The 115343-nt window shown below is 48.3% G+C and carries 111 protein-coding genes and 1 riboswitch (2 of these 112 only partly in view); of the genes, 29 read left to right on the forward strand and 82 right to left on the reverse strand.

Annotated elements, in window-relative coordinates; translation table 11 throughout:
* Positions 1-351 carry the 3' end of an MFS transporter gene (locus AC506A_RS06330; RefSeq protein ID WP_495460122.1) on the forward strand. Its footprint begins 1059 nt before the window's first position, so the window shows 351 of its 1410 coding nt (coding positions 1060-1410); its start codon lies beyond the left edge, outside the window; it ends in the stop codon at positions 349-351.
* Positions 352-475: 124 nt separating this feature from the next.
* Here the strand turns inward: AC506A_RS06330 and AC506A_RS06335 are convergent, their stop codons facing one another.
* The 4 genes from AC506A_RS06335 to AC506A_RS06350 all read right to left on the reverse strand — a co-directional run bounded on the left by AC506A_RS06335 (position 476) and on the right by AC506A_RS06350 (position 6642).
* Positions 476-1249 carry an SDR family NAD(P)-dependent oxidoreductase gene (locus tag AC506A_RS06335; RefSeq protein WP_495460123.1) on the reverse strand — a complete coding sequence of 258 codons (774 nt, stop codon included), beginning with the start codon at positions 1247-1249 and terminating at the stop codon, positions 476-478.
* A gap of 10 nt (positions 1250-1259) precedes the next feature.
* Complete coding sequence (locus AC506A_RS06340; RefSeq protein ID WP_495460124.1) at positions 1260-3254, reverse strand: YjhG/YagF family D-xylonate dehydratase; 1995 nt, start codon at positions 3252-3254, stop codon at positions 1260-1262.
* A 24-nt stretch (positions 3255-3278) separates the two neighbouring features.
* Positions 3279-4061 carry an SDR family NAD(P)-dependent oxidoreductase gene (locus AC506A_RS06345; protein ID WP_495460125.1) on the reverse strand — a complete coding sequence of 261 codons (783 nt, stop codon included), beginning with the start codon at positions 4059-4061 and terminating at the stop codon, positions 3279-3281.
* 331 nt (positions 4062-4392) lie between these two features.
* Positions 4393-6642, reverse strand: coding sequence for an FAD-dependent oxidoreductase (locus tag AC506A_RS06350; protein ID WP_495460126.1), 2250 nt, complete (start codon positions 6640-6642; stop codon positions 4393-4395).
* 134 nt (positions 6643-6776) lie between these two features.
* Here AC506A_RS06350 and AC506A_RS06355 point away from each other — a divergent pair, with 134 nt between their 5' ends.
* Entirely contained in the window at positions 6777-7574 is a 798-nt protein-coding gene (locus tag AC506A_RS06355; protein WP_495460127.1) for a helix-turn-helix domain-containing protein, read from the forward strand.
* 112 nt (positions 7575-7686) lie between these two features.
* On the opposite strand, the gene AC506A_RS06360 is transcribed toward AC506A_RS06355, so the two are convergent.
* From AC506A_RS06360 to AC506A_RS06380, 5 genes are all read right to left on the reverse strand, one after another.
* The gene (locus AC506A_RS06360; RefSeq protein WP_495460128.1) at positions 7687-8553 is read right to left on the reverse strand and encodes a pentapeptide repeat-containing protein; all 867 of its coding nucleotides are present in this window, start codon (positions 8551-8553) and stop codon (positions 7687-7689) included.
* Positions 8554-8851: 298 nt separating this feature from the next.
* Positions 8852-9340, reverse strand: a complete 489-nt coding sequence (locus AC506A_RS06365) for a DUF6376 family protein (protein ID WP_495460129.1) — start codon at positions 9338-9340, stop codon at positions 8852-8854.
* 151 nt (positions 9341-9491) lie between these two features.
* Entirely contained in the window at positions 9492-9902 is a 411-nt protein-coding gene (locus AC506A_RS06370) for a VOC family protein (RefSeq protein WP_495460979.1), read from the reverse strand.
* Positions 9903-10285: 383 nt separating this feature from the next.
* Positions 10286-11278, reverse strand: coding sequence for a phosphotransferase (locus AC506A_RS06375; protein WP_495460130.1), 993 nt, complete (start codon positions 11276-11278; stop codon positions 10286-10288).
* A 125-nt stretch (positions 11279-11403) separates the two neighbouring features.
* Positions 11404-11892, reverse strand: coding sequence for an NUDIX hydrolase (locus tag AC506A_RS06380; RefSeq protein ID WP_495460131.1), 489 nt, complete (start codon positions 11890-11892; stop codon positions 11404-11406).
* Positions 11893-12066: 174 nt separating this feature from the next.
* Here AC506A_RS06380 and AC506A_RS06385 point away from each other — a divergent pair, with 174 nt between their 5' ends.
* Positions 12067-13929 (forward strand): beta-ketoacyl-ACP synthase III, encoded by a 1863-nt coding sequence (locus AC506A_RS06385; RefSeq protein ID WP_495460132.1) that lies wholly within the window; start codon positions 12067-12069, stop codon positions 13927-13929.
* The gene (locus tag AC506A_RS06390; protein ID WP_495460133.1) at positions 13926-14801 is read left to right on the forward strand and encodes a DUF6999 family protein; all 876 of its coding nucleotides are present in this window, start codon (positions 13926-13928) and stop codon (positions 14799-14801) included. The genes AC506A_RS06385 and AC506A_RS06390 overlap by 4 nt, the downstream gene beginning before the upstream one ends.
* Before the next feature lie 25 nt (positions 14802-14826).
* On the opposite strand, the gene AC506A_RS06395 is transcribed toward AC506A_RS06390, so the two are convergent.
* Together AC506A_RS06395 and AC506A_RS06400 are read right to left on the reverse strand one after the other, a co-directional pair.
* Positions 14827-15813: an N-acetylglucosamine kinase gene (locus AC506A_RS06395; RefSeq protein WP_495460134.1), complete on the reverse strand. Its 987-nt coding sequence runs from the start codon at positions 15811-15813 to the stop codon at positions 14827-14829.
* Positions 15814-15873: 60 nt separating this feature from the next.
* Positions 15874-16749 (reverse strand): LysR family transcriptional regulator, encoded by an 876-nt coding sequence (locus AC506A_RS06400; protein WP_495460135.1) that lies wholly within the window; start codon positions 16747-16749, stop codon positions 15874-15876.
* A 251-nt stretch (positions 16750-17000) separates the two neighbouring features.
* On the opposite strand from AC506A_RS06400, the gene AC506A_RS06405 reads away from it, so the two are divergent.
* Both AC506A_RS06405 and AC506A_RS06410 read left to right on the forward strand, forming a co-directional pair.
* A complete protein-coding gene (locus tag AC506A_RS06405; protein WP_495460136.1) occupies positions 17001-17792 on the forward strand; it encodes an SDR family oxidoreductase in 792 nt (263 codons plus the stop codon).
* Between the two features lie 38 nt (positions 17793-17830).
* Positions 17831-18172, forward strand: a complete 342-nt coding sequence (locus tag AC506A_RS06410; protein WP_495460137.1) for a nuclear transport factor 2 family protein — start codon at positions 17831-17833, stop codon at positions 18170-18172.
* 183 nt (positions 18173-18355) lie between these two features.
* On the opposite strand, the gene AC506A_RS06415 is transcribed toward AC506A_RS06410, so the two are convergent.
* The 4 genes from AC506A_RS06415 to AC506A_RS06430 all read right to left on the reverse strand — a co-directional run bounded on the left by AC506A_RS06415 (position 18356) and on the right by AC506A_RS06430 (position 21681).
* Positions 18356-18805: a hypothetical protein gene (locus AC506A_RS06415; protein ID WP_495460138.1), complete on the reverse strand. Its 450-nt coding sequence runs from the start codon at positions 18803-18805 to the stop codon at positions 18356-18358.
* Between the two features lie 211 nt (positions 18806-19016).
* Complete coding sequence (locus tag AC506A_RS06420) at positions 19017-19421, reverse strand: (R)-mandelonitrile lyase (RefSeq protein WP_495460139.1); 405 nt, start codon at positions 19419-19421, stop codon at positions 19017-19019.
* A gap of 43 nt (positions 19422-19464) precedes the next feature.
* Complete coding sequence (locus AC506A_RS06425; RefSeq protein WP_495460140.1) at positions 19465-20661, reverse strand: sugar efflux transporter; 1197 nt, start codon at positions 20659-20661, stop codon at positions 19465-19467.
* Between the two features lie 123 nt (positions 20662-20784).
* Entirely contained in the window at positions 20785-21681 is an 897-nt protein-coding gene (locus AC506A_RS06430; RefSeq protein WP_495460141.1) for an AraC family transcriptional regulator, read from the reverse strand.
* A gap of 171 nt (positions 21682-21852) precedes the next feature.
* Between AC506A_RS06430 and AC506A_RS06435 the strand changes: the two genes are divergently transcribed.
* The gene (locus AC506A_RS06435) at positions 21853-22704 is read left to right on the forward strand and encodes an aldo/keto reductase (protein WP_495460142.1); all 852 of its coding nucleotides are present in this window, start codon (positions 21853-21855) and stop codon (positions 22702-22704) included.
* A gap of 61 nt (positions 22705-22765) precedes the next feature.
* On the opposite strand, the gene ppsA is transcribed toward AC506A_RS06435, so the two are convergent.
* The gene (gene ppsA / locus AC506A_RS06440; RefSeq protein ID WP_495460143.1) at positions 22766-25363 is read right to left on the reverse strand and encodes a phosphoenolpyruvate synthase; all 2598 of its coding nucleotides are present in this window, start codon (positions 25361-25363) and stop codon (positions 22766-22768) included.
* Positions 25364-25639: 276 nt separating this feature from the next.
* Here ppsA and AC506A_RS06445 point away from each other — a divergent pair, with 276 nt between their 5' ends.
* Positions 25640-26707 carry a lactonase family protein gene (locus tag AC506A_RS06445; protein WP_495460144.1) on the forward strand — a complete coding sequence of 356 codons (1068 nt, stop codon included), beginning with the start codon at positions 25640-25642 and terminating at the stop codon, positions 26705-26707.
* A 73-nt stretch (positions 26708-26780) separates the two neighbouring features.
* Here the strand turns inward: AC506A_RS06445 and AC506A_RS06450 are convergent, their stop codons facing one another.
* The 27 genes from AC506A_RS06450 to AC506A_RS06580 all read right to left on the reverse strand — a co-directional run bounded on the left by AC506A_RS06450 (position 26781) and on the right by AC506A_RS06580 (position 49901).
* The gene (locus AC506A_RS06450) at positions 26781-26963 is read right to left on the reverse strand and encodes a hypothetical protein (RefSeq protein ID WP_495460145.1); all 183 of its coding nucleotides are present in this window, start codon (positions 26961-26963) and stop codon (positions 26781-26783) included.
* Between the two features lie 84 nt (positions 26964-27047).
* On the reverse strand, positions 27048-27710 hold the full coding sequence (gene rpiA / locus AC506A_RS06455; protein WP_495460146.1) for a ribose-5-phosphate isomerase RpiA: 663 nt from the start codon (positions 27708-27710) through the stop codon (positions 27048-27050).
* 51 nt (positions 27711-27761) lie between these two features.
* Positions 27762-28097 (reverse strand): thioredoxin family protein, encoded by a 336-nt coding sequence (locus AC506A_RS06460; RefSeq protein ID WP_495460147.1) that lies wholly within the window; start codon positions 28095-28097, stop codon positions 27762-27764.
* Positions 28098-28183: 86 nt separating this feature from the next.
* A complete protein-coding gene (locus AC506A_RS06465; RefSeq protein WP_495460148.1) occupies positions 28184-28612 on the reverse strand; it encodes an organic hydroperoxide resistance protein in 429 nt (142 codons plus the stop codon).
* 148 nt (positions 28613-28760) lie between these two features.
* The gene (locus AC506A_RS06470) at positions 28761-29351 is read right to left on the reverse strand and encodes a TetR/AcrR family transcriptional regulator (protein WP_495460149.1); all 591 of its coding nucleotides are present in this window, start codon (positions 29349-29351) and stop codon (positions 28761-28763) included.
* 142 nt (positions 29352-29493) lie between these two features.
* Complete coding sequence (locus tag AC506A_RS06475; RefSeq protein WP_495460150.1) at positions 29494-30567, reverse strand: polysaccharide pyruvyl transferase family protein; 1074 nt, start codon at positions 30565-30567, stop codon at positions 29494-29496.
* A gap of 23 nt (positions 30568-30590) precedes the next feature.
* A complete protein-coding gene (locus tag AC506A_RS06480) occupies positions 30591-31724 on the reverse strand; it encodes a glycosyltransferase (protein ID WP_495460151.1) in 1134 nt (377 codons plus the stop codon).
* Positions 31714-32442, reverse strand: coding sequence for a glycosyltransferase family 2 protein (locus AC506A_RS06485; protein WP_495460152.1), 729 nt, complete (start codon positions 32440-32442; stop codon positions 31714-31716). Before AC506A_RS06485 ends, AC506A_RS06480 begins: the two co-directional genes overlap by 11 nt.
* 30 nt (positions 32443-32472) lie before the next feature.
* On the reverse strand, positions 32473-32667 hold the full coding sequence (locus AC506A_RS06490; RefSeq protein ID WP_495460153.1) for a hypothetical protein: 195 nt from the start codon (positions 32665-32667) through the stop codon (positions 32473-32475).
* 5 nt (positions 32668-32672) lie between these two features.
* Positions 32673-33062: a hypothetical protein gene (locus tag AC506A_RS06495; protein WP_495460154.1), complete on the reverse strand. Its 390-nt coding sequence runs from the start codon at positions 33060-33062 to the stop codon at positions 32673-32675.
* A gap of 222 nt (positions 33063-33284) precedes the next feature.
* On the reverse strand, positions 33285-33968 hold the full coding sequence (locus AC506A_RS06500) for a DUF7002 family protein (RefSeq protein WP_495460155.1): 684 nt from the start codon (positions 33966-33968) through the stop codon (positions 33285-33287).
* A 12-nt stretch (positions 33969-33980) separates the two neighbouring features.
* Positions 33981-34880, reverse strand: coding sequence for a hypothetical protein (locus tag AC506A_RS06505; protein ID WP_495460156.1), 900 nt, complete (start codon positions 34878-34880; stop codon positions 33981-33983).
* 20 nt (positions 34881-34900) lie between these two features.
* Positions 34901-35107, reverse strand: a complete 207-nt coding sequence (locus tag AC506A_RS06510) for a hypothetical protein (RefSeq protein ID WP_495460157.1) — start codon at positions 35105-35107, stop codon at positions 34901-34903.
* Between the two features lie 25 nt (positions 35108-35132).
* A complete protein-coding gene (locus tag AC506A_RS06515) occupies positions 35133-36119 on the reverse strand; it encodes an SLAC1 anion channel family protein (protein ID WP_495460158.1) in 987 nt (328 codons plus the stop codon).
* Positions 36120-36232: 113 nt separating this feature from the next.
* The gene (locus AC506A_RS06520) at positions 36233-37159 is read right to left on the reverse strand and encodes a LysR family transcriptional regulator (RefSeq protein WP_495460159.1); all 927 of its coding nucleotides are present in this window, start codon (positions 37157-37159) and stop codon (positions 36233-36235) included.
* Positions 37160-37381: 222 nt separating this feature from the next.
* Complete coding sequence (locus tag AC506A_RS06525) at positions 37382-38194, reverse strand: class I SAM-dependent methyltransferase (protein WP_495460160.1); 813 nt, start codon at positions 38192-38194, stop codon at positions 37382-37384.
* A gap of 23 nt (positions 38195-38217) precedes the next feature.
* On the reverse strand, positions 38218-39156 hold the full coding sequence (locus tag AC506A_RS06530) for a copper amine oxidase N-terminal domain-containing protein (RefSeq protein WP_495460161.1): 939 nt from the start codon (positions 39154-39156) through the stop codon (positions 38218-38220).
* A 142-nt stretch (positions 39157-39298) separates the two neighbouring features.
* Positions 39299-40249 carry a VanW family protein gene (locus tag AC506A_RS06535; protein WP_495460162.1) on the reverse strand — a complete coding sequence of 317 codons (951 nt, stop codon included), beginning with the start codon at positions 40247-40249 and terminating at the stop codon, positions 39299-39301.
* The gene (locus AC506A_RS06540) at positions 40246-41361 is read right to left on the reverse strand and encodes a hypothetical protein (protein WP_495460163.1); all 1116 of its coding nucleotides are present in this window, start codon (positions 41359-41361) and stop codon (positions 40246-40248) included. The genes AC506A_RS06535 and AC506A_RS06540 overlap by 4 nt, the downstream gene beginning before the upstream one ends.
* 73 nt (positions 41362-41434) lie before the next feature.
* Positions 41435-41926 (reverse strand): DMT family transporter, encoded by a 492-nt coding sequence (locus AC506A_RS06545; RefSeq protein ID WP_495460164.1) that lies wholly within the window; start codon positions 41924-41926, stop codon positions 41435-41437.
* 2 nt (positions 41927-41928) lie between these two features.
* Entirely contained in the window at positions 41929-42627 is a 699-nt protein-coding gene (locus tag AC506A_RS06550; protein WP_495460165.1) for a Crp/Fnr family transcriptional regulator, read from the reverse strand.
* A 35-nt stretch (positions 42628-42662) separates the two neighbouring features.
* Positions 42663-43088 carry a DMT family transporter gene (locus AC506A_RS06555; protein ID WP_495460166.1) on the reverse strand — a complete coding sequence of 142 codons (426 nt, stop codon included), beginning with the start codon at positions 43086-43088 and terminating at the stop codon, positions 42663-42665.
* Positions 43089-43502: 414 nt separating this feature from the next.
* The gene (locus tag AC506A_RS06560; protein WP_495460167.1) at positions 43503-44054 is read right to left on the reverse strand and encodes a dihydrofolate reductase family protein; all 552 of its coding nucleotides are present in this window, start codon (positions 44052-44054) and stop codon (positions 43503-43505) included.
* Positions 44055-44068: 14 nt separating this feature from the next.
* On the reverse strand, positions 44069-45229 hold the full coding sequence (locus AC506A_RS06565; RefSeq protein ID WP_495460168.1) for an enolase C-terminal domain-like protein: 1161 nt from the start codon (positions 45227-45229) through the stop codon (positions 44069-44071).
* A gap of 643 nt (positions 45230-45872) precedes the next feature.
* Positions 45873-47069 (reverse strand): ZIP family metal transporter, encoded by a 1197-nt coding sequence (locus AC506A_RS06570; RefSeq protein ID WP_495460169.1) that lies wholly within the window; start codon positions 47067-47069, stop codon positions 45873-45875.
* Positions 47070-47084: 15 nt separating this feature from the next.
* Positions 47085-48131 carry a multicopper oxidase domain-containing protein gene (locus tag AC506A_RS06575; RefSeq protein ID WP_495460170.1) on the reverse strand — a complete coding sequence of 349 codons (1047 nt, stop codon included), beginning with the start codon at positions 48129-48131 and terminating at the stop codon, positions 47085-47087.
* Between the two features lie 225 nt (positions 48132-48356).
* A complete protein-coding gene (locus AC506A_RS06580; protein WP_495460171.1) occupies positions 48357-49901 on the reverse strand; it encodes a DUF4153 domain-containing protein in 1545 nt (514 codons plus the stop codon).
* Between the two features lie 138 nt (positions 49902-50039).
* Here AC506A_RS06580 and AC506A_RS06585 point away from each other — a divergent pair, with 138 nt between their 5' ends.
* Positions 50040-51872 carry an ABC transporter substrate-binding protein gene (locus AC506A_RS06585; RefSeq protein ID WP_495460172.1) on the forward strand — a complete coding sequence of 611 codons (1833 nt, stop codon included), beginning with the start codon at positions 50040-50042 and terminating at the stop codon, positions 51870-51872.
* Positions 51873-51963: 91 nt separating this feature from the next.
* On the opposite strand, the gene AC506A_RS06590 is transcribed toward AC506A_RS06585, so the two are convergent.
* The 5 genes from AC506A_RS06590 to AC506A_RS06610 all read right to left on the reverse strand — a co-directional run bounded on the left by AC506A_RS06590 (position 51964) and on the right by AC506A_RS06610 (position 58698).
* Positions 51964-53520, reverse strand: coding sequence for an ABC-F family ATP-binding cassette domain-containing protein (locus AC506A_RS06590; protein ID WP_495460173.1), 1557 nt, complete (start codon positions 53518-53520; stop codon positions 51964-51966).
* Positions 53521-53661: 141 nt separating this feature from the next.
* Entirely contained in the window at positions 53662-54786 is a 1125-nt protein-coding gene (locus AC506A_RS06595; protein ID WP_495460980.1) for a Ger(x)C family spore germination protein, read from the reverse strand.
* Entirely contained in the window at positions 54783-55886 is a 1104-nt protein-coding gene (locus AC506A_RS06600; protein ID WP_495460174.1) for a GerAB/ArcD/ProY family transporter, read from the reverse strand. Before AC506A_RS06600 ends, AC506A_RS06595 begins: the two co-directional genes overlap by 4 nt.
* Positions 55887-55891: 5 nt before the next feature.
* Positions 55892-57406, reverse strand: coding sequence for a spore germination protein (locus tag AC506A_RS06605; RefSeq protein ID WP_495460175.1), 1515 nt, complete (start codon positions 57404-57406; stop codon positions 55892-55894).
* A gap of 203 nt (positions 57407-57609) precedes the next feature.
* A complete protein-coding gene (locus AC506A_RS06610) occupies positions 57610-58698 on the reverse strand; it encodes a threonine aldolase family protein (protein WP_495460176.1) in 1089 nt (362 codons plus the stop codon).
* A 179-nt stretch (positions 58699-58877) separates the two neighbouring features.
* On the opposite strand from AC506A_RS06610, the gene AC506A_RS06615 reads away from it, so the two are divergent.
* The 4 genes from AC506A_RS06615 to AC506A_RS06630 all read left to right on the forward strand — a co-directional run bounded on the left by AC506A_RS06615 (position 58878) and on the right by AC506A_RS06630 (position 61716).
* Positions 58878-59165, forward strand: a complete 288-nt coding sequence (locus AC506A_RS06615) for a hypothetical protein (protein ID WP_090975602.1) — start codon at positions 58878-58880, stop codon at positions 59163-59165.
* Between the two features lie 146 nt (positions 59166-59311).
* Positions 59312-59926 carry a thymidine kinase gene (locus AC506A_RS06620; RefSeq protein WP_495460177.1) on the forward strand — a complete coding sequence of 205 codons (615 nt, stop codon included), beginning with the start codon at positions 59312-59314 and terminating at the stop codon, positions 59924-59926.
* A gap of 119 nt (positions 59927-60045) precedes the next feature.
* The gene (locus AC506A_RS06625; protein WP_495460178.1) at positions 60046-61509 is read left to right on the forward strand and encodes an MDR family MFS transporter; all 1464 of its coding nucleotides are present in this window, start codon (positions 60046-60048) and stop codon (positions 61507-61509) included.
* A gap of 84 nt (positions 61510-61593) precedes the next feature.
* The gene (locus AC506A_RS06630; protein WP_495460179.1) at positions 61594-61716 is read left to right on the forward strand and encodes a hypothetical protein; all 123 of its coding nucleotides are present in this window, start codon (positions 61594-61596) and stop codon (positions 61714-61716) included.
* Between the two features lie 73 nt (positions 61717-61789).
* Here the strand turns inward: AC506A_RS06630 and pyrH are convergent, their stop codons facing one another.
* Positions 61790-62527 (reverse strand): UMP kinase, encoded by a 738-nt coding sequence (gene pyrH / locus AC506A_RS06635; protein ID WP_495460180.1) that lies wholly within the window; start codon positions 62525-62527, stop codon positions 61790-61792.
* A gap of 365 nt (positions 62528-62892) precedes the next feature.
* Here pyrH and AC506A_RS06640 point away from each other — a divergent pair, with 365 nt between their 5' ends.
* The 5 genes from AC506A_RS06640 to AC506A_RS06660 are packed head-to-tail and all read left to right on the forward strand — an operon-like array spanning position 62893 to position 66438.
* Positions 62893-63918, forward strand: a complete 1026-nt coding sequence (locus AC506A_RS06640) for a potassium channel family protein (protein WP_495460181.1) — start codon at positions 62893-62895, stop codon at positions 63916-63918.
* Positions 63918-64394 carry a hypothetical protein gene (locus tag AC506A_RS06645; RefSeq protein ID WP_495460182.1) on the forward strand — a complete coding sequence of 159 codons (477 nt, stop codon included), beginning with the start codon at positions 63918-63920 and terminating at the stop codon, positions 64392-64394. Before AC506A_RS06640 ends, AC506A_RS06645 begins: the two co-directional genes overlap by 1 nt.
* Complete coding sequence (locus tag AC506A_RS06650; RefSeq protein WP_495460183.1) at positions 64395-64697, forward strand: hypothetical protein; 303 nt, start codon at positions 64395-64397, stop codon at positions 64695-64697.
* A gap of 3 nt (positions 64698-64700) precedes the next feature.
* Positions 64701-66041, forward strand: a complete 1341-nt coding sequence (locus AC506A_RS06655) for a glutathionylspermidine synthase family protein (RefSeq protein WP_495460184.1) — start codon at positions 64701-64703, stop codon at positions 66039-66041.
* Entirely contained in the window at positions 66034-66438 is a 405-nt protein-coding gene (locus tag AC506A_RS06660) for a DUF350 domain-containing protein (RefSeq protein WP_091216989.1), read from the forward strand. The genes AC506A_RS06655 and AC506A_RS06660 overlap by 8 nt, the downstream gene beginning before the upstream one ends.
* Before the next feature lie 59 nt (positions 66439-66497).
* On the opposite strand, the gene AC506A_RS06665 is transcribed toward AC506A_RS06660, so the two are convergent.
* A complete protein-coding gene (locus AC506A_RS06665; RefSeq protein ID WP_495460185.1) occupies positions 66498-67193 on the reverse strand; it encodes an N-acetylmuramoyl-L-alanine amidase family protein in 696 nt (231 codons plus the stop codon).
* Between the two features lie 200 nt (positions 67194-67393).
* Between AC506A_RS06665 and AC506A_RS06670 the strand changes: the two genes are divergently transcribed.
* Positions 67394-67582, forward strand: coding sequence for a hypothetical protein (locus AC506A_RS06670; protein WP_494817459.1), 189 nt, complete (start codon positions 67394-67396; stop codon positions 67580-67582).
* An 88-nt stretch (positions 67583-67670) separates the two neighbouring features.
* Here the strand turns inward: AC506A_RS06670 and AC506A_RS06675 are convergent, their stop codons facing one another.
* The 5 genes from AC506A_RS06675 to AC506A_RS06695 all read right to left on the reverse strand — a co-directional run bounded on the left by AC506A_RS06675 (position 67671) and on the right by AC506A_RS06695 (position 72577).
* The gene (locus AC506A_RS06675) at positions 67671-68624 is read right to left on the reverse strand and encodes an EamA family transporter (protein ID WP_495460186.1); all 954 of its coding nucleotides are present in this window, start codon (positions 68622-68624) and stop codon (positions 67671-67673) included.
* An 80-nt stretch (positions 68625-68704) separates the two neighbouring features.
* A riboswitch (purine riboswitch) is annotated at positions 68705-68806 on the reverse strand.
* Between the two features lie 85 nt (positions 68807-68891).
* Positions 68892-69989, reverse strand: a complete 1098-nt coding sequence (locus AC506A_RS06680; RefSeq protein ID WP_495460187.1) for an SH3 domain-containing protein — start codon at positions 69987-69989, stop codon at positions 68892-68894.
* Positions 69990-70179: 190 nt separating this feature from the next.
* Entirely contained in the window at positions 70180-70581 is a 402-nt protein-coding gene (locus tag AC506A_RS06685; RefSeq protein WP_495460188.1) for a DUF2203 domain-containing protein, read from the reverse strand.
* A gap of 133 nt (positions 70582-70714) precedes the next feature.
* Positions 70715-71584, reverse strand: a complete 870-nt coding sequence (locus AC506A_RS06690) for a sugar phosphate isomerase/epimerase family protein (RefSeq protein WP_495460189.1) — start codon at positions 71582-71584, stop codon at positions 70715-70717.
* Positions 71585-72577, reverse strand: coding sequence for a Gfo/Idh/MocA family protein (locus tag AC506A_RS06695; RefSeq protein ID WP_495460190.1), 993 nt, complete (start codon positions 72575-72577; stop codon positions 71585-71587).
* A 201-nt stretch (positions 72578-72778) separates the two neighbouring features.
* On the opposite strand from AC506A_RS06695, the gene AC506A_RS06700 reads away from it, so the two are divergent.
* The 6 genes from AC506A_RS06700 (at position 72779) to AC506A_RS06725 (ending at position 83890) form a co-directional block, all read left to right on the forward strand.
* Complete coding sequence (locus AC506A_RS06700) at positions 72779-73333, forward strand: superoxide dismutase family protein (RefSeq protein ID WP_495460191.1); 555 nt, start codon at positions 72779-72781, stop codon at positions 73331-73333.
* Positions 73334-73466: 133 nt separating this feature from the next.
* On the forward strand, positions 73467-73925 hold the full coding sequence (locus AC506A_RS06705) for a cupin domain-containing protein (protein WP_495460192.1): 459 nt from the start codon (positions 73467-73469) through the stop codon (positions 73923-73925).
* Positions 73926-74164: 239 nt separating this feature from the next.
* Complete coding sequence (locus AC506A_RS06710; RefSeq protein WP_495460193.1) at positions 74165-74665, forward strand: C40 family peptidase; 501 nt, start codon at positions 74165-74167, stop codon at positions 74663-74665.
* 132 nt (positions 74666-74797) lie between these two features.
* A complete protein-coding gene (locus AC506A_RS06715; protein ID WP_495460194.1) occupies positions 74798-75430 on the forward strand; it encodes a methyltransferase domain-containing protein in 633 nt (210 codons plus the stop codon).
* 157 nt (positions 75431-75587) lie between these two features.
* Complete coding sequence (locus AC506A_RS06720; RefSeq protein ID WP_495460195.1) at positions 75588-82223, forward strand: DUF7507 domain-containing protein; 6636 nt, start codon at positions 75588-75590, stop codon at positions 82221-82223.
* Positions 82220-83890 carry a hypothetical protein gene (locus tag AC506A_RS06725; RefSeq protein ID WP_495460196.1) on the forward strand — a complete coding sequence of 557 codons (1671 nt, stop codon included), beginning with the start codon at positions 82220-82222 and terminating at the stop codon, positions 83888-83890. The genes AC506A_RS06720 and AC506A_RS06725 overlap by 4 nt, the downstream gene beginning before the upstream one ends.
* An 83-nt stretch (positions 83891-83973) precedes the next feature.
* On the opposite strand, the gene AC506A_RS06730 is transcribed toward AC506A_RS06725, so the two are convergent.
* Both AC506A_RS06730 and AC506A_RS06735 read right to left on the reverse strand, forming a co-directional pair.
* A complete protein-coding gene (locus tag AC506A_RS06730) occupies positions 83974-84927 on the reverse strand; it encodes a TIGR03943 family putative permease subunit (RefSeq protein ID WP_495460197.1) in 954 nt (317 codons plus the stop codon).
* Positions 84924-85838 (reverse strand): permease, encoded by a 915-nt coding sequence (locus AC506A_RS06735; RefSeq protein WP_495460198.1) that lies wholly within the window; start codon positions 85836-85838, stop codon positions 84924-84926. Before AC506A_RS06735 ends, AC506A_RS06730 begins: the two co-directional genes overlap by 4 nt.
* A gap of 175 nt (positions 85839-86013) precedes the next feature.
* Between AC506A_RS06735 and AC506A_RS06740 the strand changes: the two genes are divergently transcribed.
* The gene (locus AC506A_RS06740; RefSeq protein WP_495460199.1) at positions 86014-86823 is read left to right on the forward strand and encodes a 3'-5' exonuclease; all 810 of its coding nucleotides are present in this window, start codon (positions 86014-86016) and stop codon (positions 86821-86823) included.
* 70 nt (positions 86824-86893) lie between these two features.
* On the opposite strand, the gene AC506A_RS06745 is transcribed toward AC506A_RS06740, so the two are convergent.
* The 15 genes from AC506A_RS06745 to AC506A_RS06815 form a co-directional block, all read right to left on the reverse strand.
* Positions 86894-87334, reverse strand: coding sequence for a GNAT family N-acetyltransferase (locus AC506A_RS06745; protein ID WP_495460981.1), 441 nt, complete (start codon positions 87332-87334; stop codon positions 86894-86896).
* A gap of 49 nt (positions 87335-87383) precedes the next feature.
* Complete coding sequence (locus tag AC506A_RS06750; protein WP_475779953.1) at positions 87384-88103, reverse strand: alpha/beta hydrolase family protein; 720 nt, start codon at positions 88101-88103, stop codon at positions 87384-87386.
* 232 nt (positions 88104-88335) lie between these two features.
* The gene (gene abc-f / locus AC506A_RS06755; protein WP_495460200.1) at positions 88336-90102 is read right to left on the reverse strand and encodes a ribosomal protection-like ABC-F family protein; all 1767 of its coding nucleotides are present in this window, start codon (positions 90100-90102) and stop codon (positions 88336-88338) included.
* Between the two features lie 367 nt (positions 90103-90469).
* Positions 90470-90904: a hypothetical protein gene (locus tag AC506A_RS06760; RefSeq protein WP_495460201.1), complete on the reverse strand. Its 435-nt coding sequence runs from the start codon at positions 90902-90904 to the stop codon at positions 90470-90472.
* A 138-nt stretch (positions 90905-91042) separates the two neighbouring features.
* On the reverse strand, positions 91043-91324 hold the full coding sequence (locus tag AC506A_RS06765) for a YqkE family protein (protein WP_495460202.1): 282 nt from the start codon (positions 91322-91324) through the stop codon (positions 91043-91045).
* 74 nt (positions 91325-91398) lie between these two features.
* Positions 91399-92409 (reverse strand): HoxN/HupN/NixA family nickel/cobalt transporter, encoded by a 1011-nt coding sequence (locus AC506A_RS06770; protein WP_495460203.1) that lies wholly within the window; start codon positions 92407-92409, stop codon positions 91399-91401.
* Positions 92410-92567: 158 nt separating this feature from the next.
* Positions 92568-93983, reverse strand: coding sequence for a sulfatase family protein (locus AC506A_RS06775; protein WP_495460204.1), 1416 nt, complete (start codon positions 93981-93983; stop codon positions 92568-92570).
* Positions 93984-94006: 23 nt separating this feature from the next.
* Positions 94007-94888, reverse strand: coding sequence for an AraC family transcriptional regulator (locus AC506A_RS06780; RefSeq protein WP_495460205.1), 882 nt, complete (start codon positions 94886-94888; stop codon positions 94007-94009).
* A gap of 44 nt (positions 94889-94932) precedes the next feature.
* On the reverse strand, positions 94933-96360 hold the full coding sequence (locus tag AC506A_RS06785; protein ID WP_495460206.1) for a sulfatase family protein: 1428 nt from the start codon (positions 96358-96360) through the stop codon (positions 94933-94935).
* Complete coding sequence (cysC, locus tag AC506A_RS06790; protein ID WP_495460207.1) at positions 96357-96923, reverse strand: adenylyl-sulfate kinase; 567 nt, start codon at positions 96921-96923, stop codon at positions 96357-96359. The genes AC506A_RS06785 and cysC overlap by 4 nt, the downstream gene beginning before the upstream one ends.
* 32 nt (positions 96924-96955) lie before the next feature.
* Positions 96956-97954 carry a Gfo/Idh/MocA family protein gene (locus tag AC506A_RS06795; protein ID WP_495460208.1) on the reverse strand — a complete coding sequence of 333 codons (999 nt, stop codon included), beginning with the start codon at positions 97952-97954 and terminating at the stop codon, positions 96956-96958.
* The gene (locus AC506A_RS06800; protein ID WP_495460209.1) at positions 97947-99380 is read right to left on the reverse strand and encodes a sulfatase family protein; all 1434 of its coding nucleotides are present in this window, start codon (positions 99378-99380) and stop codon (positions 97947-97949) included. The genes AC506A_RS06795 and AC506A_RS06800 overlap by 8 nt, the downstream gene beginning before the upstream one ends.
* Before the next feature lie 61 nt (positions 99381-99441).
* The gene (locus tag AC506A_RS06805) at positions 99442-100245 is read right to left on the reverse strand and encodes a sugar phosphate isomerase/epimerase family protein (RefSeq protein WP_495460210.1); all 804 of its coding nucleotides are present in this window, start codon (positions 100243-100245) and stop codon (positions 99442-99444) included.
* A 38-nt stretch (positions 100246-100283) separates the two neighbouring features.
* Positions 100284-101390 (reverse strand): Gfo/Idh/MocA family protein, encoded by a 1107-nt coding sequence (locus tag AC506A_RS06810; protein WP_495460211.1) that lies wholly within the window; start codon positions 101388-101390, stop codon positions 100284-100286.
* 40 nt (positions 101391-101430) lie between these two features.
* Positions 101431-102489 (reverse strand): Gfo/Idh/MocA family protein, encoded by a 1059-nt coding sequence (locus AC506A_RS06815; RefSeq protein ID WP_495460212.1) that lies wholly within the window; start codon positions 102487-102489, stop codon positions 101431-101433.
* A gap of 83 nt (positions 102490-102572) precedes the next feature.
* Between AC506A_RS06815 and AC506A_RS06820 the strand changes: the two genes are divergently transcribed.
* Positions 102573-102767, forward strand: a complete 195-nt coding sequence (locus tag AC506A_RS06820) for a hypothetical protein (protein ID WP_495460213.1) — start codon at positions 102573-102575, stop codon at positions 102765-102767.
* On the forward strand, positions 102754-102900 hold the full coding sequence (locus tag AC506A_RS06825) for a hypothetical protein (RefSeq protein ID WP_495460214.1): 147 nt from the start codon (positions 102754-102756) through the stop codon (positions 102898-102900). Before AC506A_RS06820 ends, AC506A_RS06825 begins: the two co-directional genes overlap by 14 nt.
* A 94-nt stretch (positions 102901-102994) precedes the next feature.
* Here the strand turns inward: AC506A_RS06825 and AC506A_RS06830 are convergent, their stop codons facing one another.
* From AC506A_RS06830 to AC506A_RS06860, 7 genes are all read right to left on the reverse strand, one after another.
* Positions 102995-103936, reverse strand: a complete 942-nt coding sequence (locus AC506A_RS06830; protein WP_495460215.1) for an ROK family protein — start codon at positions 103934-103936, stop codon at positions 102995-102997.
* Positions 103937-103946: 10 nt separating this feature from the next.
* Positions 103947-104900, reverse strand: a complete 954-nt coding sequence (locus AC506A_RS06835; protein ID WP_495460216.1) for a DUF4434 domain-containing protein — start codon at positions 104898-104900, stop codon at positions 103947-103949.
* A gap of 52 nt (positions 104901-104952) precedes the next feature.
* On the reverse strand, positions 104953-105795 hold the full coding sequence (locus tag AC506A_RS06840) for a carbohydrate ABC transporter permease (RefSeq protein WP_495460217.1): 843 nt from the start codon (positions 105793-105795) through the stop codon (positions 104953-104955).
* 2 nt (positions 105796-105797) lie between these two features.
* The gene (locus AC506A_RS06845; protein WP_495460218.1) at positions 105798-106697 is read right to left on the reverse strand and encodes a carbohydrate ABC transporter permease; all 900 of its coding nucleotides are present in this window, start codon (positions 106695-106697) and stop codon (positions 105798-105800) included.
* Between the two features lie 84 nt (positions 106698-106781).
* A complete protein-coding gene (locus AC506A_RS06850; protein ID WP_495460219.1) occupies positions 106782-108170 on the reverse strand; it encodes an ABC transporter substrate-binding protein in 1389 nt (462 codons plus the stop codon).
* A 151-nt stretch (positions 108171-108321) separates the two neighbouring features.
* Positions 108322-109191, reverse strand: a complete 870-nt coding sequence (locus AC506A_RS06855; protein WP_495460220.1) for a MurR/RpiR family transcriptional regulator — start codon at positions 109189-109191, stop codon at positions 108322-108324.
* Positions 109192-109282: 91 nt separating this feature from the next.
* Positions 109283-109978, reverse strand: a complete 696-nt coding sequence (locus tag AC506A_RS06860) for an N-acetylmannosamine-6-phosphate 2-epimerase (RefSeq protein ID WP_495460982.1) — start codon at positions 109976-109978, stop codon at positions 109283-109285.
* Between the two features lie 298 nt (positions 109979-110276).
* On the opposite strand from AC506A_RS06860, the gene AC506A_RS06865 reads away from it, so the two are divergent.
* Entirely contained in the window at positions 110277-112490 is a 2214-nt protein-coding gene (locus AC506A_RS06865) for a DUF4434 domain-containing protein (RefSeq protein WP_495460221.1), read from the forward strand.
* Between the two features lie 775 nt (positions 112491-113265).
* Here AC506A_RS06865 and AC506A_RS06870 read toward each other — a convergent pair.
* The 3 genes from AC506A_RS06870 to AC506A_RS06880 form a co-directional block, all read right to left on the reverse strand.
* Positions 113266-113610, reverse strand: coding sequence for a hypothetical protein (locus tag AC506A_RS06870; RefSeq protein ID WP_495460222.1), 345 nt, complete (start codon positions 113608-113610; stop codon positions 113266-113268).
* Between the two features lie 248 nt (positions 113611-113858).
* Positions 113859-115265, reverse strand: coding sequence for an NAD-dependent malic enzyme (locus tag AC506A_RS06875; RefSeq protein ID WP_495460223.1), 1407 nt, complete (start codon positions 115263-115265; stop codon positions 113859-113861).
* Position 115266: 1 nt separating this feature from the next.
* On the reverse strand, positions 115267-115343 hold the end of the coding sequence (locus AC506A_RS06880) for a Glu/Leu/Phe/Val family dehydrogenase (RefSeq protein WP_495460224.1). 1177 nt of this gene lie beyond the right edge of the window; the window shows 77 of its 1254 coding nt (coding positions 1178-1254); its start codon lies beyond the right edge, outside the window; it ends in the stop codon at positions 115267-115269.

The raw sequence follows: 115343 nt of genomic DNA on the forward strand, positions 1-115343 counted from the left end.
CCGGACATGTTCATTCTCTTGGCAATTATGGGCATTGGTGCAGGAATGGCATTCCAGCCGCTTACCGCAATCGGCCTCACAGGTGTGGAGCCTAAGAATAGCGGTGCCGCTTCAGGACTAATAAATATCGCACATCAAAGTGGAGCTTCATTAGGTTTGGCTATTCTCATCACTGTATTTAATGGATCCAGCCACACCGATCAACCTTCGCATCTGCAATATTCACATGCCATATCGGATTCGATTATGGGATCAGTCGTTTTCCTAATTGTTGCTCTTGCTGTAACGCTTCTCAGCATTATTCCGATACGACAAGTTAGTCGAAAAACTTTACAGGCGAGTAATAAATGATTATTCCTCCGGCAATTAGAAGAAAAGGCAAATAATTCGTTTTTTTTCTATTGCGCTAAACGCAAAAAAAGCTCGAGACACATTAGTCACGAGCTTTTTTCTATAATAAGAGGTTTTCAAATGTCTAGATACCCAATCCTCCAGCGATGGAGAGCTCCGTTCCCGTTACCTGATTGGATTCGTCAGACAGCAGGTAGACGACCCCATACGCCATATCCTCCGTAGTCTGCATGCGCCCGCTCGGAATGCGGGTTGCAGCCCATTCATGCAGTTGATCCACGGGGATTCCCATTTTCCCATGCAGCTCTACCTCCCCTTCGGACGCCACCCAGCCAACGGTCACCCAGTTCGAACGGATGCCTTCCTTTGCATAGTTAACCCCGATATGACGGTTAAGCGTCAGCAATGCACCTTTCGAACATGAATACGCCGCAAGATCCTTGGAGCCTTTATGACCGTTTGTAGAACCGATTTGAACGATTGAGCCTCCACCTGTCTTCAGCATTGCCAGTATGGCATATTTCGAACAAAAGAATGCTCCTTTTATATTGACATCGAAGATGGAATCGAACAGTTCCTCCGTCGTATCCAGCATCGTACCTCGTGGAAAGATGCCCGCATTATTCACAAGACCGTCGATTCGTCCAAAATGCGTTACTGACTCCTCGATCAATTCACGGCAAGCCGCTTCGCTGCCGATATCCTTCTGAATGAACAACGCTTCCGATCCAATGTTTTCTGTAATCTGCGAGACCAAATGGTTTCCGTCCTGCTCGTTCCTTCCGCTGACTATCACTTTCGCGCCTTCGGCCGCACACATCAAGGCGATGCCTTTACCGATTCCTTTTGTCCCGCCGGTTACTACGATCACTTTGCCATCCAGACGATTTTTATGCATGGTAAATCAATCAACCTCCCATCCCCTGCTTGGATCTTGCCAACGCTGTCATACCCGCTTGCAGCGTTTCGACGATTCGATCGACATCGTAAATGCTGCCCCTCCACGTGCCTCCGCTTGCTGCCTGAAGTGCAGCCCACAGCCTAGTGTCGTCCGGCAGTTCCGGATCGGCGGCAAGGTTCTGGTGCAATGGTCGAGCAGCAAGTATAGCTGCGCCGGTCTCCGGGCTGAAGCGTTCTTCGCCTTGACCGACAAAATGAATGCTTCCTTCCAGCCTATTGCGATCAATGCAGACATCAATCCAATCGCCGTTCTGTAATTTACCGATTGGACCGCCGGCCAGTGCCTCCGGACCGATATGACCGATGCAGGCTCCGGTCGACACGCCAGAGAAGCGGGCATCCGTGAGCAGCGTCACATGCTTTCCGAATGGGAGATACTTTAAAGCGGAGGTCAATTGGTAGGTCTCCTCCATCCCCGTTCCTGAAGGACCTCTGCCGATCAACACTAAAATATCGCCTGCCTGTATATGGCCAAGCTTAATTGCTTTAACCGCTTCTTTCTCGGACGTAAACACCTTAGCCTGCCCAATATGGCGGTAGACGCCGTCTTCGCCGACAACGTCGGGATCGATTGCTGTGGATTTGATGACGGATCCTTCCGGGCAGAGATTGCCAATTGGAAAAGTTACCGTGGATGTCAACCCTCTGGCGGATGCTCGTTCCGGGTTCATAATGACCTGATCCGGATCAATGCCATCGATATCTTGCAACCGTTTACGAATTTCATGGCGCCGCTCGGAATCCTCCCACCAATCCAATTGATCAGCAAGAGACTCACCCGCAACGGTCTTTACCTTTAGATTGAGCAGGCCGAGTTTACGAAGATGAAGCATGACCTCCGGTACGCCGCCTGCCATAAACACGCGGATTGTAGGGTGATATTCCGGTCCGTTCGGCAGCACGCTGACAAGCCTCGGAACCGCCTTATTCACACGAGTCCAATCCGCTACTCCTGGGATGCGGCATGATGCCGCGTAAGCAATAGCGGGGATATGGAGCAGCAAATTCGTGGAGCCGCCAAATGCGGCATGAACTGTCATTGCATTCTCAATGGCCGCATCGGTTAAAATATCCCGCATGGTCATTCCGCCCGCATGCATCCATTGAACCGCCCTCGCCGATTGACTGGCAATGTCGCGCCAGATCGGCTGGCCGGAAGGAGCGAGCGCCGAATGCGGCAGCGACATCCCAAGCGCCTCGGCGACAACTTGAGCGGATGCGGCGGTGCCAAGAAACTGGCAGCCGCCTCCTGCTGTGGCGCACACTCGACAGCCCAAATCGGCAGCTTCGTCCAACGTGATTTGACCATTCGCGAAACGCGCACCTATGGTCTGGATCTTGGCCGCGTCTTCACCGACAGTCGGAGGCAGCGTAACGCCTCCTGGCACAATGATCGCGGGAAGATCGTGCATCGCCGCGAGGGCGATCATCATGGCGGGAAGTCCTTTGTCACAGGTGCCCACTCCAATGATGCCGCTCCTTGTCGGAAGAGAACGGATCAAGCGCCGGTACACGATCGCCGCATCGTTGCGGTAGGGCAGCGAGTCGAACATCCCGGTCGTCCCTTGTGAACGACCGTCGCAGGGATCACTGACAAAGGCTGCAAACGGCACTCCGCCAAGTGCGGTCACTTCAAGTGCCGCCTCCTTTACGAGAAGACCTACTTCCCAATGGCCGGTATGGTAGCCAAGTGCGATCGGAGTTCCGTCTTCGCCGCGGACACCGCCCTGCGTACTGAGAATAAGAATTTGCTTGCCGAGAAGCCGATCCGGCTTCCAGCCCATGCCGACATTTTGGCTCATGCCGAATAAATCCCCGCTTGGGAGATTCATCAGCATATCGGAGGTCAGCGGCAGCTTGCCCTCCGGACCAGCTGCGTGGGTGAAAATGTCATAATGGCTCGGCTCCTCCGGCCCCATGATGAAACGTATGGCTTCGGTCATCGTTCTACCTCACCCTCAGGTTCGTTATTTCCAGCATACAATCGTTTCGCCGGATAAGGCGTCCGAAGCGGAGCCGCACAGGAACAGTACGATGCTTGACATTTCTTCAGGTTGTGCGATGCGCTGCAGACGGGACCGCCCTTCTTCGCTTTGCACAGACCGCGTTGCAAGAAATCTGCCGGTATAGGTCGGAGCAGGTGATATGCAGTTTACATTCACATCATACGGACGCAGCTGTTCTGCAAGACTTCTCGTATACGAAGATATGCCCGACTTGGCCGCTGCATAGATGATCCCCGTTGTCACCGGCACATGCCCCGCAATCGAGCCAACATTCACGATCTTGCCGACTCTCCTCTCCCTCATATATGATCCCGCAAATTTGCAGGCATACATAGTGGACAGTAGATTCCGTTCGACAACCGAACGAATATCGTCGATGGAAATATCAAGAGCATCATTCGGCTCCGGGCGAGGCGTGTTGAATCCGATATCTCCCCCCGCGTTATTTACGAGAATATCCAATGAGCCCAGCTCGGTGATCGCGCCTTTGATTAGCCTCTCTACTTGAGCCGGATCGGCCAAATCAGCTGTCATAAAAGCCGATTTTACGCCAAGCAGTTTGATTTCTTCGGTAACCGAATGGCCCGAAGCCGCTTCGTTGAATTCAGCTGCCGAGCTATCTCGAATGTCATGAATGATGACGTTGGCGCCGGCGCGAGCTAGGTCCAAGGCGTATTGCTTGCCAAGTCCCCTGCTGGAACCCGTAACTAACGCATTTTTACCTTGCAATCCAGTCGTATTCAAAAACATCCCCCCTGTTTCTTGCGTTCACGCCGGCGTTTTTGATCAGAATATCAGGATGCCGAACGTCTCGATTATACGGTCATGTCCAATATTCCACTTCACACATGAAATGTCTGTCGAAATTGCTCAGCCGCCATTAAATATTTGAGCGTAAAATCTGAACGCTGTTTAACCGCAAAAATATATGCCGGTAAACGCCTCCGGTTCATTGAGCAGCCCGTCACAGGCTTCTTGGGAACCCATTCATGTAAATTATGCCTCTCCCTTATGCCTAACAAAAAGATGGTTTGCACAAAAGCTGCATAACCATCTTTTTTTTCGTGCCTATAAACTATTCGTACACCCTGACTTCGATAATTTCGGCGCGCAGGCTGCCGTTCGTCGAGTAAGCCATGATTCGGAGCTTGTCAGTAGTTATCGGTGTATCCAGCGTATGGATGCGCTTTCGTTTATGATTGTTTTGCCCTTCCGCTACAGCAGTCCAATCGCCGTTCACGAATACCTCGACGGCATAATTTTGAATCAGTTCCGGCATGATTGCAAACGGCGTGCGATGGTGGTGAAGGTTGATTAAGTCCTCATTAACGTCGTCATTGAACGTAATGTGGACAGACCGAACATTCACCTGCATGGCCCAGTTGAGCTCCAACCACTCAGACGAGTCTTCTCTCATGGCGACGGATGACCATAGATGAGGGCCAGCAAACGGACGGGCAAAGCCATCGACGGCTCTCACCGGGGAGAACGCATTTGTCTGTGAAAGCAGACGGAAACAAAGTGGCCTGCGAACAAACGACCGCATGCTCCATTGGACGACCGGCTGCGACGATTGATGGTCTTCGAGGTCTGCGGACACGATCGGAGCCGGTCCTTTGACAAATGTAAGGACACCCGTTTGCAGCTGATCGGACAAGTGTATGGATAGTTGCTCTCTGGCTTTAATAATGAGGAAGGCGTTTTCCGGGGCAGCTGGTTTCCAGTGCAAATCCAGCTTTACCCATTGTCTGTCGCCTTTCCCGACTTGTACCGATGAAGTCGACTGTAGCGTATGCGGGACATAATTCTCTCCACGGCCCGTATTCCACAGCTCAACTTCGAGTATCGCTGCTTCTGCAGCATCCACCAACAACTCGATGCCGTCAATGTCAGGGTCCGCCGGCAGCAGTAAGCCGACATCGGACTTAAGGGGATAAGCCTCTACCGGCGACTCCACCGCAAGTCGCGTCAAAGTGCTGGACGCCTTAACACTCGCCTGAAGTGCAAGATCGGCCGGATCCTCGTTACGCAAACCGATGATCGAGGCATCCTGCCTCAGCATCGTTTGCTGCAGTTCGCGCAAATGGCCGTTATGCAGCTCGCGTGGCGTAATACCCTTCTCTACGCATAAAGCAGCCCCGGTGCCAGCGGCCTCCCCGATGACCGCGCAAGTGGCCATCACCCGTGTCGTACCGAACGCGACATGCGAAGCGCTTATATCACGGCCGGCCATGAGTAAATTGTTCACGTTCACGGAATAAAGCGAGCGAAACGGAATATGATAGACGCCGTCCATATGAAGGTGCTTGGACCCGCTTTCTGCCGAGTACATCCCTTGCGGCGGATGAAGATCGATAGACCATCCTCCGAACGCGATGCGGTCTTCGAACTCGCGCTGCGCCACGATGTCGTTCTGATTGAGCACATAATCGCCGATGAACCGGCGGTACTCCCTTTTCCCAGGCATTGAGCCAACCCATTCCAGTGTCATATTATCGGCGTCGAACTTGCCCGAGTTCTTAATATAGTCCCAAATGCCATAGATAGCGGCCCACAGCTCATCGCGTATCCGTTCGTTATCGTGAACGGTATCAAATTCACCGCCCCATTCTATCCACCAATAGGCACAGCCATTATCACCGCTGCGGATGACGCGCTTCATCGGAATCGTCGTTTGCGTGATGTCTTTGGCAAATGAAGGCGGTATGTATTGCACAGGATGGCCCGCATCCTTCGTATAGAACAGAAGCGTGCTGCCGAGCGTAATATCGTCTGCTGCCGCAGGCGCCCAATCCTCGTTGTATTCGTCCTTCGACTCGCGACCGACCCTATGCTTGGCACCTGCAAGAAATCCAACCAGTCCGTCGCCCGAACAATCGAGAAACACGGCGCTTTCATAACGGATCTTCCTTTCCGATCCCATCATCCAGCCCGTAACCGAACGAATCGTCCGATTATCCACATCGCCGATTGCCTCCACTTCATGTACATCCGTATTGAGGAATAAGCGGATATTCGGCTCCGCTCGCACCATCTCCATGACGACCAAATCCCAAAAGTATGGGTTTCCATCCACATTGCGGAACTGGTTCTCAATGAACATTTCGCCCATAATGCCGGTTTCCCTTGCATAGCGGTGTGTTCCGTGTGCTGTAGCGCCACAAACCCATACCCTTACCTCGCTGCTGGAATTTCCGCCGAGCACGGGCCGGTTTTGAACCAGCGAAACTGTTCTGCCCAGCCTGGACGCGGCGATTGCCGCACAAACCCCTGCTAGCCCGCCGCCGATAACCGTTATCTCCGTCGACACAACCTCATGCCTCATAGCCCATACACTCCTTCGAATGATATGAATATCTATGATTTCATCTTATAAGATCCTCTTTTTAAATAACATGCATTGTATTACGATGGGAGATATACTTTATTTCATGAGGTTCAACTGAGGTGGGATCGCGGATGAAGTCCGATTATTATGCACGTTTGGTTTCTCACGTTTATTGGGAGCGCAAAGAACGATTTGCCCTCGATCGTGATATCTATCCTTACTGGACGATGTTCGCCGCACAAGACGGCAGATTCATCTATTCCATAAGTGGTCATGATGGGGAAGCAGGCTTTGGTGACTTGGTGGTTTGTCCGCCGAATACATGGTTTCATCGACGAACGGTCAGTCCGCTTAGCTTCCACTTTCTCCATTTCAATTGGGAGACGGAAGCTGAAATAGAGATGGAATCCGAGGTGGATTTTCGGTTAATGGGGAAAATAAGCGTTGCAGATGAAGAACGAATGTCTTCTGATTTTCGTTACTTGGTACAACTAGCTCCTGAGCGGGACCACATCGCGCTGGCGAATAAGCAGCATTTATTAAACGACCTGTTGCGGTTGGTGACATTGGAGCGGGGATATGATAAGAATCCAGTCCAAGCCGACATACCTGTGGAGCTGCAGCAGGCGCATCAATTCATGACGGCCCATGCCTACGCGCCTCTGAATATGCGGAACTTGGCGCATTCGCTGAAGCTGACACCGGTTCAGTTGACCCGTCGGTTTCGCGGTGCTTATGGCGTTACGCCATCCGAATTTGTTACGGAGCTTCGACTCTCTCGGGCATGTCGGCTGCTTGAGGAAACTGAATTCAGCATCGACAAAATCGCCTCCCGATGCGGTTACGAGAACGGGTTTTATTTAAGTCGCGTTTTTCGGCAAAAGCGCGGCATGACCCCTTCCTTTTACCGAAAAACGCATCGGGTGTAGGACTGGTACCTATAGACTTGTTTGAAGCTTAACACTACATTCTGACGTTGTCGTAGTGACGTAGTCCATATCATTCACAGAGCCATGTTGGAAAAGCCATTTCACAACCTCCTTATCGAACTATAACTTTAGACAAATCCGCCCCCATGCCTTTGAGCGCAGCATAGGTCAGCTTATCCATGATTGCATTGTCAAAGCAGATGGTTTTGATGGAACGGTAATACTTATTGGTCAAGGAAAAATACGCCTCAAAAGAAACATTCTTGAGTGTAGCACCTCTAAACGAAACATTGTTTAAGGCCGACTTATCAAACTTAACGCCGATAAAGGTTTGCCCGTCAAGACGCAGCCCACTCAGGTCGGAATATTTGAAGTCCACGCCGTCAAAGATACAGCCTTCAAAAATTGTTTTTCTAAGGTCGAGCTTGGTTAGCGTGACATCGGTCAGTTTAACGCCTGTGAATGTTGCTCCTTCCAGCCCCGAAGTGCTGAAGTTAGTGCGTACAAGAATCGATTCATTGAAGCTCGCATTCGACATGTCCAGAGAAGTAAAGTTACAGTCGCTGAGGTTTGCGCCATCAAAATTGGCTTGACGTAGATCGCTGCTCGCAAACGTGCTGCCGGTCAAATCTGCTTTCGAGAAGTCGGATCCTTTAACAGCACTGCCTTTAAACTGTCCTTGATGGGCCCTAACGCCTGCAAAATCGCTTTCAGCCAGATTGCTTGCGCTAAAGTTCGTTACCACCTTACGTTCCAGCGAGCGGGAGAGGTTAGCAACCTCAAGTACCGTTTGCTCGATATCGCCAATGCTATCAATGGTCATCTTGAATGCTGTTTCATCGTCCTTTCCCTCTTGAATGAGCTCACGATACCGTTCCTGCAGATCGGAGTGAAGATCCATCTTCAATTCCTCGACGCTCTTTACCCCATCGTATGATGCGAAAACGCCATTCAGATAGTTAGTCAAATTCTTATTCATAACATCCACTCTCCTTATAATAAGTTTTCAAGAGCGCGTTTTGCGTACTCCCAGTTGTTTTTGTTTCGTGTGTAAACCTCTTTACCCTTTTCGCTATCACTCATATGATCATCCCGTAGTTGTATAATACGACAAAGTACTATGACTGTCAAGGTACTATTTCGAATTAATTACCTTGCCTATTCATGGCGCTATTTGTTCACAAAAAAAGCCGCGATATCCGCGACCCTTATTGAATATATGTTCCTGTCGTCCGATTTAGCTGTCGGACTATTGCGGCTCCGTTTCACGGAGGAACTTATTGTAACAGCTTTAAGTATTTTTCAGCTTCCTTAAACTCAGGTGAGTCTTTCATTTCTTCATATAATGCTTGGAATTCTTCCGGGTTAAATGTGCCGTTATCGATCTGCTTAATGTACTCATCGATCTTCGCGTTGGCTTCATCAGAATGCGCTGCGAGTTGTTCATGAATTTTCTTCAACTTCGCCGGCGGCTCTGTTTCAGTAAGTTTCTTCAATTCTTGTTTTACAGTGACTAGTTCTTGTTTAATTTCTTTTTCCGCTGACTTCTCATTTGTGACTGCGGAATCTGTTCCATTCTTCTGATCTTCCTTTGCTTTCTGAATCAGTGCCGGCATCTTCTTATTCACGCTGCTTACAGTCGCTGCGGTTTCTTTGGTTTGTTGGGCGAATTGAACCGTTCCTATTATGGTGTCTTTGAAATATAAGAATGTTCCGCCCAATACAACTACAAGAACACCTAATACAATTAGTAATTTTCGAAACATTCTTCTTACCTCCAAGGTTGTTCGTCGTATAGTTAGACGCAATGGACAACGGATTTGTTGCGTTCAACTAGCCACCATATAAAAAGACCATCCCGTAGTGGATGGCCTTCTCCTAGCATATCATTCGGTTTAATCTTGCTCAAAATCTTCTCTATTCGCGACAAATCATCAATTTGTTTCCATCCGGATCCTTCACGACGAACCAATGATCGTGTTCAATTTCTGTTACGAGTTCCGCACCGATCTTCTTCATATAATCGAACGAACTTTGTAGATTTTCTGTCATAAGCATATAGGCAGGCGTTTCGATTGACGGAGCTCCCCCTGGTTGGTCACCGCCCCACTTTGGCATTGTATCTAGTATAATTCCGGTTCCTTCCATTGGTAAAGTGCATAAGTGGCCATTCATAATGTTGCAATCCTCTTCATTCAGCCCTAAAACCCTACAATACCAGCTGCGTGACTTCTCAATATCCCTAACGGGAACGAAAATGCTTCCGACTTTGTTTTTAATCGGACTAGCCTGCATATTGCTTTCTTTAGCATATTGTTGTTCGTTCATCATCCTACCTCCATAAATCATTTTTAGTGTGTTCGGAATCACTACCGGTCTGTAACCGTCCGGCAAATTGTTGCGTGCAGGTACTTCTCTCATGTGAACAAACCTCCTGCTTCAGATTTCGCAAGGTAAAGGCTCCTTTCCTCTAACACGGATTACAATTTGCTGCTGGATTTATCATAGCAAATAGTTCCGTAGAAGGAGTCTCTTTTCTTATCAATAACCGGAAAAACTTGCCGTTATTTGTTCGCACTTTAAACAACAAGACCGCCTTAACCTACCTGCTTGTACAGGTGATTGGCGATCTTTTTATAGTGGTTTCTCAGCAGGCTGACGGCCACTTCGCGGCATGCAAGATGAGGAGCGCGAGTTGAAATTTTTCTATGTTAATGCTGTGATATGAGGTCTACATTCCTGAAATAATTCATCTTACTATCAATAAATCCATTATCAAAGTCAGCTTTTCCTATAAGTTCTGATTCACTAAAACATAGTCCAAAGAGCCAAAGTTGTCTAAGTGCGACGAATATAGGGACAACTTTAACATCATTCTCACTGAAATATCTTACGTCCCTGTATCCTTTTAGAAACGCTTCCCATAGCCTTTCGACTTCTTCTTTATCATGCCTACTATGAATTTCTCTTGCTAATCTGAACTCTGCAATATCATAAGCTCTCCATCCATATCCACAAATATCGAAATCATAATGAGTCACTTTCCCGTCGTCCGTAAAGGCTGCATTTGTGTTGCCATGCAAATCCCCATGACATACTCCCCAATCTAAGCCTTCTTCCAAGTGGGTTATCAATTTTTCCTTTAGACGCATAGCAAGATCATGAAGAAAATCATAATCCTCTTGACGGTGTTCCATATGTAACTTAATTGTATGAAGCGGATTCTCAATCAGATGCTTCAAATCCAGATTACCTCTTGCATGTTCACTAGTAAAGGTGTCAGAAACTTTGTGAATTTGTCCTACTGCTTTTCCAAACAAGTAACTATCTTCTATAGCATGAATAGGCTTTTCATTTCCTTCAGCAAAACTAAACAAGACGCCATACTTTACTCCTTCAGAGACAAAAAATTCATTAATAAAAGTCCCGTCATTTTTTCTGATCGGTATTGAAACGTCCACACCTTGCAAATCAAGATAATTCAATAAATCTAATTCAAATGCGATCTCTGAAATATTTCTCCGATCAGCACGATAAACTCTGAAGATATATTTGGCTTGCTTAGTTTCTAATACATAAGTATCGTTCATCCCTCTAAGAAAATACTCGAAACTAATTGGCTCATCCATTTCATAATAATCTTTAATATGCGATAATATCGCTTCTTTTGACAAGAGTGAATATGCTACAGGAAATAAACGCATGCTAACCCATCCTTCTATTAATATAATTACCAATAATTATACCATATGTTGGTATATATGTATTCTCACTAGACTTGTTCCATGAGAAGAGACCATCCTAAACAGGATGGTCTCTTCTCTGTAATCTACTTCGATATATGTGTTTGGTGTTTAATTGTGAACTCGGGGTGCGTCACATACTCCATGTAATTTACCGCTCCGTTATAATCCAAATAAGCTTGATATCGCGTACGAATTGCTGGATGTGTAATGAAATCAAGAACGCGATCTTTCGCCACCCACCGGCTGTCGGTTGTTTCTTCAGAAACAGCTAACTCCCCACCGACAGGCGCACAGATGAATTCAAAAATAACTTGCGTTGGAACATCAGTCACACCATCGTACCATTTGAAAATCCCTGTATTCGAGTAGACACCAATTAAGCAGCTCACCGTGGTGTCAATGCCGCTTTCCTCTTTGATTTCACGAACCAATGCATCCATCAGATTTTCTCCTACTTCTACTTGTCCACCCGGACAAACCCAACCACCATCACGAGTTTTTACGATAAGGATATTTCCGTGCCCATCTTCCACAATGCCGGCAGCGGATACGATATGCGTTGGAAATGGCATTTATTACGACCTCCTAATGCGAGAATGATTGTATAGTTATTCCACCATTTACTCGCACGTTCCTGCCCATGAGTACTACAAAAACTTAGTACTATGTTTCCTCTCCAAAATAGATGATGATGGATCATATAAATACTAATTATTGGGAATCTGTCAGAGGAGGCGTACGATACGATGAATTCGGTATATATCACAAGCATTGGGAAGTTTCTACCCGGTTCCCCCATCGGAAATGAAGAAGTGGAGGATTATCTTGGTCGTATAGGTGGGAAAAGCTCGAAATCCATGCGCCGGATCCTTGAACAGAACCAGATCCGATTTCGGCATTATGCCATCAATAAACAACAACAAACGCTTTACTCCAATGCTCAAATGGCCAATTTAGCCATCCGCGATGCGCTTGAACGCAACAACGAAGATTTATCCGATAAGATTGACTTTCTTGCTGTAGGCACGACTCAAGGAGATCTGCTCGTCCCCGGCTTCGCGAGTATGGTACATGCTGAAACAGGCCTGCCCGTTATGGAGATCGCGACGCATCAAGGGGTCTGTGGCAGCGGAATGCAAGCCATGAAGAATGCGTTCTTACACATCCAATCGGGCGAGAACCAAGCAGCCGTTTCTTGCGCGAGCGAGTTTCCCAGCCGAATATTCAAGCATACTCGATTTGAAGCGCAAGCCAGATTTTCGGAACGCCCGCTCCCCTTCGATACCGATTTCCTTCGATTTATGTTATCGGATGGGGCTGGAGCTGCGGTGCTGCAGAATAAACCAAGCGCTAAAGGCTTGTCCCTCCGTATCGAATGGATCGACAACCAATCGTACGCTCATTTATACGATGTATGTATGTATGCGGGCATCAACAAAGATACACCTAATCACTCATCTTGGATGGATTACGCTTCCGTCCAAGAAGCAGCGGATGATGGTGCACTCAATTTGAAACAAGACATAAGACTTGTGAATGAGATGCCTAAAGTCGGCGTCAAACGCTTCTTTGAACTTGTTGAAGAAGGGCGAATAACGCCAGATGCGATCGACTGGATGGTGTGCCACTACTCTTCGCACTTTTTCCGTGATGAAATTTTTCGTCTTCTTCAACTGGGCGGATTAACGATTCCGGAGGAAAAATGGTTCACGAACCTGTATACGAAAGGCAATACGGGGGCTGCCTCTATTTATATTATGTTGGAGGAGCTTATGACCAATGGGCAACTCGTACCCGGCGAACAAATCCTATGTATGGTCCCGGAGAGCGGGAGGTTTCAAACCTCCTACATGCTGCTTACTGTTGTAGGTTCTGAGAATCAGGAAACAACTGGTCACTCTGAACGACAAGCGGAAGCACCTTTTGTCCAATTTGACGAAACCCATGCGGTTCAATCTCATTTAGTTCGTCAATTGATCAACGTGTGGATCGATTTCGAACAAAAGCTAGCTCACGTACCCGTCATTCATAAGCTTTATCAAGGTAAATTTACGCTGGATGATTATAAGCTCCTTATGGAGAACATCAGACAGCAGGTAATTGACGGTTCGCAATGGATCGCCCGCGCAGCCTCCTACATCGCCATCGAGCATATTGATTTACGTTCCTTGTTTATTGCTCATGCGCGCGACGAGCATCGTGACTTTCAACTATTGGAGAAAAATTATGTAGCTGTTGGCGGTAACTTATCTGATATTCATCTTGGCGAGAAAAATATTGGCAGCGAGGCATTGTCCGCTTACTTATTCCAGCGAGCGAGTCGGGAAAACCCGGTCGACTTAATCGGGGCGATGTGGATTATCGAAGGTCTCGGATGCCGCATGGCACGGTACTGGGGGGAAATGATCCGCGATCAATTGGGGCTTCAGGATGAACATGTCTCCTTCCTCCTCTATCACAGCGATTCCGATGAGAAGCATTTCGAACGTCTTGAAACCGTGGTGCAGCACCCTATGCTTACCATGGATATTGCCGCGAGGATGATCAAGACCGCTAAAACAACCGCCCGCTTATACTTACTCCAATTAGAGGAGCTGGGAAATACATGAGCAAAGCTGAATATTTCAATACAATGCCCCACAACAAGCTTGACCCGAATCCGTTCCTGGCGATCTACTTGGATCAGAGCATCCCCTTTAATGAGGAAGCGAAAGCCGCCTATTTAAAAGACTGCTCAAGCAGATCGAGACAATTTCTACTTCCTATATTAAGACCTTTTGCGAGACTGCTTATTATCCTTCTGCAAATCTATAAGATCATTTTCTCCAAAACATTCACGTCTTCCAAAATGCTGCACCGCACGCTGTATTGGGGAATGAGAACGTTTGTGAGCCCTGATGCAAACTATATGATCCTCCGACATTTCTATCTCGGTTCCGAAGTACTACAGTTTATTCGAGATAATGTTCCTGGCGTTCAAGTAGAGATGAACCCGCTTAAGCCGACCAACCTCAAGGAAGTAAAGGATGACTTGTTTCTCAATCACGACCTCAATTTATATAACTTTGTAATTAACCTGAACCGAGAAATTCGCGAGAAAAACATTGAGGTTTCCAAACAAGAACGATTAAACTTTACTTCCATTTCAACCGTACCCATTCCGATCGAAGAAATGCCGAATCGTTGGACTAATTTTCTTGATCTTACTACTGCAATTGAATGCTTTACACCTATTTACCAGTTTTTTCTGACCGATAATGATTTCTGGAGAGCTACGAATTCGCTGCAATTGGATGAAACGATCGGCATTCTTGCCTCCAAAATCATCGGTAACAATGATAGACTCGCTCTCATTAACAACAAACATCCCATGGTTCCATTAACTACCCTTCGCGCCGGCTTCCGCCTGGTTTTACATGGACTGGCTACGGAGCAGCTGCATGCCCTATTGGTTGAGCTCAAAAACAAACAGGCCTCCTAGCGCGGAGACCTGTTTGTTACCTTCATTAATTCAGAGAACGAGGGTGTTGACTGAGATTATGCAGAAGATCCTGGTCGATCGGAATACTCAATTGCTTTAACGCCAACAGCGCCGCCCCGGCAACCGGTGAGAATGCGGGTCTCATTAGTCTATACTTTTTGTTGTTCCCATTTCTCATGCTGGTTGCCAGACTTCGTTGGAAATAGTCACTGTTAACAACGCTGCCAATTAATGAAACGCTGATTTCTGAATCAGAAAAGTAGGAAGCGAGCATTTCTACTCCTGTCATGATCTGCTGGATTGCGCGGTCGCAGACCCGTTTAGCCATTTTACTATCTTGAACGGCAGCTTCGGTAACTGATGGTGCAAGCGCGGCAAACTTTCGATTACGTTCTCTCTGATCCGCAACAAAGCCCTTTAGTGCGAGATGTGATAACTCTTCGACAGTGGACACTTCCCAGAATTGCAGTATGTCTTTAATCAAAACCTGATCGCTATCGTCTATGTTGCCCGATAGTAGTTCAAATGTGGCTTCATAAGCAAGAAATCTGGCTGCACTGGCTGCATAATGCTGCAGGTCATAATTCCTGATCTGCTGCCCTTCCTCAGTTACGGCATAGATTATAGACCCTGTTCCTGATATTACAATAATTCCCGGCTCTGTAAGAAGGGCTCCACTGTGAGCGACTACTGCATCATTGACGTGTTGCTTCTTGCAATCTAATCCCTCTAATTCGGTCAATGGCAGTACCCATTCGAGATCTTCCCGGGAATCGAAACCTGCAATACCTCCCGTCAAAGCCTTCACATGGTTCACGGATTTTCCCGATTGACGTAATACTTCTTCAATAGCCCACTGCACATTTTCCCTTGCTTGCAAATCCTTATGTATCGAAGAGCCGCCATGCTCGATGTAGGATAAAACGTTTCCAGCAAGATCTACGGCCATTACCCGCGTGTGGGTGCCGCCACCATCAATCCCAATAACAATTTCTTCTGTACTGCGTACCATGCTCGACCTCTCCTCATGTTTAGTCCATTCCAAACTTATTTCGAAAGTCCCTCCACTATATTATTCGAACTTTTCTTCAAGATAGTTAACGAATCTTTGAGTAGCCGGCGAAAGGAACCTGTTTTTTTTGTATTGCAGACCAACTTCCCAAACCCACCCTTTGTCCTCAATCTTGATCCAGCTCAAGCCTTTGAGCTCCAGTCCAGCTGTTCTTGGCAATACAGATACCCCAAGTCCCGCCGAAACAAAACCTGCCACTGTCGGCAAATCATCAGCATCGTAAGTAGAGGCTAACGTAAAGTTCATATGATGGACACGGGCCAATAGTGAATCCTTCAGCGAACAGTTTTGCTTTAAACCTACAAAAGGCTCTCCGTTTATCTCCTTCAAGCTACTCGATTCCTGATTGGCAAGTGGGTGCTCGGATGAGACGATGATATACAGCGGTAATGAGAGAATCGGCAGCCATTCATACGTATCTCCCACAGGTCTTTCAGAAGTTATCATCAAATCCGAATCGCCGCGCTCCACGTGTTCTAGAATCAGTCCCTTGTCACCATGCGTCAACTTAAACGTGATTTTGGGATTAGCTTGCTGATATTCTCGAATGAGATGTGGAATTAAATCAACGCCCAAGATATTTAAATAAGATAGATGAATGACACCGGAATCCGGGTTGGAGCATTCTTCAATTTCCTGTTTCCCACGCTCCACCTCCATCAATATCTTCTCCACACGCTTCATTAACATTGTACCGTATCGGTTAATCTGCAGATTTCTACCCTTTCGTTCAAATAAAGGGACACCGAGCTCTGCTTCTAGTTTAGAAATCGAGTGACTTAGCGCAGGTTGAGTAACTGATAAAGTTTCTGCAGCTTTCGTCAAATGCTCCATTCGGGCAACTGTCAAGAAATACTCCAACTGGGTAAGCTCCATAGAATCCTCCTGCATGAATCCTCGACATCATTTTTTGTTGTAATCATACAGATTCTCTTTGATCGAAGCAAGAATGGACTTAGACATTTGAACAAAAACTAAACACATCTACTGAATCAATGAAGTTAAACTCATGAATTTAAATAATTAATTATATTAAAAATATAAATTAGAATAATCTTTTTGATCAGAGTATGCTAATTCATGTGATCGAGAACATCTATGAAAACTCACGAGGAGGATTTAGTCATATGAATTTTGCATCTTATGAGCATGAATTTCAAGGTAAACGAGCATTAGTAACGGGAGGAACAAAAGGGATGGGCTATGCAATCGTGAAGCGGTTGGCCGAAGCTGGAGCCACAGTGCTTACAACGGCGCGTACAATCCCGACGCATTACGATATTCCCGGTGTTCACTTCATTCAAGCCGATATTACAAATCCCGAAGGTACGGCGGTTCTTGTTGAAGCTGTTAAAGAGAAGTTGGGCGGTATCGACATTCTTATTAATACAGTCGGCGGTGCAGCTACGCCTCCTGGCGGTGCCTTGGCCTTAACGGAGGAAGATTGGCTAGAAACGTTGAACATGAATTTGCTTGGATCTGTCCGATTGGACAGAAGTTTGCTCCCTCTGATGGTAGAGCAAGGGAAAGGTGTCATCATCCATGTGAGCTCTATTCAGAGAAAGTTGCCACTATACGAAACGACTTTGGCGTACGCTGCATCTAAAGCCGCGTTGACCAACTACAGCAAAGGCTTGTCTAAGGAGTTTTCGCCAAAAGGAATTCGTATCAACACGATTGCGCCGGGCTTTATTCAGACGGAAGCGGCGGATCGGATGATTGACCGGATCGCGACGGTCGCTGGTAGCCGAGAAGCGGCGCTGCAGGAACTTATGAACTCGCTCGGGGGCATTCCCATTGGTCGTCCTGGTCTGCCTGAGGAAGTCGCGGACCTTGCCGCTTTCTTGGTTTCCGATCGCTCAGCTTCGATTACGGGAAGCGAGTATGTCATTGACGGCGGTACAGTGCCTACTGTGTAATAGACTTTCTGTTCATGCTAAAAGGGGAGGAATTATATATGATTCAATTACCAGATGCAGTTAAAGCTTATTTTCATGCTTCAAACGAGGAACAATTGGATTCTTTTCTTGCTGCATTCCACGAGGATGCCTACGTCTTTGACGATAATCGAGAATTTATTGGTCTCGAAGCTATCTGCAATTGGAGCAAATCCGAGATTTTGGGTGCTCACGTTCGTTTCGAAATAACCGATGCTATAGAGCAAGACGGTGCGTATGCTGTCATCGCGTCAATTGACGGCGACTTTGACAAAACGAATTTGCCCAAACCTTTCTTATTGAAGCACACATTTAAGCTGTCTGACGGTACAATTAAAGAGTTGCATGTATCCTTGCCCTAAACAGAGAAAGGCATTGTTTTAAAGCATTGCTGAGGCACAGTAGAAAAGTTGCGTCGGCCGTACGCACATGTCCAACGGTGTTACGGGATGACTTTCCAAAGCTAAAAGCCCGTTTGAACCTAAGTTCAAACGGGCATTGTCTTTCCAGATGGTATCACGACATCCTCGGTAAAATGGAATTTGCTATAATTTATTGTCTGTTGTTCCAGCTGCAGCGATTCCGCCAAAACTGATTGGTCCATCGAGGTTCATACCTGCGACCGATGCAGCTAAAAACATTGTATAGCGGATTTGATCAGTTACGACAACTGCTGGGGGGAAGTCCTCAGCGTGAAAAGTAATAAATTCACGAGCGGCTAAACCAGTAGTTAATGAGTAAATCAATGTGCCTGAACCTGGTGTGTTTCCGCTGTTTCTTTCCACAGTAATTGTAATCAAGCCTGCACTTGCAGCACTTATCCCTACTGTGCCCCACAAGGCTACTCTTACACTGTCTTGATTAGGTGTTCCGACAGCGGCAGCCGTCTGAAGACCAATATCTCCAAAAAGAGCGGGCGTAGTCGGGACTGGAGAAGTACCTGAGCTATTATTGCTTGCTTCAGAAAGTCGTAAATCAAGAAATTGAATGGCCAATATTTGCACCTCCTACTATTTTTGCTATTGGCAATATATGAAATATTTCATATATTGCGTGGACTGCTGCGAGAATGGAAACCTGTCTCAATTCAAATATGGTGAATACCGTTCTAACTCATTCAACACGATTATCATCCTATTGTTTATATCACGCTAAATAACACAAGGAGAAAGGCAATAGCCTTCCTCCTTGTGTTTGTCTTCAAACTTATTGGTCGTTCGCATTGTATTGCTCGTCGCTGACTTGCTCCAGCCAATCGACCGTTGAACCGTCAAGACGTTCTTGGATGGCAATATGGGTCATAGCAGTGGTTGGTGATGCTCCGTGCCAGTGTTTCTCGCCTGGCGGGAACCAAATGACGTCCCCGGGACTGATGTCCTCAATCTGGCCTCCCCATCGTTGGACTCGTCCTTTTCCTGCCGTTACGATTAGGGTTTGCCCCAGTGGATGCGTATGCCACGCTGTCCGAGCCCCCGGCTCGAACGTCACGCTGGCGCCAACTCCGCGCGCAGGCTGTGGTGCTTCAAACAGCGGATCGACGCGCACCGTGCCGGTAAAATATTCAGCTGGTCCTTTTCTTGAAGGTTGTGAACCAATTTTATGGATTTCCATTTGTCTAAACGCCTCCATTTAGTGTTGTGTATAAACCGGATTATTAGGTTACTGCTGCTTCAATCTTCCTATGAGGTCTTGTGCTCCATAAGATAAAGAACGAAACAACTGCAATTGCTAAGCATACCCAATAAACGTCACGAATCCCTGCAAACTGAGCGATGAGACCCCCGCTTAAATTCCCTAATAGCCTACCAATAATGGTCCCGTTGTAGTAGATCGTCGAGGACATCCCAGGTGAATTCGGAAACCGCTCATTGAAATAACTTAGTCCGTTGCCCATTACAATGGCTACGAACGTTGCCTGTAGAAGCTGAGCAGCGATAAGCTGCCAAGTAGCCGTAGAAATACTCAAGATGATGTTGTAGGTTACTGCAATAAAGCAGGCGCTGATCAGCAAAGAATGATTAGATACCTTTCTGCCCAAGGCGCCAAGTGCAAGCATAATTGGAATCTCCAAACCCGCACATAGGCTAACAACCAGTCCGACATCGGTATGCGTTCCATGCAGCTCGTTTACAATAAACAACGGCGTTACAATCCCGTTTATGGCATTGATCGCAAATAGAAAGATGAAAGCCATGAGCGGATACCAGATCAGCCTGCGATTGAATGATGTGTCACCACTACTTGCAACCTGCTTCTTCTTGGCTGCTCTCCTAGGCAGATATAGAAACACGAGCGATGCGATAGTTAGAAATATGGATGAAGTTCCCAGAAACAGTGCCTTATATCCAATTGCGCCTAAGAATACGGTGCCGACTAAAGGACCGATCAAGAATCCGAGAGATACAAGGGAACGCAGGGTAGACATTGCAAACGTCTTGTCATCGGAGTTGCTTTCATTTGCCGATTCCTGAGCATAAGCATAAATTTGAGGCATGGCGGCAGCTCCCAAACCACTGAAAAAACTTACGACGATTAGCAAGGTCAAGAAATGATCAAATGCTAAATAGGAGGAGTAGGCTATTGCCGATGAAACCGTGGCTATAACAATAATGAATTTCCGATCCAGCTTGCGATCCGAATGTTTACCAATAAATGAGTTCGCCAGCACGCCACTCAATGAACTTACCGCAGTGAAGAAGCCAAAGGCTCCCGCACTCATGCCGAGCTCTTCCGTACAATAGAGAGCTAAGTACGGCATTGTAATCGAAATCCCTATGCCGACCAAGAAAACACAAATGACAAACAAGCTGTATCCCTTGATGGCAAACATTTTTTTCAATCGTGCGTACAAATGAAGTCTCCTTACCTTAAAACAATTTTGATGCAGCTGAAAATGGCTATCCTCGTTCCTTATTATGCGACAAATGGAAAAGCAACCGTTACCTCATTCTTCTCAATTCGTTGCCTAATCCTCTCAATGCGCTCGAAGCCGATTAATATCTTGCTTAGGCGGAAGTCCAAACATGCGAGAATATTCACGGCTGAATTGGGAGGTGCTTTCATACCCTACTCGATAGGCCACATTAGCGGCGTCTGCTGATTCGGTTAATAATAGGCGCCGGGCTTCCTGAAGTCTCATTTGTTTCTGAAACTGTATGGGACTCATGGCTGTAACTTCTTTAAAGTACCGATGAAACGTCGAAACACTCATATTCGCTAGATCTGCAAGCTCTTCGATTCGAAAAGAACGATCATAATTGTCCATGATATGTTCAATGACATCTCTGATTTGGTGGATGGAGCTCTCTTCCATTACAATCCCCTTCAAAATATCCCCATTCTGACCTTGCAGCACCCTATAAAGAATTTCATTCGTATAGAGCGGAGCAAGCATCGGAATATCGTTTGGGTTATCTAACAAACGGGCTAACCGGATGACCGCATCCAATAATGACGATTCAATATGGCTGACATACATGGCGCGCCTATTATGTTCTCTTGGAATAGCTCGTAGTTCAGAGTCATGTAAAACCTTTAGGATTTGACTAGGTGAAAATTCAAGCTTGAGACCTAAATAGGGTAAATCGGGACGGGCTTCAGTGACTTGGGAGGTAACGGGTAAATGAACAGATGCCACCAAGTAATCAGAAGGACTATACTTGAAGCGATCCTGTGAAAGCCAAACTTCCTTCGCCCCTTGCAGGATCATACAAAAGGAAGGCTTGTATACACCGTGGCTAGGTTCGGAGGTTTTGGACCGGCGTAAGAAATATAAGGATGGAATTGCGGTTTTATGAACGCCGTCCCCATCTGAATGATGTTCGATAATCGTGATGAGTTCCTGCTGTTTCGTCATGACATTTTCAGACATTAGATCCTCCCCGTTCCGTCTCTTCTATAGTTCAATTATAGTTCAATTGTTATTGTTACTTAAGTAGTAGTGAGAGGATTAGGCAAACATTTGATACGAATGGTATAACAACCACTTTAACAACCGATGCATAATAAGGACATAACCATTACAACATTGGAGGATTTTTATATGCAAAAAGTAACGTTAAACAACGGTATTGAAATGCCTCTGCTCGGTTTTGGAGTTTTTCAAATTCGAGATGAACAGGAATGTGAGCAAAGCGTTTATGACGCTATTATGGCGGGCTATAGACTAATTGATACCGCTGCCTCTTACTTAAATGAGGAAGCCGTTGGCAAGGCGATCAAACGAAGCGGTGTAGCAAGAGAAGAGTTATTTATCACAACGAAACTTTGGGTTCAGGATACCGGTTATGAACGTACCAAGGAAGCATTCGCGAAATCACTGGCTCGTCTTCAATTGGATTACTTGGATTTGTATTTAATTCATCAGCCGTATGGAGATGTTTACGGTTCTTGGCGCGCGATGGAAGAATTGTATCGTGAAGGTAAAGTAAGGGCAATTGGCGTCAGCAACTTTCATGAGGATCGTCTAATCGATTTGATCCTTCATAATGAAGTTGTACCTGCCGTAAACCAAGTGGAAACACACCCGTTCAACCAACAGATCGATAATGCGAAATTCATGAACGAACATCAAGTTCAAATTGAATCCTGGGCACCTTTTGCCGAAGGGAAAAATAACTTGTTCGAGAACGAGGTTTTGGTCTCTATTGCCGATAAGGTTAATAAATCCGTTGCTCAAGTCGTATTGCGTTGGTTGATTCAAAGAGAAGTCGTTGTCATTCCGAAGTCGGTTCGTAAAGAAAGAATTATTGAAAACTTCAATATCTTTGATTTTGAGTTAGGCGAGCAGGATATGGAGTCGATTGCGTCTTTAGATACGAAACAGAGCCTGTTCTTCTCTCATCGAGATCCGGAAATGGTGAAATGGATCGGCACCCGGAAGCTCGAGATCTAACCATCAACGAAAGAAAAGGAGTAGCTGCCGGTGGGCAATCTACTCCTTTTGCTTTTTCCCCTTACAAGATTTCGATATACCCCTCTGTTCCATGGACGCGAATCCGTTGTCCATCTTTGATCAACTTAGTAGCATGATCCACCCCGACAACTGCCGGCAAGCCATATTCACGTGCGATCACTGCTCCGTGGGTCATCAATCCTCCAACTTCGGTGACTAATCCTTTAATAGATAGAAATAATGGTGTCCAGCCAGGGTCAGTAAAGGAGGTAACTAAGATATCTCCTTCCTCTAGATCCGCATCTTCCATACGTAGAATGACACGTGCGCGTCCCTCAATCACGCCTGCAGAAACAGGCAGACCTGCAATCGCTCCGGCCGGGCGATTTCCACGTTCGTACTCACCAGTAATGATCTCACCATCAGATGTAATCACACGTGGAGGCGTTAATTTGTCATAGAATGCGTACTCTTCCTTTCGTTTGCTGATGAACTGGTTATCCAGTGTTTTCGTGCGCACGACTTCATGAAATTCTTCGAAAGTGAGATAGTAAACATCTGCTGTTTCATGAATAATACCTGCTTGTACGAGTAGTTCGGCTTCTTTCAGTAAAGCCTGCTTATACACGAAGTAACGACTAATCATGCCGTATTTGGGATATTCACGATAACCGATGAAATTCCGGACAAGGCTAATCATATGTTTGGTCTCTTCGGCTTTCTGTTCACCATCCGGTAATTGCTTCAATCGCTCAAGTAACTCATGTTCCTTCTCATAGGCTTCCCGTCGTCCTTGCTCAAATTTCCGAAAACCGGCATTTGGTTCAAATTGTTGGATATGACTCAGAATCATCGGGACTAGCGTAAGTGGTTTTTCACTCCAACGAGCTCTGGTCATATCGATTTCACCGGCACATCGCATTCCGTATTTAGTGAGATAAGCATTGATTGCGTCCAGTGTTTCCCGTCCACCGTCGAACGCAAGGAGTTCATCCATGAAGCGATCATTGTCTGCAAGCTGCAGAAAATCAATGATGGCCGAATAAGGACGAATCACATCTGCGACATCCAATAACGCCAGACCCATTTCCGAAGTAATATTGCCCTCAACAGATTGGGATAGTGTGTCAGCTGCGTTTGATTCACCCAGCCACTCGTTCATCTGTTCATTGATCCAGGATGAAGCGTTCATAGCAGCCATAAACACGCGCGTGCTTTGCGGGTCAAATAAAATCCTCTGTAGTTCTTGAAGATCTTCTAGAATAAATTCAAATACATCCGACCCGGATTTTGTTTGGATGGTTTGTTTTAAGACTGCTAGCGATGTTTGATTATGCTTAATCAATTCAGAAACGATTGTCGGATCGATATCGATTTGCACCGGCATTGCGGAATGGTTTCTACTGGGACTCGGTGCGGGTTGATCATTAGGTAACAATTTTATATAATCTCGCGCTATGATGGTCCTAAGTGCGTCTGTTGTGAGCGGATCGGATTGTCCCCAGGTAGTTACTATCATTTCTCTGCTGACTGGTGAAGCCAACATAGGAGTAACATCTACAAATAACCTTCCTCCGGCTTTACGCATCGGTGCACGAGTCGTCATCAGATAGAAGGACAAGCCGAGCGGCTTCATGGCATCAGTCATCATTTGTTGATGGCCAACCGATAAATAGACGTGATTGTCATGATCATTCGCTTCAGGGATTGGATATAAAGTCGTGATCGGACGGCTCTGGACAATATAGAAGGTATCTTGGTCCAAACACCATTCGATATCTTGTGGACTGCCGAACTTAGCTTCGATCTGCCTTCCGATGCGTGCCAGTTGCAAAATTTGATCGTCCGTAAGGGTTTGCGTTGTTTGCTGATCAGGATCGAGCTGCTTGGTCTCTGTACCGCCTTCATGAACTCCATAGATCGCCAGTTTCTTGGCTGCGATCCTCTTATTGACGATCTCCCCTTCCTGCACTTGATAGCTATCGGCAGATACCAGGCCGGAAACCAGAGCTTCTCCAAGTCCAAAACTAGCATCAATGGATAGCAGCTTTCGGTTAGAAGTAATCGGATCAGCGGTAAATAAAATCCCTGAAGCCTGTGGGAAAACCATCCTTTGAACGATAACGGCCAAAAGTACTTGGCTGTGTTCAATACCATTCTGCATGCGATAGATGACCGCGCGATCCGTAAATAAGGAAGCCCAACACTTGCTGATATGCTTCAAGATTGCTTCTATTCCGATGATATTTAAAAAGGTGTCTTGTTGTCCGGCAAACGAGGCATGAGGCAAATCTTCAGCAGTTGCACTAGATCGCACGGCATATGCATGTTCATCACCAAGTTGGGAGAGATTGTGGGTAACTGCTTTTACAACATCAGAAGGAATGCCTGCTTCCATAATGATCTGTCTTATTTTCTTGCAAATATCTCCGATCTGTTCCCGATCTTCTGCTTGCAGCATGGATAGCTGCTCCACCAAAGTGTAATAGGATGCTGTTTGTTCGATGGCTTGTCGATATCCCACTGTAGTAACACAAAATCCTTCTGGCACTCGTATGCCCTCAATCTTTGATAGGTCCCCTAAGTGCAGCCCTTTTCCGCCAACGAGCATCAGCTGCGTTTTATCCATTTCCTGAAAACCGAGAACCAAAGAATCCATTCCCTATCACTCCTTAACCAATGAATTGAGAAAAACCATTTGACAAGAGTTTTCCGGCATGATACGATTAAATTGTAAGATAAACTAATTATGTCTACTCGATGATTGACAGTCGTACGATGATTGTATCATCGCGTCTCTATATACGCAATATGAAGAACCTGAGTACACTGCTCAGGTTCTTTTTTCGTATATGCGCGAGTGCCTTTTCCAACGAATAATGGTAAAATGCTAGCTTAGAACGAATATTTTCCATTCATGGAGGTGTGCTTGACTATGGCTTCGACATTTGCTTTTATCGGCTCCTATGCGGACGCGAACGAACCCGGCATCTACGCTTGCGCGTATGACAAACAAACTGGCGCATTAACGCTGATTGGTCAAGCGGATGGCCTGCAGAATCCGACGTTCCTCGTACCTAACGAAACGAATCGGACGCTTTATACAATTATGGAAGGCAAAGATAACGAAGGGCGCAAATGCGGTGCGGCCGCCGCATACAGCTTCGATCCAACCACTGCCAGACTGGTTCGTTTGAATGAAGTGATTACGCTTCCTGCTTCGACATGCCATATTTCGATTGACGCTACACGTCGTTTTGCCATGACGGCGAGCTATCACGGCGGTATGGTCAGCCTTTCGCCGATTCAGGAAGATGGCCGACTTGGTCAGACAACCGACATGCATCGGCATGAAGGTACCAGTGTACATCCAGCACAAACACAGGCAAGAGCCCACTCAGTCATCGTCGACAACGCTGGCCGATATGCGGTCGTCTCCGACCTCGGTCTTGATACCCTGTTTGTTTATGAGTTGGATTTGCCACAACAACGCATGCTGCTTCACAGCCAGGTATCCACTGCTCCAGGATCGGGTCCGCGTCATTTCGTCTTCCATCCGGAGCTGCCGTTCGGGTATGGTATTAATGAATTGAACAGCACAATCACGGTATATGCGTACGATGCCGATGAAGGGCAGCTAAGCGTCGTGCAGACGATTTCCACGCTGCCGGAATCATTCGCGGGAGACAATGCTTGTGCAGATATCCATTTGTCGCCGGACGGAAAGTTCCTGTACGGCTCTAACCGAGGTCATGACAGTCTGGCTGTCTACCGCGTCGACCCGGCCGACGGCCGCATTGAACCGATTGAATATGCACCGACGCTCGGTGGTCACCCGCGTAATTTCGCTCTCTCGCCGGACGGACGCTTCGCACTTGTAGCGAATCGCGATGGCAACAATATCGTGACGTTCAGCCGTGATGCCGAGTCGGGCAAGCTGCAGCCGACAGGCAGCGAGCTTCACGTATCTAAACCGGTATGCATCCGGTTCAGTGAAATCTAAACTGCCAAGTCAAATAAATAAGCTGCCGACATTTCGGCAGCTTATTTCAATTTTGCAAAGATTACGTTATGAGTTACTCGGAACTTTGGGTTAGTTTCTTTCGTATACCTGTGAGCTCAAAAGCCTCTTTAGTAACTCCGATTACTTGCGCCTTCTTCTTTTTAATCATCAAAGCTTGTTGTAAGCTAGTAGCTTGAAATTCTATTGTGGTGCCGGAAGAATCCTCAAATGTATAGCAACATTTTTTATTTGACATGAAACGAACGCCTCCTCCATCTATTCTCGCATGATACTCCTCAGCGAATTGAAACCTCACTTTTGGTTTTCCCTTAATCTATGATCACAATTCAACGACTGATCCGTCTTGGTAACCAACAATGACTTTCGTTGCAAGCTTTATAAACAGACCATTATCAACGACACCGGGTATCATATTGATTGCGGTATGAAGGTCATTGGGTTGGCTGATATTCACAAAATTACAATCCGCAATATAATTCCCGTTATCGGTTAGGAAAGGTTGATTCTCAATGAATCGCAGCCGTGGAACACAGCCAAGCTCACGCAGTCTCTTTTGGGTAGCCTCATTGCCGAATTTCACAATTTCTACGGGCAAGGGAAATTTACCCAACTGATTTACCCTTTTACTCTCATCCACAACAATGATTAGTTCCTTACTTATCGAAGCTACGATTTTCTCACGCAGCAGAGCACCGCCACCGCCTTTTATTAAATTCCACTTGTCGTCGACTTCGTCAGCTCCATCAATTGTAAGATCAATCTCATCCGTTTCGGATATGGAAAGGATCGGAATGCCTAATTCCTTTGCCAGAATCTCAGATTGGATGGAAGTTGCTACTGCCTTTAGGTGTAAACCTTCTTTTACTTTCGTTCCTAAGTTTTGTATAGCCCAATATGCAGTAGACCCCGTGCCTAAACCAACGATCATTCCATCTTGTATGTACGCCACGGCTTTTTCAGCAGCGGCTTTCTTAGACTCCATGTGTGCCTCCTTGTTAGCAACCTTTTACTCGGACGGTTGCCTTCTTTGCTATCATACACAAGAATCGCCCATGGTTGCATAGCTGATGACGAGCTGCTGCAGAACTTCTTTACTTTGCTGCCCGACTAATGTTTCCACTTTATATCCATCTTTAAACAGCATTAATGTCGGGACACTCGTCACACCATATTCCGTTGCAAGTTCTTTTTCTTGATCAACATCGACCTTGACAACGGCAGCCTGATATCTTACTTCTTGAGCCAGATTCTCGTCAATGGAGAGTTGTTCTAGACAAGATTTGCTCCCAGGCTCATAAAAGTCAACGAGTGTGATCCCATGATCGATCTGTACCCTGAATGTATCTTTAATTAATGAATGGATTTCCATGACGTGACCTCCTCATACTCATTTCTGTTGAACTTATATACTTGAAAACCCCGCTTTCTACAAGCGGGGTTTTCAAGTATTGAGCATTAGCCAATTACATTCGATATGACTTCGATATTACCTTGAGTTGCTCTGGCATATGGACATACTTTGTGGGCTTCATCGACAATTTCCTGAGCTACACTGATATCTACGCCTTTTACTGTAATGTCGAATTGAACGGCAAGTACATAGCCATCGTTTGCATCCTTCCCGAGTGAAACATTTGAAGCGATTGAGATCCCTTCCGTTTTAATTCCTTTTTTCCTAATGATGGTTCCCATTGCACCTTCGAAACATGCTGCGAATCCGGCAGCGAACAACTGCTCCGGATTGACTCCGTTACCCGGGCCGCCTAACTCCTTCGGATATCTCAAGTCCAAGTTAAGATTCCCATCGCTCGAGACCGCTTTACCTTCTCTTCCACCTTCAACATTTACAGTAGCCGTGTACAATTTCTTTTCCATTGTTATCATAATAACATCTCCTTTTTGACTGGTTTATTTTTCACACTTTGTATGCAGCTTATCCAACAATACTCGACATTGTCGATTATTGAACGATCGGTCAAGAATCGGGGTAAAAATGATCACGCTCAAGTGGAATCGTGACCTTATGCACCTTCTATTTCAACACCGACATATTGATGTCAACGATATGTTTTAATTTATCCGTGTCGTTAATAGTCGTCTTAACCATAACGCGGAGTCCAGTTAATGCATTATTGTAAAAATGGGACAACCAGCTGGCATTGTGGGTCATGGAAATTTCTCCTGATTGTTGGCCTTCCACAATAATGTCGTGCATGAACTGTTCAATTGTGTCCCAGCCCAGTTGAACCAAATCTCTGGATACCGCATCTTGCTTGCCCAACTCAACTGCAGTATTAACCATGAAGCAGCCATCAGGAAGTTCTTCTTTCTTCTGGATTGCCATTTCAAGTATCATTCGGATCGCTTCCTTAGCAGAATGGGTATCTGCCATACGGCTCTTAACCGGACGCTTAACCGATTGTTCAAACAATTCAATATACCGTTTCAATGCTCTGACATACAAGGATTGCTTATCGCCAAATGTATCATACAGACTGCCTTTATGAATCCCCATATGGGTTACCAGGTCCTGCATGGAAGTCTTCTCAAAGCCTTGTTCCCAGAATAACAGCATGGCCTTTAGTAGAACTGCATCTTCATCGAATTCTTTTGTCCTGGCCACCTCATTGCTCCCTCCTTTCGAAGTAAATGTACTATATTAAGAACGATCGGTCAAGAATTATTTTTGACCGACCGTTCTTTTATTGATGCAATGTCAACAAAAAGAGACTGTCCACTACTATTCCCCGGACAATCTCTCCCCATTAGAACAATCGCTCTCGAAACGGCCTAACGAGCGATTCATAAGCAGTCTGGCGCCCTGTCTCCAGCTTGCTGATATACCCCTCCTTCCAAGCTATTGCAGCTTGGACTTTATCCGTTAGTTTCTCTGCCATTTGCGGGTCATCCGTGGCAACAATCCAATCGGCTAAGTCTAACCCATGCATTAGATCGAAGCTTTTGAATCGATAGCCGATACAGACGAATGGAACGTTCGCCGCTGCAGACAACAGATTGGCGTGAAGCTTCAAGTTAATCGTTGCTTCGAACCCCGCCAGCAGCTGCACATATTCCGCTGCAGCATATACTTTGGGATCGAACGTAACTCGCTCATCATGGCCAAGCTTACTATACAGTCTTGCCAGCGCATCTCTGTCTGGCCCCCAGACCGAATACAGATGGAGTCTGTATCCGAGCGCAAGCAGTGAGCGGCCTGCTTGTACGAGTGCGTCCTCCACTTGTTCCTCATTGCCTCCGTAAATTCGGTTATAGGAGGTGCCCCAATTAATGCCGATCGTCCGATGCTGACCTTGTACGCTTCCTGCTGGTTGTAGCAGTGATACCGGATTCAGCGCGTTCATCAGCATCGCGGAATCTCCGCTGATGGATAAATGTTGCGGCAAAGCGCCAAGCGATTCAATATAATCCTTCGTCCATGGTCCTCGAATCCCGCAATAGGCACTGTGCTCCATGACGGCTTTCAGCCTCATGCGATACAACGCGCTTTCATCGGCTGGTTCCGGTCCCATTTGCCCATCTGGTGACGGAGCCCATTTGTGGAGCCGGTCATGACCGCTGCCCCAGATGACGATAGTTTTCCCTAGCTCCAGCGCCTCATGCACCAGATCAACATACCCCGGGATAACCAGCGATCCGCCGCCAAGAACGATCGTATCGTACTGGCTTACTTTCTTCCATTCCACATGCGGAAGAGAAGGGATAACAAGATGCTCTTCCTCCTTCAGATGAGCCTTCGCCATAGCGTGGAACATCTCCCACATCCACTCATCGCCAAGATTGTTAAAACCAATCCACCCTAAATACAACACTTTTCTCATTCGTCATTATCACTCCATCCCTATCAAGTCATCGAAAGCAAGGAATTGTACAGCTGCTTCATCTGAAGCGCCTTGTCTCGGATTTGAAAATTCGCTCGCGCCCATGCTTGTCCTTGTCGGCCCATCTCTTCCAGCTTGTCCGTGTAAGCGAGCCCTTCGCTGATTGCTTCTCCGATTCGCTGTTCGGAGGGACGCTCCTTGGAGTCATGGTCGCCAAAGTAATACTGCCAAGCCTCGTCATAGACAGGCTGGTCCACAAAGCCAAAATATCCATGATTACCAATAGCCAGCACAGGCTTACCGCATGCCATAGCTTCCAGCGCAACTCGTCCGGTCCCGACGACAAGATCGCCTAGATTGTAGTAATCGCGCATCTGCATTTGACTTCCTACTAATTGCACGAATGACGTGTTGCACTCTAGGTTCACCGTCTCTGCCAGTTCGGCAATTGCAGCTGCCTGGTTGCCTGAACCCGCGATAACGACATGCAGCGGAATATCCTCGCTTAAGCGAAGCGTGCGAGCCGCTCGCACGAGCATCGCGCAAACCGCCGCCTTGTCCCATGCCAGCCGAGATGCATAGACCACCACCTTCTCTCCTTCCGGAATGCGAAGGCTGGCGCGCAGCCCTGCTGATGATTCAGAGCGATACTGTTCAAAATCAATACCGTTAGCAATCAAATGAGACGGAATGCCCTGACGCTCCAAATATGCCTGTACGGGCAGACTTACGCATACAAAAGTACATCCGGCTGCTTTCATTAACTGAAGCTGCTCCGGCGGATAATAAGCACCGTGCACCGTGAACACAACCGGGATGCCCAGCTTCCTAGCCGCTTCCGCAGCATATAAGCCTGACGGCATTTGGTGAATGTGCACCAAATCAATTTTACGGCTGCGCATAATCTGCGAAAGCGCGTTTTCCGCCTGCTCCTGCTGTACCGGGTCCAGCAGTTGCTCCGCCTTTAGCTCCACGCGATGAATCGGGCACCCTGCACGAGCAAAAGCTTCATACATCACGCCGGTTCCTCCTGCATACACAGGCATGACCCCGAGCGATGGGAATGTCTTTACAAGGCTTAGCACATAGGTTTCCGTGCCGCCGACAGCCAGGCTGTCCATCACCATGAGCAGCCGAATCCGACGATTATGTCTCATAGCCATTCTCCGTCTGCGACTTGCCGAAATACTTGCGTGAACGCTGCAGCTGATGTTTGCGGTAGTAATACAGCACCTCCCGCATATTGTCCACGTTCCTCGCCCCGGGCTTGATTACTTTCGCTATAAATTCATAATCCTCCGCGCCTTCAATACGTCTTGTATGTCCACCGATGTCATCGAAAACTGTCCCTCGAAACATCGCTGTTCCGTGGCAAATGCAATGGCCGCCTTTCGCATAGACCTTCCCGATCTGATCGCCGTATTTGAGCCAATACACCGGCATTTTCCGGTCTTGCTGTCCGTCTTCGAATACTTCGTAATTCGTACCGAGCAGATCGATTTGCGGATTATTTTTGAGATAACGAACTTGTTTGGCAAGCCGCTCCGGGTGGGACAGATCATCTGCATCCTGAATGGCGATAAATTCGCCTTTGGCCAAATACATCCCAGCCGTTACTGCACCAGCGTACCCGATATTGCGCGGAAGACGCAGCGTATAGATGCCTTTGCCTTCCCGTAATAACGGCTCGTTGCTGTTGAGCCAATTCATTACAAATTCATATGACCCATCAGTGGATGCATCATCGATGAGAATGAGCTCCCAACTCATATAGGTTTGATTGAGCAGGCTTGTCAAGCAATCCGTCAGATAAGGTAGCTTGTTGTAGACGGTGGTGACAACGCTGACTAGTCCTGGCACACGTTGAAAAGACACTTGCCTCTCCTCCCTTTTACTTCATTATTATTACAGAAGCCGAATATACGAAATGAAGCGCAGCTGAATGATCGCATAGCTGCCGCTCTCATAGCCATAAAGCTCCGATGTGCGAAGCGTTACCGATACGCCGTCTACCGACACAAGCGTACCGCTGATGGTTTCCAGAGCGCTCGCGATCTGAACCTCTTTATTCACGAGTGATTGCAACTCTTCTATCATCATTCCACCTACTTTCCTGATAGCAATTGAAAGGCGACCAGCTGATCCAGCGGCACCATTACACTTGTCCCTCCATGCTCACGCACGACCATAAAATCGCCGCCAACTTTCATGATTGTCCCTTCGACTGTACCAGCCGGCGTTAACAGCTCGGCCGATTTGCCTGTGTAGGGCTCAAAAATTCGTCCCAGCTTATTTAAGCTATACGTGCCGACATCGCGCTGTCCCTCAAGTCCTACCGAAGCTAATTCCTCCCGCAACACTTGTCGAAACTCTGCGATAAGCGTTGATTCATCGAACGGTTCTGATGCCGGCGGCTGCGATGCGTTCGGCAACAGCAGACGAGCAAGGCCGTCAAAATATTCCTTTATCTCTCTAACGTTTACGATAATTTTCATCGCTCCTCCATCCTCCTATACCACGTGGAAACTTCTATAATCTCCATCTCTACTAAGGTATACAATTAATAGGGTTAACGATTGAGTCATTCTACCAATAAATCTAAAATGTTCGATTGCCATGACAAGACAAAAAGAACACCCGTCCTAACGGCGGGTGTTCTTATCTATACCTATGGGCCACACTGATTGCGCATCCATATCGTTCATTTAGAAATCGACTCAATTCAGAAATTGGCTGAAAGGCTGCGTAACCAACCCCCATTTTCCCGAAATCTCTGAAACATCTTTACAATAAATAGCCTGTAAATAACGGGACAAGTTCGTCACTTTCTCTTCGACAAGGATCTCACGGATCTCGGAAGGTTTGGTGGGCACATCCCTTTCCCGCACAATATCGAATTGATCTAGCGGCAGAAACATGCGCAAACTTTTCTTATAGAAGCAACGATTAGGATAACGAGGTGAGCTGCCCGAGTCGTACTTCGACAACTTAACACCATCATAGAAGTCATGAATTAGCGAATAGGCGTCTAATTGAAGGATGGCAAACGATTCCTCCGGTTCTCTTCTCGAATACATCTCCAGCATCTTCTGACAATCACGCCGCGTTGGCCACAGGAATACATGCTGATCCAGGTAATGATAAAAATCATGAAGCGTAGTGTTTGCATCCATCACAAGTTCAGATATTCGCAGATGAGCATTAGCAACAAAAGGATGCCCGTGAAATTGAATTTCTCTTCTCGATTCCCGTCTTCCATCCGAGAGGCTGGGATGAACTCCATTCGATGAATATAACGCATCCAGATGCTCAATCGATGGCAAGTTTCTGACCCTCGTGAAATGATATAACGATTTCCTTTTGGAACTGTTCGTTATTTTACGTACAATGGTCTCGTTCATAACTGCATACCTCTAGTCCGATCTTCTTCTGAACTGACGATATAGGGCAGAAATACACATCAAAACGCCTGTTGTGACAAAGACGCCAACCGGGAAACCCCATGTTCCCCATGCCGGGACTATAAGCGGCATCAACGAGACACCATATGCAACTGGTACAGGCGTTTTAAACAATTGACATAGTAGGAATGTAATCAAAACATTGATGACTCCAACCCAAATGATCGAGCCTTCCAACACCTGATACACGCCGACTGAAAGTGCAGCCGTAATCGTTAATACTGCTAAACGTCGCGGAATCATTTTTAGAGTAAATTCCTTAGCATGAAACAATTCGAAAATAAGGGCAAATACAGGTGGAACCACCAGTACTTCAAGTTTGGTTCCAAATGCCAGCCCGATCCAAAGACATAAAACAAGGGTTATGAGAACCGTATCCGTCTTCTTTCGAAAATGCTTTGAACCACCAGGCAGCTGTTCTGGTTTCCTCACTCTATAAGCAGCCAACATAATAACAAACGTGTAGACAGCTGTTGAAATGGCAAACGTATAATCAGTAAGACCTAGGAAGATCGGCAGTAATGCGGCAGGAATCGTCGGTCCAAAATGGACGCGAAATACATGCATAAGAATAACAACGATCACAAGACCAAGCCATATTTTCAACATAGGGGTTAAGGACATATTGTTCATAGCAGTACCCATAAAAGCACCTAATGTTGGGGAAAGCCACAAATGGACAGGCTTCTTGATCCAATGCGGTACGGAGTAGACCATAACCCCCATAGCCATTCCCGCAATTTCCGGAAAGAGAATATCCTTTTGATGAAGAGATACAGCACCAACCAACATGAGAATAATGAACACGTAAGCGGATAGCAGAGCTCTGGATTTCATTAAATGCCAAGGCATCTCCATTCTTCTCCTTTCAATCAAAATGCGGCTTCAGGAGCCGGCATCTGAATGAACGTTGTTTGAGCTCGAGGATATTGCTTGCCATTTATCCAAACATGATGATCGTTATAACTCTCTAATAATCCCCCACCTGAGGCTTTCTTATCAATGACCACCATTACATAGAGACCGAAGAGAATCGCATTATCAAAATCGACGTCAAACTGAAGTGTAGTACCAAGCATGAGTATCCTTCCTTCCTATCTTTCTTTAGGCTCCCTTAAGCAGTTTCCCATTCAATAAATGGTTTATCGTTCGAATGAATAGCACGGCCAGAACGATGCTTAGAAATGCCAAAACAATCGCGGAGATGCCAATCAACAGCCAGGAATGTACGAATATCGCGTATGCCAAAGCCGCATTGCTGAGCGCAGCTATCGGAAAGCTTACTCCCCACCAACCGGCGCTAAATGGAACGGATTTTTTGAATACTTTGAAGAACAAGACAATGAATAAGAACAGACCAAAGTAAAACAATATAGAAGCGAACGGATCAATTCGTTGTTGGAAGTTCGTATATCCAAGGAAACCAACTTCAAACGGCGCAATCATAATAATCATCGAAGGCATTAATCCGTTAGGCAGCGGAGCATGATGTATCAATCTGGATAAAATCAAAGTAAGGAATATTAAAGCAACAAATCCGCCAATAGCGAGAGACAACAAGTTCATTTCATGCGCCCATGGGAATGGCATTGTCCCACCGGCAACGGCAATATCAATGGTCCCTACACCAGGAATCAACCATGCCGGAACCACGTGACTCGGCTCGTGATTCCCGTTCAATATGCGGGTAACAATGACAAAACTAAGTGCTAATGTAGTTGCCGTTCCGATGATCCAAACGACTTGCCCCGTTACTTGACTGTAGTTCCCAATAATCGTGGAAAGCAATAACAGGGCAATCGTGATCGTTCCGAAAAAATTGCCTGTTATCGGATGCGTAAATTCATCTTTGACTTTCTGTGGGTATAAGACCCATTTCGTAAGATAAGCTGTACTTAACGCTATAAATATCAGTATCGCAATAATTCCAATGCTATCGGCAATGACAAGCGAACTGCCGAATAGATGGCTTGCTTGTCTCCAAGCCAATGACAGACCTGAAATGCCCATAACTGACGCAAATAAATTAACGGGTAAGAATTGAACAGAACCGATGCCTCTTTGTTCCTGTACGCCAGCTATGGTTTGCATGAGTGTTGATCACTTCCTTTGTTCGATTCAGACTAACTCTCCTGTTGCCTCATTGTATGAAAATCAAGATAATAGATCAATATCGTTGTTTCTATGAAAACGATAGACAGCGTCTATGATTCATTTTCACTATCACAATTCTCCTGCAGCTGGTCCTGCTTTAGTTTTCGTACATGCGCCGATAAGAGTTCAATAAATCCTCGCGCAGCATTCCCCATATACTTGTCACGGAGGTACGCAATGCCCACTTCTCTGCACAAGGTAGGATTTTGAATTGGAATCGGGTGTAAATCGTCGTAGTTGTACATTTCAAGCAAGGTTTTCGATAAAACCGTACCGCCTGCACCTGAACGAACGAGTCCGAATAACGATTCGATTGTTGTCGTTTCAATCAAGGGCTTCAATTTAAAACCGGCAATTGAACAAGTCATGTCGACTAACTGGCGGCAACGATGGGTTTCAGGAAACATCACAATCGGCACATTCAAGATCTCGTCAAAATTAATGGCTGCGCGGCCTGCATAGGGATGCTCCGCTGTTGAAACAAAATAAAATTTCTCTTTATATAGGGGAATCGTAAGAATTCTTTCATCCTCGATCGGTAGAATCGTAATGGCCAGATCCAACTCGTTTTGCAATACGCGGTTTACGATATCTTCGACACCGAAGATTTTAATATGGACTTTGGGATAGTCGCGATGGAAATCAAGCAATAAGTTGGAGACTAATTGATTTAGCTCGCCCGGGAGCGCACCAATCGATAATGTGCCGCGTTCAATTTGCTGCAGCTCTTGAATTTGCTCTTTGGCGCTTGCTAAATTGTCAAATGCCAGCTTACTCTGCTTATACAGAATCATGCCGGCATCGGTAATCGCAATTTTTTTGCCGATCCGATCGAATAACGGCACGCCAATCTCGTCCTCAAGCGCTTTAATTTGATGACTTAAGGAAGGCTGGGTGATTCCCAGCTTGACGGAGGCTTTCGTAAAATGTAATTCTTCGCATGTCGCAATAAAGTAATCTAACTGTCTTAGCTCCATCTTGATCGGCCCTTCCTTCTCAATTCTGCTTACTATTCCGCATTATCACATCGATTATGAAATCACTTCGACCCCACTATAACGGAATGTTTCCTCATAGATCAATGTAGTCTTCTCTATCATTTTAATAGTTTCTCTCTATGATAAAAATGCTCTCCTCATAGCAGCAGGCTTTTATAATTTCACCTGTTTGCTATGAGGAGAGCATTTGCAAATGTTAAATTACGTTAATCGTCCTCCTTTCGCAGCCTGCAGCGAGAACAGGAGTGGAATATGGTTGGCCGAGTCTTTCCATCGCCACCGGCCGTCCTCTCCCTGCGTCATGAATGGGAAGCGCTGGTAGCCGATGTGGGCGAATTCATGGAGATAATCCAAGCGCAGGTCAGCAGCAATCAAAGCGGTTAGAATATCACTGAAACTGTAGTTCCAGGTATACTCAATGCTGCGCAGATTGGCAGCCGGATCGGAATATGGAAGGAGACCCTCGATCTGAATGGGCTGCTCCGTGTGAAAGTAAGGGTAGCGTGTCTGCAACTCCGTCACATCAGCAGAATCATCAAAGACATTTGCAAATGGATGCTCATCCTGTAAGTACAAAATCCCGCCAGGTTTAAGGAAATGAGCGACGATCTTAGCCCACTGATTAAGATCGGAGAGCCAGAACAAAACACCACCTGTCGTAATGACGATATCGAACTTATCGTTTAGAACCTCAGGCAGTTTATAGATGTCCGTACAGAGAAAACGAGCGTCTATCCCTGTTTCTTGCCTCAAACGCTCGGCGAGCGAAATCGCGTCCTCAGAAAAATCTACTCCGGTAACTTGTGCACCGAGACGTGCCCAGGAGAGCGTATCCAAACCAAAATGGCACTGGAGGTGAAGCATCGACTTTCCAGCCACGTCGCAGAGCTCTTGTTGTTCAATTGTGGTCAGCGAGGATTTACCTGACTTGAACCCCTCAACATCGTATCTGGCGGCATTAACAGCGGTGCGGGAGTTCCAATGCTCACGGTTTCTTTCCGTATAATCAGTCATGAATGGATCGTCCTCTCCAATTACTACTTAGAATCTGTTCGTTTCTCATTTTCGATCGGGAATACTACATTAGCGGAATCATCACGATAGAATCTTTCCAGCATGGTATTATTGCCTTTTGAATCCACTTTGCCATATGTAAAAACGCCGCCCATAAATTCGTTAATAAAATAAACCAAGCTTTTATAAGTGGGTTTCTCACCCCATTCACGATTGGAAACGGTATCATTTTGCCATTTAAGAATGGCAAGACCATCTTCATTTATTTCATAAAATTGATCGCAGTATCCGGATTGACTCATTGTGAATCGCAGTGCTTCTCCTTCAGGAAAAGTGTAACTGTTATAATTGTACATTTCACCTGCTTTACTTGGCGGTGCTTCTCCAAGTATTCTTTCGACTCCGAGTGCTATTCGACGTGCCTCTGTCAGATCCCCTCGCATTAGCGTTTCGTATTCTTCCTGACCGGTTGGTGTACGTACAATTACGCGGTTGTCTTTGATATTATAGGTGACATAAGCACCAAGAGTCTCACTTATGAATCTGAGTGGTACATAAGTAAGCCCATCCTTATTTACTACCGGAACGTCTATTAGGACTTTTTTCCCGTTAACTGTTACTGTCTTATCTCCTTCGCGGAGATAGACAATCCTGCTGTTATCTTTGGTGTGAAACATCACGGTATGCGTCTTAGAATCGTATGCGAAAACAAGCCAGGCAGGGTCGGTAAGCGCTCTCAATTTCACTAGAGCTCGTCCTTCTACCGTAATCGTATGGTTCTGATACTCCCCGTTGACGTAAACAGAAGTAGTCGATGTAGAAGAAGCAGTCGATGTAGAAGAAGCAGTCGATGTAGAAGAAGCAGTCGATGCACTTGCATGTTCATTTGCATTAACAATAAGAAAACTCCCTAGTATCACAACACCCAGCGTATGTACAACCCATTTCTTCAGCGCAACCACACTCCATGAAATTTCTATTTTCTTACAACTATCTGACGTTTCTTAACGTGAAAAGTTGCGAGTGTTTCGTGCAACAAGTTGACATTGAAAACGGCCATGGAATCCTGATCCATGGCCGTCTCACGTCTCATATCAATACCGCTTAGCGACTCCAATCTATAAACGGGTCGATTTTTTCGTTTTCTTCAGCAGTTGCGGAGATTTCTTCCGGCAGATGTCCGAAAGACATACCGGGCACACTGCGCGGCTTATATTCGATGACGTCAGAGGAATAGATGGCCACGAACATTTTGCCTGGAACCGCATGGGCACGGATCAAGATCGGCTGATTGTATCGGTTCTGGAAAGCAAAATCGGGACCATCCCAACTGACAGTCGCATCGCGCCCAGGTCTCACATAAGGTACATTTCGGCTGTGCGAGTAACGCTGCACAATGTGCAGTCCGGCACGGTCGATTGCATTGAACAGCGTTGAAGAGACTTGGCAAATCCCGCCGCCGATCCCTTCCGATAATTCGCCCCTAACAATGATCGGTGCTTCCAGGTAGCCCTTATCTCTCGTGCGCTTGCCGACGACTTTGTTGAAAGAGAATGTCTCCCCTGGGAAAATGACCGTATTATTAATCGCTTTGGCTGCCAGTACGATGTTATGGGAGCGGTTTTTGTTACGGCTATTGTAATAGGTCGCATATTGGCCAATTGGCTTTTCCTTAATATCCGCCAGCAGTTCGCGGTCAACTCGCGGATAGACGGCAACAAGCGGCGCCTCGATAGCGAATGTACCCGTGCCATAAAAATACTCGTAAAACTTTGCGGTGAACCCTTTCTGATCAAGTCTGTACCCGTTCTGTTCGGAAATGATTCCCCCTCGATCACTAATGACAGCGTTGCGAGGAGCTTCATAGCTTTTTCGATCCAAAGTTTGTACGAGTCGGTCAAATTTGTCCAAATCCACCATCGTGAACCCGGGCGATGCAAAATCATCGCGGTAGATAACGACTGGAGTCTGCCCCGGAAGCGTCACGGATAAATGCTCTGCGCTGCCGCCTTCCTGGAGCATCCATAAAATGCTGGTCAACCAGATCCACTTCATAAGGCGTTCTCCACATAATCGATTTTCCATGCCTGCCATACGGAGCTTCTGCGTAAATGAAAAACGAACGACTTCTCCGTTTTCCGGAAACCGTCGCGGTAAATCACCGCTCTGACCGGTAAATCGGTGGCGAGCAGGTTATAAGATGCCGTTTCTGCATAATCGGACATTCTGCGGATGGCAATAATGCCCGCTGCCGCCTGCTTCAGCTGCTCTAATTGCTCATGGTTGCGATGCGGGAAAAGCATTGTCATCACTTCGGGATCCCGCTGATTGATCGCGATCAAAAACATTTCCACAACGTCGTTTGGCGAAGCTTGCTGCATATATTGCTGGAGCATACCGGCAGCCTTATGCACCATCGTCTGGTGATCCAGGTCGATGCTACCGGTTTTGTGCGTGCTGCTGCCCAAGAAATGAATGCAAAAATGCCCGTTGAAGTCGTTGTCCGGAATACCGTCTCCCCCATGCGGCATGCCGTGCATGGAGGCAGCGATCGTCTGGTCATCTTTCAATACAAGGATGGCCTTTCTTCTCCAGCTCCATTTCCCTTGATAAATCCGCTTCATAATTTCCGTGTCGCGTTTCGTCAACGGCTGAACGTCAGCATGCGTACTGCCCGCTCTTCGCTGCACATCAAACCGCAGACCGGTTTCCACATCGACAACGGTAAATATCGCTTTCATCGTAATGATTTGCTTGGCTTCAGGCCACGATAACAATTTTCCATAATGTTTTGCTTTCAGAGCCGTTATGTAGGCAATAAGCTTTTGTTTCATGTCTCCGCTAAGCTGGATCGCCATGGCGTTCGCCATATCATACAACTGATAGGACAGATCAATGCTGTAGGTTTTATTATCGATCGTTAAATAAGTATCGGATATGGGAACATACGCTGTTTGTTGTTTGACTCCTTCTTTAATCGCGTCGACCCACATATCGGAATCGATTAACATTGTGGAAACCATCGCTGCATTCGGCGAGGTTTTGACAATGAACTGGGCGGAAGGTTGTTCCGCTGATAGCGCTAGAACTTGTGCTGGATCACAAAACAACGCAAATAAGGCGAAGCCAATCAGGAACAATCGATGAATATCTTTACCTTTCAGCATGTCTTCCCTCCTGATTAACACTATCTCTATTAGGAAGGAAAACCATGCATGGGAAAATGCACCAGCGAGCAAATCATGTATTTTGAATCATGCGGTGACCGCTTGTGTCACCTGACAGCTCCGTATTCGTTTTCGGCTGGAATTTGAATAACAGAAGGCCGGCGATCAGTGCGGTGACGCCGATAGCCTTTTGCCAACTGAAAGGAACCTGCTCCAGACCAAACCATCCTGCAGAGTCCCACCATAACGCGCAAACCATCTGAGAAGCCATAACGATTGCAGTCGCAGCGCTTGGGCCAATAAGTCGAACGCCATTAACCACGCAGGTGACAACGCCTATTCCAATTAATCCGCTTAACCAGAACCAGCCGGGCATCGCTTGCCAATTTAGAAAATCAGCACCTTCCACCAATAGACCCATGCCAAGCGAAGCGATAAAGCCCATTCCCAGCACGAGAGCAGTAGTCGTATTCGAGTGAACTGCAGCACTCACTTTGTTATTGAACAAGGTCTGAACGCTGACAAGCATCCCTGCCAGTAGAGCTAGTATAATGCCGGTAATCAACTCTATTCCCTCCGATCGTTGTTCTCGTATATATTCCGACCAGCGACTGCTTCAAGACCTGATCGATCTTTGATTACAAGCTTGCCGCGACTTCGTTCCAGCAATTGCAATCGACAGAAATTTAGAATAACACGGTTCAAATGCCGGTAACTGGTACCGATCAGGTTCGCCATATCTTTCAGACTCGCTGTGCTCACCCTTGCATCTGCCGAAGTCGTCACGGAGAGCAAGTAACTGGCAAGTCGGATTTCAACCGGATACAAGAGATTAAAGCTCAGTGCTTCCGATTTTCTGTAAAATTTATCTGTGACCATCTTCAGCATGAACTGCAGGAACGGCACTTCCTCTTGATAAATACGCAGCCAGCGTTTGTGAAGGCCTATTGCCTCGACTGCAGTTACCGCCGTTACCGTATTGAGAATGTTCAGCCCGCTCAGACTTTCTATCTCTCCAAGGACATCAAGTGGAGTAGAGAAACTTAGCAGCAGCGTATTCCCTTCCGTTGACGTCGTATAGACCTTTACTTTCCCATGTACTAGAAAATAGACATTTTCCGGCCTTTCGCCTTGCGTGCAAAGCGCTTCCTCCGGATCAAACCGAAACAGCATTAGATGCTGTCTGAGTGCGTTCGGGAAAACTTCATCTAATGCAAATTGTGTGAGGTAGTGTTCAATCCGAGTGGAATCCCCCATTTCCTTCATCCCCGCATCCCCTTCCTACTAGCTAGTGTAGCCGCTTAGAAGGACAAACATAAGATACCCGTTACCATGAGCATAATGCCGATCCATTGCGGTGTTCGAAGCCGCAGCTCGCGCTTTCCGAACCAGCCTGCTTTTTCCATGCCTAACGTCGCTAGAATCTGGGCAATTAATATCGCCGAAACAGTGACGGCAGCGCCATTATAGTGAAAGGCAGTAATGTTGCTGAAAATAATAAAGGCTGCAAGTGCTCCGCCGAAATGATAATATAGCTTCACTTGCGTAAGCTTCCTCCATGATCGATCCCCTGACAGCCATACAATGAGCATAGCCGCAGCAAACCCGGTCCCTTGCGTTAGCGTTGCAGCCTGCCACGTCCCGAGCCGATCTCCGATCACTGCATTGGCCGTACTTTGCAAAGTTATAAACACGCCGCCTAATATAGCAAATACGATCCCTTTCATCCCTTTCCTTCCTCCTCAACCATCGTGCTCTCCTTATTTAACGACGAGCGGTCGATTCTGAAAAGGACATATGTCCTAAATGTTAAGTTAGCTGCTCAAGAAAAAAAGACCCGCAGAGGCGGATCTTCTTTTGCCAGCTTCATTATTTATTAATACCCTTTGTTTACTCCTCCAACAACTGGGTACGAAGGACCGCCACCATATCCACCTAAGCCACTTCCCATGCAACCACAGATTACAATGACAAGCAGGATAAATAGCACCAGAATAACTCCCGCGCTAGTAAAAGCACCACCTACATGACCGGACAATGAAATGCACCTCCTGGGGTTTAACTTACTGGATATGTTATGTCCCGGATGATGAAATGGATTGGGTGTTTGGAGGGGATCAAATGGTTCGGGTACAAATATCTCATTCTTCCAAATGAAAGATTAATTGTACAACCCCTGATGAGAATGGTCTTGTCTGTACCAATTTTAGATTCACTCTTTGTTTAATATCATTAAACATCGGCGTTCCTTCACCCAGAATAACAGGGTGAACTGATAATCTAAATTCATCAACAAGACCTAAATGGATAAAAGTCGTAATTAGATTAGCCCCGCCATAAAGCCAGATGTCTTTACCGGCCTTATTCTTTAATGCAGTTACTTCTTCAAGAATACGGCTATTAATGAAAGTTGCTTTCGTATCGTTCCCTGTTCGTGTTCTGGAGAACACAACTTTTTCTTTGCTGTGAACGAGTTTCCACATCTCTTGATCAGGCTCACTTTGTTCATTTCCAGGCGTATACTGCCCCCATAAATCGTAGCTTTTTCTACCATACAAGATCGTATCGATTTGATTTAAGAACTCAGTAAACCCCATCTCTGGATCCATAATGCACCAATCTACTTCCCCATTATTCCCTTCTATAAATCCATCTAAAGTGACTGCTAAGTCTAAAATGATTCTTCGTGTCATGTTCGGTTACTCCTTCAGTTATTAGGTGTAGCCCAGCCTGCTCGCTTAACAAGATTTGTTACAAGCTCTTCGTCGAAGACGATTCCAAAACCCGGTGTGGCAGGAATATGGATTTCTCCATTGTCGATTCGATAGCCGGATACATCCATTCCTTCAATTGTAATGTCGTCGTATTCTACAAATTCGAAGTTGCGCACTGCCGCTGATAAATGTCCGGACACGTAAATGCCATATGCATTGCCGTAACAATGTGGCGCAGACCGCAAACCATGTGCATCCAACTTCTCCCCTAATTCCAGCCAATGCGTGAAGCCGGGCCAGATAATATCATACTGCAGTACGTCGACATGGCCACGAATCGCCCAGTCAACAAGATGCGGTGAGGCTAACCCTTCCCCATCCGCGATAAGTACGTTCTGCCCCCGATTCCGGAGCCAGCCCTTCAGATCCTCGTACAATGCATCATCTTCATGGAATGCTTCTTCCAGCCAATACAGATTCACATTCGTCAACGCCGCCAAAACCTCTTTGGTTAAGTTTAAGTTATACGCGTTATTTGCATCGATCATGATCTTCCCTGTAGGACCTGCTACTTCAGCGATTCCTTGCACGATTGCGATATCACGTTTCGTCCCTTCCCAGAGAGGCATATGACGTCCGCCTCGACCGACTTTAATTTTGAAGTGACGGTGACCTTTTGCAAAACCTTGCTGCGCTTCTTCTTGCATCAATGCGACCGCGCTCGCCTCATCGGACAAATGCAGATCGTCGAAGTATAGAGAGGTATCATAGCAAGGGACAATCAGTGGAGCTCCCTTTTCCATATGGGCATCCGAAACCAATTCATATACTGGTTTGTCAAGTCTTTTCCCCAGCCAATCGAGAATCGGAAATTCCAATTGCAGTCGATATTCTTCGCGGATTATGCCCCGATCGTCGAATAAGTCAACTAATCGCCTGCCTATTATAGTTTCTGCCCATTCCGGTGTTATACGAATCGAGCTGCCATATCCCGTTTGTCCATCAATCGTAATTCTGGCGATATCCACGGAGCAGGTTTTGCCATGATTGCCGATTCTGCCATTGGCCCCAGCGTTTCTAGCGCGTTCTCCCGTTAACTTGGCGAATTCGATTCTTTCCACTTTCCAATCTGATTGAATGCCCGAAATGTTCATAGGATCCTCCAGTACCGACTCGGCGGCTTCTCGTTCCGATTTGATTCGCAAGTTGAATACCAATATCCTCCAACTTCGCTATCATACCTTAAGTATTCATCGAGTCGTTCGAACAATCCTGCCCTTTCTACGGCTGCTGCGCTAATTTGCATGCTGAATAAACTGTTGGACAGCTTCGCACATCTCATCTGCATGCCGCGAACATCTAACGAACCGTAGAGACGTTATTTGGCTGAATTTCCGGGCTTCGAGAATCTAACGAACCCCAGAGGCTTTATTTGTAGACATTCGGCTCTCAAATACTCAAAAACCTTGAAATAGAGCCCCTACGGTTCGTTAGAATGTTTTCAGAGCTATTAATGGACAAATAAGCGCCATACGGTTCGTTAGAGCATCCCGCCGGCTACGGTACCCAACCGTTGATTGAAATTTCGTGGCTGCCTAAGAGCTCCAAGGACTTCGCTATTATCGGTTTCGCGGAAAGAATAAAGTGCCGGAGCAAGCTGATGACAGCGGGTATCTGTCAGAGCATAAAAAAGATCGCCAACCACCTGCCCGAGCAGGCAGGTTACGGCGATCTTGTTGTTTGAAGCTCGAAGTCCCTCGGCTTCTCCTGTATCATTTTCACGAGGTAGTAAACTGATCAAACACTAACAAACAATGCAGTCACATACATAATGAGAATCCCCAGAAACAGGCTGCCCAAATTGCTCCAAGACACGACCGCTCGACCGCTCTTCTCAGCCTCTCTGACAACCATCTTACTAATCACGTATATAACCTGCAGGATTGCACCTGCACCAATACCGAAGAACAATGCTGCGAAGGCTTCGTTGAAAATGAACCCACCTGTCCACGTTCCAATGATTGCTGGACCTCCGCCGAGAAATGCCAATCCTACGAAGGTGCGCCATGTTGGGCGATCTTGCAGTAGAGGAGCGGCGATTCCGACGCCTTCCGTAATGTTGTGAAGCGTAAATCCAATGATCAGGAAGGTCCCGAGCGCCGCTTCGCCGGCCGCGAATGCAGCGCCAATGGCAAGTCCTTCGCCTAAATTGTGAAGTCCGATGCCTCCGGCTATTTTGTAGGCGACCTGCTTACCGCTAACCGCGCCTTTGCGCGAGTTTGCTTGATCAATTGCAAGCAGGAACAGGAAACTGAGAAGCGCGCCGAACCAGACCAAACCGTTGCCTTGGAAGATTCCTGCCGCTTCTGCTCCTAATTCAAACCCTTCCTCAAACGTGTCAATAACAAGGAAAAACAGTAACCCTACCGTTAGAGCCAGTACAGCCTGCATCCCCCGCTGCGAGAACCGGCGCAGGAAGGGGAACCACAGCAACCCTAATCCAACGGGTACTACCCCAACATAGAATCCGATCAATGCAAACTGTGCCACACGAGTTGCATCCGGCACAGGTGTCAGCGCAGCTACAGGCACTTCTCCTGCGAAAATTAATCCATTCGTCGTGATCAGCTTAATCTCGTATGGATCTCCCTCAACCCAGCCGTACGGAATCGAAATTTCCGTTTGCGCGAGTCTTCCGATCGTCGCACTGGGATGGAAGTCCGCATTCCAGAATGCATCATTTACAAGCACCTGTGCGATCGTGACTTTCTCCGGTCCCGTGTTAAGCACATGCAGCGTAAACCCTTCATGCGTAAGCACAATCTTCTGTACGTTAAGCGCTTCGATCGGCGCGACCGGCTCATCTTTAATGCCAGTTCCTACGCTGGATATCAAGTAAATGATCAAAACAAGCAGAATGAGGGGGACGATGCCCCAAATCCAGAGAAGCTTATTGCTCGGCTTCTGTTTCGTCGTAGTTACGTTAACCTCCATGACAACCCCTCCTTCCTACGCTTTGACCTCGAAGAATCCCATCCAGCCCAGCTCTGCAAATTCGCTTTGATGTGCGTGGAACATGTACTGTCCCGATTCCGGGAATACAATCTCCAGAATTCCGCGCTGCCCTTGGCACTGCATGATGGTATCGGTCATGACCGGTCTGGCATCCGGATCCGCGCCTACCTCGTAATAGTTGAAGAAGTTCGCATGAAGATGGAAGGAATTGATAAGATCGAATTCCGTTAAATTACTCAGATATACGCGGACAAGTTCACCGGCTTTCACTGGAATTGGCCAAGCCTGGAATGCGAATGCATAGCCGTTAACGGTGTAGATTTCATTCTCGCCGTCTAAGTCCAGATCGAAGCCATTCATGACCATATTTAACTCGTGCGCCTTCTTCCTCGGCACCTTCGGATCCACGATGAAATTACCATAAAGGCCTTTGTGAATGTGCTTGGATAATGGCGGTATATGACAATGGTACACATGCATGCCGGCAGGTTTTGCCTCAAACTCATATATAAATTCCGTCCCGGTCGCTACCGGCTCAATGCCGTCCATCCTCGTTGGATGAACGCCATGAAAATGTATCGAGTGTGGGTGAGAAGAGCCGTTCCAGAACTTGACTCGAACAATATCTCCTTCTGTGCAGCGGATCGTAGGTCCCGGAATAGTCCCGTTATAGGTCCAACCCGGAAACGTGATGCCTTTCGCAATCTCGACAGTCGAATCCGATGCCACCATCGTGTATTCTCGTACGGTCTTGCCGTCTGCACGGGTACTCACTTTGCCGTAATCAAATTCTGTCAGCGATTTAATCGCTGCTTGCAGTCCATGAGTCTGGTCTTTACCCGGGTCATAACCGTGTGCCATCGTCTGATGTTTATGCTGCTTCAGTGCCGAGTGCACCTCATGTTTGGTCATCGCCTTGACCGGTTTCCCTAATAACGATCCCGGGCTGAATAATCCTCCGCTGAAAGCACCTAAGACACCGGCAGCCCCCCACTTCAGAACATCCCGCCTAGAAACAGGGCGTTTGAGATTAAATGCCATGATGCCACCTCCAATTTTGCATAAAGTAAATTAAGTTTTCCGAGTGCAAAAAAATAATTAAAAAAATATTAATGTGGACAAGGGACAAAATGTTTCCCTAGAGCAAAACTCGAATGACTTAAATATATGCTGAACGACTGACTTTGTAAACCATAATTTTCTCCATTTCAAAATAAAAAAAGCCCGCGACTCACGCGGACTTCTCACCGATATACGATACAAACCCTATTGCTCCCTCAATACTCTTGCCACTGACAGGTTCCAAGAAGGCCAACCGCCACTTTGATTGGCAGCATCCAGCATACTCTTCTTCACAATTTTCAGTTCTTCAGCAAGCACAGGTTCTTCTCTCTGCAGCTTTACCAATGTAGGAAACGCATCCGTCGATAGCGAGCCAAGGTACCCAATATCGATCTTGCCTGTATCCTGATAACGAACCATATTCTGCTGAGCAATAATCGTATCTATATTCACATAATTGATGATGATATATGCTGCAACAGCAAGCCCTATGTAAGCCTTCGCTAATGAGAAATGCTCACTCCATATCCGCATGAAGGATACGACTAGAATGAGTCCGAGAAACAGCATAAAGCCTTGAACCAGTATTCTTGTTTGTGTATAACCGTACGCAGATTCGTAGAGTGACAGCCTGCTGTACGCCGATATCAGCATCACGACCGTACAACCGACAAGCATGCTGAGGGAGAGCTTTCGCACCCACTCGGCCGCCGTCCCCTCTCTACGGATGAAATGAAGGCCGCTTAGAAGCAGGACGAGATTAATCAGTGCAACTACAACTAATTGCGCGAAGCCCTGCCTCGCGTACTCGGCATAAGCAACACCATCCGGCAGCAAGCCATTCGCAGCCCCGAACAGATAAGAGAATTGAATCGCTGCAAAAATTAGATAAACGATGTTAAAGCTGATCAGCAGTGTTCCGGCAGTAAGCGCATCGAGTGTAAGCGGCGCTTGTTGTCTAGCAGCAACAGCTGCTGCGGCTGAGAGAGCTTGAGGGGAGGCAGCATCACTGCTATCCCTCCATTGGTCATCGGTTCTGCGGAATAACAACGACCATAAGTAACTGAACGAGAAGACTGTAATGACTACCGCAAGTGCTGTTCTGGTGAACAAGGTACGGATCGAGAAATCGCCGAACATCACAGGCAGTCGATTTAACAAATCCATAAATATACGATCTGCCGATGCCAGCAGCAAGATAACTACGATCAGAAGCGGAGATGCGAGAAGTAACCCGAGCAAGATCCGGCGAACTTTACCGCCGCCGGTATTCCCCCCGCTATTTTGCTGTGGAGAAATACGATTCGCAAGCAGGCCAAATGGGACTGCGAAGTAGGAAAACGGCTTAATCAAACTCAAATACAGCACATCCTGATAGAATGCGGTCCGAAACCAAGGTTTTGTACTGCTTCTGGAGAGCAATACGGTTTGGGCCGCGACAAGTGCTGGTAATACAACGATATTGAGCACGCGAAACAACTCATTATTAAAAAGCATATAGCTTAACGACAGAAGCGCGACCGGCAGACACAGCAGCCAACCTGATTTCGATTGGCCGCGCCACTGATCGAACCCGCCGATTCTCCCTTTAATGGCATAGAAGAACAAACCATAGAACGCGCAGGTAAACAGTGCTACTGAAATACCCAAGCGATTACCAACGAATAAATATTGACTGAAAACGCCAAATCCTAACGACCAAAGCGCCATTTTCTCATATCGCCTTTGCCATGGTGCTGGATCTCTCAATGGTTTCACTCCCGACATGTATACTGCATTAGCAACGATTGTGCTTTTCTCCTATTTATTGTAGCCTATAAAATAAGAAGAAAAAGTGTAAGATTTATTCGATAAATTTCATATTTTAGGTCGGGAGACGTGTTCGCGATGAAAATGAGGCAGCATTACATCGCTCTTCGGAGCGCTCTGCCACAGCTGCAGGAGCATGAACCGTACGAGGTCACGACGCAGGAACTGGCGGAAGCACTGGATTGCACGCATCGCAATATGGTCCTCCTGCTGCAGCGCATGCAGCGTGAAGGCTGGCTCAGCTGGGAACCTCGTCGCGGGCGCGGCAATCGCTCTATCTTGCACTTTCTGGCAAGGAAAGAAGAAATCGTGCTGCTGGAAGCGCAAGAAATCGCGCAGAAGCAAGACTTACAGATAGCGATATCTTATTTGCAAACGATGGACAGTGAAGGCTCGCGCGGACTGCGTGAGCAGTTTCAGCAGTGGCTGTCGAAGCGGTTCGGCTTCCATTCCGAGGTACTAGGTGAGCGTCGCTTGGACATCTTGCGATTCCCGCTGCCGCAAACCATCCATTCCTTGGACCCTGCCTCCATCCATTATTCCGGTGAAGCGCATCTGGTTAATCAGCTCTACGACGGGCTTGTCCGCATGAGTCCCTCAGGTGATACGATACTTCCGCATCTTGCTCATACTTGGGATGTTGATACGACGCGTAGTTGTTGGACCTTCTACCTCCGCAAAGGGGTCCTCTTCCATCATGGTCGAGAGATGGTCGCTGCCGATGTCGTATTTACTTTCGAGCGTCTGAAGGCTCTTGCGCCGCGAGGATTATATAACTGGGTGTACATGGGCATCATCTCCATCGAACTGCTGGACGAACGCACCGTTCAGTTTAAACTTGAGCAGCGCAATGAAGCGTTTCTCCCTTTCTTGGCTACGAATCGAGCGTCGATCGTTCCAGCCCCGGAAGCTACGCCATCGTCGAAAGCGATAAAAAGTGTTTCCGACCAAATCTCATACGCAGAACTCGGACTGCAGCCAATTGGTACAGGCCCGTTTCGTCTTGTCGACCGGGACCATGGTGTCCTGGTGCTGGAAGCCTTTCCCGGATATTTTCAAGGACGCGGCTTTCTGGACCGAGTTGAGGTATGGACGCAACCGCTGGAGCAAAAGCTGGACGGACAAGCAGAGCAGCCGGCCTTTCAGGTTATGCACAACGTACGATTATCCGAAACCACAACGGAGCAATGGCAGCAGGTTCGCCAATCCGGTACGACCTGCAAGTTTCTGACTGTTAACGAGCTGCGTGATGGCCCGCTTGCAAATGCCGCTATGCGAGAAGCGTTCGATCTTGCACTTAATCGCGCAGAAATCATTGAACGTCTCCTCGGAGACGTTATCGAACCTGCTGACAGCTTCTGGCCCCAGCATACGAGCGAACGGCCACACGCAGCAGAATCAACCAACGCGGAGCAGCATCTTGCGGAGGCTGGTTACATGGGAGAGCCGATCGTTCTTGCGACCATCCCGCAATATGAAGCCGATGCGCTGCTCGTGCAGCAGGTTTGCGCACTTGTCGGCATTACACTTGTGATCAAGTTCATTCCTGCTGAACAATTCAATGGCGAAGACCGCTTGCATGCGGATCTGCTTCTGTTTGCCGTCATGCTGGACGAGCATCGTGAGCTGCGCCTCATCGATTTGTTCAAGAGCATGCAGCTTCACATGCGTCCTGAAATGCAGACGATTCTTGAGCAACAGCTGTCTGACTTGCTGTCCGAGTCCGATGCCAAGCGCAGAGAGGAGCGTTTCGGGCAGATCGAGCAGCAGCTGACAGCTGCGCACAGCCTCATGTTCCTCTATCGCAAACATCTCAAAACCGCCTTCCATCCTTCGATCCGCGGGATATCGCTGGAATCGCTCGGCTGGGTGCATTTCCGCGACCTTTGGTTCACCAAACTACCGGAATAATAAAGAGTCATTACGAACAAATAAGCCGCTCCTAGCAGCCATTTCATGACTGTTCGGAGCGGCTTTTCACTTCCCTCTATTCTAACACCGTTTAGAATACCTTCGTCGTCCACGATTCGCAATTCCACGTCTCGGTTACGACATCGCGGTAAAATTCAGGTTCATGGGAAATAAGCAGAATGCTGCCTTTATAGGCTTTCAGCGCACGTTTGAGCTCTTCCTTCGCGTCTACGTCCAAGTGGTTCGTAGGCTCATCGAGCACAAGCAGGTTCGTCTCGCGGTTGATCAGCTTGCACAGACGCACTTTTGCCTTCTCGCCGCCGCTTAATACCGCGATTTTGCTCTCGATATGCTTTGTAGTCAATCCGCATTTCGCCAGCGCGGCACGTACCTCGAATTGATTGAGCGAAGGGAACTCGTTCCAAATTTCATCGATACATGTATTGTAATTAGCGTCTTTCGCTTCTTGCTCAAAGTACCCAATCGACAAGATTTCGCCGCGCTGAACCGTACCGGAAATCGCTGGAATTTCGCCAAGGATACTGCGCAGCAGCGTTGTCTTACCAATGCCGTTTGCCCCGACCAGCGCAATCTTCTGACCGCGTTCCATAAGTAGATCAAGCGGTCTGGAGAGCGGCGCGTCGTATCCGATGACAAGATTCTTCGCTTCGAAGATCAGCTTGCTTGAAGCTCTGGCATCCTTGAAGTTAAATTGCGGTTTCGGCTTCTCCTTCGCCAGTTCAATAACGTCCATCTTATCCAGCTTCTTCTGTCTGGACATTGCCATGTTACGCGTTGCGACACTTGCTTTATTCCGTGCGACGAAATCCTTCAATTCCGAAATTTCTTGCTGTTGGCGCTTAAACGCGGATTCCAGCTGTTGTTTCTTCATCTCATGCACTTGCTGGAAATGCGAATAGTCGCCGACATAACGGTTCAGCTCTTGATTTTCCATGTGATAGATCAAGTTGATTACGCTATCCAAGAATGGAATATCATGCGAGATGAGGATGAAGGCATTCTCATACTCCTGCAGGTAACGCTTCAGCCACTCGATATGCTGTTCGTCGAGATAGTTCGTCGGCTCATCCAATAGCAGGATATCCGGCTTCTCCAGAAGCAACTTAGAGAGAAGTACTTTCGTACGCTGACCGCCGCTTAGATCGTTTACGTCTTTGTCCAGACCGATATCCGTCAGACCAAGGCCACGTGCAGTTTCTTCAATCTTGGCATCGATCATGTAGAAATCCTGATTCGTGAGGGTGTCTTGAATCGTCCCGACATCCTCAAGCATTTGGTCCAGCTCTTCCGGCGTGACATCGCCCATTCTTCCGTACATGTCGTTCATTTCTTGTTCCATGTCGAACAAGTATTGGAAAGCACCCTTGAGCACGTCACGGATCGTCATGCCTTTGTTCAGTACCGCATGCTGGTCGAGATAGCCAACGCGCATCCGCTTGGACCATTCGACTTTCCCGTCATCGGGCTGCAGTTTGCCGGTAATGATGTTCATGAAAGTGGATTTACCTTCGCCGTTCGCGCCGATAAGTCCGATATGCTCTCCCTTAAGCAAGCGGAAAGATACATCGTTGAAGATCGCACGGTCTCCGAAACCGTGGCTCAGTCGTTCTACGTTTAATATACTCATGAATGACACCTTTTCTGTTAGACTTTTTTCTCGTTATATTATAGCGTTAGACGGCTTACAACTCAATCATTTCACGCAAATACCCAAGCAGGTTATGGCCGCGTCGCCATCGCAGCCTTCCCGCCTGGGCATCCTCTTCAACTAATTGATTTCTCCATGATCTTTAATGGTTGTATCGACATGAATGTTAACCTCTGCTCTTGCGAAAGCGTCGCCCCAGTCGTTCTGCACTTTTTTCCAATTCGCGTATTGAAAAGCTCTTGCATTTAGCCCAAGTCCGATCGGATCCAATTTATGCTTTTGGATTTTCGTCACCAATTTCTTCATTTCCAGTTCCATCTGCTTATTGATCATCAATTCTAGATCTCTCGAGTGCTTCTCTGCATTTAAACGAAACATCTGTTCTGTCAGATGAATAGGCAGCTTTAATCGGATATCGAAACGAAAATGATTGTCCGTATAAGAAACCTTCACTTTCCGCATTACTTCCGTAATATAAAAGCTAATCGCTCTTGTCTCGAAAATCGACTTCTTATGCTTTACATCAGGCAAAATAAGCGTCACTGTTAAATCCGCAAATTTCTCATCCTGTAAAACCTGAAGCAGTTCATTCTCCATAAGATCGAGCGATCCTTGAAAGATCCCTTTGTCGTCCAGCAGCGCCGTTCCAGTTACGACTACCTCTTTAGGCGTTTTGTGCAGCTCAGTCATATAGGGTGTGACCCCCTTCTCAAAGACAAGCCGAACATAATCAAAGAGAGTCGTCATTTCAACGAGATTACGCATGTGCGCGGTATCGACAAGTTTGGCAATATGGAGCGGGAGCCTGCGCTTGTCTTCCGGTGTAAAGAACATAACCTCCTCCACCGGTCCATCCACCGCAATTAATCTTGCATTGATTCTGGATTTGGAATCACGAAAGAAAACATCGAGCAGATTCATCCATCCCTCGTGCTGGAGCACCTTTTTACCGATCAGAATATTCTGCAGTTTCCCATTACTTACGAGAGCAGATACGCGGGCTTCCAGCTCGCCTCTAGCCTGACGGCTGGTGATCGCTTTTACTTTTACCGTCTCATTCTTCTTCTTCGCTTCCTTGCTGAAGACGGGTGAAGAGGAGAAAAGCAGGAGATTGTTGTCCTTGTCTAAATCGATGCCAATCATGAGTACGAGCGTAATATTCTCCAGATCAACGCGATCTTTACAACTAGTTAACAAGACTGTCAGCATGAGGAACAGTAATGTAATGCGATAGAACCGGCTCATTTTTGCCACCGCGGGAAACTCGTCATCACAGACAGAACTGCCCATAATCCAAGCGGGAAGAGATACACCATGACCATCCCAAAATAAGTGAAATAATGGATCGCCTTCGTACTGGCATTCCAGCCCGGTTCCCAGATGTAGGTAATCACTACCATCCCGGTAAGAAGAATGATAATATGCTTACTCACTTTGCCGATATGAAACAGCCGTTTCGTACAGTACATCGCCATATAAAGCGCAGGAATCCAAGTTTTGGATATCACGAGCAAGTAACAAGTCAACATCACGATATCAAATCGCTCCAGAAAGCGGTATTCGATGACTTTAACAACGGTAAGCATCGTATCGTTAAATAATTGAATTTCATCGGGACTATAAACAATGAAGCAAAGGATCGTCACGTACAAATAAACAAGTAAGGTTAACGTGTTCGCGATCAAGACACCCATTATGGCTTTCTTCTTATTCTCCAGATGCGGGTAGATAAAGAACGTTGCCTCAAATCCCATGAAAGAAATGATGGTCGTATTCACGGTCCGCAGCACCGGTATCCATCCTTCTTTAAGAACAGGAAGCAGATTAAGCCAATGCGCATCGTTTAACAGACTTAATAAGACGAGCGGCATCCATAAGGAACACATGACCACAATCTCCGCATATCTGCCTATAGTACGAACGCCGCCTTTCACGATCATATAGGCAGGGACGACAAAGAGAAGCATTAATACATAATCTTGCGACTGCTGCATGATCCAGCTGCGAATCAGCAGCACCATACGATCAAGAATCAAATAGGCAAATATACACATGTAAACGCCAAAAACGAGTGACATTACATGCGCGATAAATCTGCCAAAATAGTGCGTGATCAGATCGATGATCGTCCCATTCGGATACTTCTTCATAATCTGAACGATCAAGATGCTGGCGATTAGCGACACGGCATACCCGATCAATAAGGCGATCCAGCCATCCGTTCCTCCGGTCAATGCAAGGTCGCGAGGCATCGATATGACACCTATGCCAAGCTGCATGCTGTGGATAATCAGAATAAACTGCAGCAGCGTTATGGAGTTTGCTTTGCTAGCTTTCAAGCTCAATCCATTCATTCCTCATCACCTTCAAGACGGTTTAACCCCATTCTGTTCTTCTGCAGGGATCGCACGCTCGTCGGACGCTTCAGCATATTCCATAAGGGAAGCCGAATAAATACATCCTTCCAATCCCCAAACCGCAGCGGAGCTATAGGCGCTGTATACGGTTCACCAAGTGATTTCAAGGTGATCAAATGTGCGACAAGCACCATAAATGCAGCAATGATGCCGATCAAGCCGAATATCGATGCGATGATCATAACAGGAAATCGGATGAGCCTAATGGATGCAGCCATATCGAAATTCGGCAGAATAAACGAAGCAACTGCGGTCGACGAAACGACGACAACCATCAAATTACTGACGATCCCTGCTTGAACGGCTGCTTGTCCGATTACGATACCGCCGACAATCCCTACCGTTTGACCAACCGGAGCGGGCAGACGAACACCTGCTTCTCGCAGCATCTCGAGCATAAGCTCCATCAAAAGCGCTTCAATGAAAGGCGGAAACGGTACTGCGGCTCTGAACTGACCGATGGATAGGATCAGGTCAAGCGGGATCACCTCATGATTAAATGAAATGCAGGCAATGTAGATCCCCGGCAGGAAAGCAGCAATGAAACAAGCAAAGAATCGCAATAAACGCAGAAACGTGGCAACCGGCCACCGTGTACTGTAATCGTCAATGCCTTGAAAGAATGCGGCGATGCTGGCAGGAGCAATTAATACACTTGATGAACGGTCGACGACAACGCATATGCGCCCCTGTAAGATTTGGGAGGCAGCGGTATCCGGGCGCTCGGTCGTTATAAATTGCGGTAGCAGCGAGAACGGATTGTCTTCGATATACTCCGCCAATTCGCCTGTATTGAGTATACAATCGACATTTAATGCAGTTAATCGTTTCTCCATCTCCTGAATTAGATCCGGATGGGTGACATCCTCCAGATACAGCAGCGAGACTTTGCTGGGTACTCTCGCACCAATGTACATTTCTTTAATCTTAAGCTCTCGGCTGCTTATGTACCGGCGAATAAGCGCGATGTTAAGTCCTGCAGTTTCTATAAATCCTTGATGAGCTCCTTTAAGAGAAGCTTCGATTTGAGAATCCGTAATCGCTCGCTGCGGCCAGCCCTGCGTGTCAAAGGCATACGCCTGCTGTTGACCATCCATGATAAAGACGCTCTGACCCTCTAGAACCGATAGCTCGACATGCTTTAGAGTGGTCAGTGTGCGTATATCGCCAAGCGTGACGGGAAGTACCGGAAGAACGCCTTTTCCGCTCATCCCATTGCTTATTTCAACGGATTCAAACATCAATTGATTCAACACGTTATTGTTGATTGAGTTCTTATCCGCCAGTCCAGACAAGTAGACAAGTACAGCCTGGCTCCCTGTCTGTTTATAGTAAAACGAACGAATAACAAGGTCGGGCGCTTTGCTGAAAATCGCGCTGATCGAATCGACATTCACCTTCAAGCTGGCATGCAGCTGACTGCGTTCAGGTGTGTGGTCTTCTTTCATTGGTTTGTAGGATCGAATATGGTTACGATTAAGAAATTTGAATAATCGAAGGAAAAATTCCACAGCACACCTCATCGTTCTCTTCTGACTTCATCGCATTTCATATTTTGCCATACCCTGTCAGCAATTATTCCACGATACCCAATAACAAAGACAGGCTGCCCTATAAGGACAACCTGTCTTCATACACACAACTATGATCGTTATACGACGATATCTTTCAGCTTCTGTTGAAGTAAGGCAAAGGCTTCTTTCAACTGCGACGCAGGAATCTTGCTATAACGGTCACCGAGACTGACTTCGTAGGAGCAAGCTGATTCATTAACGACATTAATATAACGCGTTAGTCCAATTCCCGTCTCCTTGTAGAGCGCTAAGAAGATCGGTTCTAATTTGTCTTTAGAGATCGCTGCGTGAACATGGAACATATTCGACACCGGTAATTGCGGATTCGTCCTCAGCCCTTCACATTCGTTATACAGTTTCGCCAATTCAACTGCTGATTCGTGATATTGCCCCATCTTCCCCACTCGCTGCTCGAAATAATAATCGCTGCTTACGATATAGGGATACAGGCTGATAAGATCGCCGCCATGTCGTCTCTTCCATATTTTGGACTGCTCGGTGAAAGCCTCTCCGCCGGCTAAGATCGCCCCTGCTATGCCGCCGATGCCTTTATAGAACGATACATATACGCTATCAAATAATGCGCAGACTTCCGCTGCCGATTTGCCGTAGTACGGTAAAATTTCGAATAATCTTGCCCCGTCCAAATGCAGCTTAATTCCACGTTCACGGCAATGTGCCGCTATGGCTTTAAGCTCTTCGAAGGATGGCAGCTGGCCGCCGATCTCTCGCTGCGGAAGCTCGAGAAGCAAACAAGAAATGTCTTCTTTCATGCTCACTACATCTTCCAGTGTAATCAACCGCTCTTTGTCCGCGAGCAGAATCGGTTCCAGATGATGCAGCTCCTTCAGCCCATCCTTCTCGTGAATTTCCAAATGGCATAACGGATGATAGGCCACCTTCTTGCTGCCTAGCTCATCACTCCATATGCGAAGCGCAATCTGCTGAGCCATCGTTCCGCTCGGGAAGAACACCGCGGTATCTTTGCCGAGAAAGTCGGCCATTTTACGTTGAAAATCCTCGATCAGCTTCCCGTTTCCGTATACGTCGCTCTCCGCACTCCCGTCCATTTCGCGAAACGCATCCAGTAAAATCTGTACCGTATACTTGCTGTGCCCGGTAACCGGGTATGATGTTTGATTGAATTCATCTAGCAACGCTGTCATCGTGGTCTTCCATCTCCTTCTGGTGCTATCGCCATATTGTACTCGTTAGGGCGGTATTACTTCAAGCTTTCCGAACATTGCTCGCCCCAAAAATGAGCGTTGCCCCAGTACGCATATCGTCCATGCTTCATATGATAACGTATGCAAGAACTCTTCTTTCTTTAGGGGAGGTGATTCTAATGACATTTGCACTCACAGACTGGATGCTCTACTCGATGTGGGCAGTACTCGGATTCATGGGCCTGAACTTCTTAATGGATATGTTCAAAATGATGAAGTCAGGCACATTTTCCACCGATTTTGTACTTGGGTATCTCAAAGACATGGTTTACTTTGTATTACCATTATTCATGTTTGCGAACATGCAGTCTCTCGATCACTGGGGCTGGATGATGTTGACCGCTTACTACGTCGGTGCATTCGGAGTTGTATTCAAGTATCTGATGGACCTCAAAGGAAAAATGTAAATCCTACACCTGTAGCTCCATTGCCCGCATTTCTTGCAGGCTGCCGGCACCGCCCGGCAGCCTGTTTCGTTTTGCAAAACAGGCTTGTCACTTTCATTTAAATATGTTAAATAAGTAAAGGACGATATTGCTTAGGAGAGATTCAGATGGCGCAGCTCTATTACAAATATGGCACGATGAATAGTGGGAAATCGTTTGAAATCATTAAAGTTGCCCACAACTACGAGGAGCAAGGCAAACAAGTCCTCATTTATTCCCCCTCTTTCAGTGCAAGAGACGGAGCTGAGCTGGTCGGCTCAAGAGTCGGCTTCGAGCGAGCCGCCATTCCGGTCGACGAACATACGAACCTGTATGAAAGCGTCAAATCGCATTTATCTACATCATCCGGTCCGAACAAAATTTATTGTGTACTCATCGATGAAGCTCAGTTTCTGAAGAAGCACCATATCCTAGAGCTCACGCAGGTAGTTGATGAGCTGAACATCCCGGTTATGGCATTCGGCCTGAAGAATGACTTCCAGAATCAACTGTTCGAAGGCAGTTACAACCTGCTCGTGCAGGCCGATAAGATCGAAGAAATCAAAACGATCTGCTGGTTCTGCGATCGTAAAGCAACGATGGTGATCCGCTTTCGCGATGGGCAGCCCGTTAATGCAGGCGCGCAAATCCAGATCGGCGGCAATGAAGATTATAAACCGGTTTGCAGGCGCTGTTATAATCAAGCGTTTCGCGATGTAGAGCCGGAAGCCGAAACCGAATAAGAAGGCGCAGAGAGGCGATTTTCGCTTCTCTTTTGTTTTTTTCAGAACCTTTTTGACAACCTGTGAACGGGAAAGTAAAGTGGTAAAAGTAGGTTGGAAATTTAATCAAGGAGGCTGCCATGAGCGCTGCGCGAACGGAATCACCTGTAATACCTTTTACCTCTATGCGACAACTTGTAGGGCCTTTGCTGGCCATTATTGTCGGCATCTTCATGGTTATTCTTGACAGCACCGCTGTCAATGTAGCTATTCCTGTTCTTGTTAAAGATTTTGACAGCACATTAAGTGTCGTGCAGTGGACCGTTACCGGTTACGCGCTGGCTCAAGCAGCCGTTATCCCGCTAGCCGGCTGGATGACAGATCGATTCGGCTCGAAGCAAATCTTCATCATTTCACTCATTCTATTTACAATCGGATCGGTGTTGTGCGCACTGGCTACGACAGCAGAACAGCTCATTATGTACCGCGTTCTGCAAGGGCTCGGCGGCGGTATGGTGCTTCCAATCGCATTTGCGATGACGTATCAGCTCAGCCCTCCCGAGAAAGCAGGTTCGATCATGGGGCTAATGGGAATGCCTATTCTGCTGGCACCTGCACTAGGTCCAATCGTAGCTGGATATCTAGTCGATTATGTCGCTTGGGAATGGATCTTCTTCATCAACGTTCCGATCGGCATCCTCGGCGTCATCCTATGTGTCACGCTGCTGCCGAAGCTGCCGAAGAAGTCGTTCACTTCGCTTGATATGTGGGGCATTATACTCGGACCCCTTGCTTTTGCTGGCTTATCTTACGGACTTAGCGAAGGCTCCACAAGCTGGACGTCAGACAAGACGATCATCGGTCTGGTCGTTGGTTCCGTATCGCTTATTCTCTTTATCATCGTTGAACTCAAACGCAAGAAAGAACCGCTGCTGGAGCTTCGTGTATTCCGCTCGCCATTGTTTACACGCGGAATTATCGTCCAGTGGGTTCTGCAGTTTGTAATGTTCGGGATTATCTTCACCGTGCCTTATTTCATGCAAGAGCTCATGGGAATGAGCGCGTTCCATGCCGGCATGTGGACATTGCCTCAAGCGCTTGCCGCCGGGCTATTTATGCCGATCGGAGGGCGCTTATACGACAAAATCGGCGCTCGACCGCTTGTTGTCACCGGCTTGTCGATTGTTGCTGTAGGCGCATTCCTCATCTCACGTATTGACCCAACCGACAGTGCAGTCATGTTCCTTGTGCCCCGTGCTATGCTTGGAATGGGAATGGGCTTGTCCTTCCTGGCGCTGAACACCCATCTCATTCAATCTGCGCCAAGCAATTTGGTCAGCAGAGTCACGTCACTTACAAGTGCTGCACAGCAAGTCGTTACATCGTTTGCAGTCGCAGGATTAACGACATTAATCGTCAGCCGTACAACGCATCACGTTGCTGAGGGAGAGAAACCAATGCCTGATGCGATGGCACATGGGTTCCATGATACTTACTTAGCACTTGCCGGGCTAGCTATATTCGGTCTGCTGCTCGCTGTTACATTGAAGCGTCCTCAAGCAAGCGGTACTCATGCTCCTGCTCACGCTGTAGATATAGGGTAATCCAGGGCACGCTGCAGTTTGCGTCGCGGTGCATGATTTCAGCTCCCTCCGCTCATCTTATGGATGACGGAGGTGAGCATTACCATGACAGGTCGAAACAGCAAACCGAAGAATAAAGGTCCGGCATCCCATCCGGGGCGCTTGGATCAATACGGCGAGAAGCTCTCGGAAGAGAGCGACAACAAGTCCAAAGGTAACAGCTGCTGAGTCATTGAATGAGAGAAGGCTGTCTCCATCGTGCAACTACGCACGTTAGAGACAGCCTTATTTGTTCTTATCCTCAAGCAAAGCTCATGATGGATTGACTATTAATGGAGGTACCGATCGCTTCACCATCACATATGGCAGCCATCGAGCCGGGCTCATCGAAATTGAAGACATGGATTGGGAGCTTGTAATCGCGCGCCAGCAAGAATGCGGACTGATCCATCACCCGTAAGTCATGCTTGATGACATCATTATAGTGAAGAGATCGGAATTTCCTTGCGTCGCTATTCTTCTTCGGATCTGCCTCGTATACGCCATCCACCCCTTGCTTCGCTACAAACAGCGCATCGCAATTCACTTCAATGGCCCGCTGAACAGAGGGATAATCCGTAGTGACATACGGTTGGCCATTTCCACCCGCGAAGATTACGATATATCCTTTCTCCAAATGATGTATCGCTCGCAGCCGGATGTAGGGCTCAGCAACAGAAGTGAGCGGAATGGCTGTCATCACACGCACTTCGTTGCTGATTTTCGCCTTCAACACGCCTCTTAGCATCAAACTGTTCACAACCGTTGCAAGCGTGCCGATATTATCGGCTTCCGCGCGCTCAATTCCCCAGCTCTCCGCCATATTGCCTCTAAAGATATTGCCTCCGCCAATAACTAAGGATACCTCAACACCTTTGCTCACCACCGACAAGATCTCACCTGCGATATGCTCCAGTCTGCCTGGATCAAACCCAAACTCGCTGCTGCCAGCAACAGCACCGCCGCTTAACTTGATAAGTACCCTCTTGTATGTGCTCATTACAATCCTCCTCAGGCAAAAATAAAACACTAAAGCAATTGCCTTAGTGTTTACGGATCACATATGAAATTGAAATGGATGCTGAAGTTTCACGTTTACCTAGTTGTCGGATTAACATGCGTTCCTTCGCCTCCATTCCGTTACTATGCTTGATTATATAGGAAAACACCCCCTGCAAACAATAAATATTTACGCTCATGTAGACTGCAAACGACCTACTTTCGAACTGTATCCTTCTCTTGATTTTTCAATTAATTGACACCTATGGATACGGTTCTCGTATGAACTGAAATAGTGTACTATTGTAAAGGGCTTCGCGGGTTACAGTGCACTGCGATGCTTATTCGAGAAGGAGGCTCCACTTCATGCCACTGTTTCTGCACACGCTGTCTTTGAAGCTGCTAAGGCTTAAAAACTCGGCTGTAGCCATTCTCTTCCTAGCCTTCCTGCTGATCCTCTCCACTTTAGCGTACTGGCTGGAGCCTGAGACATTCGAAACTTGGTTCAACGCCTTCTACTGGGTGATGACCACGATGGCTACGGTGGGCTACGGCGATTATTTTGCGCACACGATCGCTGGCAAAGTGCTTACCATTTTCATTTATGTGTTTGGCATCGGCTTACTTAGTTTGATTATCGGCAAAATCATTGATTCGGTCTCACAGTATCATCGACAAAGGAGAGCTGGTAAGTTGACCTATTCCGGTAAACAGCATGTCATCTTTATCAATTGGAGCAAGAAAGCCAGATACGCAGTGGAAGAACTGTTATCGATTTCTCCTTCTTCTCATATCGTAATAATCGATGCTATCGATCAACATCCCTATGAGCATCACAATGTGCATTTTGTCAGCGGTGATCCCAGCTCCAGTGATATCCTGGAGAAAGCCGGCATCGCCAGCGCAAGAGCAGCCATCATCTTCGCCGATTATCGCATCGATGAATCTTCACTTGTCGACGGCAAATCGCTGTTGATCGCCTCCAGCATCGAAAGCATTGCCCCGCAGGTGCACACGACAGTGGAGATCATGCTGGAGAAGCACATCCACAATTTCAAACATGTCAAAGTGAATGAATTCGTACTCTCTCATGATGCCGTGGCCAGGCTCGCGGTTCGTTCAGCCCTGAATGATGGCAGCGTTGAAATCTTCACCCAGCTGCTGAGTCGTCAACATGGCGCTGATGTGTTCCCGGTATCCGTCTCACCGGAGTGGAGGACGTACGAGGATGCCTTCCTCTCGCTATTGAAACAAGGCGCGACATTGATTTCAGATCGCGGAGACATGTCCATCAACACGAAGTTGAACGCTCCTATTCCAGCGGACGCCAAGCTCTTCGTCGTCTGTGATGCCGAAGTCTATCAGACTATAGCCAAGGGAGTGCGCGCTTAATGCATACGATTAGTTATCAGGAATGGGATGAGTCCACTCAGCGAGTAGTACGAACGCTCAAACAATACTCGGTGGATACGGATGAGCTATTCGTCCGCAAGCTCGTCAACGCAACCGTCATCCAGAACAGGCTGCTCCATCACAGCTCACATGAGTCCGAGGATAGCGGTGTCCATCTTATCTATGCAGCCTCTTTCAAAGATAGTGACCTTGATTACTTCGGAGCGGACATTAAGCCTGCACTGCTTGAGCGATGCGACCGATCCGTGTTTCTGGAAACCGAGTTCCTCTATTGGAACGGAAGCAAGTTCGAATTAGGCGAACAGCTGGTGCGATCGCAAGGGTCACAAGATATTGCCAGATTGCTCCTAGATCATTACTTGGTGAAGCAAACGCGCACGTTCGAGTCTATATACTCCGTACTCGATGATGATCGCAACAAAGTCCTATTGTACTTGAAGGAGGTACACGTTTAGATGAAAGACGATATGAAGTCCGCCAAGGTGTTGAAATTCGCGCTATTGCTCGCCGTGCCAGTCGCATTAAGCGGATGTAACACCAGCTCCAGCTACAACTGCGATCCGAACTACGAGGATTGTGATGATGGGTATTCCAGCGGTACTGGCGGTACTTACTACTCCAGCGGCGGTTCTAGGACTAAGAGTCCGACTTACAACGCTAACGGTTCAAGCAGCAGCTCCGGTGTCGTGAAAGGCTCTAACAGCAGCTCGGGCTCATTCAAAGGATTTGGCAGCAGCGGCAGCAGCAGTGGAGGATAAGGCATGATAAATCGGATTGTGCAGCTCGAAGGGAAGCATGATGAGATATTTAGCGGAGAGATCGCCCAAAGAATCCCCTATCACCGGATGAACGGCAAGCAGTACTGTCTTCCTGCTTTAACGCTATTCCTGCCAGAAGAGGCAGCCGCGCTGCAAGCCGCTTCCGAAGCGGTTGACCGCATTTACTGGAAGGTGCTTCGATTCGCCCAAACTGTTTTGCCTGATGACTTTCTCATCCAAAAGTTAGGACTTCATCCCTCTCTCTTGTCCGCAGCTCGAATGCAGGTTCCGTATCACGGCGTTTCCAGACAGGATTGGATCATTAGCGGGCATGGCATGAAATGTATCGAGAATAACACGGATACGCCAACAGGCATTCCTGAAACAGCCTATCTGGCAGAACAGCTAGTTCACGCTCATTCCACGTACACAGCTGCTTCAAGCGGGATGCGAAGCGAGATACAGACGGCCTTCGGTCAATTGATTCGGCATTACGCTGAACAAGGTCTGGTAGGCCCAATTGTATTTTCCAGTTATGGCTGGCATCTCGAGGATCGGACCAATACGGAGTATTTGATGCAGGCGGTAAATGAGCTTGGATATGAAACACTCTATGTACCACTCGAAGAGCTCGAGATTTTACCTGGTGACGGACTCTATGCCGGCGGTCAACGTATTGCCGTGTTATATCGCCTCTATCCGCTCGAATATTTGATTCACGATACAGACGAAGAACATGAAAACATGCCAATTGGTGAAGTGCTCATTCAGCTCGTTGCCGAGGGAAAGCTCGGGTTAATCAATCCGGCACAAAGCATCATTACGCAAAGCAAAGGGTTTATGGCATTAATCTGGTCGCTCTACGAACGACGAGAACAGACCGAGGAATTCATTGGGTTCACCCTTCTCGACCATAAGGACATCGCGGATATAGAGCGCTACCTGCTGCCGACTTACTATGAAGCATCTCCGTTTCTTCAAGCCGGAATGCCTTATGTAGCCAAAGGATACTGGGGACGTGAAGGGAAAGGCACATCCCTCTATGATGACGCAGGACATTTCCAGCAAGCGGAATGGGGTCATGAGGAGGCAGATGTCCTAGAGGTGCAAGACTATTACGACAACCAGCCGAAAATATATCAGCAGATGTTCCAGATGCAAGAAGCTAGTGTGGAGACGGAGGATGGCCCTTTCGATGGCTATCTGCTTACAGGAGCTTATGTTATTGGCGGTCATTATGCCGGCTTACTGCCCCGTATAGGCGGAAAAATTACCGGAGATATGGCCTATTATTGCCCGGCTGCAATTACATACACAACCCAAGGAGGATCAAGGCGTGAATAACTTTGGTAACGATCTGTTGAATGTAGGAATTGGGATACTCATTTTGCTGGCTGCACTGCTTGTTGGTTCATTCGTATTCAGCAAGCTTACGCGTTTCAATGATTGGGAGGAAATTAGAAAAGGAAACGAAGCTGCAGGCATCTACATGGGCAGCAAGCTGCTCGGACTTGGCATCATCGTTGCCATGGTCTCCTACAGCTCCCATGATTGGGAGGCGATGCTCATCTGGTCGGGAATAGGCATCCTTCTGCTCTGTCTCGTCTACGTCCTATTTGATTTCCTTACGCCTAAACTAAACGTTTGCGAAGAGATCGCCAAGGGCAACAAATCCGTTGCACAGCTGCTCCGCGCCATTATTCTCGGATCGTCAATTGTGATCGGAACGTTCTTGATGTAACTTCAAAGCATCCATCCAAAAAAAACGGCACAAGTGGTCATCACTTGTGCCGTTGACGATTAGGATAGATAATCAATAATACCATTTACAATCGTGCTCGATACCTTCTCCTGAAACGCGGCTGACTGCATACGCTCTTCCTCCGCATCATTCGAAATATACCCAAGCTCGAGCAGCAGCGCCGGTCTGGCGTTCTCACGAATGACTTGATAATTGCCCAGCTTCACACCGCGATCTTTGGCATCGATCCCTTTCACAAGTTCGCCATGCATGAGCTCCGCCAGTCCAAGATCAGATTCGTTGTAATAGTACGTCGTCATTCCTGCGACATCATCGGATTCGAAAGCATCGTAATGAACGCTGATGAACACATCCGCCTTCGATTCATTGGCGATATTCACTCGCTGATCAAGCGACACCGTCTCGTCATCTTGGCGTGTCAATACGACGGTTGCTCCCGTCCTCTTCACCAGCTCGTCCCGAATATGCATGACCGTCTGCAGCGTAACATCCTTCTCGAACGTCCCTTGCTGTCCGATCGAACCGGCGTCTTTGCCGCCATGTCCGGCATCCAGGACAACGGTCTTGCCTGCAAGCAGCAGATTCTGACTCGCGGTGACCGGCTCTCCTTCGGTTGGATCATGCTCACTTGAACCATTGACACGATCCTGGGCTTGGACTATGAATGAAGCCGCGGCAAGGATGAATAACGCCAACCAGGCCACGCCGGGGATTTTCTTCTTTCTCCTCTTCATATCTGAAACGTTCCTCCTTACGATTGCTTCTTGCTGCTCCATTATTTTAACAGCTAGGCATGAAATAAAAATGAAGCTAATCTTAATAACGGCTAAAATCGATATAAAGTTTAATTTCAAATTCGCCATGCATAATTGTCATACCTGCTTGGGTATATTAATGTCTGTTGCAATTTACAAGAATGAGGAGGATCACACACATGGCAAACGGACAAAATGAAGTTTCCAAAGCAGATGTACAATCCGTAGCACTAAACAAACTTCCGGTTGCAGGTGCAGCAGACACCGAATTCTCCGCAGAAGAAGCGGCTGAAGTCTTCCAACACAACCCGGCTTCGAACCAAACTGCGGCAAATGTTGCTGCTAATGAAGCAGAAGACGAAGAGTAACCGATAATCGCTCGGATACAAAACATGAAGCCCGTTCCTTATGGAATCGGGCTTCATTATTTTACAGCACGTAAGTCAACAAGATGAGCTAACCTGCAGAGTATTCAAGTTGTTTACGGGAGTTTCCTTTGTTTCTTGTACCTTTAAGCAGTTCAGGCAATGCAACACCTAGAAGCACGAGAACGACGCCGGCCCACTGCAGTGCACTCACCTGCTCATGCAGGACAACCGCTGAGAGCATAACCGCCACTGGCAGCTCCGAGGCGCCAAGAATACCGGCCATACCTCCGCCGATATGCGGAACACCTGCCGCAAACAATACGGGAGGAATAAAGGCGCCGAACAGCCCAAGCAAGAAACCGAAGAGCAGCAAACTGCTCCAGATCACGCCATTAAACAGATATACCGGCGGGAATAGAATAAACACGAAGATCAGTCCGCCAGTAATCATCCATACGCTGCGCTGAGCGGGATGAACAGTCGGTACAGCTTTCCCGCTGAAAATAATAAAGAGCGAGTAGCTGACTGCTGCGAGCAAGCCAAGCACGATTCCAAGTACATTAAACTCAGAGATGCCCTGTTCCATTATACCGGCAGCGAGCAGCGTACCTCCGAACAAGATGCCAAGCGTCAGCAGCATAATACCATTCGGACGCTTACGTGTGCTGATCGCATGAATGAGAACGCCCATCCACGTAAATTGGAACAACAGCACAATCGCAAGTGAATTCGGAATGTAGCGCAACGATTGATAATACAGCAAGCCTGTCATCGCTGTCGGTATACCTGCCGACATTAGCATGAAGCGTTGTTTCCATGTTAAGCCCACAGGTTGCTGAACCGCCCCGTTTGACTTTGCAGCCTGACGTTTACTGCGTACTTTCAGTATCATGACCAGCAGCCATGATAAGATAAATCCCGTCAGAAGCTGAGTACCTACAACTTCGCCTAAGCTGTATCCTTCTCCGTAAGCTTTAACTACGATCGTCGACAGAATGCCGTAACTGACCGCGCCCAGAAATACAGAAATCATATATTTCATATCTTAGATGCCCCTCTCAAAACTTGCTGCAATTCATGAACAAACACAAAAAACTTCCTTACCACAAATACAGAATCATCAACTGATCATTCCGTATTCGTAGTAAGGAAGTTAAGGCTTCCTGTAGATACCCTCACCCTGTTAGATCGTGAGGTTATACGAATTTATATTATGAAGTTCATTCAATGTTTCGTTGCAACTGCTTGTGATCACTCATGGAAATGTAACATGACTCGTTAGTTTCTGTCAACAGGTGATTGACGGTAATTAAGCTAATTTCAGAAAATCACTTCGCATAATACTTCGGACATGCCCTGCCCATCGACCGTTAGCAGGACAATACTTCTTCGCAACCTTCTCGATCGTCGTATATCCGCGCTCTACGTAGTTGGCCGAGAGGAGTTGTCCGAATTTCCGCACGCTCTCCCCCTTAGTGGCGAAGGTAAAGGCCTTTTTATAGGCGTTTTTGCCTGTGACGGCGTTCAAACCGAATAAATTATTTTTATTTTGCGCCAACCGGCTCGATCCGTTACCGCTTTCAAGCTTCATGACGGCGATGGTGAAGAAAGCATTGATGCCATATTTATCTTCGATGGCGATAACAGCCGCTTCGAGACCATGACCGGCAAGCTTCGTTCCTTTAAAGATCGTAGCGATCTGCTCTTTCGTGAGGCCTGAGTCTGACATCACCTTTGATGATGGTTTTGCCAGTTTCTCGATTGTGATTACATTCTTCGTCTTTAGGGGTAAATTATCAATAGCAGCCGTTGGCGCATTCACCTTCTTAACCGTCTTATGAATAACAGATGCAGTGGACACTTCAACTTTAGCGGATTTCACTTTGTCTGCAGGCACTGCACTCGATTGTGCTGCTTGCGGTACTTGCTCTGCGTAGCCACCATGAACATACCCGCCGCCTTTGAGCTCCAGCCATCCGGTTTCAGTTACACTCACAATTTGCAGCATCTCTCCTTGCTTCACTTCCGTTAGGATTTTCGAGCTTGCATCAGGCATTGAACGTACATTGAGGTAGAACGCGGTTACTTTATATGTATGGAGAGGATTTGCCTTTGGAATAACGGCAGACGCAGCAGGCGCGGGGATTTTGCGAATCAGCTCCACAATTTCAGCCGATGCTTTGGGGATAACCGTAGCGGGTTGGAACATTGATTTCGGGAGATGCATGACTTCTGCGGCTGGCGATGTGGTCGCAACGGACTTGTTTTGAATCCAGTGCGGAGCAGATAATCCTGCTATTTGGGAATTCCATAGTGCATTTGTAAAGGTAAAGGATAGGATAGCCGTCGTCACAAACAGAGCGCAAATCATATAAGCCACTACATTCCACTGGATGGTTCTAGTCATTGAAACACCTCTTCCTTGGATTTAAGGGCCTTTCCGATATAGGTTAGATTGTAAATGCTATCTTCTGAAAAGCATGTCAAACCTTCTGTAAGAAAAATATGTACTTTTGTCGAGGGACATTCCTTATTTAGCGAACAAAAAAGAAGCCTGAGTCAACCAGGCTCCTTTATGAGTGTTTTTTAATCTTTTTTCACGCTTCCGGAAACGCCTTGCGCCCCATAAAACCGTCATTCCAGCCGTGATAGTGAGAGATTCGATCCTCGCCTTGCTTCCAACAGATTAGAATTTCCTCACCATTGAGAATCGAAGGGAAATCAATCAATCCAGGGTTGATCATTTTGAGAAAAACGCCTTTCCGATCAAAATTTCCGATGTGCAGGTCTATTTCCATACGCATAAACTCTAGTTGACTCTCCACCTCAAAGAATGGATCGTCGTTTTCTCTATCCGTACTTGCCTTCAGTACTTGCAGTTCATCAAACTTTTCTTCGAATTGCTGCGTCAATAGCTGCAGCTTTAGCAAATCTTCCTGCAGCTGCGGTAAAAGTGCATTCGCTTCGCTTAATGTAAAATGAATTTGGTCCACTTTCATATCCACTCCTTACATTAAGTGTACTAAAATGAAACGAACAAGGTCAAACGGCTGTCGCCTCGTTTCATGGACGTTTAATGAAAAACGAGAACCTGGTGTCCATGATCGACACTTCGATTCTCGTTCCTCTCTTTTATTTAAAATAAGTCCGCAAGTGTTCCGCCGCTTTCACTATACCCTGCTGTTCCTGCTCCAAGGATCCCCAGAAACGATGATCCTCCAGTTCAATGCTGATAGCCCCTTTATACCCGAGGCGATCCAATCGCACAGCCACCTTACTCCATTCGACTGCGCCATGACCAGGTATTGTATAACGCCATGAGCCTTCCGAGAATCCGTATTTCGCGCCGAATGTAGCCGGCAGCACGCCGCATTCATACAGCTCATCGTTTAGAAGCTCCGTATCCTTGCCATGACAATGATTAACGCGTTCACCGAACTCTGATAACGCACGTAAGTAATCGATGCCAAGGCGCACGAGATGGGAAGGATCATAGTTGAGTCCAAAATGCTTCGAAGGGATTGCCTCAAACATAGCTCTCCACATTTCAGGCGTACAGCCCAGCGTTGGATAATGCGGCGCCGGCCCCGGCCAACCTTCAATGGCGATATAGATGCCGCGCTGCTCGGCATGTCGAACGACTTCCGGAAAGGAATCCTTCCATATTGCGAACCCTTCCGAGCGAGGAAGCGTGTGATCTTCCGGAACCAAACACATAAACATAACACTTCCGCCAAGCTCAGCCATCGTGTCCATTTGGCGTTTCGTCGCCTCGACCGCATCGGAGCGGCGTGCATCGTCGCGGCTAAGCAGCTGTGCGGTATGCCGCGCATCGACGGAACCGATGCCGATTCCGAACTCACTGCAGGCTTGCTTCACTTCCGGAGTCAACTCGGAAACATCCAAGATGTCGAGTCCGATTTCCGCTGCCCATGCGGCAGTTTGGCTTATACCTGCGCGGCCAATGATGGGCGGAATTCGCATACCGATTGAATATGTCATCTAGCATACCTCCTCAGATTCCAAATGTCCTAGCGGAGAATAACCGGCTGCTTCATAGATCATCTCGGATAATCGCACAACCTTAAGTGCATACTCGCCTGGAACAAGCACAGCATGACGACCTAAGATAGCATCAATAAAGCTCTTGTCTTGATTGGTGGCAGCGCTCGGCAGCTCAGGCACAATAGGCTCTTGTCTCAACCGGCGAAGCGTAATGCGGCCGTTATCGTAGAATATCCCGCCCTCTTCGCCGCAGAATACAAATGTCTCATGCCAGCATGGGGAGTAACCGACGAGATTAAGACCGGCAACAGCGCCTTCTGCAAATCGAATGGAAGTGAAGGTGTCAATTTCTACGGGAGTGCCATGCATGTGCAGCTGAGGCTTGACTTCAACCGGAGTCAGGCCTGTGGTCCATAGCAGAACATCAATAATGTGGCTTCCGGAATCCATCAAGAATCCGCCGCCTGACAATGAAGGGTCTTGGCGCCAGGAGCCAGGTGTTCCCTGCTTCCACTCCTGATACAAGGATGCGGTAATGGAAGTTAGCTTACCGATCTCTCCTCTGGCAATGGCATCCCGGATGTAGAGAAACTCAGGTTGAAAATGTCGCTGATACGATACCTGCATGATTTTGCCCGCATCGTTAGCAAGCTCGATTAATGCTTTCGCTTCCTCGGAGGAGCAAGTCATCGGTTTCTCGATCAACACATGAAGCCCTTTGCGTAATACAGCGCTTGCTTGTTCAAAGTGCAGCGTATGCGGCGAACAGATGACGACCGCATCGAGCTCCACCTCATTCAACATATCGGAGTAATCCGAGAATGCCGGAATATCACCTAGTTGATTCTGAGCAATAAACTGCTCCCTGCCAGCCGTGTTCGGGTCCGCTACCGATGCAATCTGTACTTCCGATAGCTCCGACAGTTGACGCGCATGCCACCCCGCAATTCCACCGGTTCCAATCATCCCAACTCGAATCAAATTCATCATTTAGCCTCCCGCTTATGCTTGGATAGATAAGACATTTGGTTAAATAAGACATCTCCCCCTTAAGCTAACACAAATCGAAGCCGCTACCAATCCAAATATGCGACAAGATATGCTAAGCAGCATTCACGTTTGAGCAACTATAAAGTAGGTAATGATAAGCAAGAGCTATGAGATGAATTCACAGGAGGATTACGCAGCGCAATGAAAAGAACTCTGCTACACACAAGCCGAACAGCGGTTTGCTTTGTCTTGCTGGCCGCAACCATTGGCGGTCCTGCCGGCGCGCACCCCGTTCAAGAAACAACGCCAGCCGTCGTACAAGTTAAACTGGTCGGTGCAGCCGGCACCGAAGTCGGAATGGCTTCACTGACACAGAAAAACGATGCAGTCGTGCTTCATGTTGAAGCCAAGAACTTGCCGCCCGGCGTACATGGCATCCATTTTCACGAAACCGGCAAATGCGAAGCACCTGACTTTAAGACAGCCGGCGCGCATTTCAACCCGCAGACAAAACAGCATGGATTTAACAATCCAAAGGGGTTCCATGTTGGGGATTTGCCGAATATCACCGTAGCAGCAGACGGTTCCGTTAAATTGGATATCGAGACACGAATCGTTACGTTAGCGCCGAACCACCCCAATTCCCTCCGGAAGACAGGCGGCACTTCGCTTGTCATCCATGAGAAAGCCGATGACTATGCAACCGACCCTTCCGGTAATTCAGGAAATCGGATTGTATGCGGAGTCATCCAATAAATCGAAAAACGGCCATGGATCTCTTAGCGGAGATCCATGGCCGTTTACAACTTGGCACGACATAAGTTAAATTGAAACATGGAGATGGACTTATAGAGCTATACAGAGAGATTCAAAAGGAGCAAACCAACTGATGTTAACAAAAGAATTATCACCGCTTGTACAAGCTTTGGACCTCAAACCGCATCCGGAAGGCGGCTGGTACAAAGAATTGTGGAAGGCTTCATTCGAGATTCCGCAAGCTATTCTAGGTGAACGCTACTCAGGCGCTCGTGTTGCGGCAACCTCCATTTATTTCGTTCTTCACCCGGATGAAACTTCGGACTGGCATACCGTGTTATCCGATGAGCTGTGGCTCTGGCACTCCGGCAGCCCGCTTCTGCTTCGCTTAGGCGGTACAGGAGAGAATCCGGAAACGACCGAAGAGATCATTATTGGACCGGATATCGCGAAAGGACAACGGCCGCAAGCGTTAGTACCGGCGAATGTTTGGCAGATGGCCAAGCCGCTCGGCGATGAACCTGTATTTGTATCTTGCGTTGTAGCACCAGGCTTTCATTATGATGATTTCACACTCATAAAACGCACTTAAACCATACGTTATTAAGCAAGAGGCCAATCAGGACTTCCCTGATTGGCCTTTTCTCATTGTCAATGGGAATTGCATGAATGTTTTCTAATCGTATTCTAACAATGACAGTGAAAGCGTTCGTAATGAAGAGTTTTCCTCCACATTGGTAAGTAGTGGTTTTTTTTGCTGTGGTATAGTGGTCTCCAGGTGATCATGACATCCAGTAATCACACTTTACTCTCAATTAATAGGAGGAAGACATGAATAACACAACAAACAAGCGTATAGGTAGAAAACTAGCAGGTGTAGCACTCAGCCTATCTATCGCTTTTGCCGGAAGCATGCTTCTTACGCCGAAGACGACACACGCAGCATCCGATTCTGTCGTTGCGAATAACATCATTAATAAGGGCAAACAATATATGGGCGTTCCTTACAAATTCGGTGCCAAATCCGGCATTACGAGCGCATTTGATTGTTCTTCTTTCGTGCAGTACATCTATAAGAAGAACGGCATCAGCCTTCCGCGTTCGTCGAGACAGCAAGCAGTCAAAGGTGTTAGAGTGCTGAAAAGCAACCTGAAACCAGGCGACCTTATATTCTCGGATACGAATCGTGATGGTAAAATCAATCATGTCAGCATCTATATGGGCAATGGCAAAGTACTTCAAACGTACCGTGTAGGAATCGGTGTCACAATCTCTACGTTCAAAGGCAGCATTTGGGATAAGACATTCGTTACAGCTCGCGATGTCATTTAGGTAACATTTCGTGCAGGGCACATAGGTGCTCTGCACGTTTTTCGTTTCGGTGGGCAAGCGTATATACAGGCTAGCCTTGGACTCCATACACTAGAAACTAATAGAGTATTCATGTGTTAGGGGGTTCGAACAATGAAACTGGATATCGGATGCGGCGCCAATAAGCTCCCTGACTGCTATGGGATTGACCGTTATGCACTGCCGGGCGTCAATCTGGTCAGTGATCTGAATGCTGAAATTCCGTTTCCCGATAATTCCATCGATTTCATTGCCGTAAGCCGCATGCTGCCTTACGTAAGCGACCTAAACTTCGCGCTGCGTGATATCTACCGTGTCAGCGTTCACAAGACTGTAGTTTGTTTGCTATGCCCGTATGCGCACAATTTTCGCCACAGCTCGAATCCTTTCTTAAAACATCGTTTCGACGAGCACACTCCTCGTTATATGACGGCAAATTTTAAACAACCTCCGGGAAGTCCGATTTGTCCTCCCCTATCGCCATATAGCTATGTCTCCTCTCCGCCTTATGATTTCCGACTGCTTCGTATGGAGCTGTTCTATCAAGCCCCTTATCTATCCGATCTCTATGAACCGGATGAATTGGAAGTTCTCAAGGAGCTTCAAGCTAACGTAGTGGATGAAATTCTGTATTATTTTGTTGTCGTGAAGGCCCCTATAACCGACGAGGAATGGTTAGCGATGTGTAATGAAGTTCACCCTGAGCCTCATGCCGTAGCCATGCTCCGTAGTAGCATAGCCCCTTAAATAGGTGCATATGTTTGAGTTAGTGTGCAATCTGCATCATATTCCAATAGGAACTTAAGGGGGGGCGAGGAGCATTGCACTAGTAGTTCGGGCTACCCTTAATGCAACCGGCGCCATTACCTTCACAGGTAATACGCTCGGACTAAGCCGTTCCACGGTGGAAGGGGTTCCCGGTACCCAAGACAGTATCGGCGCATTCTCAACGATCAATACAGCTGTTCGGTATGGTACCTATCCCTTCGGAACGACCAGCAATTATTTGCTAAACAACGCATCTGCCATTCTTGTGCTGCCTGCAGGAAGCACCGTGCTTTACGCGGAATTGATCTGGGGCGGTACATACATTGTGCCTGGCGTCAATTTATCTGCTGCGATCAACAATCCAGTTACTCTTACATTGCCTAATGCGACAAGCGTCAGCATCACGCCGGACGCGGCAACGGCAAATACATTTGATCTTGGCAGCGGCGCCTTCGGCTATACGCGATCAGCCAATGTGACCTCGCGAATCGCGACAGGTGGCGCCGGTACTTACACAGTAGGGGCCGTTGTCGGAACCATTACGGTTACAGACCCGACAGCCAACCATGCAGGCTGGACGCTGGCCGTGATCTATCAGAATCCTACTTTGCCCTTCCGGAACATGTCACTGCGTGTAGGAGCCGTACTTGTTCAATCCACCTCTGCCCCGGTTGTTACGACCATAACCGGATTCGCTACGCCTGTCTCCGGGGCGCTTGGCGGCAGAGCATTATTCAGCGCTCAGGAAGGCGATGCGAATCGCACCGGGGACCAGGCGTTATTCGGTCCGACAACCGGCACACAGGTTGCTTTGTCCGGAACGAACAATTTCGCCAACAATTTCTTTGCTTCACAGATCAATGACGATACCGGAGCATTGAATACGACCGGAACATTCGGGACGCGAAATCAGGTTAACGGAGCACCGGGCTCGAATATCGTTGGAGGCCGGCAAGGCTGGGATATCACGAACGTCAATGTGTCGGCCAACCTAGTCAACAACCAATCATCAGCCGTATTGACGCTAACCACTTCTGGAGATGCCTATGTCGTCAATGCCAATGCGTTACAGATCAATATTAATGCGCCAAACATTTCGACGACCAAGAGCGCAAACGTTATCGGAACCGTCATTGGCGATACGATTACGTATACAGTCACAGTCAGCAATACAGGTAATGCGAACGCAGCAAGCGTCGTCGTTTCAGACGCCATTCCTACCGGTTCCACATTTGTAGCTGGCAGTGTTGTCGTAGCAGGCGTACCTAAACCGACTTTTGATATCATTGCCGGCGTACCGATAGGTTCCCTTGCCTTGAACAGCTCCGTAACCATTACATACAAAGCAAAGGTCACCTCTCTGCCCAATCCGCCTCAAATTCCAAACGTCGCTAAGGCTGCTTTCACCTTTCAAAGTGTTGCCGGCGGGGACATTATTAGCGGTGTCATCCCTTCGAATACCGTCTCAACACCGGTTTATTCACCTGTGCTTACGATGGTTAAAAGCGCAGATACAGCGAACGCAGCCGTTGGAACCACCGTAACGTACTCGGTGCTGATCACCAATTCCGGCAGTATTGGCGCGACAACCACGTTCACGGATAATATTCCGGGAAGCACGACCTTTGTCCCGAACAGCGTCAAGGTAAACGGAGTCACCCAAACCGGTGCAAACCCCGTTTCCGGCGTCCCCATTGGATTAGTACCTGCAGGCGGTTCGACGACAGTCACCTTTCAAGTAATTGTAAATTCGCTGCCAACACCTGTGCAGCCGCAAATTACGAATCAGGCAGCGGCATCTTATACCTACGCGCCGCCTGATGGCAGTGGCAGAACACTAAGCGGATCAGCTGCCTCGAACACGCTCGCGATTCCTGTTTCACTGCCGAATGTTAACGTGGCGAAGAGCTCGAATCGCACCGCAACAACGGTCGGCGATACAATTACATTCTCAACGTTGATTTCCAATAACGGTGTTGCCGCCGTTTCGAACGTTGTCTTCAGTGATCCTATTCCGGCCGGAACGAGTTTCATCAATGGTTCAGTCACAGTTGGCGGAGTATCTAGTCCGACTGCCAATCCCGCAAACGGTATTTCTATCGGCACGATTGCTTCAGGCTCATCCGTACTGGTCGTATTCCAGCTCAATGTCATATCGCTCCCGTCACCTGCCCAAATTGACAACCGTGCTACAGTATCCTATAGCTCAGGCACATTTAACGGCTCTTCCCTCTCGAACACCGTGTCCGTTCCGGTCTATCAACCGATCATCGCCGTTCAGAAATCGGTGAACACTACCCGCGCGACGGTAGGCGATACGTTAACGTACACCTTTGCCGTGCAAAATACAGGTAATTTCGGAGCGCAGCTCACATTGACCGATACACTGCCTTCCGGGACGACATATGTTGCTGATAGTATTACCGTTGACGGATCTCCACGACCGGGTTCAACACCGCAAACCGGTATTCCGGTCGGGCCGGTTCCTGCAGGAAGTACAGTGAATGTCGTCTTTCAAGTCGTGCTTCAATCGCTGCCTAATCCGCCTACACTAACTAACTTCGGGACTTACACGTTTACCTACACCCTGCCGGACAGTCGTGTAATGAATGGAAGCGGCAGCTCGAACACCGTGTCGATTCCCGCTTCCGCGCCTAACGTAAGCATCAGTAAGGGCGCAGATTTCTCGGAAGCGACCCTTAACGATGAGATTACGTATACCATCGTCGTCTCTAACAACAGCATTGTACCTGTCAATCAAGTATTCGTATCCGATCCGATTCCGGACGGTTCACAATTTATTACTGGCAGCGTGACAGTTGGCGGGATTCCGGCTCCAAGCGCAGATCCTGCGGCGGGCATTCTGATCGGAACGCTCGCTCCTTCAGCGATAACGATTATCAGCTTCCGGGTCCGCGTGACGACACTTACGGCATCTGCTGTTCTATCTAATCGGGCAGCAGTCAACTACACCTCAGGTGCATTCATGGGAACGTCATTCTCGGATACGGTGAATATACCGGTTTATTCACCGATACTCGCTGTTTCCAAGAGCGCCATTTCATCAGCTGCTACACTCGGAGATGCCGTCGTCTATACACTGCAAATCAACAACAGCGGTAATATCAGTGCTGATGTTACGCTTACGGATAATATTCCGGCAGGCTCGACATTTGTTGTGAACTCTGTTCTTGTTGATGGAATTCCTCAACCAGGTGTTAACCCGGTCACAGGCATTCCGAGCGTCATTGTACCACCGCTTCAGACTTCAACGGTTACCTTTCAAGTATCCGTCGATTCCCTTCCGAACCCGCAGCAGCTTGTGGATCAAGGGACAGCCGCGTACACCTTCACCCTTCCCGCAGGACGCGTGGTTAATGGCTCGGCAAACTCCAATACGGTATCCATTCCTGTATCGGCACCTAACGTATCGGTTGTGCTCAGCACGGCTGCAATAGATATCACGACCGGAGATACGATATTGTACACGGCCGTCATTACAAACAACGGAATTACGAACGTAAACAACATTATTTATGTCGGTACTGCTATCCCGGGCACAGCCTTTGTTCCGGGCAGCGTGAAAGTGAACGGTATTGCACTTCCCCAGGCGGATGAGACCGCTGGTATTCCGATCGGTTCCCTGGCACCCAGTGCCTTCGCGACCGTGACCTATGAGGTGAAACTAATCATGCCTGTGTCCGATCAAATTGTTAACCAGTCGACAGTAAGCTTCACGTCCGGCAGCTTCTCGAGCACATCATCGTCAAATGTCGTTACTACACCGATTACGCAGCCGCAAATTAACGTGGTTAAATCGGCGGGCACAAGCAATGCCCAAGTAGGCGATACCGTCGTTTACACGATTGCAGTCAGCAATACGGGGAATCTTCCTGCAACCGTAATCGTAACGGATACGATTCCGCCGAATACTTCGTTCGTATCCAACAGCGTCATCGTCGACGGGGTCCCGCAGCCAAGCGCCACACCTTCCGGGGGAATCAATGCCGGTACGGTTAACGTGAATCAAACCGTCTACATCATGTTCTCCGTCGTGATCGATACACTTCCTAATCCGCAGCAGATCGTCAACCAAGCGACAGCAACTTATCAATTCACTCCCCCTGACGGGCGTTTAATCACCGGGACCCAGTTATCCAATTCACTGTCTATCTCCGTATCTTCACCGAATGTGACGGCACTTAAGACTTCGACTTCAACATCTGTCTCGATCGGAGACACGATCCCTTACGTGGTGCTGGTATCGAACAACGGGATTTCACCGATCACGAACACTGTATTTATCGATGGCATTCCGAGCGGAACCACATTCGTATCCGGAAGTGTAGCCATTAATGGCGTCCCCGTACCCGGTGCGAATCCGGCGCTCGGCGTAAATGTAGGCACGATACCAAGCGGCGGCTCTGCTACCGTGACGTTCAGCTTGCTTGTCGTTTCAGTGCCGACGCCTGCGCTCATTTCTAACCAAGCTACCGTAACGTACACATCCGGTGCATTCTCCAGCTCATCCTTCTCCAATGGCGTAGATATCCCTGTCTATCAGCCCGTCATCAGTGTTGTAAAGAGTGCCAGCACGACAAATGCCTCCGTTGGCCAAACCGTTATCTATACAATGGCAGTCACCAACTCCGGGAACTATGCCGCATCCGTTACTCTATCAGACCCGACACTAGCACCTGAGCTTTCATTCGTCCCAAACAGCGTCATTGTCGGCGGCTCACCGCAAGCAGGCGCAGATCCGATTACAGGTATTCCCGTCGGTGTCGTTCAGCCCGGCGCTACAGTAAATGTCACTTTTACTGCGGTTATCACATCCTTGCCGCCAACGCAGTCGTTATCCAACCAAGCGACTGCCGCTTACAGCTATACGCTGCCTGACACCCGAACGCTTACGGGATCTTCATTGTCCAATACACTTTCCTATCCGGTTTCCTCTCCGGATGTAGATGTCGTTAAGAGTGCCACACAAACTGCACTCACGGTTGGCGATACTCAGACGTACAACATTCTTGTGACCAATAGCGGTATTTCCACAGTTGATAATATTATTTTCGCTGACCCGATCCCGGCAGGAACCTCCTTCCTATCAGGCAGCGTCACCATTAATGGAGTGCCGCTTCCAAATGCAAATCCGGCGGCCGGCTTCTCGTTAGATCCGATTCTGGCAGGCGCTTCGGTTACAGTAGGCTTCAGCGTAACCGTGACATCTGTTCCGGAAGGCGAACTAGTCAGCAACCGCTCATCGGTAAGCTTCACCTCCGGCGTGTTCTCGGCGGTTACGTTCTCGAATACCGTTACGACACCTGTTTATCAACCTGTTATTACCCTTGTCAAAACAGCTGACAGCTCCTTGGCCAGCGTCGGAAACACGATCGTATATCGGGTCAACGTAACGAACAGCGGAAACTATCCGACAACCGTTACAATCACGGATCCTACCCCAACCGGCACCTCGTTGGTACCAAACAGCGTCATTGTCAGCGGTGCTCCGCAAGCAGGTGCGGATCCGGCAGCCGGTTATACGATCGGCGTCGTTGCACCGGGAGCGACAGTGCTGACAACATTTGAATACACCATCAACACGATGCCGCCAAATCAGCAGTTGACCAACCAAGCGACGGCCAGCTATGCATTTACGCTGCCGGATTCGAGATCGTTCATTCGTTCCGCTGCGTCCAACTCGCTAACAATTCCGGTCACTTCGCCTAATGTAAGCATCGTGAAGAGTACATTGTCCACGGACGCGATTCTCGGTGATGTCATCACGTATACGAATGTCGTCACGAATACAAGCATTGCGAATTTGAACAGTGCCGTTCTCTCCGATCCGGTACCTGCCGGCACGACCTTCGTACCTGGTTCGGTTATCGTAGGCGGCGTGCCGTTTCCGAATGCCAACCCGGCATCGGGTATCGCGCTTGGCGTCATTACACCATCATCCTCTGTTCCCGTTACCTTTGACATTACAGTAAATTCACTTCCGCCGAGCGGTCAGTTAAACAACCAATCTACAGTGTCCTTCACATCAGGCGTCTTCTCTGGCACGGGTTTATCGAATGTATTAACGACACCTGTCTACAATCCGATCATGTCTGTCTTGAAAAGCGCAAGTACGGCGAACGCTACTGTCGGTGATACCATCACCTACTCCTTACTCATCTCGAATACCGGTAACCTGGAAGCTACCGTAATCTTATACGATACCATTCCTACCGGAGCTGAATTCATACCGAACAGCGTAGCAATCGGCGGTGTTCCGCAACCTGGCGCTGATCCTGTTACCGGGATTAATGTCGGCGTGGTACCGGCTGGTGCTACCGTACATGTATTGGTCACTTTGCAGGTTACGGTCGAAGCACTGCCTTCTCCACAGCAGCTCGCCAACCAAGCGTCAATCGCGTACACATTCTCACCGCCGGATGGCCGTGTTATCAATGCAACGGTGAACTCGAATACCGTTATCATTCCGGTTTCCTCACCGGATGTGTCCGTGGTGAAGAGCAGCAACGCAATCGATGCTGTTGTAGGCGATACGATAACGTATACCATCACGGTTACGAATAATGGTTTATCGCCGGTTAACAACGTCACCTTGGTTGACCCGCTCCCGCCAAGTGCAAGCTTCATCCCTGGAACGGTCACCGTCAATGGAGTACCGATGCCTGGTGATAGTCCGAATACAGGTATCCACATCGGCACAATCGCGGTCGGCGCGGTATCTACCGTTCAGTTCCAGGTGCTGGTAGTATGATGGCAGTTCCGGACCCGCCGCAGACGATTCGCAATCAGTCCGTCGTGTCCTTCTCTTCCGCCGGCGCAACAAGCTTCTCGTACTCGAATATCGTAGATACCAATGTGAATGGGCCGGTCATCTCAGTCGAATTGTCTTCGACTTCGACGCAAGCCGGTTTGACGCTGCCGGTTACGTATCAGATTACGGTCACCAATAGCGGGAATCGCTCCGCAAATGTGACCGTGTATGACGTATTGCCGCCGGGTACCGTGTTCGTGGCCAACAGCGTCATCGTAAATGGTTCACCTATACCCGGCGTAACACCGGAAGGCGGCATTCCGATCGGAGACGTCAGTCCGGGCAGTACGGTAACGATATATTTTCAACTGCTGCTTGTTTCCGCCCCGCCTTCCGGTCAGCTCGATAATCAAGCGACGGCAGCGTATTATTTTGAAACGACCGATGGCCGAACGATTACCGGCTCGGAAAGCTCGAACGTCGTAACACTGCCCGTTACGGTACAGCAAGTCAGTCTGCTAAAAGGCGTTAATACTGCTTATACGTACACCGGCGATATGCTGGTCTATACCGTTACGGCTGCTAATGAAGGAACGGAGCCGATGCGGCAGAGTGTACTGTATGATGCACTGCCGCAAGGAACGCTGTTTGTTCAGGGGAGCGTCACCATTAATGGTGTTCGCTCTCCATCGGCTTCACCTGCTGCCGGTATTACACTTGGCCTCATTCAGCCGGGTATTTCCGTCCAAGTGACGTTCAGTGTTATCGTATTGGAGGTTCCCGTCCACACTCCGTTATCGAATAGTGCCGAGTTGAGATTTCAATTTGGCACTTTCGATCAATCTGTTACCTCGAATGCAGTTACTACTATCGTATCCGGCCCTGCTCTGGCGGTCAGTAAATCCGCGAGTCTGTCGCAAGCAACCGTTGGTCAATCTATTCGATACACGATTACCATCGCGAATAGTGGTACGACTGGTGCGGACGTTACTGTACGCGATGCGATCCCTGCCGGCGCCCTCTTCGCGCAGGGCAGCGCTGAAGTTAACGGTCGGCCGCTTCCCGGTGCCAATCCGGATGCTGGCATCCAGCTTGGCTTTCTGCAGCCGGGTTTGCAGTATGTGCTTTCCTTTCTGGTTACCGTTACCCGCTCAGGCAATCAATCGGAGCTGATTAACAGGGCAAACGTAGAATATTCGTTCCGTCTTCCGAGTGGCGTCGTCGTTACGGATGCGGTTGTGACCAATGATGTTGTTACTTCCGTTGTTGTGCCTATTATTCGAGCGGAACTGAGCGCAGCGCCGCCAATCAGCGGACCGGGAGAATGGATTGCGGTTACAGTGGCAATCACGAATACCGGTAATTATGCCGCCGCCGTAACTCTGTTCGCGCTCATTCCTGACGAAACCAGCATCGAAATTACAAGTATCCGGGTAAATGGTGTCGAGGTTCCTTTTACGCCGGGAGAAGGGCTGCCGATTGGCATACTGGCACCGAACCAGACCATCATCGTCACCTATCGCCTGCGACTGTCTGATCACCCACTCCAAAATCACTTGCGGTTCCGTGTTTTAGCACAATTTAGCTACGAAGTGAACGGCGAGTTGTTCACCTACTCGGTTTATTCCAATGAGGTTACGATTGTGATCGAAACCTATGAGGAGTAACTTTGGGAAAGTGGAAGTAAACCAGAAATGGAAATAAAGGCTCTCTGCTCGTTCGAAATCTGAGCAGAGAGCCTTTATTGTTGTTAAGCGCGGTATACATAGGGATCCTTCGGTTTCGGAATCGATTTCCATTCGCTCACGTTCAGCATCGGAATTGTCTGCTTGAATGGCTGATAGAACGACCATGACAACGTGCCGGTTACTCGGACCCATTCATCGTTATGAAAGTCGGCCGTGTCTGACGGAAAATCGACCAACATCCCGAAGACGCCTGAATCTGCTACGCAATGAATGAAACCGAAGCGGAACACAAAATAATGATTCGCTTCCGTCTGCTCCCCCGCATAGACAAACCCGTCAAAGCTGACCTTCCGACCGATAAACGCATCCGGGAAGTTATAGATCGCTTCAAGTCCCTTCAAATAGTTGACATCCGTCAGTCCAACCTCCTTCAAAGGCAGAAACTCCTGCAGCTCTTGGCGCGACACCTTCGCATAACCTTGTTTGCCATAGAACACACTGGAATCAGGCTTCAGAAACTGGTGAAAGCCGGGATTATCTGCAGAAGCGTCGAAATTCGGGAACGAGAAGCCTTTCGCCTTCACGAAACTGGAATCAAGCGTTTGAACGGGCAGGAAGAAGCCGGTGAGAAGCGGGAAAATCAAAATGCTGTACGAGACAATACGCTTCCAGCGAATAGGCTGATCATGGGAATGGCCCAAATGATCATGATGCGCATGCGCGTGGTCATGGTTATGGTGGTCATGGTCATGATGCGCATGTGAATGCTCATGATCATGTTGTTCATGGTGATGTAACTCCTGCCCTTGGACATGCCGATTCGACTTCCGCCTGCTCTCTTCCCTCTCCTTCTTATACAGCCGCACAAATTCGAATAGAAACAGAATAATCAGCATCACGATCGCACTTTGCGTCAAATACGCGTACTTCAGGTTAATGTATTTATTCAAATTGCCGCCAAGGTGCATCATAATAAACAAGCACGCGAACCCTGCAAGCACATATAGACGAATCATCCCATCAGCCTCCCTACTAGCAATGATGAAGCCAGCGTACAAGCCGCTACCAGCGCAATGAGTACAAGCACGAATTTTCCACGGAAGACAGCCAGCAGCATGAGCGTGTTCTTGATATCGATCATAGGTCCGAATACGAGAAAAGCAGACAATGAGCCGATCGAGAACGTACTCCGAAAGGAAGAAGCAATGAATGCGTCGGCTTCCGAGCACAGTGACATGATGAACGCCAGTCCAATCATCATCAAGGAAGCTGCAATTGGTGTACTGCCGATATGCATCAGCGTTGACGTGGGAATAAAGGTTTGCATCGACGCTGCGATGAATGCACCAAGAACTAAGTATTTTCCAACGGAGAAAAACTCGTCGATCGCATGCTGCATCACTTCGTACAAGCGCGAATGCAGCGGCACATGAACACGCTCAGATGGGACGGTGTCAGCACCTGCAGCGATTTCAGCACTCGCTCCCTCCATCCCCCTGAGCGGAAGCTTCGGATACAGATAGGAAATGACGATCGCCGTAATGTACGCCACGACGATAGCCATCCCACCGCGGATCAGCACAATGTTCCAATCATTCCCGAATGCGATGTATGTTGCGAACAACACGATCGGATTAATGATCGGACCGGTCAGCATGAATGCAATGCCCGCGTGCAGAGGCACACCTTTGCGAATCAGCCGCCTTGTAATGGGAACAATGCCGCATTCGCAAGCCGGGAAGAACAGTCCCACCCCGCAGCCAATGAAGGTCGACAAGTAACGGTTTCGCGGAAGAATCCGTGCGATCACTCGTTCAGACAGAAAAGTCTGGATAAGTCCGGAAATGATGACGCCGAGCAGGATAAAAGGAATCGCTTCCATGATCATGCTTAGAAAGATCGTATTAAGCTGTAGAAAAGTAACCACTACAGGCACCTCCTGCTATGAACTGAACCATCGATTATTCGGACTCCATTATCTAATAACCAGTCAAAAATTGCTATTACTTCTGCTTAGGCTGCAACTTCCGACTACGCCAAGACAGCATGGCCCTAATTCTGTTACAATGAAGGACGACAACAATGCAGCGGAGGTTTCATAATTGGACTACATTATTTTGGACATCGAGTTTAACGGACGTAAATTCGCAAGCGAATTGCCGATGGAGGTCATCGAAATCGGAGCGGTCAGATTGAATGCGGATTTACAGCCCATTGCTGAATTCTCTGCTTTAGTCAAACCGGTCTATTTTGCCAAGCTCAACGAATTCATTAAGAAGAAAACCGGTATTCCGCAAGAAGGCATCGATGCGGCAGAAGGCTTTCCGGCCGTTATTCGTGACTTTATGAACTGGCTCGGCTCTAATGAGAACTTCCTGTTCGTCACTTGGGGCGGCGAAGATATGAAGCGGATTGTGTTTGATACGCGCATGCATAACATGGACGATGCTTATTGGCTCGCAGTCAATTACTTCGATTTGTTGAAAGGCTATATCCGCTATAAGGACGTCACTAACGATGTGAGCGTCGAAACGGCCCTTAATGAGCTGGGACTTGGCGGTGAAGATAACAATGCCCATCGCGCTTTGGAAGATGCACGAATGACGGCAGACATCTTCCGTGCTGTTTTTGAACATATGGATTTCGAGCGGAATCAGCAGTTCAAGGACGTCTATTCGAACGCGAAGGAACGCAAAATCGTCAAGAACGCGATCCGCATTATCGCATCGCAGAAAGTAACGCCGACCTGGGCGATGATCGTTGAGCATGTACTTAGCGGCAAGGTTACACTTGAGGACCCGCGTAAAGTTGCCGAGCTTGAAGCTTATTTCGATGCTGAAATGGCCAAAGGACCGCGTAAAACCCGCAGCTCGAACAACACGGAAACGAGCGAATCCACATCGGAAGTATAACAGTCGGAACATAGAAAAAAGCTTGGTGCGCGCAATGCATGATCATGCGCTGCTCACCAAGCTTTTTTTCTTATAATTTACGGTAATAGTGCAAGTAAGTATCGTCCTTCTCATAGCCATTGCGCTCATAAAGTCGCTGCGCGACCCTATTGTCAACAGCGGTAGACAATTCGATCCCCTTCGCTTCTGTCTGCTCACCGTACTGCTTCGCGGCATCAAGCAGCATCTGTCCGGCGCCAACACTTCGATAAGCTTCCAGGACATACAGATCGTTGAGAATCCACGACCTCTGCATAGAGATTGAGGAGAAGGTCGGGTAAAGCTGTGTAAATCCGATCAATTGTTCGTCACACTTCGCGACAAATACGACCGATTGCCGATGAATGAATCGCTCCCTCAGAAACTGCAGAGCGCCTTCTCGATCAGCAGGCTGGCCGTAGAATTGCCGGTATTGATCAAACATAATCGCCAGCTCAGGAAGGTCTTGCATCGTGGCTTGGTACGTATGAATGGTACGAATCATGGCCTATTTTCCCCTTCTTGCCTGCAAATCCGCGCACTTACATTAAACTCGAAGCTGCAAGAGCCAGTTCCCTGGCTACCCGCTCCCAGATCATATCGATCATAACGACTAGGTTAGGGCCTCTCTCGGGATGAACGTATGGCGCTTCTTTGCGGAAATAGTGTTGATGCCCCCCGATTAACGGAAGTGGAATAATATGTTTCGGAGCATATTTTACACGATTCCAGTACCACATGCCATACCGGTTTCGGCTAATTCCGCCCCAACTGCCCAGCCGCGTTATTAAATCGGCACACGCACCTTTCTCGTTTACCGCCACGACATAATGTACTTTACTGATGTAGTCCGCTGCAATCGGCATCTTAGGTGAGCCAACCTGCACAACTCGCCAATCCGGAATAATGCCTTCTTTATGCAGCATGACAGCTGCTTGGTAAGCGGCTACGCCTCCCCCGCTATGCCCGATGAACAGCACTGGTTTGCCTGCGGATTGCATGCGCACCTGTCCCGCTACGGCACGAGCACCAAACTGAACAGCACGTCGAAACCGGTATAGATCCTTGCGCACCCGCAGCAGCTGATGAAAGAAATTGTGTGTATGATCGCCATACGGGAAGAGTTCCCTGATGCTCGACGCTTTGCCGGCTTCGGCATATTTACGCTTCAGTTCCTTTACACATTCCGCAAAAATCGTACGACTCGAGCCTACGCCCGCCAATAAGTAGACATCCCAATCCAAGGTAACATCTGCCTGCATGCTGTTGTCACCGCCCTGTTGTGTTGGCCAATTAAGTTAGTTCGACCTTCAGCACTTAGTATGCGGCGGTGAATACGTTGTCATTCACTGCTGCAAACGTTACATTATTATATTCAGAAATCGTAAAGCCGTTTCTCATTTTCATGCAATTGAAGCACTTGACCGATGGCTGTTTGACCATAAAAAGAGTTATGCGGCAGCAATAGCATACCGACATAACTCTTGGATTGTGTTATCGTGTATTCAGCTGTTTCCTCTGGGCTAGGAGCTGCTTATACTCAGCGTCGAGCTCCGTATAACGGCTGTCGGTTGGCTTCAGCAAACTGAATTCGCCTAATAGAAATGCGATCCGGTTCGCGATAACCATCTTCTCTTCCTCGAGCTCCTGCTGTGCATCCCTATTCTCGCTTGATTCCGCAGTTTGCGAAGCGTGCGGTTTGTCGCGAAACGCCTCGTAGCCGGATTCGATTCGCTTGATCCCGCCATCTTGGAATACGAGCAGCTTCGTGCAAATCTTATCCATCAGATACCGGTCATGGGAGACGACAATCAGCGTTCCGCGATAGTCCGCTAACGTTTCTTCCAGCTGCTCACGGCTAGTCAAATCCAGATGATTCGTCGGCTCATCCAGAATCAGCAGGTCCTGCTCGCGCATCATGAGCTGCGAGAGCTTAATACGCGTTCGTTCCCCAAGACTTAACTGCGCAATCGGCTTCTGGAGCATGGAGGCATCAAAGCCCATATTAGCCAGCAAAGTTCGCGCTTTCCCGACATCACTGCGAATGTCATGGCTGTCTTGAAGCAGCTCGAGAACAGTGCGCCGTTGATCCAGATCGGACACATCCTGCGTTAAATAAGCGACCTTGGCTGTGGGGCTGATCCACAGCTGGCCGGCATCGACTGATTTCTGTCCGAGCAGCATTTGAATAAGGGTCGTCTTGCCGCTTCCGTTTGGTCCGAGTAAGCCGACTTTCTCTCCCCGCTGCAGATAGAAAGAGCTGTCTGTAAACAGCGATCTGCTGCCATAGGACTTGCTAATCCGCTGCGCTTCTACGATGCGCCTGCCGCGTTTCTCCGGCTGATCCCACCCGAAGGATACCTTCGCTTCCTCAGCCGGTTTCTTCACGCCTTCCAGATCAATCTTCTCCAGTCGGTGCAGCCGAGACTTGATCTGCTTATCCATGGCTTTGGCCTTGCTGCGATAAAATTCTTTCACACCAGTACGCATTTCAGCCATTTTCCCGACCTTGCCGGCTTCGCGATGCGCTTTGTCCGACCAGTTCTTCAGCCGATTGATTTCCGCTTCGATCTTCTGTTCATATTTCTGCTGCTCTTCAAACTGATGCAGCTGGCTTTGGAACCGGCGGGCTTTCTCCTCCCGATAGAACGTGTAGTTGCCGGGGAAGGATGTCGAAACGCCATCTTGCAGCTCGATAATCCGGTCAACGGTCTGATCGAGGAAATAACGGTCATGCGAGATGACAATTGTCGTGCCGCTGTACCGTTTAAGCTCTTGCACAAGCCAATCGACGCCGTCAAAATCCAAGTGATTCGTCGGTTCATCGAGCAGCAGAATATCCGGCTTCGAAGCCCAGATATGAGCGATGGCGAGCTTCGTCTTCTCGCCGCCGCTAAGTCCAGCAAGACGTTCGTCATCCCATTCCTTCACCTTTTGCAAGCCCAGATGACTTGCCGTTTGCAGGAACTGCTCGGTTTCACGAGATTCTGCTGATGGGTCCATCATTTGACTGAACGTGCTGACCGTATATGAGGTCGATTGCAGCAAATACCCAATGCGAAGCTGATCCTTATGAAACGTTAGCTTACCTTCATCAGGCTGTATGCTGCCGAATATCATATTGGCCAATGTTGTTTTGCCTGCACCATTCATCCCGACCAAGCCGATTCGTTCTCGGTTTGCCAGATCGGCGTCTACTTTCACGAGCACATTCGTATCGCCAAAGCTCTTCTTAATTCCGCGTAATGTTAATAATGTCATACCAATCACCACTTTTAGTTTAGTTGAACAACTGACATGGGCGATGATTGTCGAAGACAACAAAAAACCGCAAGGCACGCCTGCGGCTAAGGATATGCGGATATAGAGATAGCGTGAACACACCTTAAATAGAGGCCAACAATTGGCATCAATCCAGGCAGAAGGAGTCGTCTCCTATAGACACACGTAACCTATTCCGCTCCGCGCACAGGCTGAGCTCATCTCTTATCGTCATTTTCGAAAATCATGATCGACAGAAAATTAGGTCCACATGATGTCTAATTGGATACCTCCTACAACTTTCAAGATACCCCATTATAGCATGGCGATGTCGCGCTTGCACCTCTCTATTTCCATAAAAATTAGTTTAGTTCGTGAAAGCGGTGAAGTTGAAGCTCTCTGGTCCAACACGAATTGTACCAATTGCAGACGTCTGGATCCACACAGAGTAAGCCTGGTTCGCAATATTAGGCGCGTTGAAATCAGAGCCGGAAAACGAGATCAGCTGTGGTCCGAGAATACTGAGCGAAAGGTTTGCCGCAGCGGAGAACACGTTGACATCACCTGCCGTCAATCCTCTTGTCACGAAGACTGTAACCGTCGTCAAAAGCGGAATAAGCGGCAATTGAACCGCTGCAACGCCTGTAAATTCGACCCGTGTTTGCCCCGCTACGCCTGCAGATAGATCAAGGGTTTGCTGAGCAATCAAGTTTGGCGTGTTGATAACTAACATCGGGACGTTAATGGAGTTGGCGTAACTCGCATTTTGTGATGTTTTCGAATCTAGCAAAATAGCAGCCATAATACATCACCTCCTTTATCTATTCATATGTCAAGTTGAACGACAAAGATTGGACAGGTGTGTCAATAATCCAAATAATTCCATAGGTATACATGAAAAAGCTCCTGTCTACTTGCTAGACAGGAGCTTTCTTTGCGATTAGCTTTTGTTATTCCGCCAATCCATCTTGCTGTTGTTTAGGAGATATTCGAAGTCGTTCTCTTGCCGTTTCTTCTCGGCAGCACGCGCTTCCTCCTCTTGTTTGCGAAGGTCTGCCTTACGCTTCTCCTCCGCATCTTTTAAATCCTGTGCAGCGCCTTTGAGCTTATCAAGCACTTCCGGTCGCAATAGATCCTTCAGTGTCGCAGGCTTCTCCTCATTGGATTGCTTCTGCTGCTGATGCGAATGGGAAGTCGGTTTAACCTTTGATTTCTTAGCCATCGTGATCACCTACCTGCAATCATTATAGCAAGTCAAACTGCTGCGTTGCTAGTCCCCTTGCCGGTCCGGAGCTGCTAGTAACGTTCCTCTAGCTTCATCGTCTTCCAGACGATCACGGACACAAGCCAAGCAATGGCGAACAAGGCGACTAAGAAATAACCGAGGTCTCCCAAATCAAGCCTGCTAACCCATTGCAGAAACGGAGCTTGCAGATGGAGCCTCTCCGTCATAATTTGCAGCAGCTCTACCATGCCGATGAGCAGTGCTGACACAACAGATACACTGGTGACCGTAACGTTATAGAACATTTTCCGAAGCGGCGTATTGAACGCCCACCGATAGGCTTTGGTCATAAACATGCCATCCGCCGTATCCAGAAGACTCATGCCGGATGCGAACAACAGCGGCAGCGCGAGAATGCCTAGGATCGATACGGAGCTTTGCGCCGCTCCTGCGGAAATCGCCATCAGCCCCACCTCTGTTGCGGTATCAAAACCAAGACCGAACAGAAATCCGAGCGGATATACATGCCAGCTGCGGCTAATGAGTCGAAACAGCGGCTTAAACAGTCTCGAGAATAATCCTCGAGCTTCTAAGAGCTTTTCCAGTTCATCGTGATTATGATTGCCGCTGCGCATTTTGCGAAACAGCTGAAACAAATTGATAAGTACGAGTAAATTGATGATGCCGATAAGGAGTAGGAAAATACCCGAAACGGAAGTGCCGATCAACTTCCCGGTATGCTGCATGAAAGGCATTTCGTCCTGAATCCATTTAACCGAGAAAGCAATGGCGAGGACCATCAAGAACACGACAGAAGAATGACCAAGCGAGAAATAGAAGCCGACGCCAAGCGGATTACGTTTCTGCTGAACAAGCTTACGCACCGTATTATCAATAGCCGCAATATGATCTACATCGAACGCGTGTCGCATGCCAAGCGTGTACGCCAATAATCCGAGACTCCAGAAGCCTGCATCCGCACGTACCGCAACCATTAAGCCAATGAAACCCACGAGATGCAGAGCCAAGACGACCAGTACGTAACCTGCCCAAGATTTGCGCTGTTTCCAAAGTTCGTTCATTCGTCTTCCCCCACTCCATCATGTTAGATAATCTAACAAGAATATGTGAATTCATTATAAAAGGAACGCTTTGGAAAAGCTATACCAAAAACCGAATCTATGAAAAAGGAGTGTCCAACTGTCGCTAGCCCAGTTCGCACTCCAATCCATCCCTTTTCTTATCTATGCAATATCGCTCCATTTAGAAGCTGTCTGCGTGTCCATTCGTTGAAGACGACCGGGTCTTCATCTGTTGTAAGGCGGTCAAACAAACGCTGACGCAGGTTTGCCACCACTTCTCCGTGCTCCGCTTCACCAATAACATTGATTAATTCTGCCGCATCAGACTGCAGATTATAGAGCTCATCCGTGTCAGTTAAATTCCAGATGTATTTCCATGTCTTCGTTCGAATCATGCGCTGCGTATACAAACCAAATTGTTGACCGTTGTAGGAGGCCACAATTTCATCCCGCCAGTTCACGTCTTGCGGCACACTGCCCTTCAATAGAGATACGATGGATTGGCCATGAAACTCGACTGACGGCGGTTCACCCACAGCTCCCGCCAGCTCCAATACGGTAGGACCTAAATCAAGCAAATTATAGACGAAAGCCTCGCTCTCTGCCCCTGCTTGCAATTGACCAGGCCATGATATCATAAGCGGCACACGAACTACGTCATCATATAGGATGTAATGCTTATCCATCATCCGGTGAGAGCCGCACATATCGCCATGGTCAGCTGTGAAAATAATGACTGTATTCTCAGCTGCACCACTTTGGGCGACTGCATTGATAATCCGGCCAATTGCCTCATCCAGCTGGCTAATGATTCCGTAATATCGAGCAACAACCGGTGCCCAATCCGTCCAAGTATAGTTCTCAACACCCCAGCTAACCAGCTGCTGCTGCTGGATGTAAGGCTTTCCCTTGAACGATTCTTGAAACCCTGCCCATTCCGGAATCCCATCCGGATCATACATGTCAGCAAACCTGCCGGCTGGGCGGCACGGGAGGTGCGGCTCTGCGAAGTGAACAGCCAGATGCCACGGTTCCTCCTCGTCGTTCAGCCTATCTAACGCTTCAATTGCCCGTTCCGCGAACCAATGGGTCTCCGAATCCTCCAGTGGGATCGGATTCGTCTCGCCGAAATAGCCGTTCGTATAGGCTGCATCAGGATAGCGATTCTTTCGAAAGGCTCTGTACTCGGTTTCACTCACATAAGAGTCGTAGCCAAACGCTGTAGGATCCTCGCTTGGATTGACGCCCCATTTGCCGAGAAAAGCGGATCGATATCCCTTCTCTGCGAGCGCTGCACTCCAGGAATACTGATCTGGCTGCAAGCTGCCAACGGGTAGAAACGCATTGTAATTCCACAATGCGCCGAATGTTTCGGCCCTTCTGCCATGAAGCATCGACTGCCGGGCAGGACTGCACACCGGAATGTGTGAATAAGCGTGGTGAAACACGGTGCTCTGCGCCGCAAGGCGGTCCAGATTAGGCGTTTGAACCGGATAGACGCGGCTGTAGCCGACGCAATCATAACGCAATTGGTCGGCCGTAATTAGCAATATATTAGGAGGGCGCTGTACCATTACGGTTGTTGTCTCCTCTCGGGTTAGCCACTTACACGATATTGGCTTGGTGAACAGCCGACATGTCTAAGGAACAACCGATTAAAGAAGGATTGATCTTCATAACCGACCATCGTCGCGATGACAATAACCTTCTCGTCGGATTCCATTAACAAATGTTTGGCGCGCTCGATCCGCACCTCATGAAGCGCTTCAAACACGCTTCGGTTATATTCCTCTTGCATGAGTCGATTTAGCTGACGGATGCTGGAGCTGAACAAATAAGATAAGGACTGGAGCGTAATCTTCTTCTCATAGTTACGTTCGAGATAACCATAGATGCGCTTCGCCGTCATTTCACGTTCCATCTGGCGCGGGGAAGGATGTGCGCGCTGCTGCTGCATTAACGTGTAATAGCGAGAGAGCAAAACGAGCAGCTCGATGAGTTGCAGCCGAATTAGCGTGGTATGGCCAATCGAGCGCCCATTCATCTCGCGAAGCATATTTTCAAGCAGCATCAGCACATGAGCCGCATCCTGACCATGCAAATTAAGCCGATGATTAAACCGGACATCTTGCTTCAGGAAGGGATGAACGTAGAAATAATCCATCGATCCGGTGATTTCCAGTTCGGCCAGCAGTGCGTCCGGGATGAAGGAGGGCATAAACAAGCAGTTGATAATTTCCATCTGCTCGCCTTTCTCTACTTCATAGGCATGGGTTTCTCCGGGATTGATAATAAATACATCGCCTGCATGACAGGCATAATGAGTGCCTTCAAAGACATGCATCCCCTTCCCCCGAACGACATACACGAGCTCGACAAATTCATGCCCATGCTCGCGAATCGAACCTTGAACCGTGCGTGTAATCCAGAAAGGAAATTCTACCTTCATATACCGGTTACTGCTCAATATATCCTTCATACACGCCCACCTTCACCAACATCTCTGACTTGCACTCGAAGCAATTATTTAATGTGTGAGTGTTTACTGGCCGCTTCATCAAATTTAGAGCGATCCGGATTGCTCTTCCATTCGTCCCAAGTCATGCCCGCTCCCGCCAAAATCTGTTCAATCCGTCTGCGGAACGGCAGACCTCTCTCCTCTAGCTGCACGACCATCGGGTCTTGTCGTCCTTGAAGCTTGCGCTGCACCCAGTCTTCCAGCTCATGCTCGAACGCTTCAGCCAGCGCCGGCGCTGAATCTGCGAGATTCGCTTTCTCCTCGGGATCAACAGATAAATCATATAATTCTCGCGGCGGCCTTGTAAAAGGTCCGGCATCGTAGGTTCGGATAAACTTGTAGCGATCTGTCCGAATTCCTCTGGCTGCCTGCCACGCACATTCGCTCAAGTAGACCGTTTCATGTGTCCCTTCAGACTGCCCATCGATCGTTTGCCATAAGCTCTTGCCGTCAAGCCCGGCTGGGTCCTTCAACTTCGATAAATCGATTCCATCCGGCGCTTCCTTCCGAATGGCTTCGAGCAAAGTCGGAAGCAGGTCGACCTGCTGCACAAGTCCTGACGCGCGTCTTCCCTCCGGCATACGACCAGGCCATCTCATAATGACAGGCACATGGACGGTTGGCTCATATAAGCCGCAATGATCCCAATAAATATCATGCTCGGTCAAACTCTCGCCATGATCGCCGAATAACACGAGCAGCGTCTCTTCTTGAATACCTAGCTTCGCCAAATGATCGTCAAGTTCCTTCAAGCGATCATCCAAATAACGGATTTCCGCGTCATAGAGCGCATCATAATAATCACTGTCGGTCACTTGGCCGACGAGATCATAATGATGGTGCTTGAAGAACGGATAAGCCGAGTGATTATAGGCGCCTTCCATGCTTTTGTTGCGCGGATCAAACGGATCCTTCGCCGAATCATAAAACTCCGGAATGTAAGACTCCGGGGGCAAATACGGTGTGTGCGCATCCCAATAATGCAGAAACAGGAAGAATGATTCGTCTTTATGCTGCTCGATCCAAGGCAGAGCCAGTTTGTTGATTGTGCTGCCATCAATCCAGCGGTTGCCGCCAACGCTGTTAATATAGTAGTTGTAGCCGCGAGCAAACCATTCCTTCAACTGATACATATTATCGACGGCACCCGTTGTAAACCCGGCCGAACGCAGCAAGTTCGGAAGCCATTCCACCGATTTCGGCAGCTGCGTCAAATCGGAACCGTGTGAGACGGCGCCGGTAGTGAGACCGATTTTGCCGGTAAAGACACCGGTATGGGCTACCTCTGTAGGAATATCGGCCGCATACGCCTGCTCGAAGAGTACTCCATCGCGTGCGATTTGATCCAAATGGGGACTAGTTCGCTTCGTATAGCCATAACTGCTTAAACGAGATGCCCGAAGCGTATCGAGCGATATTAGAATGATTTTCATAGCCCACCGAGTCCTTTCTGGTTGTCTTTATACATCGTCGATGTGCTTTGATCAATCCATGCCAGAACCGCGTCTACATTCTGCTCCGGCGCCTGGGTGGAGGTGCACAGCGTAATGGCTGGATTCTCCGGTTCCTCATAAGGATCCGATACGCCGGTGAAATGGACGATTTCCCCAGATCTCGCCTTGGCGTATAACCCTTTCACATCGCGCATTTCACACACATGGAGCGGGCATTTCACGTAGATTTCCACAAAGGATGGAATTTGCTGTTTCGCGTAATCTCTCATCGCTTTGTAAGGGCTGATGGCTGAAACCAGCACATCAACCCCGTTGCGGGAGAGCAGATTGGCAATGTATGAGATTCTTCGAATGTTCTCGAATCGATCCTCCATGCTAAAGCCCAGCCCTTTGCAAATCGTAGCTCGCAGCTCATCGCCATCGAGCAGTTCTACCCGTCGTCCGCGTTCAAGCAGCTTCTTCTCTACGGCTTTGGCTGTCGTTGTTTTTCCAGCGCCGGATAGTCCGGTAAACCATAATACCGAGCCGTAACCGCTCTTCATGATCGTTTCCCTCCGTATCTCCTGCAGCATCCCTATCTATGGACTGTAACCGGAGCTCCGCCAAGCTGATGCGACGTAATCGCCGCTTCAATCACTTCTTGGGCAGCGAGCGCGTCTGCTCCTGATGCCGTTATTTGTTCAGGTGTAACGCCTGATTTAATCTCCTCGATGAAACAATTGATGCGCTGATCAAACGTATCGTCAAACCCTTTCATGCCGCCGAACAGCGGATTTCGAACGACGGTCAGTTCATCGGATTCATGCGGGTAATACGTCATGCTTTCGTACACGTTATCTACTACGATCCTACCTTCATTCCCTGCAACTTCGCAATACTCAATGGGGTGCCGCATCGACATATCGTAGCTCCCCGTCAAATGTCCGACAGCGCCGGATGCGAATTCCATATTAATCGATACGGTCGACCACGATTCGCGGCCCGGAGCCTTGGTCATAAAGGATTGAACCCGCTTGATATCCCCAGCAAAATAACGCATAACATCGATAGAATGCGGATGCAGCGCACGCATATGCAGCCATTCCGTATCTTCCTGCGGATTGCGGATGGTAAGCCGCATATTCAGGAAGAGCAAGGAACCGAGCTTGCCGGAAGTGACAAGCTCCTTGGCTTTATAGGCAGCCGGCGTGAACCGGTGATTCAAGTTGCAAGCCAGTCGAACGCCTTGCGCTCTCGCAGCTGCCACCATTGTACGAGCCTCTTCAATGGAGTTGGAGATCGGTTTCTCGACGAACACATTCTTGCCCGCCTCTATGGCTATCATAGTTGGCGCGAAGTGATGGCTGCCCTTCTCAACGCCGGCCGTGGCCACAACGACGACATCTACGTCTTCCTGCTCAAGCAGCTCGCGTAAATCCGTATAGAACGGAACGCCATGCAGCTTCCCAGCCGCCTCAGCGCGCTCCGGCATGAGATCGCATACCGCCGTCAGTTCGGTATCCGGATGCCTTTTGTACGCATGACAGTGGATTTTGCCGATATGGTTAACGCCGACGACTGCTACTTTAATCATTGCTTTCCACCGTCTCTTTAACTTCCTCTTCTTGTTCCTTCTCCTTCTGCTGCAGCTTGCGTGCATTGTTGATAGACCCGATATAGAGCGAATCGTAAGCCTCCTGCGAGGAGGTGAATATTTTGTTCTGTCCGTGCCAATTGGTGTTCGTGTAAATCGGATTAGTCCGGTTGACTTCTTCCTCACGTTTGGCAATATACTCATTCATTCGCTGCTGCAAGAAAGCAACCACTTCCGGTTCCTGATCTGCTACGTTCACGTTCTCCTGCGGATCGCGAATGAGATTGTACAGCTCGATCTCCGGCTTGTAATGGAAATCAGGCTCTAGCGAGCATATCAGCTTCCACTCCGGCGTACGCCAGCCGTGTTTACGCATCCAGGTGCACTCCGTAATGTAGAGTTCGCTTTTCTCCAAACTGCTGTCGGCGTCACCTGTGATGAAAGCGTTCAGACTGCGCCCGTCATAAGAGGTACCTGAGTCAATTTGGAGCAGGTCCAGAACCGTTGGCATAATGTCCGAAATGACGCTGACGCTCGAAACTCTCGTGCCAGCCGGCACGCGTCCAGGGAACTTAATGATAAGCGGAACGACAAGCGTGCAATCATAGAGACCGTGGTGGTCAAAATAACAATCATGCTCATACAGCGTTTCGCCGTGATCGGACGTAATAACAATAAGTGTATCTTCCTCTAGTCCCATATCGGCAAGTTTAGTGAATAGCGACTGAATGGCAATATCCATATACGCGATCGAACCATCGTACTGAGCGGTAACATACTCATGGTCCGTCACGTCTTCCCCGATCCATGATTTCAGATAATCGCCGAACGGCTTGAAGTCATAGACAGGCTCCATCGAAGTATTGGATGGGTCCTTCTCGTCTTTCCCATAGAACATCCGCTCGAACGGCTGCGGAGGCAAATACGGCGAATGTGGATCCATATGACGCAGGAACAGGAAGAACGGTTTATCCTCTGCCGCGAGGCGCTCCAGCTCAGGAATAGCCACATCGTTCAGGTTCTCCGCTTTCGGCGCACGCCCGTTCTCCTCATTCGGAAGCCAAGACTCATAGTTCAGGTAGTTCTGGAATCCGCGCGCGGATGGATTACCGGTAAATCCAATACATGTCGTATTGTAGCCATTCGCTTCCAGCACTTCAGCGAGCGTATCCACATGACCGCCCAGCGGTCCTTCATGGCGCAGCGCCACGACGTCCGTTCCGAACACGTCCATCCCTGTAAGCATGGAAGCATAAGCAGGCGTAGTCGGAATGCTCGGGCTAAAATGCTGCTCGAACAACACACCTTGCGAAGCAAGTTTGTCGATATATGGCGTCGTCAGACGCGAATAGCCATAGCCGCTCATATGATCGCGGCGCAAGCTGTCGATGCCGAAGAATAGAAGATTAGGTTTTTTTGCGGACATAGAAGTAGCCTCCTAAGCGTATTTGGGATGAGTTGATTGATAACGACTTATTCCGTCCCGTCTATCGGGCGTTTAATTTCTTGAAAATAGCATTCAGATAGCCGTAAGATTCGGCCGCTACAGCTGTTACTTGTTCAATAGTATGGGTTGGCTGCGCGCCGATGACTTCAAGTACTACAGGACCGTCGTAAGCACCATCTACTAATGCTTCACAATAGCCAAACAAATCGATTTCCCCTCGACCGCATGCTTGCAGCTCGATTGAACCCGGGCCTTGTTCGCGGCCTTTGCAATCGCGGATGTGAATATGTTTCACGCGGCTGATGACGGCAGGAAGTGCTTCTTCGGCGTTCTCGCCTGAGCGATGGATATGGCTTGGATCCATATCGATGCCGAACGAAGACGACGCAATTTGTTCCATTGCCGCAAGTGTAGTCGGCGTGTTGTAGATGGAGCTGCCGACATGCGCTTTCACGCATAGCGTAACGCCGAAAGTACCGGCTATCTCGGACAAGCGGCTCAGCGTTGCGATCGATGCAGCCAAATCCTCGTCCACGCCGGATTTCCCGCCCGGACCAACATTTACAATCGGTATTCCAATCGCTTGTGCCGCTTCGAAAGCAAGCAGCAGTCGTTCTTCGTTAAGCGATGCTACTTCCATCGAGAGAAACTTCAATCCGTTCTCTTGCACGATCGCCAGCAGCTCATCTTTCTGCTCCTGCCAGCGGCTAAGATCAAGATGCTCACACATACCTTGAATGGCCGAGATTTCTACTCCGTCGTACCCGCATTGCGCAATAAGCTTCGCTGCTTGAGCGAAATCATAAGATTTGAATAATACCGAGTTTACGCCAACTTGAATCATAGTAAGTTCCTCCTCATGGTTCTGATTAATGTTAGTTTTTATTTCAAGAACAACGGATCGCCATGAAGCGGCGGCAGCGGATGCGGTCTGACCATTTCCCCGCCGCGCTCGAACGACTCGATTACTGCGAACGTATATTCCAATACAGCAAGCGCATCACGGCCATTAGCACGCAGCTCCTCGAATGGAACCTTGTTCGATACATCCTCCAGGAAAGCATGGAGCCTGTGATTGAACGTAGAATTGAAGTCATTTGTTCCATAATCCGTCACTTCAGGCTCTGGCTGCACACTGATTGCCGGAATGCCTTTAGCCGCTTTCCAGTACGAGATTTTCTCCACGCAATTCTCGATGCAGAATGTCCCTTTCGTACCCGCCATTTCAAGACTCCACCAGCCGCCAAGTCCATAAACCGCATCGCCGCGCTGGCTCAGCAAGTAGCCTACACCGCCATTGGCAAATTTCAGATGGATGCTGTTAATCGATGCCATAACATCCCCTGCGCTTTTGCGGAAACCGGGACGATCCGAGAACGTCTGAATGTGCGTAATATCGCCGCAGAAATGTCTCATTACACTAAGCGGATGCGTAAGGAATGCTTTCATATGAAAATAGGGATGGCCTTTCACTTTACCAGAGCCGGCAGGTCCATAATTGGCTTCTCCGCCGTTAAAGCCCATCTTAGCCAAGCAGTACACAAGCTCACCGATATCGCCATTCTCGATGTATTGCTTGCCTTTGGCAGCCGGCTCCGTGAAATAATGGTTCAGGTTGCAGCCGAGGTACACCTTCTGCTTCTCCGCATAGGCAACGAGCTCGCGCGCTTCGCGAATATCATGGCATAGCGGCTTTTCCACCAACACATGCTTCCCGTAGCTGATGGCTTCCATCGCCGGCTCGAAATGCCAGCTTCCGTTGTCGATCCCGCCAGTCGTGACGTCGATCACTTCGATGTCCGGCTCGTTCTCGATCATCTCTTTCAAGCTGTAATAGGCTTTCACGCCGTATTTCTCGGCTGCCGCGTCCGCGCGTTCCTTCACGATATCGCAAACCGCGACGAGATCAGCAAGCGTATCTTCCTTATGACAAACCGCGTGCAAATTTCCGATTCCGTTCATACCTACAATTCCGATTTTAACTGCCATGGATTGATCCTCCTGAATGTTTGTATTGGGTTAAGATTATCTATTGCATGTTATCGATCTTCGGATCGCCCAGCAGCACTCGCCGGCCCTCTTCGTTCGATATGTAAGAAGCAAGCACTATTCGGAGCGATGTGCGTCCGTCCTCGACAGTAGCAATCGGCTCGCGTTCACCGCGAAGGAATGCAGCGAGCGGCTCTGCCAATCCGCGTATACGGATACCATGATTCGCCGGGGTTTCAATCTCGCTCGGCGTCCAAGTGCCGGTAGCAGTCGTATATTTCATGAGGCCAGCGCCGTCATCCGGACGAGGTACATTACAGCTTGTGGCGTCCCCGTAGTTCTGGACGATCGTGCCCAGCTCTCCGATGATTTCTGTCGTATTCTGAGCAGAGGTACAAGTGAAAGAGCAGCTCACTTCAGCAATCGGCCCGCCGGCATAGCGATACACGGCAATGCCGTTATCCATTGGAATCCGCGGGTTGTACATGGAGGCAATTTCAGCCGTTACGCTTTCTGGCTCACCTAACAGCCAGTGAATGAAATCAGTTGGATGCGCAGAATCGTCTGCCCATATATCTCGATTCGCAGCCGGATCCACATGCCAAGAGTTCGCAAAATCAGCATGAAGGCCAACCGGCAGACCGTGTCTGCGTCGAACCATAAAGATTTGACCGAGCTCTCCACTCTCGATCCACTGCTTCATCTGAATGTTCTGAGGGTCCGTTCTCATCTGCCAAGCGAGAGTAAACGGTACTTGATGCTTCTGCACAGCCGCTACGATGCGATCGGCTTCCGCCATAGTGAGCGCCATCGGCTTCTGCAAAATAATCGCCTTTCCATTTGCGGCTGCAAGTTCTGCCAAATCAGCATGACGTGATGTTTCAGAAGCAATAACTACCGCCTGAATATCGCTTCGTTCAAGCAATTCCGCAGCATCCGCATACCCTTGTAGCTCATGCGTCTTACATGCCGCCTCCAAACGCTGTTCATCATGATCCCAGCCGGCTAGCACCTTCACGCCGAGATCAGCCGTTCTCCATACGTCACAATAAGCATTGACATGCCCGTGGGCAAATCCGAGGATTCCAATTCCAATCATTGGGTTCATACCTCTCCTTCACTTGTTTTTTGACTAGGTGAATTGGCTGTCACCACCCGATTAAGGCAGCAAGGAGCGCTTCAATGAAAACGATTACTTCCTTCATCATAATCAACCCGATGCACGGAATCATGGTCGATCTGGACAATAACTGTTACGATCAGGACATAAATGGAGGCCATTTCATGAAGAATCGGCCTGGCATGAATTGGGCAAGCTATGACCGCCTCCCTCAAGGCAACGACATAACGAGGAGGAAACATATTGTCCAGAAATAAGAACAAGACCTTGCAAGACAAAATGACAGCCCTGCAGGCGGATTCTCGGCAAGCCGAGAATAATGTTGCCGGTTCAACGGATCGGAATCGGAATCAGAAGGGTAATGTCCCTAACAGCCCGTCAACGGGTTAACAGACAGGCTAGTATCCGGCGAAAGAGGCAACAAAAAAGACAGCGGATTGCAAGTAGTACCCTTGCAAATCCGCTGTCTTTTTATCTATTGTTCTCACCCAGCAAGCTCCTTCATCAGCGCGAGATAGGCTGATCCGAACATACCTGCCATTTCTCCGAGTGCTGCTGGAACAATCGGGAGCTCCGGCTCATCTACATAGGCTTTCATCGCATGCGCGCGAACTCGGGACCGTATACGATCAAATAAGAAATCCCCTTGTTCGGTTACCGCACCGCCTATGACGATAGCGCCTGGATTAAAGGCATGAATGAGATTACCAAGTCCAATCGCAATATTGTCTGCATAACGCGCCACAATGGCGAGCTCCGCCTCATTGCCTGATTGTGCGCCAGCAAATATTGCCTCAGGTGAAAGACTGCTCAAGGACGTATGCTCGGCTGTCATTCGTTTAAGTGCCGTTACGGAAGCATATTGTTCCCAGCATCCTCGTTGTCCGCAATTGCAAGGCACACCATCCGATTGAATAACATGGTGGCCATATCCACCGGCATATCCGCTTCTCCCTCGGTACGGCAGCCGATTCACAATCAAGCAGCCTCCCACACCCGTACCGAGCGCGACGCAGAGAAAATCTGCCCATTGCCGTCCCGCCCCAAGCCATACCTCTCCCATTGCCATGGCATTGACATCGTTATCCACTTCAACCGGAAGACCGCAGCGATGCTCCATGATCGCTTTCAGCTGTGTGCCGCTCCAGCCCGGCAGGTTATCGGTAGCCGTTCCGATAACGCCCTCCCTATTCACAAAACCCGCCGTCCCGATGCCGACTCCTACAAGTCGGATCCCCTCTATTCGAGCGATTTCACGATATCGTTCAATCACGCCGTTAATGCGATCCAACAGCGCATCTCTCCCCAGCTGCGCTTCAGTTGCCAGTATCTCTACCCGCAGTGCATGGCCGGAGCGATCGACAATGCCGGTCTTCATGTTCGTTCCGCCAATATCGATTCCGATGACTGCGATTCGGTCCGTCATTGGTATCACCTCACTTCAATCGTGCCGCCGATTGGATGAAATCCATATAAGCCTGATACAGCTTCGGTGAATCCGGGTGCCCCGCATGTGCCGGGCTGTTCGGTTTATTTAACATCCCTAAATATTGATAGCATAAAATTTTATCAACGTACTTTGATGCGACCTCTAGCTGGCCTCTTACACGCTCGAATGGCGCCGGATGCAGCACCTTGCCGTGAAATTTGAAAATTTCAACATCCGCCCACAGCGGCTTCCCCGCCTTGTCATGTGCCTCACGTAGTCGTCCCCAAATATCGTCAAGTTCAGCAACAATCGTCTTGCCAACGCCTACTTCGTCCTGATAAGCAATGAAATCCGCATCTATCGCTCGCAATTGACCGACGAAATGTTCATCCGCCTTTATCGAACGTGTACCGAATGGTGCAATCAGCACCTGCTGCGGGCCGAGCTTGCGACAATGGTTCGCAAGTGTATTGACATATTCTAAGTAAGGCTCGGGAAAATACTGTTCAATCGCCGCTTCCACCGGGAAATACCAGCCTCGAAATGAAGAATGCTGCCCATAACGCTGCGAGAGCTCAGTTGCAAACTCGAATCGATACCGGGTTGCATCGCCGCCTTGACCGAACCCGTGAAAGATCGGCGTAGAGAAAAATCCCAGGCCAAGAAACACGGAAACACCTAGCCGATCAGCCACCTTAAGCACGACCTCCAGCGGATCGGGACAGACTAAATTCCAGCGCTCTTTGATAACATCCGATGGATAGAACGTCTTGCCATGCAGCGCCACCGACATGAGAATAAGCGTGTCCATCCCGGCATCCACCATTTCCGTGATCTTCAGTTCCCAATCGCCCGCACGGAATTGATCGGTTGTCGCATTCCAATGGTCCCCCTCGTAAGGGTTGGGGTGGTGAAAATCAAACCACGTTCCCGATATCGGTAGTACACGTGCAGCTGTCATATGCCATTCCCCGCTTCGCCGATAATTTATAGGTTTGTCCCGCTGACGCAGATTAACCCTTGATACCTGTTAACGTAATCCCTTCGATGAAATACTTTTGCGCGAAGAAAAACATAATGATGATCGGCAAGGTGAACAATGTAGAAGCTGCCATCAGCAAATCCCATTCCACGTAGTGCTCCGCCATAAACGCCTGCAAGCCAAGGGTAAGGGTATACCTGGCACTGTCATTCAAATAGAGAAGCGGACCGAGAAAATCGGACCACGTGTAGAGAAACGTGAATATTCCAATAGCCGCCAGCGCTGGCTTACACAGCGGGATCACGATGCGGGTAAAAATCGTCCATTCGCTCGCGCCATCAATTCTCGCGGCTTGAATGAGCGAATCCGGCAGCGTCATGAAGAACTGCCTCAGCAGAAAGATATAGAACGGTGCACCGGTGAATGTAGGTATAATCAGCGGCCAGTAACTCCCCACCAAACCAAGCTTCTGATAAATCATGTAGACCGGAATCATCGTCACTTGAAACGGAAGCAGCATCGTGGCAACAATGACCGGAAATATGTATTTTCGGCCATCCCACTCTACCTTTGTAAGCGAATAGGCGACCAGAGAAGACGAAATCAGCTGTCCAATGACACTCATCACGGTTACGAACAACGTGTTCATCATGTAGCGTGTATAAGGGATGCGTTCAAACACGCGGATATAGTTATCCCAATGAAAGGTTTGAGGAATGATCGTCAGCGTCGATTGGGAGATTTCATTCAATGATTTAAGCGAAGTACATACAAGCCATAGAAAAGGAACGACGAAGATCAGGCTGAGCACGATGAGCGCCGTATGAGGAAGAATGCTGCGATTCACTGTTTTGGCAAGAGGTCTCGTCGTCAACGTTAATCCCCTCCATAGGTGACCCATTTTTTGGACGTTTTGAACACGATCCACGTTACGAAACCGACAATCACGAACATCAACCATGCCATCGCCGATGCTTTTCCCATTTTCAGATAATAGAACGCATTGTGGTAAAGGTAGACCGCGTAGACGAGCAGCGAGTTCTCCGGACCGCCAATCTGACTGCCGTTCAAGCCGCCGGAGCTGCCGATAATGAAGTAAGCCTGGGTGAAATATTGAAATCCGTTAATGAGCTGCATGATCAACTGGAAGAGAATAATCGGGGAAATGCTAGGCAGTGTAATGTGAAGAAACCGTCTAAATACGCTTGCACCGTCGATCTCTGCTGCCTCATACAAGGTTGCCGATACGTCTTGCAGCGAGGCTAAGAAAATGACGATGACGTTGCCTACTGCCCACACCCCAATGATCAACAGCGACGGTTTCGTGTATACCGGATCTCCCAGCCAGCTTGGCGCATAGAGCCCGAGCTTTGTCAGCAATCCATTCAGCAGGCCATATTGTCCATTCAGAATCCAGATCCACAGCAGCGTTGAAGCAGCAAGAGGAACAATCGTCGGCATATAAAATAACGTCCGATACGCGGCCATCCCTCTTACCTTCACGTTAAGCAGCAGCGCAACTAGAAGGGCAAAAGCGAGGTTCAGCGGCGTTCCTAATAAGGTGAGATACAGCGTATTGCGCACACTGATCCAGAATAAATCATCATGGAACAATTCCGTATAATTGCCGAATCCGACAAACTTAGGCGGCTGAAACGCATTGAATTCCGTGAAGCCGTAATAGAAGGAAAGTATGATCGGATACAGCGTGAGCCCAAGAAATCCGATTAGCCACGGACTGGCAAACAACAGACCTTTTACAGTATTCTTCCCCATCGCACACCTCCGAAGCGGTTGAATCAGCTACGTCTCCCTCGGACTCCTAATCCGCCAGGAGTCCGAAAGAGACGATCAGCTTCTTTATTTAAGCGCGCTTGCCTTCTCGTCCGCTTCCTTCAGGGCATCCTCCGGCGATTTCTTGCCGTTAACAGCCAGTTCGAATTGGTCGGAAATCAGCTTCGCATATTCCGTCTGTACGGATACCGCCGGGAATGCTTTCAAGTTGGCATTCTTGGCAGCATCTGCAAACAACTTGAAGTCTGGTAAGCCCTGTAGAGAAGGATCGTCATATACAGAGGTGCGTGCCGGCAGGTTCCCGAACAGCGCATTGAATTTGGTCATGGACTCTTTGGAGGTCAGCCAGCTGAGGAACGCCCATGCGCCGTCTTTGTTCTTCGCATTCTTGGCTATGAAGAAGGTCGAAGCACTGACTTCTCCGCCGCCTGCTAATCCCGGCTGTCCTTCAGGACCCGGCAGCGGTGCTACGCCATAATCCAAGCCTTCTATCTTGAGCTGATTCTTCACGATGTTGCCGAACCATGGTCCGTCAAATCGAATTGCCTGTCTGCCTGAGATGAAAGGATCGGTAGCGTCCATGTATTTGGACGAGGAGTTAAATTTCGTGATATTGTCAACGCCGAATTTCTCGCGGTAGGACTTCATGAGGTTAATGGCAGCTAAGGTGCCGGAGTTGTTAGGAGTGAGCTTGCCGTCTGCGGATACAAAATCGCCGCCAAGCGCGAAGGACATCGGATTCACGTAATAGACGAGTGGGAAATCCGGAAAGCCCATTACTTTGATCGATTTGTCATCATTTAACTGCGTTAACTTTATGGCATCATCGAGCAGCTCTTTGTCCGTTGTAGGCGGCGCGGTTATGCCAGCGTCTGCGAATAGCTTCTTGTTGTAGAACATCATGTAGAAGTTTACGTTTATCGGCAGTGCATACGTTTTACCGTTATATTGGCCGCTCTTCAGCGCACCTGGGACGAAGTCCGACATGTCGTAATTGTCCTTGGCGATATATTCGTCAAGCGGTTCAAGAATCCCTTTCTCCGCATAAGAAGCTGTATTCGAGCTGAAATTGTCGGTAATATCAGGTCCGCTGCCGCTTGATAGTGCCACGATAATCTTCTGCATGTCAGGAACAGACAACCCTTTGACAGTGTACAAATCCTGAGAACCGTTGAATTCAGTGATCAGCTTCTCCAGATTCTCTGCTTCCGTGCCGCCCCACAAATACCAGAAGTCCACCACCGTTTTCTCTTTCGGCGCTTCCGTTTTCGTGTCTTCCTCCTTCGTCGTCGTGTTCCCATTCGTGCTGTTTGCTTCAGCAGTCGTGGTTTGTGCCGGCTTGTTCCCCTCTTCCGAATTCGAGTTCGAATTTGAGGAGCAGCCTGCAATCGAGAGACTTACCATTGCCGAGAGCGTTAATAAGACATACGACCTTTTCCAACCTCTTTTTACCATGTTCAACCCTCCATTTTCTTGGTCAATCATTGGGATAAGATAAGCGAACAGTGCGATCTATTCGTCTGATCTAGTTGAATGGGTTGTAGGGTACAAAAAACTCCCTAATCGGAACACTACTGTTCGAACGAGGAAGTCATCTGGATGTCGCTTAATATAATTTATCGCTTACAGCTTTGGACGTCAGCTCAATGGCCGGATATGCCTTTTCCTTGCACTGGATAGCCGCTGCCGTCGTCAAAATATCCAACACGTGAATTTGGGTAATCTTAGAGCGGAATGCACCGCCTTGAAGCGGCGATTCCTTGGAGCAAGATAGCAATACCGCGTTAGCAAATTGCGTGATCGGTGACTTAGCGTGACTGGTGAGACAGACGAAGAATACGCCGTTGCTTTTGGCGATTCGGACGGTGTCGACGATGTCCTTCGTGCTCCCCGACGTAGAGACGGCGAAGACAACGTCTCGGCTGGTCATCAGCGTGGAAACCATGGCCATGACATGGGAATCCGTGATGAGCTCGGTATGAAACCCAAGGCGCATAAACCGGTATTTCGCATCTGCCGCCGTATTGGAGGAAGAGCCTACCCCGATAAAATAAATTTTGTCCGCCTTCGCGATCGCATCTATCGCTTTCTGCAATTCCCTCATGTCGAGAAGCGCAAGTGTATTCTCAAGAAAGGCTTTATTCTCCGCCGTAATTTTGCTCGCGATTGTCGCGATATCGTCGCTTTCCTCGATCTCACTGTGCACGTTCTTGACCGGATTTACGAGATCCTGAGCTAAGGAGAGTTTAAATTCCTGGTAGCCCCGAAAGCCAAGCTTCCTGCACAAACGCAGTACGGACGTGTCACCAACATCCGCTTTCTCTGCCAGATCTGTCAAAGTGGCATACACGACGCTTTCCGGATCCTCTTGAATGATATCGGCTATTTTCTGCTCGGTCCGGCTAAGCGATTTATACATGCTCGCGATGACGAGCAGCGTATTTGAACTGTCCTGGGTCTTCGTAAACTTCGACACGAATAGACGCCTCCCGTGCAAGAATGGTAATCAAGGTGAAAATGGATGCTCTATTACAATATAGGAAGCCTGAAATGCTGAAAAAGTACCGCTAATGCACGCTGTTCATTGCTTCGACGAATTGTCTCGTGATAAGCTCCGGCCTTGTAATTGCACCGCCAATCACGATGGCATAAGCTCCGCTTTGCAGCAGACGAATCGTCTGATCCTGCGTCCGGATGCGTCCTTCCGCAAATACAGGTACGGAGAGTCGTTCGGCCAGTTCCGAGACGAGAGCAAAATCAGGATCGTCCGACTGCTCGCTGTAAGAGGTGTATCCGGACAAGGTTGTTGAGATAATATCGAACCCCAGCTTCTCAGCGTGCAGCCCTTCTTCCATCGTTGAAACATCAGCCATTAACATGCAGCTTAGCTGTGACCTAGCCTTAGCAACAATTTCCTCGAGTGTCTCTCCTCCAGGCCTTACCCTTCGTGTTGCGTCCAAGGCGACGATGGAAGCGCCGGCTTGCGCGACCTGCTCTACATCTGCATAGGTAGGGGTGATGTACACTTCCGAATCCGGGTAAGATTGCTTCCATAATCCAATAACGGGCAAATCGACGGCCTCGCATATTGCAGCAACATCTTCAGGTGAATTGGCTCTGATCGCCGATGCGCCGCCTCGCTGGGCGGCTTGCGCCATTCGGCTCATCATATCGCTGCCATACAGCGCTTCGCCAGGGAATGCTTGGCAGGAGACAATCAATTTGCCTTTCAAATCTTCTAATCGCACCGCATGTGAAGTCACATTTCTCAATGTTTAGCACCTCCCGGCAAGTAGATCGCTGCTGAAACGGTTGAATCAAATGTGCGGTATAAAACTCCAAGTTGAGTGTTTATGACGGTTATTTCCTCCAATTATAGTATGGGTTCCAGATGCTGTAAAGGATATTTTTCACAAAATCAACCCTCACATGGGCACTAAAAAGGATTGACTTCCTCTCCCGATGCGAGTAATCTGGCGTTGTGTGGTGTAATACTCCACATTATATTTAAATTAATGTGGTTTATTCCATTCATACAACCCACCTTAAAGGAGGTCGTTTATGAAAAGGAGTACTCTCTCATTGCTGCTTGCTTTCTTCCTCGTGTTCTCCCTGATCGGAATTGCAGCGCCTGGTACCAACGAAGCAATCGCTTCGGGCACGAATCTCGTACTTGGTAAAACCTACACGTCTTCAACCGCCGCAGATGCCAGTTACCCCGACACCAGCACCGCTGAGTTGACGAACGGCACTTACGCTTCCCCACTTCTGGCAGATGCAAACTGGCAAGGACGCTTCAACACGACCAGCTACAGCTTCACCGTTGACCTCGGATCTGCGCAATCGTTCAAAGACTTCAAGTCCAATTTCTTCAAGTACACCGGCGCTGCCATCCAAACTCCGTCACTCGTAACTTACGCTTATTCTACGAACGGAAGCAGCTACTCAACAGCTTGTACGGTCTCCACGCAAGGGGCTGGCGTGGATATCGTTGCCGTCCCTTACACCTGCTCGGCTGCCTCCACCCTCTCCGCGCGTTATGTTCGAATTACGGTTACCAGCGCAGCAAGCACCTGGTCGTTTATTGACGAATGGGAAGTGAGCCCCGCCTCATTATCCGGTGTCCCGAAGCTGAGCGGTACGTTTCTCCAGCCAGATCTCGGTAATACTTGGTCAGATACGCAGTGGAACACCGAGTATCAGAAAATGGTCGATGTCGGCATCAATCAGATGGTGGTGCAGTGGACCGCAAACAGCAAATCCCACACCATGATTTATCCGACCACCGCACTTAGCGGTTACACGCAAAATACGTCAATCGATGTCGTATCCAAAGCATTAGCCAAAGGGAACACGTATGGCGTCGATACCTACCTTGGTTTGCAGCTCAATGAAGACTGGTTCGGCAAATATGCAAGCGACAATACATGGCTGACAAATGAAGCGAATTTCGCCAAAACGCTTGCGGGTGATCTATATGCCAAGTATGGGACGAATGCATCGCTGAAAGGCTTCTACCTCTCGTTCGAGGTCGATAACTGGAACTTCCCGACTTCCACTGAATGGAGCAGGATGAACACGTTTTATCAAACGGTAGCCGGGTATATCAAGACACTTAATCCTGCACTAAAAGTGATGATTTCGCCGTTCTATAACACCTCCGGCGGCCAAACCTCTTCCGGCTGGCAAACGATGTGGGAAGCGATTCTTCCGAACAGCTCGCTTGATATTCTTGCCCTGCAAGATGGCGTCGGCGCAGGTCATGCTACGACGGGGCAGCTCGGAGCTTGGTTCTCCGCAACGAAAGCAGCCATTACGAACGCGAGGCCGGCCATGCTGCTCTGGGATGATGCCGAGACGTTCAATCTTGATTTTCAGCCGATGGATCTAAGTATGATGGTGGCAGATATTAATGCCGTCTCGACTTATGTTACAGGCTATCTCAGCTTCAGCTTTAATCACTATCTCAGTCCGCAGCAAGTCAATCCGCTCTATTACACCACTTATCAGAATTACGTAACCTCCGGAACCTTAGATGCTGCAGCGCCTACTACCCCTACCTCTCTCGCTTCTTCCTCCACAACTTCGATATCCACTCATCTCAGCTGGACGGCTTCCACAGATACCACTGGTGTAGTCGGCTACAAAATCTATCGAAACAACGAGCTTGTCTGGACCGCTTATTCCGCAGGCACAACATTTGACGATAGTCAGCTTAACGCCAGTACGACCTATACGTACAAAGTGCAAGCGTTCGATGCAGCAGGAAACAATTCCGCTCAGTCGTCGCAAATATCCGTCACCACCTTAGCCGGCACGAGCTATCCTACGAATCTGTCGGCAGGTAAGACCTATACGACGACACTTGCCGCAGATGCCGCCTATCCGGACAGTGGCGGAGAATTAACGAACAGCAGCTTCGGTTCTACTGTATATTCTGATGCTGCATGGCAAGGCCGCAACACGGGAAGCACTTACACGTTCACCATTGACCTCGGCACCTCTAAGACGATTAAAGAAGTGACATCGAACTTCCTTCAAGTCAAATCGGTTTATATCCTGCTTCCCAAGAAGGTGACGTACTTCACTTCGCCGGACAACGTGAACTTCACGCAAGTCGGTGTCGTCAACAAACCGGCAGTCAGCGCCACGGATCAAACGAAAACGTACAAAGTGACCGGCCTCAGCAGCGTTACTGGTCGATACGTGAAGGTACTGATCGAGCCAGCCAGCAGCGCTTGGACGTTTATCGATGAGATCCAAGTGAAGCAGTAGCGGCATTCATTAAGCCAAGCACCTTGCTGGCTAGAGCTGAGAGTCGGGAAATCCGATTCTCAACTGCCAAACTCCACCAAAATGAAGCCGAGAGTCGGAAAATCCGACTCTCAGCTCTCAAACTAACCCGAACACCCTGCTGGCTAGAGCTGAGAGTCGAGAAATCCGACTCTCAGCTGCTAAACTCCACCTAAATAAAGCTGAGAGTCGGATAAACCGACTCTCAGCTTTCAAACTAACCCGAACACCTTGCTCGCTTGAGCTAAGAGTCGAGAAATCCGACTCTCAGCTGCCAAACTCCACCTAAATAAAGCTGAGAGTCGGATAAACCGACTCTCAGCTTTCAAACTAACCCGAACACCTTGCTCACTTGAGCTGAGAGTCGAGAAATCCGACTCTCACCTGCTAAACTCGACCTAAATAAAGCTGAGAGTCGGATAAACCGACTCTCAGCTTGCAAACCAACCCGAACACCCTGCTGGCTCGAACTGAGAGTCGAGAAATCCGACTCTCGGCTTCTAAACTAACTCAAACACCTTGCCTTAGGTGCCTATTCTCTTGCATATGTTGCTTTATGTGCAACAAAAACAGCGGTTAGTGGTTACGTAGTTGGAATTGTTGTGCATTGTGCAACATTGTTGCTCGAAATGTCCTTATATCGCTCGCCCTAGAAGAAAATGTTGATTTTCGAGCAACAAAGCAGCTATTTATGGTTGAAATAGGAGGTAATGTTGCCTTTTGCGCAACAATAACTTGTATGAGTTGGCTCACTCATCTAGATCGTTGCAAGATCAGCAACCACCCAGCTTTTGCTCTCTGCATCCACAATTTGCTCCACATAATCGGCAGCATGTGAAGCTGCTTCTTTCCTGTTGTCCGGCTGCCCCAATACCGAGTAAGCCCGAGCAGCAGCTTCATACCCATAGGCCATGTAGAAAGCATCCAGTTCTGCTTCAGCGCTGACCTTCAAACATTTATTGGCATAGTCCAACGCTTGTCCGCCTTGTCCGCTAACAGCGTAAACGCGAGCAAGCTGCCAGTAGCCAACAGATAAATTCGTAGGCGTATGCTCTTCCACCTGCGTCCAGTGCCAGAAAGAGCTGTGGCAGAGATGAACCATCTCTTCGTTCTCCTGCTCTGTGCGCTCTTCCTTGCTGAGCAGATCCCAAACTTTGTTAAAACATGATGATGCCAGCTGTTTATGATTCAGAACGTCCCTCTCCTTGCAAATGTAAGATAATAGCTACGAGTCCATCATAAATAAACGAAAACCACTTGTAAACGCGAACATGAAACCTATAAAAAAACTGCAAGAAAGGCCAACTACCCCTTAACTTGCAGCTCTATATCATAACTCATACAAGTCGATTAACGATATTCCGGCGGCGTCCGTCTCGCGACATTCGTCAGAATAGCCGCTTCGATGACCGCTTTGCGAACCTGGATCACGACCTGCTCGTTGAAAATACTCGGAATTATGTAGTGCTCATTCAACTCGCTGCTTGAAACGACAGACGCGATCGCTCTTGCAGCCGCGAGTTTCATCGGTTCATTGATTCGTCTTGCCCGGCAATCGAGTGCTCCGCGGAACAAGCCCGGAAATACAAGCACATTGTTGATTTGATTCGGATAATCACTTCGGCCCGTTGCAAATACGGCCACATGCGGCAGCGCCTCTTCCGGAGTAATCTCCGGCTCCGGATTTGCCATCGCGAATACGATGCTTCCCGGTGCCATTCGTTTCACATCTTCCTCGCCAAGCACGCGTGCACGTGATACACCGATAAATACATCTGCGCCTGCAATGACTTCCTTCAACGTGCCGCTGTTCATTTCAACTTGTGGCTGCTCTGATAGCCATTGCCACATCGGGTGATGATCATACGATCCACCGCGTACAATTGCACCGTCACGGTCAACGGGGACAAGCCGCTTCACACCGGCTTGCAGCAGCATTTTACAGATCGAAACGCCTGCTGCGCCAATGCCGTTTACGACTACGCGAATATTCTCAATCCGTTTACCGACTACCTTGAGCGCGTTCAGCAGCCCTGCGATAACGACAACGGCTGTACCATGCTGATCATCATGGAAGACCGGAATATCTAGCTCATCGGCAAGCCTGCTTTCGATTTCGAAGCAGCGCGGCGAGCTGATATCCTCCAGGTTGATGCCGCCGAAGATCGGACTCATCACCTTGATCGTCCGAATGATTTCTTCAGTATCCTTCGTATCCAGACAGATTGGGAATGCATCCACGCCTGCAAGCTGCTTGAACAGCATCGCCTTTCCTTCCATGACGGGTGCTGCCGCATAAGGCCCGATATCGCCAAGACCGAGAACGGCTGTTCCGTCCGAAACGACTGCGACTGTATTACGCTTGATCGTCAAAGAATACGCCTTATTTGGATTCTCAGCTATGGCCGTACACACACGTGCAACTCCAGGCGTATACACCTTCGAGAGATCATCGCGATTCTTAATAGGCAGCGTCGGCTGAATGGTGATTTTACCGCCTAAGTGAACCAAGAACGTACGGTCCGATGCGTTGATAACGGTGATGCCGTCCAATCCACGAAGCGCATCCACCATAACAGATTCATTCTTATCTGAGAGATCTACCGTAATATCGCGCGTAGACGTGTCATGTCCCGGGCGGATGACGTCAATCGATGTGATATCCCCGCCCGCCTTGCTAATTGTTGCGGCAACATCCCCGAAGGTAACTTTCTTGTGATCAAGCTCCAACCTGAAAATAATACTGGTTTGTGCCATCTTAGACCCAACCTCTCCATCTTACAGCTTCAGCTACCCGCTTTAATCCTACCATATAGGCGGACAGCCTCATATCTG

Source organism: Paenibacillus sp. N22P23, assembly GCF_059383735.1.

Bases quoted from the DNA above. Each gene is read 5' to 3' on its own strand.
- AC506A_RS06680 (WP_495460187.1), bottom strand. From the start codon at position 69,989: ATGACTAGAACCATCCAGTGGAATGTAGTGGCTTATATGATTTGCGCT.
- AC506A_RS06775 (WP_495460204.1), bottom strand. From the start codon at position 93,983: ATGGTACAGCGCCCTCCTAATATATTGCTAATTACGGCCGACCAATTG.
- AC506A_RS06675 (WP_495460186.1), bottom strand. From the start codon at position 68,624: ATGAAATATATGATTTCTGTATTTCTGGGCGCGGTCAGTTACGGCATT.
- AC506A_RS06595 (WP_495460980.1), bottom strand. From the start codon at position 54,786: ATGAGCCGGTTCTATCGCATTACATTACTGTTCCTCATGCTGACAGTC.
- AC506A_RS06460 (WP_495460147.1), bottom strand. From the start codon at position 28,097: ATGGAAATCCATTCATTAATTAAAGATACATTCAGGGTACAGATCGAT.
- AC506A_RS06870 (WP_495460222.1), bottom strand. From the start codon at position 113,610: ATGGTTCATCTCTGCCACAGCTCTTTCTGGCACTGGACGCAGGTGGAA.
- AC506A_RS06640 (WP_495460181.1), top strand. From the start codon at position 62,893: ATGCCACTGTTTCTGCACACGCTGTCTTTGAAGCTGCTAAGGCTTAAA.
- AC506A_RS06760 (WP_495460201.1), bottom strand. From the start codon at position 90,904: ATGGCTGCTATTTTGCTAGATTCGAAAACATCACAAAATGCGAGTTAC.
- AC506A_RS06785 (WP_495460206.1), bottom strand. From the start codon at position 96,360: ATGAAAATCATTCTAATATCGCTCGATACGCTTCGGGCATCTCGTTTA.
- AC506A_RS06700 (WP_495460191.1), top strand. From the start codon at position 72,779: ATGAAAAGAACTCTGCTACACACAAGCCGAACAGCGGTTTGCTTTGTC.
- AC506A_RS06515 (WP_495460158.1), bottom strand. From the start codon at position 36,119: ATGCAAACCATAGCTGGCGTACAGGAACAAAGAGGCATCGGTTCTGTT.
- AC506A_RS06565 (WP_495460168.1), bottom strand. From the start codon at position 45,229: ATGAACATTTCGGGCATTCAATCAGATTGGAAAGTGGAAAGAATCGAA.
- AC506A_RS06510 (WP_495460157.1), bottom strand. From the start codon at position 35,107: ATGCTTGGTACTACACTTCAGTTTGACGTCGATTTTGATAATGCGATT.
- AC506A_RS06480 (WP_495460151.1), bottom strand. From the start codon at position 31,724: ATGAGACATAATCGTCGGATTCGGCTGCTCATGGTGATGGACAGCCTG.
- AC506A_RS06605 (WP_495460175.1), bottom strand. From the start codon at position 57,406: ATGAAAGAAGACCACACACCTGAACGCAGTCAGCTGCATGCCAGCTTG.
- AC506A_RS06875 (WP_495460223.1), bottom strand. From the start codon at position 115,265: ATGGCACAAACCAGTATTATTTTCAGGTTGGAGCTTGATCACAAGAAA.
- AC506A_RS06820 (WP_495460213.1), top strand. From the start codon at position 102,573: ATGAAAACGATTACTTCCTTCATCATAATCAACCCGATGCACGGAATC.
- AC506A_RS06420 (WP_495460139.1), bottom strand. From the start codon at position 19,421: ATGGAAATCCATAAAATTGGTTCACAACCTTCAAGAAAAGGACCAGCT.
- AC506A_RS06410 (WP_495460137.1), top strand. From the start codon at position 17,831: ATGATTCAATTACCAGATGCAGTTAAAGCTTATTTTCATGCTTCAAAC.
- AC506A_RS06620 (WP_495460177.1), top strand. From the start codon at position 59,312: ATGGCGCAGCTCTATTACAAATATGGCACGATGAATAGTGGGAAATCG.
- AC506A_RS06770 (WP_495460203.1), bottom strand. From the start codon at position 92,409: ATGAACGAACTTTGGAAACAGCGCAAATCTTGGGCAGGTTACGTACTG.
- AC506A_RS06845 (WP_495460218.1), bottom strand. From the start codon at position 106,697: ATGGGGAAGAATACTGTAAAAGGTCTGTTGTTTGCCAGTCCGTGGCTA.
- AC506A_RS06830 (WP_495460215.1), bottom strand. From the start codon at position 103,936: ATGACGGACCGAATCGCAGTCATCGGAATCGATATTGGCGGAACGAAC.
- AC506A_RS06665 (WP_495460185.1), bottom strand. From the start codon at position 67,193: ATGAAGAGGAGAAAGAAGAAAATCCCCGGCGTGGCCTGGTTGGCGTTA.
- AC506A_RS06765 (WP_495460202.1), bottom strand. From the start codon at position 91,324: ATGGCTAAGAAATCAAAGGTTAAACCGACTTCCCATTCGCATCAGCAG.
- AC506A_RS06430 (WP_495460141.1), bottom strand. From the start codon at position 21,681: ATGTCTGAAAATGTCATGACGAAACAGCAGGAACTCATCACGATTATC.
- AC506A_RS06730 (WP_495460197.1), bottom strand. From the start codon at position 84,927: ATGATTCGTCTATATGTGCTTGCAGGGTTCGCGTGCTTGTTTATTATG.
- AC506A_RS06695 (WP_495460190.1), bottom strand. From the start codon at position 72,577: ATGATGAATTTGATTCGAGTTGGGATGATTGGAACCGGTGGAATTGCG.
- AC506A_RS06400 (WP_495460135.1), bottom strand. From the start codon at position 16,749: ATGGAGCTTACCCAGTTGGAGTATTTCTTGACAGTTGCCCGAATGGAG.
- AC506A_RS06805 (WP_495460210.1), bottom strand. From the start codon at position 100,245: ATGATTCAAGTTGGCGTAAACTCGGTATTATTCAAATCTTATGATTTC.
- AC506A_RS06350 (WP_495460126.1), bottom strand. From the start codon at position 6,642: ATGAGGCATGAGGTTGTGTCGACGGAGATAACGGTTATCGGCGGCGGG.
- AC506A_RS06850 (WP_495460219.1), bottom strand. From the start codon at position 108,170: ATGGTAAAAAGAGGTTGGAAAAGGTCGTATGTCTTATTAACGCTCTCG.
- AC506A_RS06685 (WP_495460188.1), bottom strand. From the start codon at position 70,581: ATGAAAGTGGACCAAATTCATTTTACATTAAGCGAAGCGAATGCACTT.
- AC506A_RS06465 (WP_495460148.1), bottom strand. From the start codon at position 28,612: ATGATAACAATGGAAAAGAAATTGTACACGGCTACTGTAAATGTTGAA.
- AC506A_RS06365 (WP_495460129.1), bottom strand. From the start codon at position 9,340: ATGTTTCGAAAATTACTAATTGTATTAGGTGTTCTTGTAGTTGTATTG.
- AC506A_RS06815 (WP_495460212.1), bottom strand. From the start codon at position 102,489: ATGATTGGAATTGGAATCCTCGGATTTGCCCACGGGCATGTCAATGCT.
- pyrH (WP_495460180.1), bottom strand. From the start codon at position 62,527: ATGAGCACATACAAGAGGGTACTTATCAAGTTAAGCGGCGGTGCTGTT.
- AC506A_RS06710 (WP_495460193.1), top strand. From the start codon at position 74,165: ATGAATAACACAACAAACAAGCGTATAGGTAGAAAACTAGCAGGTGTA.
- AC506A_RS06655 (WP_495460184.1), top strand. From the start codon at position 64,701: ATGATAAATCGGATTGTGCAGCTCGAAGGGAAGCATGATGAGATATTT.
- AC506A_RS06475 (WP_495460150.1), bottom strand. From the start codon at position 30,567: ATGAGAAAAGTGTTGTATTTAGGGTGGATTGGTTTTAACAATCTTGGC.
- AC506A_RS06610 (WP_495460176.1), bottom strand. From the start codon at position 58,698: ATGACAGCGTTGCTAGATGAATTCAATCAAACATCATACCCGGTTACC.
- cysC (WP_495460207.1), bottom strand. From the start codon at position 96,923: ATGAAGAGCGGTTACGGCTCGGTATTATGGTTTACCGGACTATCCGGC.
- AC506A_RS06615 (WP_090975602.1), top strand. From the start codon at position 58,878: ATGACATTTGCACTCACAGACTGGATGCTCTACTCGATGTGGGCAGTA.
- AC506A_RS06380 (WP_495460131.1), bottom strand. From the start codon at position 11,892: ATGCCATTTCCAACGCATATCGTATCCGCTGCCGGCATTGTGGAAGAT.
- AC506A_RS06585 (WP_495460172.1), top strand. From the start codon at position 50,040: ATGAAAATGAGGCAGCATTACATCGCTCTTCGGAGCGCTCTGCCACAG.
- AC506A_RS06355 (WP_495460127.1), top strand. From the start codon at position 6,777: ATGAAGTCCGATTATTATGCACGTTTGGTTTCTCACGTTTATTGGGAG.
- AC506A_RS06360 (WP_495460128.1), bottom strand. From the start codon at position 8,553: ATGAATAAGAATTTGACTAACTATCTGAATGGCGTTTTCGCATCATAC.
- AC506A_RS06705 (WP_495460192.1), top strand. From the start codon at position 73,467: ATGTTAACAAAAGAATTATCACCGCTTGTACAAGCTTTGGACCTCAAA.
- AC506A_RS06435 (WP_495460142.1), top strand. From the start codon at position 21,853: ATGCAAAAAGTAACGTTAAACAACGGTATTGAAATGCCTCTGCTCGGT.
- AC506A_RS06570 (WP_495460169.1), bottom strand. From the start codon at position 47,069: ATGGAGGTTAACGTAACTACGACGAAACAGAAGCCGAGCAATAAGCTT.
- AC506A_RS06495 (WP_495460154.1), bottom strand. From the start codon at position 33,062: ATGAAAATTATCGTAAACGTTAGAGAGATAAAGGAATATTTTGACGGC.
- AC506A_RS06405 (WP_495460136.1), top strand. From the start codon at position 17,001: ATGAATTTTGCATCTTATGAGCATGAATTTCAAGGTAAACGAGCATTA.
- AC506A_RS06645 (WP_495460182.1), top strand. From the start codon at position 63,918: ATGCATACGATTAGTTATCAGGAATGGGATGAGTCCACTCAGCGAGTA.
- AC506A_RS06395 (WP_495460134.1), bottom strand. From the start codon at position 15,813: ATGGTACGCAGTACAGAAGAAATTGTTATTGGGATTGATGGTGGCGGC.
- AC506A_RS06575 (WP_495460170.1), bottom strand. From the start codon at position 48,131: ATGGCATTTAATCTCAAACGCCCTGTTTCTAGGCGGGATGTTCTGAAG.
- AC506A_RS06500 (WP_495460155.1), bottom strand. From the start codon at position 33,968: ATGAACGAGACCATTGTACGTAAAATAACGAACAGTTCCAAAAGGAAA.
- AC506A_RS06550 (WP_495460165.1), bottom strand. From the start codon at position 42,627: ATGAAGGAAATGGGGGATTCCACTCGGATTGAACACTACCTCACACAA.
- AC506A_RS06795 (WP_495460208.1), bottom strand. From the start codon at position 97,954: ATGATTAAAGTAGCAGTCGTCGGCGTTAACCATATCGGCAAAATCCAC.
- AC506A_RS06800 (WP_495460209.1), bottom strand. From the start codon at position 99,380: ATGTCCGCAAAAAAACCTAATCTTCTATTCTTCGGCATCGACAGCTTG.
- AC506A_RS06810 (WP_495460211.1), bottom strand. From the start codon at position 101,390: ATGGCAGTTAAAATCGGAATTGTAGGTATGAACGGAATCGGAAATTTG.
- ppsA (WP_495460143.1), bottom strand. From the start codon at position 25,363: ATGGATTCTTTGGTTCTCGGTTTTCAGGAAATGGATAAAACGCAGCTG.
- AC506A_RS06630 (WP_495460179.1), top strand. From the start codon at position 61,594: ATGACAGGTCGAAACAGCAAACCGAAGAATAAAGGTCCGGCATCCCAT.
- AC506A_RS06505 (WP_495460156.1), bottom strand. From the start codon at position 34,880: ATGCCTTGGCATTTAATGAAATCCAGAGCTCTGCTATCCGCTTACGTG.
- AC506A_RS06385 (WP_495460132.1), top strand. From the start codon at position 12,067: ATGAATTCGGTATATATCACAAGCATTGGGAAGTTTCTACCCGGTTCC.
- AC506A_RS06370 (WP_495460979.1), bottom strand. From the start codon at position 9,902: ATGAACGAACAACAATATGCTAAAGAAAGCAATATGCAGGCTAGTCCG.
- AC506A_RS06725 (WP_495460196.1), top strand. From the start codon at position 82,220: ATGATGGCAGTTCCGGACCCGCCGCAGACGATTCGCAATCAGTCCGTC.
- AC506A_RS06650 (WP_495460183.1), top strand. From the start codon at position 64,395: ATGAAAGACGATATGAAGTCCGCCAAGGTGTTGAAATTCGCGCTATTG.
- AC506A_RS06535 (WP_495460162.1), bottom strand. From the start codon at position 40,249: ATGAAGTGGATCTGGTTGACCAGCATTTTATGGATGCTCCAGGAAGGC.
- AC506A_RS06375 (WP_495460130.1), bottom strand. From the start codon at position 11,278: ATGCGTTTATTTCCTGTAGCATATTCACTCTTGTCAAAAGAAGCGATA.
- AC506A_RS06590 (WP_495460173.1), bottom strand. From the start codon at position 53,520: ATGAGTATATTAAACGTAGAACGACTGAGCCACGGTTTCGGAGACCGT.
- AC506A_RS06560 (WP_495460167.1), bottom strand. From the start codon at position 44,054: ATGACACGAAGAATCATTTTAGACTTAGCAGTCACTTTAGATGGATTT.
- AC506A_RS06450 (WP_495460145.1), bottom strand. From the start codon at position 26,963: ATGTCAAATAAAAAATGTTGCTATACATTTGAGGATTCTTCCGGCACC.
- AC506A_RS06690 (WP_495460189.1), bottom strand. From the start codon at position 71,584: ATGACATATTCAATCGGTATGCGAATTCCGCCCATCATTGGCCGCGCA.
- AC506A_RS06625 (WP_495460178.1), top strand. From the start codon at position 60,046: ATGAGCGCTGCGCGAACGGAATCACCTGTAATACCTTTTACCTCTATG.
- AC506A_RS06335 (WP_495460123.1), bottom strand. From the start codon at position 1,249: ATGCATAAAAATCGTCTGGATGGCAAAGTGATCGTAGTAACCGGCGGG.
- AC506A_RS06555 (WP_495460166.1), bottom strand. From the start codon at position 43,088: ATGAAAGGGATCGTATTTGCTATATTAGGCGGCGTGTTTATAACTTTG.
- rpiA (WP_495460146.1), bottom strand. From the start codon at position 27,710: ATGGAGTCTAAGAAAGCCGCTGCTGAAAAAGCCGTGGCGTACATACAA.
- AC506A_RS06520 (WP_495460159.1), bottom strand. From the start codon at position 37,159: ATGGAGCTAAGACAGTTAGATTACTTTATTGCGACATGCGAAGAATTA.
- AC506A_RS06780 (WP_495460205.1), bottom strand. From the start codon at position 94,888: ATGAAGGATATATTGAGCAGTAACCGGTATATGAAGGTAGAATTTCCT.
- AC506A_RS06865 (WP_495460221.1), top strand. From the start codon at position 110,277: ATGAAAAGGAGTACTCTCTCATTGCTGCTTGCTTTCTTCCTCGTGTTC.
- AC506A_RS06670 (WP_494817459.1), top strand. From the start codon at position 67,394: ATGGCAAACGGACAAAATGAAGTTTCCAAAGCAGATGTACAATCCGTA.
- AC506A_RS06715 (WP_495460194.1), top strand. From the start codon at position 74,798: ATGAAACTGGATATCGGATGCGGCGCCAATAAGCTCCCTGACTGCTAT.
- abc-f (WP_495460200.1), bottom strand. From the start codon at position 90,102: ATGACATTATTAACATTACGCGGAATTAAGAAGAGCTTTGGCGATACG.
- AC506A_RS06390 (WP_495460133.1), top strand. From the start codon at position 13,926: ATGAGCAAAGCTGAATATTTCAATACAATGCCCCACAACAAGCTTGAC.
- AC506A_RS06525 (WP_495460160.1), bottom strand. From the start codon at position 38,194: ATGACTGATTATACGGAAAGAAACCGTGAGCATTGGAACTCCCGCACC.
- AC506A_RS06835 (WP_495460216.1), bottom strand. From the start codon at position 104,900: ATGACAGCTGCACGTGTACTACCGATATCGGGAACGTGGTTTGATTTT.
- AC506A_RS06445 (WP_495460144.1), top strand. From the start codon at position 25,640: ATGGCTTCGACATTTGCTTTTATCGGCTCCTATGCGGACGCGAACGAA.
- AC506A_RS06490 (WP_495460153.1), bottom strand. From the start codon at position 32,667: ATGATGATAGAAGAGTTGCAATCACTCGTGAATAAAGAGGTTCAGATC.
- AC506A_RS06340 (WP_495460124.1), bottom strand. From the start codon at position 3,254: ATGACCGAAGCCATACGTTTCATCATGGGGCCGGAGGAGCCGAGCCAT.
- AC506A_RS06540 (WP_495460163.1), bottom strand. From the start codon at position 41,361: ATGCTGAAAGGTAAAGATATTCATCGATTGTTCCTGATTGGCTTCGCC.
- AC506A_RS06750 (WP_475779953.1), bottom strand. From the start codon at position 88,103: ATGCAGGCAGATGTTACCTTGGATTGGGATGTCTACTTATTGGCGGGC.